General features: G+C 47.1%; 107 protein-coding genes (2 of these 107 only partly in view). 74 read left to right on the plus strand and 33 right to left on the minus strand.

What is annotated here, in order from left to right:
• The 4 genes from QFZ48_RS23045 to QFZ48_RS23060 form a co-directional block, all read left to right on the plus strand.
• Positions 1–2,021, plus strand: the 3' portion of a protein-coding gene (locus QFZ48_RS23045; protein ID WP_429063805.1) for a T9SS type A sorting domain-containing protein. 895 nt of this gene lie to the left of the window's left edge; the window shows 2,021 of its 2,916 coding nt (coding positions 896–2,916); the start codon falls outside the window, past its left edge; it ends in the stop codon at positions 2,019–2,021.
• Between the two features lie 126 nt (positions 2,022–2,147).
• Positions 2,148–3,050: a helix-turn-helix domain-containing protein gene (locus QFZ48_RS23050; protein ID WP_429063806.1), complete on the plus strand. Its 903-nt coding sequence runs from the start codon at positions 2,148–2,150 to the stop codon at positions 3,048–3,050.
• 107 nt (positions 3,051–3,157) lie between these two features.
• A complete protein-coding gene (locus tag QFZ48_RS23055; protein ID WP_429063808.1) occupies positions 3,158–3,934 on the plus strand; it encodes an alpha/beta fold hydrolase in 777 nt (258 codons plus the stop codon).
• A gap of 11 nt (positions 3,935–3,945) precedes the next feature.
• Positions 3,946–4,221 carry a DUF1905 domain-containing protein gene (locus tag QFZ48_RS23060; protein WP_429063810.1) on the plus strand — a complete coding sequence of 92 codons (276 nt, stop codon included), beginning with the start codon at positions 3,946–3,948 and terminating at the stop codon, positions 4,219–4,221.
• A 68-nt stretch (positions 4,222–4,289) separates the two neighbouring features.
• Here the strand turns inward: QFZ48_RS23060 and QFZ48_RS23065 are convergent, their stop codons facing one another.
• Positions 4,290–5,912, minus strand: coding sequence for an NADP-dependent glyceraldehyde-3-phosphate dehydrogenase (locus QFZ48_RS23065; RefSeq protein ID WP_429063811.1), 1,623 nt, complete (start codon positions 5,910–5,912; stop codon positions 4,290–4,292).
• 330 nt (positions 5,913–6,242) lie between these two features.
• On the opposite strand from QFZ48_RS23065, the gene QFZ48_RS23070 reads away from it, so the two are divergent.
• Together QFZ48_RS23070 and QFZ48_RS23075 are read left to right on the plus strand one after the other, a co-directional pair.
• Complete coding sequence (locus QFZ48_RS23070) at positions 6,243–7,079, plus strand: hypothetical protein (RefSeq protein ID WP_429063813.1); 837 nt, start codon at positions 6,243–6,245, stop codon at positions 7,077–7,079.
• Between the two features lie 50 nt (positions 7,080–7,129).
• Positions 7,130–7,519 (plus strand): STAS/SEC14 domain-containing protein, encoded by a 390-nt coding sequence (locus tag QFZ48_RS23075; RefSeq protein ID WP_429063815.1) that lies wholly within the window; start codon positions 7,130–7,132, stop codon positions 7,517–7,519.
• A gap of 78 nt (positions 7,520–7,597) precedes the next feature.
• On the opposite strand, the gene katG is transcribed toward QFZ48_RS23075, so the two are convergent.
• Positions 7,598–9,874 (minus strand): catalase/peroxidase HPI, encoded by a 2,277-nt coding sequence (katG, locus tag QFZ48_RS23080; RefSeq protein ID WP_429063817.1) that lies wholly within the window; start codon positions 9,872–9,874, stop codon positions 7,598–7,600.
• 224 nt (positions 9,875–10,098) lie between these two features.
• Here katG and QFZ48_RS23085 point away from each other — a divergent pair, with 224 nt between their 5' ends.
• Positions 10,099–11,253, plus strand: coding sequence for a TlpA family protein disulfide reductase (locus tag QFZ48_RS23085; protein WP_429063819.1), 1,155 nt, complete (start codon positions 10,099–10,101; stop codon positions 11,251–11,253).
• On the opposite strand, the gene QFZ48_RS23090 is transcribed toward QFZ48_RS23085, so the two are convergent.
• The 4 genes from QFZ48_RS23090 to QFZ48_RS23105 are packed head-to-tail and all read right to left on the minus strand — an operon-like array spanning position 11,242 to position 13,105.
• On the minus strand, positions 11,242–11,814 hold the full coding sequence (locus QFZ48_RS23090) for an NADPH-dependent F420 reductase (protein ID WP_429063821.1): 573 nt from the start codon (positions 11,812–11,814) through the stop codon (positions 11,242–11,244). The two genes, QFZ48_RS23085 and QFZ48_RS23090, sit on opposite strands and share 12 nt — an antisense overlap.
• 51 nt (positions 11,815–11,865) lie before the next feature.
• Complete coding sequence (locus QFZ48_RS23095) at positions 11,866–12,336, minus strand: SRPBCC family protein (protein WP_429063823.1); 471 nt, start codon at positions 12,334–12,336, stop codon at positions 11,866–11,868.
• Between the two features lie 12 nt (positions 12,337–12,348).
• A complete protein-coding gene (locus QFZ48_RS23100; protein WP_429049254.1) occupies positions 12,349–12,672 on the minus strand; it encodes an ArsR/SmtB family transcription factor in 324 nt (107 codons plus the stop codon).
• The gene (locus QFZ48_RS23105) at positions 12,653–13,105 is read right to left on the minus strand and encodes an SRPBCC family protein (protein ID WP_429063825.1); all 453 of its coding nucleotides are present in this window, start codon (positions 13,103–13,105) and stop codon (positions 12,653–12,655) included. The genes QFZ48_RS23100 and QFZ48_RS23105 overlap by 20 nt, the downstream gene beginning before the upstream one ends.
• 233 nt (positions 13,106–13,338) lie before the next feature.
• On the opposite strand from QFZ48_RS23105, the gene QFZ48_RS23110 reads away from it, so the two are divergent.
• The 15 genes from QFZ48_RS23110 (at position 13,339) to QFZ48_RS23180 (ending at position 33,679) form a co-directional block, all read left to right on the plus strand.
• Complete coding sequence (locus QFZ48_RS23110; protein ID WP_429063827.1) at positions 13,339–14,160, plus strand: alpha/beta fold hydrolase; 822 nt, start codon at positions 13,339–13,341, stop codon at positions 14,158–14,160.
• Positions 14,161–14,308: 148 nt separating this feature from the next.
• Positions 14,309–14,911, plus strand: a complete 603-nt coding sequence (locus tag QFZ48_RS23115) for an RNA polymerase sigma factor (protein ID WP_429063828.1) — start codon at positions 14,309–14,311, stop codon at positions 14,909–14,911.
• Between the two features lie 162 nt (positions 14,912–15,073).
• The gene (locus QFZ48_RS23120; protein ID WP_429063830.1) at positions 15,074–16,222 is read left to right on the plus strand and encodes a FecR family protein; all 1,149 of its coding nucleotides are present in this window, start codon (positions 15,074–15,076) and stop codon (positions 16,220–16,222) included.
• Positions 16,223–16,431: 209 nt separating this feature from the next.
• Positions 16,432–20,649, plus strand: a complete 4,218-nt coding sequence (locus tag QFZ48_RS23125; protein WP_429063831.1) for a TonB-dependent receptor plug domain-containing protein — start codon at positions 16,432–16,434, stop codon at positions 20,647–20,649.
• A gap of 20 nt (positions 20,650–20,669) precedes the next feature.
• A complete protein-coding gene (locus QFZ48_RS23130) occupies positions 20,670–22,055 on the plus strand; it encodes a RagB/SusD family nutrient uptake outer membrane protein (RefSeq protein WP_429063833.1) in 1,386 nt (461 codons plus the stop codon).
• A 10-nt stretch (positions 22,056–22,065) separates the two neighbouring features.
• Positions 22,066–22,797 (plus strand): RNA polymerase sigma factor, encoded by a 732-nt coding sequence (locus tag QFZ48_RS23135; protein ID WP_429049232.1) that lies wholly within the window; start codon positions 22,066–22,068, stop codon positions 22,795–22,797.
• Positions 22,798–22,903: 106 nt separating this feature from the next.
• A complete protein-coding gene (locus tag QFZ48_RS23140) occupies positions 22,904–23,371 on the plus strand; it encodes a DUF2059 domain-containing protein (RefSeq protein ID WP_429049229.1) in 468 nt (155 codons plus the stop codon).
• Between the two features lie 67 nt (positions 23,372–23,438).
• Complete coding sequence (locus tag QFZ48_RS23145) at positions 23,439–24,368, plus strand: ABC transporter ATP-binding protein (RefSeq protein WP_429049227.1); 930 nt, start codon at positions 23,439–23,441, stop codon at positions 24,366–24,368.
• A gap of 10 nt (positions 24,369–24,378) precedes the next feature.
• Complete coding sequence (locus tag QFZ48_RS23150) at positions 24,379–26,721, plus strand: Gldg family protein (protein ID WP_429063835.1); 2,343 nt, start codon at positions 24,379–24,381, stop codon at positions 26,719–26,721.
• A gap of 12 nt (positions 26,722–26,733) precedes the next feature.
• Positions 26,734–29,082 carry a Gldg family protein gene (locus QFZ48_RS23155; protein ID WP_429063836.1) on the plus strand — a complete coding sequence of 783 codons (2,349 nt, stop codon included), beginning with the start codon at positions 26,734–26,736 and terminating at the stop codon, positions 29,080–29,082.
• A gap of 26 nt (positions 29,083–29,108) precedes the next feature.
• The gene (locus tag QFZ48_RS23160) at positions 29,109–30,440 is read left to right on the plus strand and encodes a MutS-related protein (RefSeq protein ID WP_429063838.1); all 1,332 of its coding nucleotides are present in this window, start codon (positions 29,109–29,111) and stop codon (positions 30,438–30,440) included.
• A 54-nt stretch (positions 30,441–30,494) separates the two neighbouring features.
• Complete coding sequence (locus QFZ48_RS23165; protein WP_429063839.1) at positions 30,495–31,820, plus strand: MutS-related protein; 1,326 nt, start codon at positions 30,495–30,497, stop codon at positions 31,818–31,820.
• Positions 31,817–32,758, plus strand: a complete 942-nt coding sequence (locus tag QFZ48_RS23170; RefSeq protein ID WP_429049214.1) for a S1 family peptidase — start codon at positions 31,817–31,819, stop codon at positions 32,756–32,758. Before QFZ48_RS23165 ends, QFZ48_RS23170 begins: the two co-directional genes overlap by 4 nt.
• A gap of 127 nt (positions 32,759–32,885) precedes the next feature.
• Positions 32,886–33,236, plus strand: coding sequence for a hypothetical protein (locus QFZ48_RS23175; protein WP_429049213.1), 351 nt, complete (start codon positions 32,886–32,888; stop codon positions 33,234–33,236).
• Positions 33,237–33,289: 53 nt separating this feature from the next.
• Positions 33,290–33,679: a DUF1801 domain-containing protein gene (locus QFZ48_RS23180; protein ID WP_429063841.1), complete on the plus strand. Its 390-nt coding sequence runs from the start codon at positions 33,290–33,292 to the stop codon at positions 33,677–33,679.
• Positions 33,680–33,694: 15 nt separating this feature from the next.
• Here the strand turns inward: QFZ48_RS23180 and QFZ48_RS23185 are convergent, their stop codons facing one another.
• The 3 genes from QFZ48_RS23185 to QFZ48_RS23195 form a co-directional block, all read right to left on the minus strand.
• Positions 33,695–34,024, minus strand: a complete 330-nt coding sequence (locus tag QFZ48_RS23185; RefSeq protein ID WP_370911973.1) for a hypothetical protein — start codon at positions 34,022–34,024, stop codon at positions 33,695–33,697.
• Positions 34,025–34,127: 103 nt separating this feature from the next.
• Positions 34,128–34,949 (minus strand): helix-turn-helix domain-containing protein, encoded by an 822-nt coding sequence (locus tag QFZ48_RS23190; protein WP_429063843.1) that lies wholly within the window; start codon positions 34,947–34,949, stop codon positions 34,128–34,130.
• Positions 34,950–35,020: 71 nt separating this feature from the next.
• Positions 35,021–36,043: an SDR family NAD(P)-dependent oxidoreductase gene (locus tag QFZ48_RS23195; RefSeq protein WP_429049206.1), complete on the minus strand. Its 1,023-nt coding sequence runs from the start codon at positions 36,041–36,043 to the stop codon at positions 35,021–35,023.
• A gap of 188 nt (positions 36,044–36,231) precedes the next feature.
• On the opposite strand from QFZ48_RS23195, the gene QFZ48_RS23200 reads away from it, so the two are divergent.
• The 3 genes from QFZ48_RS23200 to QFZ48_RS23210 are packed head-to-tail and all read left to right on the plus strand — an operon-like array spanning position 36,232 to position 37,827.
• Positions 36,232–36,411: a hypothetical protein gene (locus QFZ48_RS23200; protein ID WP_429049204.1), complete on the plus strand. Its 180-nt coding sequence runs from the start codon at positions 36,232–36,234 to the stop codon at positions 36,409–36,411.
• A gap of 11 nt (positions 36,412–36,422) precedes the next feature.
• Positions 36,423–37,175 carry a DUF2314 domain-containing protein gene (locus QFZ48_RS23205; RefSeq protein WP_429049201.1) on the plus strand — a complete coding sequence of 251 codons (753 nt, stop codon included), beginning with the start codon at positions 36,423–36,425 and terminating at the stop codon, positions 37,173–37,175.
• A gap of 19 nt (positions 37,176–37,194) precedes the next feature.
• Entirely contained in the window at positions 37,195–37,827 is a 633-nt protein-coding gene (locus QFZ48_RS23210) for an ankyrin repeat domain-containing protein (protein WP_429063845.1), read from the plus strand.
• 6 nt (positions 37,828–37,833) lie between these two features.
• Here the strand turns inward: QFZ48_RS23210 and QFZ48_RS23215 are convergent, their stop codons facing one another.
• The gene (locus tag QFZ48_RS23215) at positions 37,834–38,643 is read right to left on the minus strand and encodes a class I SAM-dependent methyltransferase (RefSeq protein WP_429049196.1); all 810 of its coding nucleotides are present in this window, start codon (positions 38,641–38,643) and stop codon (positions 37,834–37,836) included.
• A gap of 228 nt (positions 38,644–38,871) precedes the next feature.
• Here QFZ48_RS23215 and QFZ48_RS23220 point away from each other — a divergent pair, with 228 nt between their 5' ends.
• Positions 38,872–39,312, plus strand: a complete 441-nt coding sequence (locus tag QFZ48_RS23220; protein ID WP_429063846.1) for a hypothetical protein — start codon at positions 38,872–38,874, stop codon at positions 39,310–39,312.
• A gap of 161 nt (positions 39,313–39,473) precedes the next feature.
• Complete coding sequence (locus tag QFZ48_RS23225) at positions 39,474–41,342, plus strand: tetratricopeptide repeat protein (RefSeq protein WP_429063848.1); 1,869 nt, start codon at positions 39,474–39,476, stop codon at positions 41,340–41,342.
• 30 nt (positions 41,343–41,372) lie between these two features.
• Here the strand turns inward: QFZ48_RS23225 and QFZ48_RS23230 are convergent, their stop codons facing one another.
• On the minus strand, positions 41,373–42,218 hold the full coding sequence (locus QFZ48_RS23230; RefSeq protein WP_429049189.1) for a class I SAM-dependent methyltransferase: 846 nt from the start codon (positions 42,216–42,218) through the stop codon (positions 41,373–41,375).
• A 341-nt stretch (positions 42,219–42,559) separates the two neighbouring features.
• Between QFZ48_RS23230 and QFZ48_RS23235 the strand changes: the two genes are divergently transcribed.
• From QFZ48_RS23235 to QFZ48_RS23250, 4 genes are all read left to right on the plus strand, one after another.
• On the plus strand, positions 42,560–44,908 hold the full coding sequence (locus QFZ48_RS23235; protein WP_429063850.1) for a TonB-dependent siderophore receptor: 2,349 nt from the start codon (positions 42,560–42,562) through the stop codon (positions 44,906–44,908).
• A 200-nt stretch (positions 44,909–45,108) separates the two neighbouring features.
• A complete protein-coding gene (locus QFZ48_RS23240) occupies positions 45,109–45,888 on the plus strand; it encodes a pseudouridylate synthase (protein ID WP_429063851.1) in 780 nt (259 codons plus the stop codon).
• A gap of 26 nt (positions 45,889–45,914) precedes the next feature.
• Complete coding sequence (locus QFZ48_RS23245; RefSeq protein ID WP_429063852.1) at positions 45,915–46,763, plus strand: isocitrate lyase/PEP mutase family protein; 849 nt, start codon at positions 45,915–45,917, stop codon at positions 46,761–46,763.
• Positions 46,764–46,818: 55 nt separating this feature from the next.
• Entirely contained in the window at positions 46,819–47,904 is a 1,086-nt protein-coding gene (locus tag QFZ48_RS23250; protein ID WP_429063853.1) for an NADH:flavin oxidoreductase, read from the plus strand.
• Between the two features lie 173 nt (positions 47,905–48,077).
• Here QFZ48_RS23250 and QFZ48_RS23255 read toward each other — a convergent pair whose 3' ends face one another.
• The gene (locus tag QFZ48_RS23255; RefSeq protein WP_429049177.1) at positions 48,078–48,242 is read right to left on the minus strand and encodes a hypothetical protein; all 165 of its coding nucleotides are present in this window, start codon (positions 48,240–48,242) and stop codon (positions 48,078–48,080) included.
• Between the two features lie 43 nt (positions 48,243–48,285).
• On the opposite strand from QFZ48_RS23255, the gene QFZ48_RS23260 reads away from it, so the two are divergent.
• The gene (locus QFZ48_RS23260; protein ID WP_429063854.1) at positions 48,286–49,293 is read left to right on the plus strand and encodes a cyclase family protein; all 1,008 of its coding nucleotides are present in this window, start codon (positions 48,286–48,288) and stop codon (positions 49,291–49,293) included.
• On the opposite strand, the gene QFZ48_RS23265 is transcribed toward QFZ48_RS23260, so the two are convergent.
• From QFZ48_RS23265 to QFZ48_RS23275, 3 genes are all read right to left on the minus strand, one after another.
• Entirely contained in the window at positions 49,243–50,067 is an 825-nt protein-coding gene (locus QFZ48_RS23265; protein WP_429049170.1) for a nuclear transport factor 2 family protein, read from the minus strand. The two genes, QFZ48_RS23260 and QFZ48_RS23265, sit on opposite strands and share 51 nt — an antisense overlap.
• Positions 50,068–50,240: 173 nt before the next feature.
• A complete protein-coding gene (locus QFZ48_RS23270; RefSeq protein ID WP_429063856.1) occupies positions 50,241–54,005 on the minus strand; it encodes a glycosyltransferase in 3,765 nt (1,254 codons plus the stop codon).
• Complete coding sequence (locus QFZ48_RS23275) at positions 54,005–55,309, minus strand: hypothetical protein (protein ID WP_429063857.1); 1,305 nt, start codon at positions 55,307–55,309, stop codon at positions 54,005–54,007. The genes QFZ48_RS23270 and QFZ48_RS23275 overlap by 1 nt, the downstream gene beginning before the upstream one ends.
• A gap of 141 nt (positions 55,310–55,450) precedes the next feature.
• Between QFZ48_RS23275 and QFZ48_RS23280 the strand changes: the two genes are divergently transcribed.
• A complete protein-coding gene (locus QFZ48_RS23280; RefSeq protein WP_429063859.1) occupies positions 55,451–56,044 on the plus strand; it encodes a hypothetical protein in 594 nt (197 codons plus the stop codon).
• Between the two features lie 3 nt (positions 56,045–56,047).
• Here the strand turns inward: QFZ48_RS23280 and QFZ48_RS23285 are convergent, their stop codons facing one another.
• The gene (locus QFZ48_RS23285; protein WP_370911996.1) at positions 56,048–56,650 is read right to left on the minus strand and encodes a DNA-3-methyladenine glycosylase; all 603 of its coding nucleotides are present in this window, start codon (positions 56,648–56,650) and stop codon (positions 56,048–56,050) included.
• Positions 56,651–56,713: 63 nt separating this feature from the next.
• Here QFZ48_RS23285 and QFZ48_RS23290 point away from each other — a divergent pair, with 63 nt between their 5' ends.
• From QFZ48_RS23290 to QFZ48_RS23305, 4 genes are all read left to right on the plus strand, one after another.
• A complete protein-coding gene (locus QFZ48_RS23290; protein WP_429063861.1) occupies positions 56,714–57,139 on the plus strand; it encodes a Gfo/Idh/MocA family protein in 426 nt (141 codons plus the stop codon).
• The gene (locus QFZ48_RS23295; protein WP_429063863.1) at positions 57,129–57,710 is read left to right on the plus strand and encodes a Gfo/Idh/MocA family protein; all 582 of its coding nucleotides are present in this window, start codon (positions 57,129–57,131) and stop codon (positions 57,708–57,710) included. The genes QFZ48_RS23290 and QFZ48_RS23295 overlap by 11 nt, the downstream gene beginning before the upstream one ends.
• An 811-nt stretch (positions 57,711–58,521) precedes the next feature.
• Positions 58,522–61,689 carry a carboxypeptidase regulatory-like domain-containing protein gene (locus tag QFZ48_RS23300; protein WP_429063865.1) on the plus strand — a complete coding sequence of 1,056 codons (3,168 nt, stop codon included), beginning with the start codon at positions 58,522–58,524 and terminating at the stop codon, positions 61,687–61,689.
• 148 nt (positions 61,690–61,837) lie between these two features.
• The gene (locus QFZ48_RS23305) at positions 61,838–62,599 is read left to right on the plus strand and encodes a MerR family transcriptional regulator (protein ID WP_429049151.1); all 762 of its coding nucleotides are present in this window, start codon (positions 61,838–61,840) and stop codon (positions 62,597–62,599) included.
• Between the two features lie 56 nt (positions 62,600–62,655).
• Here QFZ48_RS23305 and QFZ48_RS23310 read toward each other — a convergent pair whose 3' ends face one another.
• The gene (locus tag QFZ48_RS23310; protein WP_429063867.1) at positions 62,656–64,224 is read right to left on the minus strand and encodes a discoidin domain-containing protein; all 1,569 of its coding nucleotides are present in this window, start codon (positions 64,222–64,224) and stop codon (positions 62,656–62,658) included.
• A gap of 204 nt (positions 64,225–64,428) precedes the next feature.
• Here QFZ48_RS23310 and QFZ48_RS23315 point away from each other — a divergent pair, with 204 nt between their 5' ends.
• The 7 genes from QFZ48_RS23315 to QFZ48_RS23345 all read left to right on the plus strand — a co-directional run bounded on the left by QFZ48_RS23315 (position 64,429) and on the right by QFZ48_RS23345 (position 73,741).
• Positions 64,429–65,505, plus strand: coding sequence for a DUF2167 domain-containing protein (locus QFZ48_RS23315; protein ID WP_429063869.1), 1,077 nt, complete (start codon positions 64,429–64,431; stop codon positions 65,503–65,505).
• Positions 65,506–65,757: 252 nt separating this feature from the next.
• Positions 65,758–66,288 (plus strand): RNA polymerase sigma-70 factor, encoded by a 531-nt coding sequence (locus QFZ48_RS23320; protein WP_429063871.1) that lies wholly within the window; start codon positions 65,758–65,760, stop codon positions 66,286–66,288.
• A gap of 79 nt (positions 66,289–66,367) precedes the next feature.
• Positions 66,368–67,558 (plus strand): FecR family protein, encoded by a 1,191-nt coding sequence (locus tag QFZ48_RS23325; protein ID WP_429063872.1) that lies wholly within the window; start codon positions 66,368–66,370, stop codon positions 67,556–67,558.
• A 103-nt stretch (positions 67,559–67,661) separates the two neighbouring features.
• A complete protein-coding gene (locus tag QFZ48_RS23330; protein WP_429063874.1) occupies positions 67,662–71,240 on the plus strand; it encodes a SusC/RagA family TonB-linked outer membrane protein in 3,579 nt (1,192 codons plus the stop codon).
• A gap of 18 nt (positions 71,241–71,258) precedes the next feature.
• A complete protein-coding gene (locus tag QFZ48_RS23335; RefSeq protein WP_429049135.1) occupies positions 71,259–72,773 on the plus strand; it encodes a SusD/RagB family nutrient-binding outer membrane lipoprotein in 1,515 nt (504 codons plus the stop codon).
• Between the two features lie 176 nt (positions 72,774–72,949).
• The gene (locus QFZ48_RS23340) at positions 72,950–73,402 is read left to right on the plus strand and encodes a YybH family protein (protein WP_370912006.1); all 453 of its coding nucleotides are present in this window, start codon (positions 72,950–72,952) and stop codon (positions 73,400–73,402) included.
• 120 nt (positions 73,403–73,522) lie between these two features.
• Positions 73,523–73,741, plus strand: coding sequence for a DUF4287 domain-containing protein (locus QFZ48_RS23345; RefSeq protein WP_429049131.1), 219 nt, complete (start codon positions 73,523–73,525; stop codon positions 73,739–73,741).
• Here QFZ48_RS23345 and QFZ48_RS23350 read toward each other — a convergent pair.
• On the minus strand, positions 73,738–74,178 hold the full coding sequence (locus QFZ48_RS23350) for a DoxX family protein (protein WP_429049128.1): 441 nt from the start codon (positions 74,176–74,178) through the stop codon (positions 73,738–73,740). The genes QFZ48_RS23345 and QFZ48_RS23350 overlap by 4 nt on opposite strands.
• A 133-nt stretch (positions 74,179–74,311) precedes the next feature.
• On the opposite strand from QFZ48_RS23350, the gene QFZ48_RS23355 reads away from it, so the two are divergent.
• From QFZ48_RS23355 to QFZ48_RS23400, 10 genes are all read left to right on the plus strand, one after another.
• Positions 74,312–75,142 (plus strand): SGNH/GDSL hydrolase family protein, encoded by an 831-nt coding sequence (locus QFZ48_RS23355; RefSeq protein WP_429063875.1) that lies wholly within the window; start codon positions 74,312–74,314, stop codon positions 75,140–75,142.
• A 104-nt stretch (positions 75,143–75,246) separates the two neighbouring features.
• Positions 75,247–75,822 (plus strand): TerD family protein, encoded by a 576-nt coding sequence (locus QFZ48_RS23360; RefSeq protein ID WP_370912011.1) that lies wholly within the window; start codon positions 75,247–75,249, stop codon positions 75,820–75,822.
• Between the two features lie 20 nt (positions 75,823–75,842).
• Positions 75,843–76,526, plus strand: coding sequence for a TerD family protein (locus QFZ48_RS23365; RefSeq protein ID WP_370912012.1), 684 nt, complete (start codon positions 75,843–75,845; stop codon positions 76,524–76,526).
• A gap of 102 nt (positions 76,527–76,628) precedes the next feature.
• Positions 76,629–77,267, plus strand: coding sequence for a vWA domain-containing protein (locus tag QFZ48_RS23370; protein ID WP_429049120.1), 639 nt, complete (start codon positions 76,629–76,631; stop codon positions 77,265–77,267).
• Between the two features lie 17 nt (positions 77,268–77,284).
• Positions 77,285–77,920, plus strand: a complete 636-nt coding sequence (locus QFZ48_RS23375; protein ID WP_429049117.1) for a vWA domain-containing protein — start codon at positions 77,285–77,287, stop codon at positions 77,918–77,920.
• Between the two features lie 11 nt (positions 77,921–77,931).
• Positions 77,932–78,561, plus strand: a complete 630-nt coding sequence (locus tag QFZ48_RS23380) for an AIM24 family protein (protein WP_429049114.1) — start codon at positions 77,932–77,934, stop codon at positions 78,559–78,561.
• Complete coding sequence (locus tag QFZ48_RS23385; RefSeq protein ID WP_429049111.1) at positions 78,561–79,616, plus strand: TerY-C metal binding domain-containing protein; 1,056 nt, start codon at positions 78,561–78,563, stop codon at positions 79,614–79,616. Before QFZ48_RS23380 ends, QFZ48_RS23385 begins: the two co-directional genes overlap by 1 nt.
• 16 nt (positions 79,617–79,632) lie before the next feature.
• A complete protein-coding gene (locus QFZ48_RS23390) occupies positions 79,633–81,036 on the plus strand; it encodes a PP2C family serine/threonine-protein phosphatase (protein WP_429063876.1) in 1,404 nt (467 codons plus the stop codon).
• Between the two features lie 13 nt (positions 81,037–81,049).
• Positions 81,050–82,558 (plus strand): helix-hairpin-helix domain-containing protein, encoded by a 1,509-nt coding sequence (locus QFZ48_RS23395; RefSeq protein WP_429049106.1) that lies wholly within the window; start codon positions 81,050–81,052, stop codon positions 82,556–82,558.
• Between the two features lie 25 nt (positions 82,559–82,583).
• Complete coding sequence (locus QFZ48_RS23400; protein WP_429049104.1) at positions 82,584–83,372, plus strand: TerC family protein; 789 nt, start codon at positions 82,584–82,586, stop codon at positions 83,370–83,372.
• A 74-nt stretch (positions 83,373–83,446) separates the two neighbouring features.
• Here the strand turns inward: QFZ48_RS23400 and QFZ48_RS23405 are convergent, their stop codons facing one another.
• From QFZ48_RS23405 to QFZ48_RS23440, 8 genes are all read right to left on the minus strand, one after another.
• Complete coding sequence (locus QFZ48_RS23405) at positions 83,447–84,355, minus strand: hypothetical protein (RefSeq protein WP_429049101.1); 909 nt, start codon at positions 84,353–84,355, stop codon at positions 83,447–83,449.
• Between the two features lie 67 nt (positions 84,356–84,422).
• Positions 84,423–85,523: a toxic anion resistance protein gene (locus QFZ48_RS23410; RefSeq protein WP_429049099.1), complete on the minus strand. Its 1,101-nt coding sequence runs from the start codon at positions 85,521–85,523 to the stop codon at positions 84,423–84,425.
• A gap of 45 nt (positions 85,524–85,568) precedes the next feature.
• Positions 85,569–86,183 carry a TerD family protein gene (locus QFZ48_RS23415; protein ID WP_420989365.1) on the minus strand — a complete coding sequence of 205 codons (615 nt, stop codon included), beginning with the start codon at positions 86,181–86,183 and terminating at the stop codon, positions 85,569–85,571.
• A gap of 34 nt (positions 86,184–86,217) precedes the next feature.
• Complete coding sequence (locus QFZ48_RS23420) at positions 86,218–86,772, minus strand: TerD family protein (RefSeq protein ID WP_370912023.1); 555 nt, start codon at positions 86,770–86,772, stop codon at positions 86,218–86,220.
• Positions 86,762–87,604, minus strand: coding sequence for a phosphoribosyltransferase family protein (locus QFZ48_RS23425; RefSeq protein WP_429063877.1), 843 nt, complete (start codon positions 87,602–87,604; stop codon positions 86,762–86,764). The genes QFZ48_RS23420 and QFZ48_RS23425 overlap by 11 nt, the downstream gene beginning before the upstream one ends.
• A complete protein-coding gene (locus QFZ48_RS23430; protein WP_429063879.1) occupies positions 87,604–88,137 on the minus strand; it encodes an HAD family hydrolase in 534 nt (177 codons plus the stop codon). Before QFZ48_RS23430 ends, QFZ48_RS23425 begins: the two co-directional genes overlap by 1 nt.
• Positions 88,138–88,781: 644 nt before the next feature.
• Positions 88,782–88,988, minus strand: coding sequence for a hypothetical protein (locus QFZ48_RS23435; protein WP_429063881.1), 207 nt, complete (start codon positions 88,986–88,988; stop codon positions 88,782–88,784).
• 28 nt (positions 88,989–89,016) lie between these two features.
• Positions 89,017–89,424, minus strand: coding sequence for a carboxypeptidase-like regulatory domain-containing protein (locus QFZ48_RS23440; RefSeq protein ID WP_429063883.1), 408 nt, complete (start codon positions 89,422–89,424; stop codon positions 89,017–89,019).
• A gap of 152 nt (positions 89,425–89,576) precedes the next feature.
• Here QFZ48_RS23440 and QFZ48_RS23445 point away from each other — a divergent pair, with 152 nt between their 5' ends.
• Together QFZ48_RS23445 and QFZ48_RS23450 are read left to right on the plus strand one after the other, a co-directional pair.
• Positions 89,577–90,419, plus strand: coding sequence for an ester cyclase (locus tag QFZ48_RS23445; protein WP_429063885.1), 843 nt, complete (start codon positions 89,577–89,579; stop codon positions 90,417–90,419).
• 237 nt (positions 90,420–90,656) lie between these two features.
• Complete coding sequence (locus QFZ48_RS23450; RefSeq protein ID WP_429063886.1) at positions 90,657–92,057, plus strand: hypothetical protein; 1,401 nt, start codon at positions 90,657–90,659, stop codon at positions 92,055–92,057.
• 61 nt (positions 92,058–92,118) lie between these two features.
• Here the strand turns inward: QFZ48_RS23450 and QFZ48_RS23455 are convergent, their stop codons facing one another.
• Positions 92,119–92,772: a Crp/Fnr family transcriptional regulator gene (locus QFZ48_RS23455; RefSeq protein WP_429063888.1), complete on the minus strand. Its 654-nt coding sequence runs from the start codon at positions 92,770–92,772 to the stop codon at positions 92,119–92,121.
• An 81-nt stretch (positions 92,773–92,853) separates the two neighbouring features.
• Between QFZ48_RS23455 and QFZ48_RS23460 the strand changes: the two genes are divergently transcribed.
• From QFZ48_RS23460 to QFZ48_RS23475, 4 genes are all read left to right on the plus strand, one after another.
• Positions 92,854–93,549, plus strand: coding sequence for an HAD family hydrolase (locus QFZ48_RS23460; RefSeq protein WP_429049081.1), 696 nt, complete (start codon positions 92,854–92,856; stop codon positions 93,547–93,549).
• The gene (locus tag QFZ48_RS23465) at positions 93,546–94,178 is read left to right on the plus strand and encodes a CatA-like O-acetyltransferase (RefSeq protein ID WP_429049078.1); all 633 of its coding nucleotides are present in this window, start codon (positions 93,546–93,548) and stop codon (positions 94,176–94,178) included. Before QFZ48_RS23460 ends, QFZ48_RS23465 begins: the two co-directional genes overlap by 4 nt.
• A 175-nt stretch (positions 94,179–94,353) precedes the next feature.
• Positions 94,354–94,911 (plus strand): lipocalin family protein, encoded by a 558-nt coding sequence (locus QFZ48_RS23470; protein ID WP_429049075.1) that lies wholly within the window; start codon positions 94,354–94,356, stop codon positions 94,909–94,911.
• A 176-nt stretch (positions 94,912–95,087) separates the two neighbouring features.
• Positions 95,088–95,579 (plus strand): hypothetical protein, encoded by a 492-nt coding sequence (locus QFZ48_RS23475; RefSeq protein ID WP_429049073.1) that lies wholly within the window; start codon positions 95,088–95,090, stop codon positions 95,577–95,579.
• A gap of 44 nt (positions 95,580–95,623) precedes the next feature.
• On the opposite strand, the gene QFZ48_RS23480 is transcribed toward QFZ48_RS23475, so the two are convergent.
• A complete protein-coding gene (locus tag QFZ48_RS23480) occupies positions 95,624–95,764 on the minus strand; it encodes a hypothetical protein (protein WP_370912034.1) in 141 nt (46 codons plus the stop codon).
• Between the two features lie 12 nt (positions 95,765–95,776).
• Entirely contained in the window at positions 95,777–98,890 is a 3,114-nt protein-coding gene (locus QFZ48_RS23485) for a lantibiotic dehydratase (RefSeq protein WP_429063890.1), read from the minus strand.
• Between the two features lie 256 nt (positions 98,891–99,146).
• Between QFZ48_RS23485 and QFZ48_RS23490 the strand changes: the two genes are divergently transcribed.
• The 5 genes from QFZ48_RS23490 (at position 99,147) to QFZ48_RS23510 (ending at position 101,770) form a co-directional block, all read left to right on the plus strand.
• Complete coding sequence (locus tag QFZ48_RS23490; RefSeq protein WP_159454461.1) at positions 99,147–99,308, plus strand: hypothetical protein; 162 nt, start codon at positions 99,147–99,149, stop codon at positions 99,306–99,308.
• A gap of 15 nt (positions 99,309–99,323) precedes the next feature.
• Complete coding sequence (locus QFZ48_RS23495) at positions 99,324–99,506, plus strand: hypothetical protein (RefSeq protein ID WP_370912036.1); 183 nt, start codon at positions 99,324–99,326, stop codon at positions 99,504–99,506.
• 32 nt (positions 99,507–99,538) lie between these two features.
• Positions 99,539–99,724: a hypothetical protein gene (locus tag QFZ48_RS23500; RefSeq protein ID WP_429049067.1), complete on the plus strand. Its 186-nt coding sequence runs from the start codon at positions 99,539–99,541 to the stop codon at positions 99,722–99,724.
• Between the two features lie 108 nt (positions 99,725–99,832).
• Positions 99,833–101,047 (plus strand): lanthionine synthetase C family protein, encoded by a 1,215-nt coding sequence (locus QFZ48_RS23505; RefSeq protein WP_429063892.1) that lies wholly within the window; start codon positions 99,833–99,835, stop codon positions 101,045–101,047.
• Positions 101,048–101,158: 111 nt separating this feature from the next.
• Complete coding sequence (locus tag QFZ48_RS23510; protein ID WP_429063894.1) at positions 101,159–101,770, plus strand: response regulator; 612 nt, start codon at positions 101,159–101,161, stop codon at positions 101,768–101,770.
• Between the two features lie 260 nt (positions 101,771–102,030).
• Here the strand turns inward: QFZ48_RS23510 and QFZ48_RS23515 are convergent, their stop codons facing one another.
• Positions 102,031–102,873 (minus strand): universal stress protein, encoded by an 843-nt coding sequence (locus tag QFZ48_RS23515; RefSeq protein WP_429049062.1) that lies wholly within the window; start codon positions 102,871–102,873, stop codon positions 102,031–102,033.
• Positions 102,874–103,136: 263 nt separating this feature from the next.
• Between QFZ48_RS23515 and QFZ48_RS23520 the strand changes: the two genes are divergently transcribed.
• Entirely contained in the window at positions 103,137–105,545 is a 2,409-nt protein-coding gene (locus QFZ48_RS23520) for an ABC transporter permease (protein ID WP_429049061.1), read from the plus strand.
• Positions 105,546–105,554: 9 nt separating this feature from the next.
• Here QFZ48_RS23520 and QFZ48_RS23525 read toward each other — a convergent pair whose 3' ends face one another.
• Positions 105,555–106,436 (minus strand): hypothetical protein, encoded by an 882-nt coding sequence (locus QFZ48_RS23525; RefSeq protein ID WP_429063896.1) that lies wholly within the window; start codon positions 106,434–106,436, stop codon positions 105,555–105,557.
• 205 nt (positions 106,437–106,641) lie between these two features.
• Here QFZ48_RS23525 and QFZ48_RS23530 point away from each other — a divergent pair, with 205 nt between their 5' ends.
• The 6 genes from QFZ48_RS23530 (at position 106,642) to QFZ48_RS23555 (ending at position 112,382) form a co-directional block, all read left to right on the plus strand.
• Positions 106,642–107,217, plus strand: a complete 576-nt coding sequence (locus QFZ48_RS23530; protein WP_429063897.1) for a Crp/Fnr family transcriptional regulator — start codon at positions 106,642–106,644, stop codon at positions 107,215–107,217.
• Positions 107,218–107,663: 446 nt separating this feature from the next.
• Positions 107,664–108,614 carry a DUF6515 family protein gene (locus QFZ48_RS23535; protein ID WP_429063899.1) on the plus strand — a complete coding sequence of 317 codons (951 nt, stop codon included), beginning with the start codon at positions 107,664–107,666 and terminating at the stop codon, positions 108,612–108,614.
• A complete protein-coding gene (locus QFZ48_RS23540) occupies positions 108,611–109,201 on the plus strand; it encodes a hypothetical protein (protein ID WP_429063901.1) in 591 nt (196 codons plus the stop codon). Before QFZ48_RS23535 ends, QFZ48_RS23540 begins: the two co-directional genes overlap by 4 nt.
• 86 nt (positions 109,202–109,287) lie before the next feature.
• Positions 109,288–110,175, plus strand: coding sequence for an oxidoreductase (locus tag QFZ48_RS23545; RefSeq protein WP_429063903.1), 888 nt, complete (start codon positions 109,288–109,290; stop codon positions 110,173–110,175).
• 1 nt (position 110,176) lies between these two features.
• A complete protein-coding gene (locus QFZ48_RS23550) occupies positions 110,177–111,592 on the plus strand; it encodes an aldehyde dehydrogenase family protein (RefSeq protein WP_429063905.1) in 1,416 nt (471 codons plus the stop codon).
• 4 nt (positions 111,593–111,596) lie between these two features.
• Complete coding sequence (locus QFZ48_RS23555) at positions 111,597–112,382, plus strand: helix-turn-helix domain-containing protein (RefSeq protein ID WP_429063907.1); 786 nt, start codon at positions 111,597–111,599, stop codon at positions 112,380–112,382.
• A 34-nt stretch (positions 112,383–112,416) separates the two neighbouring features.
• Here QFZ48_RS23555 and QFZ48_RS23560 read toward each other — a convergent pair whose 3' ends face one another.
• Positions 112,417–113,202 (minus strand): SDR family NAD(P)-dependent oxidoreductase, encoded by a 786-nt coding sequence (locus tag QFZ48_RS23560; RefSeq protein ID WP_429063908.1) that lies wholly within the window; start codon positions 113,200–113,202, stop codon positions 112,417–112,419.
• Between the two features lie 69 nt (positions 113,203–113,271).
• Entirely contained in the window at positions 113,272–114,174 is a 903-nt protein-coding gene (locus QFZ48_RS23565; protein WP_429063910.1) for a helix-turn-helix domain-containing protein, read from the minus strand.
• A 170-nt stretch (positions 114,175–114,344) separates the two neighbouring features.
• On the opposite strand from QFZ48_RS23565, the gene QFZ48_RS23570 reads away from it, so the two are divergent.
• The gene (locus QFZ48_RS23570; RefSeq protein WP_429063912.1) at positions 114,345–114,950 is read left to right on the plus strand and encodes a sterol desaturase family protein; all 606 of its coding nucleotides are present in this window, start codon (positions 114,345–114,347) and stop codon (positions 114,948–114,950) included.
• A 165-nt stretch (positions 114,951–115,115) separates the two neighbouring features.
• Positions 115,116–115,343, plus strand: partial view of a hybrid sensor histidine kinase/response regulator transcription factor gene (locus QFZ48_RS23575; RefSeq protein ID WP_429065548.1) — the beginning only. 3,795 nt of this gene lie beyond the right edge of the window; only the first 228 of its 4,023 coding nucleotides appear in the window; it begins with the start codon at positions 115,116–115,118; the stop codon falls past the right edge of the window.

Below are 115,343 nucleotides of genomic sequence, written 5' to 3' on the forward strand. Positions count from 1 at the left end.
ACCGGCTGGGAGAAGCTTTCGGGGCTGCTGATGAAATGCAGTATGTATGGACGGGACAGTATCCTGTGAATCACGCACCGGTGATCCGCAACAGGGATTCGCTGCTTTTCAACGGGAAGCGCGCCGAAGACACCGTGATCGTGGAAGCCAATTCTCTTAATACCGGGTGGGTACGCGCCAGTGATCCCGATAATGATTCATTGCGTTACGAATGGCTGATCATTCCTGAAAACAGTACTATGGCCGGAGGAGAGGCTACGGCCAGTTTGCCTGCGCTCCCGGGTTTGATTGTTTCGCAGCATGCCGACAGCGCCCGCTTTACGGCTCCGGCGGCCGCCGGCAACTACCGGTTATATGTATACGTACATGATCAGCGCGGGAAGATTGCCAATGCGTCTATCCCGTTTAAGGTAACACCATCTACCATCGGAAGACTGATAAGATCTGCTTCCACCGGCGGCAGCTGGTCCTTGCCTGGCAGCTGGCAGGGCGGCGTAGTGCCCGCGGATGCGGATACCGCCGTGATCATCGCAGGCAGCACCATCACCATCAATACGCCGGTGAAAGTAACACGCACGGAAATTGCCGGCACACTAGGCTTCAATACCACTACCACCCATACCTTTACTACGGGCGACCTGGTAGTGAACAACACCGGTACATTTTATGCAAGAAACGGCACCATTGGCAGAACAATTACGGTGAACGGCAACCTGGTAAACAACGGCACCGCCGACTTTTCAAAGGGGAGCACCACCCTGATCATGGGGCCGGCAGCAGATAGCACCGCGATTGGCGGAACAGGAAGTTATACGAATGGTATCATCCGCAGTGTTACAATCAATAATGTCGCCGGTGTGACGTTGCAAACACCCGTAAGCATCCCGTCGGTGCTAACACTTACCAGTGGCGTATTTCATAACGGTAGTAATCTCACCATGGACAATACACAGGTAGGCGGCAGCGCCAGTTCTGTGAACTGCCAGATCAGGCGTTCGCAGCATGCGTCGCTCGCCAATAATTATACATTGGGAAGCACCGCTGCATTGTATGTTGTTTATAATCATGATGTAAATGCGCCGGGGCAAGTCATGACCGAAGGCCATGAAATCCCTGTTACCCGGTCGCTGCATAACATCACCATCAACAACCCCGGTGGCGTAATGCTCAGCGACAGTCTCACGTTGAAGTCGAGCAATGCGGCTATCACATTGACGGAAGGCATCATCCACCTGCCGGCAGGCAAAGCGCTGATTTGTACCAATACCTCGTACAATGGTACTTTCGGCAACAGCAACAGTTTTGTGAATGGCGCAGTGGCGCTTACTGCAGGTGCAACGCCTGTTACCAAAACTTTCCCAACCGGATCTGCGGGAGAGTACAGGAAAGTAGTATTAACAGGATTGTCGTCTGTTACCGGCGCGCTGCTGATGCAGGTGTCTGCTGACAGTGCGGTGGGTACGCCGGGTACGGGCATGAGCAGTTTGTCTGCTGCAAGACGCTGGCGTTGCGCCGTGCGCAGTGGCAGTCTTGCTGGTTTCACGGCCATCAGTATCGATTACGGCGCAGATGACGGAGCCACACAAAACCGGCTCGCATTTTCAACTACGCGTACGGGCGCGTATAATGTAATACCCACCGATACCAGCACCGCCGATGCTGTTACCAGTTCAATGGGTAGCTACGGAGCGGGATGGTATTCAACAGGACTGAACGATAGTACTATGCTGCGGACATCCAGGCCGGCTGTGTTTTCCGTAAGTACCACGCAGGAGGCGGATGCTTTTGTTTATCCCAATCCGGCAGCGGAGGTGATTTATGTGGTATGTCCGCGGGCATTGAAACAGAAAATGTATGCAAGCCTGCTTGATTTGCAGGGAAGGGTAGTTCATTATTGGATGTTAACACAGGGGCAGGTGCGGCAGCCGCTGCGGTTCCCTGCGAAAACCGGCAGTGGCGTTTATTTGCTGGTGCTGGAAGGAACAGGATTCCGGCAAACATTTAAAGTGGTGAAATTATAAACAATATGGCGGCGCTTCATCGTGAAGCGCCGCTTTGTTATTTGAGCTTACTATATTTTTCCTATCTTCAATAGTGTAGTAAAAATAAGGTGCTTTAGCTGTTTGATTAAAAACCATCTCTAAGTAATGGGCAATTCCAAAGGTGTTATTCCTTTTTACGATGATATTAATGAATTCTTTGCCAGTACGCCATTTCCTGATAGAACAAATGATCCGGATCTGTTTTGTTTCAGGGTGAGGAAAGGAGAAGACGTAAAAAAATTCTATAAACCCCCGTTCAGAAGATCATTTTATTTTATGGGGCTGATGAGTGGTGTTAGTCAGTCGCAGATTGTTTATGACAATATGAATGAAGTGCGGATGAACAGCTTTCTCGTTTGTCAGGCGCCCGGACTGCTTTCCAGCTTTTACAACTCAGGACTTGCTTATGGATATTTTGTTTATTTTAAGCTGCCCTGTTTTTCTTTCTTCAGACCGGACTTTGAAAAGCAGTTTTCTTTTTTTGATGTACAACAGACGCACTTTTTTGAATTATCGCAGGAAAAATATAATGAGTTCTCCCTGGCGTTTGAGGATTTTTTTATTGCATATGAAAACGCAGACGATAAACTGCACACAGTAGCCAGTTTGAAGATATTGGCTGTTCTGTATCAATTAAAGAGTTTCATCCAGCTTAACCAGCAGCAGGAGCGGATCACCAGACCTGAGTCGATTTTGCTGAAGCAGTTTCTCCAGCTTGTCAACGACAATTATATAGAACGGAGAACAGTGAATGAATACGCCGAAATGCTTTCCATTACCCCTAAGTATCTTTCCGAGTATATCAAAACCACCACCGGGAAGAATGCATTGTTCTTAATCCACGAGAGAATAGTAGCCGAGGCAAAATCACTGATCCTATATACTGATTTGGATATGGCTGAAATCTGTTACCAGCTTAATTTCTCTGATCCGGCAAATTTTAATAAATTCTTTAAGAAAAATGCAGGCGCCACCCCTTTGGAATTCAGAAATCAGTATAACAGGTAAATTTACCATTCAAAGCGGTTTTTGGACAAAGCTATCGTAAGTGGCCCATCTATCTTTGTGTTGAAATTACATCGGAACATTAAACAAATCTTTAAAAACAGATCAAGATGAAAACAACACACTCCAAAGATGGAACAAAGCTGGCTTATAATATGACTGGCAAAGGCCCTGCCTTAATCTATATTACGGGGGCTACGTGCCACCGTGAATTTAACCCGGTACTGTACGATGCATCGGTTTTTTCGGAAGAATTTACAGTGTACAATTATGATCGCCGCGGCCGTGGCGACAGTGGCAATACTTTGCCTTATGCGGTGGAGCGTGAAATAGAAGATATTGAGGCGATGATAGCTGCCGCAGGAGGCCGGGCGTTTTTGTATGGTCATTCTTCCGGCGCTATCCTGGCGCTAAAGGCTGCTATGACACTCGGCGACAAAGTGAGTAAACTGGTAATGTACGACGCGGCTTATTGTCACAACGAAGCCTACCTGGAGGAATTTAAAACCCTCAGCCGGGGTTTATACCAATTGCTGGAGAATGATAAAAACGAAGCCGCGATCACCGGATTCCTGGAAGGTATCGGCATCCCTGGCGAGGCATTTGAAAGCTTATTTCCCGACTGGCCAACCATGGTGGCTTTGGCTCCAACGCTTGCCTACGACACTACTTTGGCCAGTAGCTTAGCGCCCGTAAAGGAGGTGGCAACGCTCACTACGCCCACCCAAATTATAGTGGGGGAAAAAAGCCCTGAATCTATTCAGGAAGTAGCCAAACAATTGAATGCTGCCATCCCGAACGTTACCTACACCATGCTGAAAGGCCAGGATCATATGCCTGCGGCAGAAGTGGTGTTGTCTGTTTTAACCAGGTTCCTGAAATCTTAAAAGCGAATATCATGGCACAGAAAATAAACATAAAAATCAATACAAAGCTGCAAATTGGTTCAGGCAAAGGAGCATGGACCTACATAGTATGGGGTGGGGTAGCGGATACCTTTGGTACCAGGCAACCTGTAAAAGTACGTGGCAATATAGATGGTCACGTGTTTGAAAATTCATTCCTGCCGCTTAAAGATGGTACGCATCTGATGGGTGTTAATGCTAAAACCCGCAAAGCTATAGGTAAGGAAGCGGGAGATGAAGTAAGGGTGGAGATCTATGAAAAAATCTGATCAATGGCTGGAAAACGGTTTTAGATTAAAAAGCCTTGCAGCGGGCAGCTGCAAGGCATAAAGTAATTTTAGAAAATGAAATTGGTGCTGAGGAAGTCGGAGCTATGCTCATTCACAATATCTTCCAGCAGTTTTTTATTCGTATCGTTCATTTTGGTGGCCACCAGTGAGCGGATAGAGAATGACCGCAGTGCATCATGCACGGAGAGCGTGCCTTCTGCACTGTCTTTCCGGCCGGTGAACGGGAATACATCCGGTCCGCGCTGACACTGGCTGTTAATATTCACCCGGCTTACCTGGTTTACCAGGGGATCTATCAGTGTCGCCACTTCGTCAGGGTTGTTGCTGAAAATGCTTACCTGCTGGCCGTGTGGCGATTCGATCAGGTAATCAATGGTTTCTTCTATATCATCATAGGGCACAACCGGGATTACCGGTCCGAATTGTTCTTCCCGGTAGAGTTTCATTTTATCATTCACCGGGTATACGACTGCCGGGAACACAAAGGATTCGTTGGTAGCGCCACCGTTTTCATTAACAACGGCTGCACCGTGGGCAATGGCGTCGTCGAGCACTTCACGGATATAGGCGGGTTTGCCAGGTTCCGCTACCGGCGTGAGTTGTACACCTTTTTCCCAGGGCATGCCGAATTTCATTTTGCCGATAGATTCGCCCAGGCGCGCATTGAATTCGTCGGCGATGGAGCGGTGCACAAACAGTATTTTGATGGCGGTACAACGTTGACCGTTATACGATAATGCACCCAGGATACATTCATTCACGGCCACTTGTATATCTGCATGCTGCGTGATGATGGCGGCATTTTTGGCATCCAGGCTCAGTACCGCGCGGAGGCGGTTCAGTTTGGGATGGTACTTGCGCAGGTCGTTGGCTACTTTACTGGAACCGATAAAGGCCAGTACATTGATTTTACCCGTAGCCATAATGCCTGGTATTACAGAAGCGCCGCGGCCATAGATGGTGTTCACCACGCCTTTCGGGAAGGATTCCATGAATGCACGCAGCAGCGGGTAATGCACCAATGTGCCGTGCTTAGGCGGTTTGAAGAGGATGGTGTTGCCCATCAGCAATGCCGGGATCAGGGTAGTAAAGGTTTCATTCAGCGGGTAGTTGAATGGTCCCATGCAGAGTACTACCCCTAATGGCGAACGGCGGATCTGCGCGATGGTGCCTTCTTTGATTTCAAAGCGGGAAGAGCTGCGGTCTATTTCCTTAAGCGCATCTATGGTGGCGTTGATGTATTCTATGGTGCGGTCAAATTCCTTGATGGAGTCAGCAAAGGATTTCCCGATTTCCCACATGATCAGCTTTACGATCAGGGCGCGTTGCTCCGTCATTTTACGGGCAAATACAGACAAACAGTTGATGCGTCCATCCAGTCGCATGGTAGGCCATTCACCGCGACCGTTATCATATGCGGAGAGGGCGGCATCCAGCGCTTCAAAGGCTTCTTTTTCGGTGCCCAGCGGGTAAGTGCCTATCAGCTTGCGTTTCAGGCCATTTGCAGTAGGGATGTTGATAGGGGAGTACACTTCACTCACCGGCCCATCCCATTGTTTCATTTCCCCGTTTACCAGGTACTCTTTCTGATGAATTTCGGAAATACGGAATTCCTCGGGTATTTCATTTTCTTCAACAAAAAGTTTCTTCAGCTCATCTTGAAAACTCATGTGTTAAAATTTTATGCGTACAAATTACACAAAATAGGCCGGATTGTACGCATAGAATGTTTCGATCGGGGGAGTGGAGGAAATCTATAAGGTGGGTAAACCACCAGGAAAAATATGGGCTGAACCGGTGCTAACTTTTTTATTTTCAACGATTCACCTATTTTCGCCGGATGTTTTACAGGAGAGAATTAATACAGCGCATAATAGAAAAAGGTTACCGGGAATTGTTTTATGGTCCGTATCATTCATCGTTGCACCAGGGAAAAGAAAGTATTTAAAATAACCCTGGCGGGAACCATTGGATTTGCATATTTATAAAACATCTTGCGCATGCCTTCGACAAAAGTTTTGATCACCGTTAAAAGTTACCCCACCGTATCTTCCCATTATGAGGAGCAGGTTAGCATCGCCGGTTTCCGGGAAGACGGCGTTTTTATCAGGATATATCCCATCCCTTTTTCAAAGAAAACCTATGACGAACACTATCAGCTCTACGATTGGGTGGAGCTGGATCTCGAAAGGAATACCCGGGATTTCCGGCTGGAAAGTTTCAGACCGGTAAACCCGGATGCACCGGTAAAAAAGACCGGGCACCTGGGTACGGAAGATCATTGGAGCGAGCGGAAAGCCATAGTGCTGAAGAATGTATACCGTAACCTCTCTACGGTCATCATGGAAGCGAAACACGAAGCGTTTTATACTTCACTGGTGGTATTCAAACCTGCCAGGATACTTGATTTTGTGATAGAGGAAACAGAGCGGGAATGGAACCGCAACCGCTTGAACGCATTGCAGGAAGAGCTGCTGCGCGGCGTGGTAGCTGAGCAGCCGGAAGATCCTTTTGCCGTGATGCCAAAGCTGCCGTACAAATTTTCTTTCCGTTTTACGGATGATAAGAACGAAGAAATCACCCTGCCGGTGGAAGACTGGCAACTGGCGTCCCTGTATTGGAAAAGCCTGCAAAAGCAGCGTGGCGCTGATAAGGAACTGAAGGCCATTAACGAGGTGAGAAAGAAATACCTGCACGAATATGCAAGGAACAGCGACCTCCATTTCTTCTTGGGTACTACGCAAAATGTACATGCAAGTGCCAGGCAGCCGTTTACGATCGTTGGCTTGTTTCATCCTACGATGCCGCCGGCGGTAATACAGGGCAGTTTATTTTAGCGAAATTGTATATTTGAGCAAATATACAGCGTACAATAAACAGCCACTCCATGAACCCGCCCAATAACATTCCACTTATTGAAGGAGAAATAGCGGACTATTATTATGATAGTACGGGGATTTTATATTCCTATTCGAAAAGCACACTGCGAACAGTAGAGAATATTTCGCGCAATATTGCATTGGTGAAACAGATTACCGGGAATAAGAAAGTACCCTTGCTGATTTATCTTTCCAATTCTCCTGTTCCCGATAAGGCCACAAGAAAATTTTCAACAGAGCAATTACCTCATGTATATAGTGCCATGGCAATGGTTTCAAAGCCGGGCTTGTCGAAGCTGATCATGAATATACTGTTTAAGTTAAAAACGCCGCCTATTCCCATGAAGTCGTTTACAAACGATGCGGAGGCAAAGGAATGGCTGCTGCAGTATGTTTAGAGGGCGTTTCGCTGGTGAGAAACGGGCATAAAAAAAGAGCCCCCGGTGAAGGAGGCTCCTGTTATTCTTTTAATTTAATTAAGCGAGATCAAACCTGTCGAGGTTCATTACTTTGTTCCAGGCTGCGACGAAGTCTTTCACAAATTTTTCCTGGCCATCTGCGCTGCCATATACTTCTGCGTTAGCTCTCAGTTCAGCGTTAGCGCCCAATACCAGGTCGGCACGGGTGCCGGTCCATTTTACTTCGCCGGTGGTGCGGTCGCTGCCTTCATAGAGTTCCCTGTCTTCAGACACTGCTTTCCATGCAATGCGCATATCAAGCAGGTTCACAAAGAAGTCAGTAGTAAGCTGGCCGGGGCGGGAAGTGAAAACGCCATGTTTAGATCCGTCAAAGTTAGTGTTCAGCACGCGCATACCACCCAGCAGTACTGTTAACTCCGGTGCGGTAAGGGTGAGCAACTGGGCCTTATCTATCAGCAACTCTTCTGTAGACACGGGGAACTTTGACTTGCGGTAGTTGCGGAAGCCGTCGGCCACAGGTTCCAGGTAGCCTACTGATTCCACGTCGGTTTGTTCCTGCGAGGCATCCATGCGGCCGGGGGTAAAGGGAACCGTGATGGTTTGTCCCGCATCTTTCGCTGCTTTTTCAACGCCGGCTGCACCTGCCAGTACGATCAGGTCGGCCAGGGAAACTTTTTTACCACCCGACTGGGCGCCGTTAAATTCTTTCTGAATGCTTTCCAGTGCATCCAGTACTTTTTGTAATTGGGTGGGATTATTTACTTTCCAATATTTTTGAGGAGCCAGGCGAATGCGGGCGCCGTTAGCGCCACCACGTTTGTCGGATCCGCGGAAAGTGGAAGCTGACGCCCATGCAGTAGAAACCAACTCGGATACGCTTAATCCGGATGCCAGTACTTTTGCTTTCAGAGCGGCAATATCTTTTTCATCAATCAGTGCATGGTCAACTGCAGGAATGGGGTCCTGCCAAAGCAGTTCTTCTTCCGGCACATCGGGACCGAGGTAACGTGCCTTGGGGCCCATGTCGCGGTGTGTTAATTTAAACCATGCCCGGGCAAAAGCATCTGCAAATTGATCGGGATTTTCCAGGAAACGCCTGGATATTTTTTCGTAGGCCGGATCCATTCTTAGAGCGAGATCGGTAGTCAGCATGGTTGGCAGGTGCTTTTTGGAGCTGTCGTATGCATCAGGGATAATGCTGTCTGCGTTTTTAGCTACCCATTGGTGTGCACCAGCCGGACTTTTAGAAAGTTGCCATTCAAATCCAAAGAGGTTTTCGAAGAAGTTATTGCTCCATTGGGTAGGCGTTTTCGTCCATATTACTTCGAGTCCGCTTGTAATGGTGTCTGCGCCTTTACCAGAGCCATAGCTGTTTTTCCAGCCCAGGCCCTGCATTTCCAGGTCAGCTCCTTCCGGTTCTGCGCCTACGTGGGTGGCAGGTGCGGCGCCGTGGGTTTTGCCAAAGCTGTGTCCACCGGCTATGAGGGCCACTGTTTCTTCGTCGTTCATGGCCATGCGGCCAAAAGTATCCCGGATATCTTTGGCAGCTGCGATGGGGTCTGGATTACCATCGGGGCCTTCGGGGTTTACATAGATAAGGCCCATTTGCACAGCGGCAAGGGGCTTCTCGAGGTTGCGGCCGTGAATATTACCATCTGCGTCGTCGTCTGATACCAGTACGCCATGATTTTCTTCCACGCCGGGGGAGCCGTGCGCATAACGCAGGTCGCCACCGAGCCAGGTGGTTTCGGAGCCCCAGTATACATCTTCATCCGGTTCCCATACATCTTTACGTCCCCCGGCGAAGCCAAATGTTTTGAAGCCCATTGACTCCAGTGCAATATTGCCGGTAAGGATCAGGAGATCTGCCCATGAAATTTTGTTACCATATTTTTGTTTGATGGGCCAGAGCAACCGGCGGGCTTTATCCAGACTTACGTTATCGGGCCAGCTGTTAAGCGGGGCAAAACGTTGCTGTCCTGAGCCTGCGCCGCCACGGCCATCACCTACACGATAGGTGCCTGCACTGTGCCATGCCATACGGATGAACAGGGGGCCATAATGACCAAAGTCGGCCGGCCACCAGTCCTGCGAGTCAGTCATGAGTGCATGAAGGTCTTTCTTCACTGCTTCCAGGTCGAGGCTTTTAAAAGCTTCGGCATAGTCAAAATCTTCACCCAACGGGTTTGATTTGGAGGAGTGCTGGCGCAGGATACTCAGTTTTAACTGGTTGGGCCACCAATCCCGGTTCCTGGTGCCGCCACCGCCAACATTGTGCTTCATACTGCCATTATGAAACGGACATTTACTGATGTCGTTTGATTCTTTTCCCATTTTTAGAAGTTTTATGGTATTGAAAGAACACTTGCCTGCACCTTTTAGTTGTGCATAATGATAAAGTTATGGTATTGAAAGAATAATCACAATCAATTAATTTCTATGTTTCAATAGTTAAAATCTATTTGTAGTGTGTTCCTGCACGGAGAGAGAATTTAAGCATAAAAAAGGGAATTTGCCCTATCTTGTTAAAACAAGTCGATAACGCTAACCACCATAAGATGATTTATACTATAAAAAGGTTTACCTGGCCATTTATTTGCCTCCTGTTAGTGTTGTTGCATTCGGATATTCACGCACAGGTTTCCCTGGTGCAAAAAGTCATTGATAAATTGGCGGGCTATAAGAACTTTAGTTATCAATCAGTTTATAAGCAAAAGGAATATACCAGCGATACGCTGGAAATACATCACCGGGATATTTTTTCAAAAGCACCGGAAGATAAAGTTTTTGGTTATTTGTTCAGTATGGAGCAAACAATCAGGGGTAATAAATTTCCTTTCACAACTATATATAACGGGCAAAGCTTAATCAATATAAATCCTGCAGACAGTACTTATGATATAAGAGAAATCAAAGCAGCGGCCATCCAGGGTTCACTGCCGGATTATCTGAAGATGATAGAAGCGCTGTTAAAAAGAAGACCATCTGAATTGGTTGGCGATACCATCATTAATACCATCAACTGTGCTCATTTGGTGATTAATGGCTCTGATACGGTTATTAATAAAGAACATTACTATACACGTATACATTTATATATAGACAAGTTGTCGGGCATGCCGGAGCGTGTCATTGCGCATGCAAGAAGCAGTGGTATCGGCGATGGTGTCACCAACTATTATTCAGAGACCCGCTATTTGGATTATAAGTTTGACCAGGATCATATCGACCTTGCGTCCATGAAGATTCCGGAAGGGTTTCATCTTCCAAAAGAAGGGCCCACCTTATTAGCACCGGGCGGAATAGCGCCCGGTTGGGTGCTATATGCTGCTGATGGGAGGAAGATGTCATCTGCACAAATGAAAGGTAAAGTGATGTTACTGGATTTCTTCTTTATCGGGTGTGCGCCCTGTATGCTTTCCCTGAAACCATTGAATCGTCTTCATGAAAAATATAAGAACCAAAACGTTGCCATGGTGAGCCTGACGGAAAGGGACAGCCGGAAATCCGTTCTTGGATTCCAAAAGAATTATCGCATAAAGTATCCCATGTATGTTGATGCAAAGGAGGTGGTGCAATCATACCATGTAGCAGCCTTCCCGACTTTTTATTTCATCGGCAAAGACGGAAAAATTGCCCAGGTAATTGAAGGGTATGAGGAGGGGTTTGAAGAGAAGGCTACTGCCATCATCAACGACCTGTTAAAGAAATAGCCGTTCATCCTGCAGGCTTTCCAGATAAGCAGGATAGTCTGTCTTCATCAGTACTTCATCGCTGTTCCGTTTTCCAATGATTACATCGTGCATGTCTGTCCATGCAGTTCCCATTGCATGTACCCTTTTTTTTAATTCTTCCAGGTTAATATCCCCGCAATAAATGGTGGAACCTGGCTGCTGCTTCCATGATTGGGCGATGGTACCCACATCGAAGGGATCAAAACCTACATCGTTTACCAGTGTAAATACTACTTCTTTAGCGGCGTCGTTAGCGCCCGAAACGGCCAGTGCGATACGGTTTTGAGCACCTTTGGGTTGGCCCAGGGATTCCAGGCTTTCCACAACAATAGAGTTAAAAACCTTCACAACAGGAACGCCTAACTGCTCCTGTACCCACAGGCTGTCGATGCCACTTTGAATAAGTGCCGGTATGATGCCATCGCGGAGGGTAGGGTAATAATTTCCCGTGTCAATAACCACTACATCTTCCGGAAGATCTTTAAAAATATTTTTAGGAAGATCGGTGATGCTTTTCTGGGGAATAGTAACAACAATCACTTTTTTATTCCAGGCAGCTTCCGATAGCGCCTGCGCCGATAATGCCTATATTCATAGCTTAGTATTTTTAATAGCATTCTCAATGGGATTTGGCTGGCCTTTACCTGTAGTGATCAGGTTGCGCAGGCTGTTCCCGATATAGTTGCTCCAGGCATTAAAACAAACATGATAGCATTCATATGCGGGAACCAGTCCGTGGTGCGTGAAGTGAAGCTGTGTCTGATGTTCTTTTTCAGAGATCTCAAATTCGATTTTTGTACCGGTCCATTCTGTTTTGTCTTCCGTGAAATCGAAGTAGTTGTCCAGCACCTGCCAGGTAACTTTTTTATCCGGGACCACTTCTGTCAATTTCATGGTACACTTGTGAACGTCTTTGAACCGGTAGGTAAACTCATCATTGAGCTGTGCGGTACCGCCTTCAATGTTTTGGGACCACCATCCGCGAACATTCGTGATGGCATTGAATACCTCCGCGGGAGTTTGATCTACCAGGATGGTAGTGTTAAAATCTGATGCAGACATGTTGTTGATTTTTTAGTTGGGTAATTTGTTATTTAATAAAGTTTCCAGCTTTTTCAGTTTCGATGTCCAGAATTTATCGAAGTAGGAAATCCAGTTCTGCAGTTCCTTAAAGCCATCCTGTTTCAGTGTGCAATACCGTTCCCGGCCTACATCCTTTATGGAAATAAAGCCTGCGTTATACAATATTTTGATGTGTTTTGAAACGGCGGGGCGGCTCATATCAAAATTATCTGCCAGGCTGTTGATGGTCAAACTATCTTCTGAGAGCAGCATCAGCATTTTCCGCCTGCTCGGATCTCCGATTACCTGGAATGCGTCAAGTGTTGGTGTTGCCATGTTGTGCTGCGTTTATACGGTCCGCAATTTTGTGCAAATTCTTCAGCCAGCCGTCGGTCAGAGCATTGAACATATTCAGGTTCTCTTCTTTCGTGAAACCGCTATGCTCCAGGAAAAGCTCCGTGCCTTTATCGGTTGGTTCCAGTTTCCATAATACTACAGAATCCAGTGTGATCTTGCCATCGCCGGGGCCACTTTTCCAGGAGTAGGAGAGCCGTTTAAAAGGAACAACCTCCAATACCTTACAGTAGAAGATCCCGTCGAAGTCGAGGCTGGGTATCGGGTTTGTTCTGAACTGAAAGTCGAGTCCCACGATGGGCTGAAAATCATTTTTCATAAGCCACAGCTCCATCAGTTCGGGTTTGGTGAGGTAGTTCCAAACTGTTTCAGCCGGGTGTGGGAAGAAGAACTGGTGTTTAATTGATCTCGTCATAATAAGTAACATTGAAGTTACATAAAGGTATATGTAACTTTTGGGTTACCCAAATATTTTTTAGAAATAATGTAAAATAGTGAAGAAGCGTGATACACATCAGCGGAATAATTTTTGTTTTTCAGACGAACAACATCTATTAAATCTTTGTTAGCAGGAATGAATGCCAGCTAAACATGCTTAAATTGATGACATCTGAAAAATTTTTAACCAAATAAATAAAGCCAAACAAAATGAGTAAAATCACAGTAAAAGATGGTACTGAAATTTATTACAAGGACTGGGGAACAGGTCAGCCCATTGTGTTTCATCATGGATGGCCTTTGTCCGGTGACGACTGGGACGGGCAAATGATGTTCTTCCTGGAGCAGGGCTACCGGGTTATTGCGCATGACCGGAGAGGTCATGGAAGATCCGGTCAACCCGCCAATGGCCACGACATGGATACCTATGCTGCCGATGTAGCGGAGCTTACCCAAGCGCTTGATTTAAAAGACGCCATACACGTTGGTCACTCTACCGGCGGCGGGGAAGTAATCCGTTATGCCGCAAAATATGGCAAAGGCCGTGTGGCCAAAGCGGTGCTGATCAGCGCGGTAACGCCCCTGATGGTGCAAACAGCCAATAACCCCGACGGAGTGCCATTGTCTGTATTTGATGACATCAGGAAGAATACTGCCACACAACGCACGCAGTTCTTCCAGGATTTTACGCTGCCATTTTATGGATACAACCGTGAAGGAGCAAAGATATCGCAGGGCGTGAGGGATAATTGGTGGCGCCAGGGCATGATGGGAGCCATCAAAGCGCATTACGACTGCATCAAGGCTTTCTCTGAAACAGATTTTACAGAAGATCTTAAAAGTGTAGATATTCCCGTGCTGGTGCTGCATGGTGAAGATGACCAGGTCGTTCCGTTTCCCATTTCAGGCGCAAAGGCGGTGGGCCTGCTAAAACATGGAAAGCTCATTTCCTATCCGGGGTTCCCCCACGGTATGCCTACTACAGAAGCTGCCACGATCAATAAGGATCTGCTGGCCTTTATCAAATCATAATATAGTAAGATATTAGTGCCACAGCGATGAAAAAGCGTGATACCTTCTTCCGGATGGTATCACGCTTTTTCATTTGCCGGCGCCGATAAAATTAGTTTGATATTTTTCCGGCAAAGGATTATCTTGTTATCTCAACATCTAAGCCACTTTGCTGCCGGGTACTTTTTCATATGATGAAGAGAAGTTAGTTATACAGATCTCAGAAGGAGACGAAGAGGCCTTTACCCGCCTGTTTTACCATTACGGTGCTATTATTCATCCCATTGTACTTAAAATAGTAAAAGAGGAAGCTGCTGCTGAAGATGTGGTAGCGGAAGTATTTCTGAAGCTCTGGATAAATAGAAAAGGGCTCACCGCTGTTACCAATCTCTCCGGCTATATTTACCGCATGGCCACCAATTTTTCCATCAATCACCTGAAACGTAACAAAACAGAGGCGCATGTATTACAGGATATGTACCTGGATGTGCCGGGTCATGGTGCTACCGCGGACGAACAGCTTACTGTACAGGAACTGAGAAAATCCATCCACAAAGCGGTAGACGGGCTACCCGGGCAACGCCGCAGGATATATGAGTTAAGCAGGGAAAAGGGATTATCCAGGAAAGAAATTGCCGACCTGCTCCAGATTTCAGAAAATACTGTAAAGAACCAACTGCGTATTGCGTTACGCCACATACAGGAATCTATACTAAAGGACCAGGGCACTTTAATAGCGGGTATCTTTTTTATAGAGATCATCACGCATTAACGCCCTGTTATCACCGGTCAATGCCCACCACCTGCCGGTTGCTGCAACAAACACTTCCTATGTATTACGCTTAAATTTTTTTTATTCCGGAGGAGTACCGGTAATCATTTTTGGTGTCTATTACTAAGAACGACCTGGCCGGACCGGGACAAAACGTATACTGTGATACAGGAAGACCATATAAAACAGTTGTTAGAACGATATATAAATGATCTGTCCACAGAAGAGGAGAGGCTACAGCTATTGGACATCATCGACTCCCGGCCTGAGATAGACTGGTATGCCCTGCTGGCGCCTGCATTTACGGATGCCGTTGCCGATAAAGCGTTTACTTCTGAAAAGTGGCAGCCGGTACTGGATAGCATCCTGAAGTATCCGCAGGTAGAGAAAGAGACGAAGGTGGTACCTCTTTTCAGAAGATGGTGGTCAGTAGCCGCAATGCTTGCCATACTACTGGGAGCAGGGTGGTGGTTTTATCGCGCCGGCAATGCAAAGGTGAGTCCACCGGTAATCGCCATGGCGGATGTGCCGCCGGGTAGCAATCGCGCCGTACTGAAGCTGGCCAATGGGCAGGAGATCACCCTGGATAGTGCGCATGGTAATATTGTTCAGCATGGCAATTTTAAAGTGAACAACGACAGCGGTATGCTGAATTACGAGGGAAAAGCCAATGAGGCAGAGTATCATACGCTGTCAACGCCACGGGGAGGGCAATACAAGCTGCAACTTCCGGATGGCACCAATGTATGGCTGAACGCGGCTTCTTCCATTACATATCCAACGGTTTTCACCGGGAGGAAGCGGGATGTGGCCATTACGGGAGAAGCATATTTTGAAGTAGCGAAAGATCCCGGTAAACCTTTTAATGTACAGGTCAACCAAATGAATATAACCGTATTGGGTACGCATTTCAATGTTAATGCTTACAACGACGAGCCCGATGCTAAAACAACACTACTGGAAGGCGCGGTAAAAGTGAACGCCGGCAACCAGGTGAAAATACTTGCGCCGGGCCAGCAGGCGCTGTTAGAAAAAAATAATACGCTCAGGCTCATTGAACAGGTGAATGTGGAAGATGTGATTGCCTGGAAAAACGGGTACACCGTTTTTGAAAATGCCGACATCCAAACCATCATGCGGCAGGTATCCCGCTGGTACAATGTAGATGTCGTTTTTGAAGGGGACATTCCTCAAAGACAATTCGCAGGGGGCATCTCCCGCAAATCCAGCCTGGCGGAACTTTTAAAGGTGCTGGAATTTGCCAATGTAAATTTTGTAGTAGAAGGGAAGAAGATTGTCGTAAAACCATAGCATATATCCCGTGGCCGTTCCCTTCGCCGGCAACACGGATAATCCGGAAGTATTTTTTTAGTCATGTGAATAACTAATATCAACCAAAAGGCTTGCAAAAAAAAAGCCGGAAGCGTTCGCGGCGCATCCGGCAAGGCTTTGGGCAACCCTTTTTCCAACAAGGCGTTTGAAAAAGTAATTTAATTATGAACCCAAAACAGTTCAAAACTATGAATTTTTATTCATTACAGGTCCCTGTATTTTTTAAACATCACAAAAAGCTGACGAAGATTTTTCTGCTAAAGACGATTACGGTATCAGTATTGTTATTTGCGGGCGTATTCGCAAGTACTATAGCAGCGGCGCAACAGATTACGCTGAATGAAAAGAATGCGCCCTTAAAAAAGATATTCAATCTTATCAAAAAACAAGGGGATTATATCTTCTTTTACGAGAAAGGTGTGCTGGATAAAACAGCTCCTGTAAGCATCCAGGTAAGCAATGCCGGGATCCGTGATGTTCTTGAAATTTGCCTGAAAAACCAACCATTATCTTACATTATTTCCGGTAATAACATTGGCATTAAAAGAAAATCTGTAGGATCAGAAGAGGGCAGGGAGGCATCGCCGGCAGCGTCGCCGGACGAAGATATCCTGATTGGAGGACTGGTGGTTGATTCCATTAGCATTCCTAAGCAAGGTGTAACTGTTACCAGCATATCCGGCGGGTCGCACCAGAAAACATTTTCCGTTACCAATGCCGACGGCACCTTTCAAATATATGGACAAAAAGGCGACAAGCTTATATTCAGCGCCATCGGGCACAGGAATGTGGAAGTTCGGTACAATGGTGAAGTGAGCCTGAAAATAACGATGAAAGTGGCGCCCATAGAAATGAATGCCGTGGTGATTGACGACATTGACATGAGCCGGAAAAGGACACCTTTTACGGATACCATCGACATGACCCACCGGACGCACCTGAACCTCGGGCAGTTGTTACAGGGCAGTATCCCCGGCCTCACTTTGCAAAATTCTTCCCAGAGTCAGCAAACATTGCAGTCCATCGACTTTACCGGGCGGGGAGTACCCATAACAGGTACTTACACACCCACTATTGAAGCTTTACGGGCACACTATAATCAATATCAGAGCATCTATTCGTCGACCGGTTATCCAACCTTTGATTCGTGGATCAATTCTATGAAAGGTGTGGATGGCATTCGTTTTAATTACAGCACTTCCGTTGGTAGTAATGGCCTGGTTCCCCAATTAAGAGGTGTAAGTGGATTTAGTGGGAACACGTCGGGTATGCTGGTCATCATTGATGGTTTTCCGCAGGATGGGTTTCCTGCCAATTACCCGATGACCAATATAGAATCGGTGAAGGTGATCAAAGACCCCGAAGAACTGACCAAATGGGGACCTGCCGCCACCGGTGGCATCATTATGATCACCAGCAAGCGCGCCGTGAAGGGAAAACTGCAGCTCAGTTATAGTTCCAACTTCGGTTATGCAGCGGCGCCCCGGTTTAACCGCAGTAAACTACGCCTGGCTTCTTCCGCCGATATGATCGACTATTTAAGGTCTGCATCAGATTCGGGGTTTATGGTGCTGGCAAATAAAAATGATCCACGTGTAGCTTTTAGCCTCAATCCTGCTGAGCGTATATTTTATGGCTGGCAGCTGGGCACACTGTCTGAGCATGACTATAACACCCAACTGGATTCGCTGGCCAGGCTATCCAATGAAAGCCAGTTAAAGCTGCTGCAACAAAATTCCTTTAACCAAAACCAGATGCTTACCCTTTCAGGAGGCAGCAATGCCTGGCGCTTCAGGGCTGCCGGTATTTACAACACCGACCGTAGCAGCGCCCTGGACAATTATGGCCGGACGTTCAGCCTGAATATGAACAACGACTTCTTATTATTTAAGAATAAACTGCGCGCGCAATGGTATGTGAATGTTGCTCAAACTACAGCCAGGGCCGGGGCCAACGCCGACTTCCGCAACCTGCAACCTTACCAGCTGCTTGTTGATCCGGAAACCGGGAAGTATGTATACGATTATTCTTCCTTTAACCCGGATGCCAATACCGCCCTTAAGAAATACGGGTATGAAGATCATGGCGCCAATATGCTGGAGGATGCACGGATAAACAGCCAGATCAGCAAAAATCTCCAGGTGCAGTCGAGGCTGACTACCGACTGGGATATCCTGCCCTCTCTCCGGTGGTCCACTTCACTGCAATATGATCTGCTGAATGGCAGAACAGAGGACCTGCAGGACGCAGCTTCCAGCGGGGCGAGGCAGTTGGTAAATGAATACGGCAGCCCTGTGTTCGACGACTTCGGCGCTCTTACCGGCATTGATTTTTATGTGCCCCGTGGGGGCATTATGCAAAAGCCATCTTTAAAAAACAGGGAATGGAATCTGAGATCCGCCTTGCTGTTTGATAAAAGTTTCGGGAAGCACCGTCTTGCTGTAACACTGGGTGGCGGCGGTTTTGGTAATGCATCACGCAGTCCTTCCTATGCGTCCATTTATGGTTATAATAAACAAACCCGCCAGGGCGAGGCCGTGCAGTTGCCATCGCCCGACCCTACTGCAGGTGTCCTCAATTTATTCAGCCTGCCCGACAGGTATTGGGAAGGTACCTATGGCAGAATGGTTTATCCGAATACATTACTAACGCCGCAGGCAGGCGATACTACTATCTCACGGGGGCTCAACTGGAACGGCAGCTTTTCTTATTCCTATGACGGTACTTATATACTGAGCGGCAAGTACAATACAACGTTAAATCCTGACTATGGCAATCCGCATCCCTATACCAACCTTACTAACTATTCCGCGGATGCCACCTGGCGGTTAAGCAGGAACCATTTTTTTCAGGCTCCTTCCTGGGTCAGTAATGTAGCCCTGTCGGCCGGCGTAAACGGAATCAGCATACCCGGTTTATCCACGCAAATTGCCGCGCAGCGTAACCGTCAGAGCAACTGGAATAACTATGGCGTTTGGGTAACCCGTTTTAACCTGCCCCAGCAAAGCGGACAAAGTTCGTACAACGTGTATGAGAAACTCGGGATAGGCCTGTTGGACGACCGTTATACTTTTGATATCAGCTACAACAGCTTACGCATCAATAATAATAGCGGAGATAAAAGCACCAATGGCCGCGAAATAAAGAATTATGTGGGCGCAAACGCACGGGTGAGACTGAGAGAAGGGCTCCTGCATTTATATGCGGGTTATGGCTATTCGTTGGACGGGAATCCTCAAACAAACATCAGGGTTGCTTATGACATCGGCAGGGAATCTTATTTTCATGCCGGCGCTATCAGCAAATTAATGGCGGATTTTACCCTGCAAAATATCAGTGGTTTTCAAGGCATGGAAATAATGACAGGCACCAATGCGCCGTTATCCGGCGGCGGATTTACGATGGCGGTAAATAGCAACTTCGGGCAGCTTCCCCCAACAATAAGAAACCTGGAAGCGCATACAACGCTGGGATTAGCCAATGACCGTTATCTTTTCGACTTCCGCTATTACCAGACAAACACTTCGGGGCTCAATAATTTTATCCCGGTTCCTACCGATCCTTCTACCGGCTTAGGAACAAAAATCAGTTATAGTGAGATAGTAAAAAAAGGAGTAGAGATGTACCTGCAAATAAAAGTATTGCAGCAGAAAGATTTTAAGTATGTGATTACGCTCAATGGCGCCTATAATAAGAATATTGCGAAAAAAGTGCCGTTGGTGAATTTTTCACAATCCGCTCGTTATTTAACGGACTATCGCAACGGTTACAGCACAGAGAACCTCTGGAGTTATCGCTGGGCCGGACTGGATGCTACGGGAAGCCCCATGATATATGACGCCAAAGGGCAGAAGACAGCCAGTCCCGACAGCGCTACGCTGGCTTCCTCGCTGGTGTACAGCGGCGTTACCCGCGCGCCTTTTACAGGTGGCCTTATACAGGAATGGGACTATAAAGGTTTTTTCCTGAGAGCAACATTGCTGCTGAATTTTGGTCATGTGATGCGGGAATACCTGCCGTCTCCCTCCAGAACGGCTGACAACAGTCTCCTGATCCGCGACCGTTGGCGGAAACCGGGAGACGAGGCCTTTACAGATATCGCGGCCATGTCGGGAAATGCAGATGAAGGCAGTACACGGAAATTCATTATCCAGAACTCATCGAACAGTATTATGTCTGCAGACAATATCCGTTTGCAGGAAGTGCAGATAGGCTGGCAGGTGTTATCCGGCGAAATACTGCAGCGTTATTTTATCAAAGATCTTACGGTATCCCTGCAAATGCTGAATGCCGCTTTATGGACCAGCAACAGGTTGCATGTGGATCCCCAGGCGGTGGCAAATACAGGGGAGATAGGGCTGCCGGTTCCCCGGCAATATATGTTCAGTGTTAATATGAAATTTTAAACAAGCGACAACGAACGAATATGAAAAGAAAATTTTTACGGCATAGTAGCCTGTCAGTGATGATCGCTGCGCTTTGCATACTCCTGCTCCTGTCGGCTGGTTGCAAAAAATTCTTTGATGTGCGTCCCAGCACTACCAGCATCAATCCTACTACGCTGGGGGATTTTGAAGAGATGCTGAATAATGATTCCATGGCGATATGCAATTACCTGTTGGCCGACTTCATGAGCGATGATGTACGGCTGGAAGATGCGCACCTGTCTGCCGATGCCGCTTCATCCTATACGCGTTCTTATTTATGGGAACAATCGATCTGGAAACCGGGTGATGCGGACTTTATGTACAACGCGTCGTATACCCGCATCCTGCAAATGAATATTATATTGGAACGGATAGGCCGTTCAGCAGGCAGCGAACAACAGAAAAATGTGATCCGTGCACAGGCGCAAATTAACCGTGCATGGTATTACCTGCAATTAGCCAGTTTGTATGGAACAGATTACCAGGCGGCAACAGCTGCCGCCGACCTGGCTGTTCCTTTGGTATTGTTTCCTGATGCCAGTGCACAACCGGTGAGGGCTACCGTACAACAGGTATACGACCAGGTTATCAGCGATCTGACGGCTGCAGTAGCCACGCCGGGTTTACCGGGTATGGGCCAGGATGTGGTGCATCCCGGCAAAGCAGCGGGGTATGCATTACTGGCAAGAATTTATCTGAACATGGCTAAATATCCGGATGCACTCAACGCTGCACAATCAGCATTAGCCATTAACAGCCAGCTGCTGAAATATACCCGGGATTATGCACCATCTTCCAGCCTGCTCGACCTGTCGAAGAATCCGGAAATATTACTTGCCAGGCTGTGCATCGATTATGATTTCTACAGCATCCGGCATACCGGGCTTAATATTAGTCCCAGCCTTCGTGCCGTACTGGACAGCAATGATATAAGGTTGCTCAACAATTTTGCAGATGGGGGACTTTATATTAACGGCCTCGCCTTTAGTGGAACAGCCTATGATTATAGCCTTGGCGTACCGGAAGTAATGCTGATAAAAGCAGAATGCCTCGCCAGGCAGCAGGATGCAGCGGGAGCGCTGGCGTTGGTGAATGAGCTTAGAAAAAACCGCCTGGTTACCTATGCCCCGCTGAACAGCAGTACAGATGTGCTGACCACGGTATTAGAGGAAAGAAGGAGGGAACTCTTTTATCACGGAGGGCTCCGGCTCTTTGATCTGAAAAGGCTGAACAGGGATAGCCGCTTTGCACAAACCCTGCAAAGGTTCGCCGATAACGGCACTACGCTGAAGGCCACATTAACCGCTAATTCACCGCGTTACCTGATGCCTTTTTCGCCCCTCATTATTGCTAATAACCCCGCTATTATACAGAACCCACGGTAAAATCAGCGTCATGATAACGATGAACCAGTCGATAGAAAATCAGTTACGTCCCGCCAATGAAGCGGGAACAGATCGTATGTGTTTTGAAGACGAAGCAGGATTTAATGAAATCGTACGATGTTATTCCACGAAGCTGCTCACCATTGTTACTTATATCACCCGGAGCCGGCAAACAGCGGAGGATATTGTACAGGAAACTTTCCTGCGGTTGTGGGAAAAACGGGTGGCAATCACACCGGATAATGTGGGCGGCTGGCTATATAGAGTGGCCACTAACCTGGCCATGGGACATTTGAAAAGAGAGTCCTGCAAAACCAGGGTATATGCTTCTTTACGTACATCGCAGCAGGAATTTTCTACCGAAGTGGAAGAGCGTTTGGTACAAAAAGAAAACAGGATTGTTTTAAATAAAATATATGCCCGGCTACCTGAACAACAACAGGCCGTATACCACCTGAGCAAAGTGGGCGGGCTCTCCAGGGATGAAATTGCGCATCATTTGAAGATCTCTCCGCATACTGTTAAAAACCATCTGGGCAGAGCCGTTCAATATATAAAAGAACATATTGGCGGGGTTACCCTCTTCATTTTATTTTTCGTTTTTAACAATATATTTTTTAATCGCACTAGTACAAAAGTGAAGTCTGATAGTTTATATACTATACAGCAACAGGCAAACGGCAAACCAATATTCCCTTTAAAATCAGGTGTGTCCGAATTAATGAAACTGGCGCTGAAATAAGGCCGTCATTGATCCGGATGGGTGAATGAATTCGTGGAGCATTTCATGAAACAGGATTCGCTATGCCTAAAGAAAAAGAAATTATTCAACAATTAATATAAAAAACATGAGATCAAGAACACTCTTACTGGCCGCTATGATGATCTGCGGAACATTTGCTGCACACGCACAACAGGATAATACAAAACAGTACCAGAAAATAGAGCAGCTGTTTGCTGCGATGAACCTGGAAGAAGCCTATAAGCAATCAGCTATTGTGGCGGCCGACCAAACCGCTGCAGGTTCGCCGCAACTGGCTGGAAAGAAGGAAGAAGTGCGGGCCTTTTTTATCAAATACGCGTCGTATCCGGCCTGCAAAAATGACCTGCTGAAGTTGTACGCAAAATATTACAGTACGGAAGAAATAGAAGTGCTGACAGCATTTTACAAAACATCGGCCGGAAAGAAACAGCTGACCACTGCTGCCCAGTTACAGATGGAATCGGCGCAAATGATGAGTAGCAACCTGCAGGCCCACGCGGAAGAATTGAATAAATTAAATACGCCTGCTGCCGGCGGTCCTCAGACCCGTTAGTTGTACCGTACAAACCGCCGTTATTGCGCAACGTATTTAACAAGCAAATTGTCAAACGAATAAATTTATGACTTCCATTTTAAGAACGGAAAATCTTTCTCACCGGTATTCCAGTACCTGGGCCATCCGCGACATCAATATTGAGGTGGGGCAATCAGGCATAGTAGGCTTGCTGGGCTCAAACGGCGCCGGCAAATCTACCACCATGAATATTATTTGCGGTGTGCTGAATCAAACGGAAGGAAGCGTGTATATCAATGGCATTGATCTCAGAAAGCATCCGGAGGCGGCGAAGAAAGAGATCGGGTTCTTACCGCAGAATCCTCCGTTGTACACGGATCTCACTATCGACGAATACCTCACCTACTGCGCGCAACTCAGGCTGATGGAAAATGATAAGATCAAACCGGCTGTGGAAGAAGCCAAGGAACGTTGCGGCATCACACACTTCAGCTCCCGGCTCATCAAAAACCTGTCAGGTGGCTACCGTCAGCGGGTTGGTATTGCGCAGGCTATTATCCACAAGCCCAAACTTGTGGTGATGGACGAACCTACCAACGGGCTTGATCCCAACCAGTTGATTGAAGCCAGAAAACTGATCAGGGAAATAGCCATCGATCATTCTGTGCTTTTATCCTCGCATATCTTGTCCGAAATCAATTTGCTCTGCAAAGAGATCATCATGATAGAGGCGGGCCGGATGGTGTTTTCAGACAGTATGGATGCGTTCAATAATTATGTGCAGTCGAAAATTATGCTTTTACGCATGGACAACCCTCCGCCGAAAAGCGACCTGTTAAAAATTCAGGGCGTTACCCAGGTGGAATTTATGACGGACAAACAAGCGAGGGTTTATTTCGATGGCAGTCATGAAGATATTTCGGACCGGCTGATAAGGGCGAGTGTGGAACAGGGGTGGAAGTTAAAAGAGATAGCGCTTGACAAGGGCCTGCTCGATGATGTTTTCAAACAACTATCCTCCCAGTCTCCACAATAAAGCGCAACTAATGAAGACGATATTTCAAATAGCAAAGAATGAGCTTCGTAACCTGTTCTATTCACCAATAGCCTGGTTTCTGCTGATTGTTTTCCTGGTGATGTGTGCGTATTTTTATACCGGCACCACTTATACCTGGGCCAAGCTGGCCCACCTGGCGTATTCCAATGATCCTAACTGGGTTTGGCGTGCCACGCAATCCGGGACTTCGAGTATTTTCCTGGATGGCGACGGTATCCTGGTCAATGTATTACAGAGCATCTATTTGTTTGTGCCCCTTCTTACGATGGGGATCATCAGCCGCGAGATCAACAGCGGGACCATTAAACTGCTGTACTCTTCACCGGTTAAATTAAGCCGGATCATCCTTGGGAAGTATCTTGCATTGATGATCTATAACCTGCTGCTGGTCCTTATCCTCAGCATTTTTATTATCTCCGGGTTTTTCGATATCAAATCGCTCGACTATGGCCCGCTATTATCGACACTGTTTGGGTTTTACCTGTTGTTGTGCGCTTTTACGGCCATCGGTTTTTACATGTCCAGTCTGACAACCTATCCCATTGTGTCTGCCATCGCCAGTTTTACGGTGTTTTTTGTACTGATGAGTATCGGGCGCTTATGGCAACAGTATGATTTTGTAAGAGATCTTACCTGGTTCCTTTCTATTGCGGGACGTACTGAAAAAATGGTGATCGGCCTGATCACTACTAAAGACGTGATCTACTATCTTATTATCATCTACCTGTTTATCAGTTTTACGTTATTAAAACTGCAGGCCGGGCGTGAAGCCAAACCCTGGCTTGTAAAAGCCGGCAGATACGTGGCAGTGATCGTGGTGGGCCTCTTGATGGGCTACATCAGTTCGCGTCCCCGCTTTACCGGGTATTGGGATACCACCGCCGGGCAAATCAATACACTCCTTCCGCACTCACAGAAAATTATCAAATCATTCGACGATAGTCCGCTTGAAGTAACGCTGTACACCAATTTACTTGGTGCCGCTGCGCAGCATGGCCTTCCGGAATGGCGCAATATTTACCTGAAGCGCTGCTGGGAAAATTATCTCCGTTTTAACTGGAACATCGATTTTAAGTATGAATATTATTACGATGTTGACAGCACCGATGCGACCAACACTGTTTTCAAACAGTTTCCGGGAAAGAGCCTGGAACAGATAGCAGGGGAAGTAGCGAAAGTGCTCAAAGTGGATGTATCCTCCTTTAAGCCTCCGGCGGAGATGCGCAAGCTCATTGATCTTAAACCGGAAGGTTACCGCCTTGTGATGCAACTGAAATATAAAGACCGCGCTGTTTTCCTGCGGACATATGGCAGTGTCGAATGGCCCAGCCCTGCAAATATCGATGTAGCACTGGAAAGGCTGCGTGGTGTTAAAATGCCGAAAGTAGCCTTTGTTAGCGGAGACCTGGAACGTAGTATTTACAAGCGTGGAGAACGGGAGTTGTTCCTCCAGGTAATAAACAACGATAATTCCGGGGCATTGGTGAATACCGGCTTTGATGTGGACACCGTTAACCTGTCTACACAGGACATTGCGCCTGATGTGACCACGGTGGTACTGGCCGATCCAAAAATGGAATTAGGCGCTGCTGCATTGAGCAAACTTAAAAGCTATATAAGCAGGGGGGGTAATATGCTGATACTGGGCGAACCCGGTAAACAACATATTTTGAACCCCGTACTTGAGGAGACCGGCGTTCAGTACGTGAACGGCAAGCTGGCACAGCCCGGCTATAATAATGCGCCGGATATGGTGACGCCTTATATGACGGCGGCAGGCCTCCGTATTGCGCATGAAGAACCCGCCTTGCTGATGAATCGTTTATGGTCCAACGGCGTGTATGACGACACGCTAAAAATACAGATGCCTTCCGCTATGGGAATTGCTTATTCATCGGATAGCGGCTTTACCGCAAAACCATTGTTTGCAACGGTTCCCGGAGCCGTATGGTCAAAAGCCGGAAAATTTGTAACGGACTCCGTTGCCCCGGTATTCAGTCCGCAGGAAGGCGACATTCAGTTTAACGCTTTTGCTACCTGTATTCAGCTAACGCGGCAAATCAATAACAAGGAACAACGGATGATTGTGTGTGGCGATGCCGACTTTCTTAGCGACAGGGTATCATACGCGGGTTGGGTGAGCAGGACATTCTACTGGTGGCTGAGTGATGGCCGTATGCCGCTTTACTCAATCTATCCGTATGCCAGCGACAATATGCTGCTGCTCAGCCCGGCCAGGGCAACGGTACAAAGAATAGCATACCTGTGGGTATTGCCTGGTATATTAATCTTCCTGAGCACTGTATTGCTGATCAGGAGAAAAAGGAAATAAATAAGCGCACCCATGAAGTTATTATTTAGAATTGCAAAGAATGAATTCCGGTACCTGTTTTACTCACCCATTGCATGGTTTCTGATCATCGTGTTCCTGGTGCAATGTGCGCTCGTGTATACGAGTCCTGTTTATGACCTGGCACTTTACCAGGATATGGTGCTGAAAAACAATCCCATGCCCAGAATATCGATGGCGACGGAATCATTAACCCTCAAGGTTTTCCTGATGGGTGGCATATTCTCCCGTGCGATAGGAAATCTGTATCTCTTTATCCCTTTGCTCACTATGGGGTTGGTGAGCCGGGAAATCAATAACGGGACGGTTAAGTTATTGTATTCTTCGCCGGTTCAGCTGCGGCAGATTGTACTGGGAAAATACCTGGGTATTATGCTTTACAGCCTGCTGCTGATAGGGATCATCGGAATTTTTATGATCACCGGAATTTTTAATATTAAAGATGCTGATTACGGCATATTGTTTTCTGCCGCCCTGGGTTTTTACATGATTGTATGTGCTTATTCAGCCATCGGGTTATTTATGTCCAGTCTTTCCACTTACCAGATCGTATCGGCGCTCGCCAGTTTTACGATCATTTTTATCCTCAGCCGGATCGGTGGACTGTGGCAGAAATATGATTTTGTAAGGGACCTTACCTATTTCCTGTCTCTTCAAAACCGTACCGGGAAAATGTTGCAGGGATTGGTCACCACTAAAGATGTCATCTATTTTATAGTGGTTTCATCGATGTTCGTTGGCTTTACACTGATAAAACTAAGGAATGGCAGGGAAGTTAAACCCTGGTACATAAAAGCAGGCCGCTTTGCAGGCGTTTTTGCGGCAACCCTTATAATAGGCTATGTCACTTCCCGCCCGGCACTCACCGGTTACTGGGATACCTCCGCCACCAAAATGAATACCATACATCCCCGTACACAGCAGCTCCTGAAGGAAATGGGTGATACCACGCTGGAGGTTACGCTGTATACCAACCTGGTAGACCGCATGGTATCTAGTGGACTTCCCGACGTGCGGAATGTAAATTACCTGGGCGATTTCTGGGAAGCCTACTTACGTTTTAAGCCCGGTATCTCATTTAAGTATGAATACTATTACGATAACGACGCTAAAGCAACGGACAGCGCATTGTATAAAATGCTTCCTGGTAAAAGCCTGAAACAGATTGCAACGGAGTTTGCAGAATCGCTGGACATGGACTTGTCGATGTTTAAGACACCGGAAGAAATGCGCAGGATGATTGATCTTAAACCCGAGGGCTATCGCCTGATCATGCAATTAAAATACAAGGGACGCACCGAATACCTGCGCACTTTTGAAGATAATTTTGTATGGTCCGATGAGCAGAACATGAATGCGGCCCTTAAGCATTTATTATATGGAGATGTACCAAAGTTATTATTTGTAAGCGGCGAGCTTGAGCGCAATATTTATAAAAAAGGGGAGCGGGAATATGCTTTTCATACCACGTTAAAAATAGCGCGCAATGCTTTGGTGAATATGGGCTTTGACGTAGATACCATCAACCTTGCCACGCAGCATATTCCGGAGGGGATTACGGCACTTATACTGGCCGATCCCAAAATGGACCTGAGTCCTGCTGTGCATGATAAACTTAAAAACTATATCGATGCAGGTGGTAATATGCTGATCACCGGTGAACCCGGCAAACAATATGTACTCAACCCATTGCTGAAGCAAATCGGCGTGCAACTGATGAATGGGCAGCTGGTGCAGCCAACGTATAATGAAACCCCCGACAGGGTAATGCCCTATCTCACAGCAACAGCGGCCGGTCTTGCTGAAGAGCCTCTGGTGCTGTACTTGCGGAAGATGCTACAGGCGCATAATACCCCTGATTCAGTACAAACGCAGATGCGCGGGGTTGCGGGAATTTCCTACGCCGGGGATAGCACCTTTAAGGTGGCGCCCTTGGCTATGACCAGTCCTGGTCGTGTATGGCTGAAAGCGGGCGACCTGGTAACGGATTCCACGCTTCCTCCATTTAACCCGCTGGCAGGCGATATAAAACAAGCTTCCTTTCCCACCATGGTGCAATTAACAAGGTCCATTCATGGGAAAGAGCAACGGATCGTTGTGTGTGGCGATGCCGATTTTTTGAGTAACAACCAGACGGGGGACCACTCTGTTGGCAGGGCACTTTATAGCTGGTTAAACTATAACCAGTACCCTGTTTATACACCGCGTCCACAACCGGAAGATACCCGTTTACAGATCAATGCGGCTATTGCCGGTGTACAGAAAATTGTATACATATGGGTGCTGCCGGGTGTGATACTGTTACTGGGCACCATACTACTGATCCGCAGGAAACGCAAATAAGCATACTTCTACTAAATACACATCAGATGTTACGAACCGACGAACAAACCATAGACGACCTTGGAATATTTGGAAAGAAAAGCGGCAGCGGGATTTATGATATCTATAACCGCTCGCACACCAGGGGCGGCGAGGCCTTACTGGAAGAGATGTTCCGCAGCCCTTTGTCTGATAAGGACACTATCAACCGGCGCAGCAGCATCATCGAAAATTTTGCGCGGCTGGGCATGTCCTTCCCTTACAATGCTTCGTTATTTGACATGGCGGAGAAGTATCTTATCAGCGGGGAAAAAAATGCAAAAAGCAAAAACGATCCAACCTTACTCGGTGAAAAAGAGGTGCAAAACGGGGTAGGAGCGGTAATAGAGCTTATCCGGCTTACGAAAAAATTTGTTGAGCAGCCAGATGTGAAAAATATACCTGCTTACGCATCGGAGTGTGAAGCCATTACCCGGTTGCTGGCGGATCCTGTTTTTGAACCTGCACTCAAAGAACAACCCAAAGGAAAACTGTCTTATGGTGCTGTTACGGCTTATGATGCCCTGTTCAGGGTAAGCGACCGGCCCAAGGTGGAAAAATTGCTAGGCTGTATCTACTACCTGGATGTGTATATGTCTGTTGCCAAAACAGCTACAGAAAGGAATTTTATTTTCCCAAAGGCGTTGGACAAGGGATTGTGCGAACTCAAACTGGAAGGCGTATATCATCCCGCATTAAAGAACCCGGTTGGCAATGATATTACGATGAACGCTGCACAGAATGTGATTTTTCTGACCGGCGCCAATATGGCTGGTAAGTCCACCTTTCTCCGTTCCTTGAGTACCGCTTTGTACCTGGCGCATATGGGATTCCCGGTGGCTGCAAAAGCTATGACCTTCTCCGTTATGGATGGTATTTATACCACGGTGAACCTGCCCGATAACCTGGGCATGGGCGCCAGCCATTTTTATGCGGAGGTACTGAGGGTGAAAAAAATGGCGACAGAGTTAAGCTCCGGGCAATCATTTTTTATTTTATTCGATGAACTGTTCCGCGGTACCAATGTAAAAGACGCCCATGAAGCCACTGTTGCTGTTACAAATGGCTTTGCAACAAAACAAAACAGCATGTTCATTATTTCCTCGCATATCGTGGAAGCAGGAGAGGAGCTTAAGAAAAAAAGCAACATCGACTTTCTTTACCTGCCCACACGAATGAACAACCATGTACCGGAATATACTTACACACTGGAAAAAGGTATTACAGATGACCGGCACGGCATGGTGATCATCCGTAATGAAGATATCCTGAACATACTGGAGAAAGGGAAGAAGAAAAGAGCGCCGGAGTCAGCATCTCAAAAGGTGAAGCCAGTATAAATCAGCCAGGAGCCGTTTGGGAATTAATCACCGGTAAAAAAAATAACTGTTCGTATGAGTTTTGGAATCGACAAACAAACCCTTGATGAACTGAACCTGCTGGGTAAGTTCCGGCAGGGATCAGTATATCATTTATTTAACCGCGTAAAAACGCGTGGTGGAGAGCAGCTGCTTGACAACATGTTCCGCTTTCCTTTGAATAGTGAAACCGCGATCAATGAGCGGAGCAGTATTTTTCAGTATTTCCAGCAGGCAAAGCTCTCTTTCCCCTTTGATGTGCAGCAGGTAAGCCTTATGCGGGAGTACCTTGATATGCAGGCGAATAAAAATGCTGCGCTGGTATTGGCTGGTACACTAATTAAAAAATGGCTTTCTACGCTGACAAGGGACGAACAGTATAAAAAAAATGTACAGGGATTACAGGCAACTATCATTACCCTGAACAAGTGCCATGCTTTTGTAACAGCTATGTATCCGGCGGAAAATCCCTATTATTCCCGTGTGCAGGCAATGAAGGATATCTTATCGGATAGGCGGATTGAAATCCTTCGGAATATCGACATCTACCAGGCATTGCCGATAAAAACCTTAGCCAGTTACGATCATCTGTTGAAGGGAAGGCTGCACCGGCAAATGGAAGATATTTTACAATTTATTTATGAAACAGATGTATACATTTCCGTGAGCGCTGTGGCGGCAGAAAAAGCATTCAGCTATGCCCGGGCGCTGCCGCCGGAAGCCAATGTGTTATCGGCTTCGGGGCTTGCCCATCCATGTATCGACGGGGCCGTAGGCAACCGGATCTTCATGGATGCAGACAGTAATGTATTATTCCTCACAGGAGCTAATATGGCAGGTAAATCCACGCTGATGAAATCGGTGGGTATCGGATGTTACCTGGCGCACATGGGCTTCCCGGTGGCGGCGGAGCGCATGGAATTCTCCGTGAGGGAAGGATTGTATACCTCCATCAATGTGGCAGATAATATCGGTCTCGGCTACAGCCATTTTTACGCCGAGGTAGTAAGAGTAAAACAGGCCGCGGAAGCGGCGGCGAGCGGCAAAAGGCTGCTGCTCATGTTTGATGAGCTGTTTAAAGGAACGAATGTAAAAGATGCTTACGACGGTACACTTGCTGTAACGGAGGGTTTTTCCGGTTACGAAGAATGCCTGTTCATCGTTTCTACACATATTATTGAAGTGGGCGAAGCGTTGAAGTACCGCGGCAATATTCATTTTGTATACATGCCTACGGTGATGGATGGCGCTTATCCCCGTTATACTTACCAGTTGCAGGAAGGGATTACGGAAGACCGGCAAGGGATGATGATTATCCGCAACGAAGGTATCTTAGAACTGTTGTACAACAAATCATCATGACTAAAAATACATGCTTATTAACGGGCATCCTTATAGTATCCGGATTATTGCGGGCCGGGGCGCAAAGTTCATCTACCGCCGATATGTACACCAGCTATCAGCACTACTATAGTGGCTTGAAATTTATGCCTCCCGGTAAAAGTGCCATGATACAGGATTTGAAGGACAGCACAGCACTGCTGGCCGACGAAGCATCTCCGGCAGGAAATAAAATCAAACTCCTTCCCGCCACCACCAAGGCACTGGCCGATGAAGAAATTTATGCCAGGAGGAAAAGCAGTGTATTCATTGTGGGGAAACTGCAGAAGACCGTGAACAGCACAGACCCGTTATCGTTCGCTTTAACAGGCACTGCTTTCGCGCTAAACGCCGATGGGATATGTGTAACCAACTATCATGTATTGAAAGGCATTATTGTAAATGATAGTCCGGATGCTGTGAAAGACAGCGTTTACTTTATTATTACCTGGGACAAACAGCTCTATTTCATAGAAAAGATACTCGCCTATTCCCAAAACAATGATCTCGCCGTTTTCAAGGTGAATACCAATGGTAATAAACTCCTGCCGGTACCGATAGGGAAGCCTGCGGAAGTAGGGGCGGCCGTTTACTGCATTTCCCATCCTACCGGTTATTTTTATTATTTCAGTAAAGGAATGGTAGCAAGAAATGTGACCATCAGTGCCCGGCAGACAGCGGCCGGCTATAATCCACTGGGTAAGCCGCCCATCCGGATGGAGATTACCGCCGACTATGGCGTGGGTTCAAGCGGGGGACCAGTATTGGACAAACGCGGTAATCTTGTTGGAATAATTTCGGCTACCATGCCGCTGGGATCCATGATTAAAGACGATACAGGTAACGTTACAGGGCACCAGCAAATGGTGATAAAGGATACTTTGCCCGTGAGTGCATTATTGGAGTTGCTGGGCAATTAAAATCTTCAAAAGATCTGTCGGTAATTTCCAGATAGTCTTATATTTAGATGTGAGATTAAAATGGGAAATACTATCCGGAAGGCGATTTCATCCCAGGCTTTATTGATTACACTATAAAAAGTAATGTATGAAATTTCTTTCCCTGCAACCATTTGTTCCTTCGGGAAGTGATTTTGAAAGATCAAAGCAGTTATTTTCAGCGTTAGGGTTTAGTATCAGTTTTGAGGCACCAGGTTATGCCGGTTTTGAGAAAGACGGCTGCCGGTTTATTTTGCAGGACTACGATGTTCCTGACTTTGCCCAAAACTTTATGATCACTGTACAGGTTGAAAGCGTAAGTGAATTCAGAAGTGAAGTGATCGATAAAAAACTGCCGGATCTGTTCGGGATACGGATCGGTGAAGTAACACAGCAGCCTTACGGAAAAGAAGTGAATATTATTGATATAGCAGGTGTGTGCTGGCATTTTGTTGAATAATTTATTTGTATTTTTTATTTGAGCCTATTGTTTTCGTTTACAAAACCTGCAATATGAACAAAGAAATACAGGCCTACAATGATTCATTGTCAGCCGCAGATAAGGCTATTGGTGATAAGCTGGCCCGGGAAATTAACAAGTATCTGACCAACGCAGAAAGTAAAATATGGCACCGGCACCCGGTGTGGTTCCTGAATGGCAATCCCATTGTTGGGTACAGTAAATTAAAAGACAGTGTGCGCCTGTTATTTTGGAGCGGACAATCGTTTGAGGAAGAAGATCTGCAACCGGAAGGTACTTTCAAGGCCGCAGAGGCGCGGTACACCGATGTAAAACAGATAGACACCGGGCTGCTAAAACGCTGGCTCGAAAAAGGCACAAAGATCCAATGGGATTATAAAAATATCGTCAGGCGGAAAGGTGTGCTGGAACGATTGCTGTAGCAGCGTTTTAGCTTTCTATACCGTAACCCGCTGCAATAACTTCCTGCTTTCTTTACTCACAAAAGTAATCGGCACAAACTTGTCTGTAGGTGCGCCGATATAATATACGGTCCATTCCGGATCGTGATGCGACAGCATTTCACTGATACAATCTGCCCGGTGGCCCATGGGATTGGAACAATCGTCCCAGTAAAACAATTCTACCCGGTAGTGCAGCTGCTGCTTCTGGTTGTTGATGGTCACTTCAACTTCAATCTCCTGCTTACCCGGGAGTGGGGGAATAGGAATCACGATGTGGCTCATGGTGTTGTTGTTATACAAGCGTTTCCGCAAGAAGGTTGCCATATCCGGGCAGTATGCACATACATCACTTATGTATAATTGTTTCCTATAATTGTTCATACACGGGCGCGGGGTGTCCGAAAACGGACAGTTTAAAGCAAAAAGGTCAACGGGGGGCACTGTTATTGAATAGCGCGTTAGGCGGATACCCGAAATAATTTTTAAATGCACTTGAAAAATGCGACAGGTTTTCAAAGCCTACTTCAAAATAAACGTCAATGGGTTTCCGCTTCTTTTCCGACATCTGGTAATGCGCCAGCTGCAGTCTTTTTTCTGTCAGCCATTTTTGCGGCGTGGTATGATAGGTCTTTTTAAAATCCCTTCTGAAAGTCGCCAGGCTCCGGCCGGTTAGGTAGCCAAACCGGTCCATCGTCATGTTAAACATGAAATGCCGCTCCATAAAATCGGAAAGATCTATTTTCCCCGGCTCGTCAAAGTCGGCCAGGAGGCCATCCACGCTTTTGTCGATAGACCTCAGTATGCTGATGGCTTCTTCAATTTTAATAGCAGCGATATCCCGCGGAAGGTTTTCTCCCAGATCAAAATAGGGGATCAGGGAAGCAAGACAACTTTCCAGCAACGGGTGTTTGGAGAAGTGATATATTTTTGAATGAGAGGCCGTTCGCCCGGCTGCTTTATGCCGGGAATAAAAATCCCGCAGCCTTTCTTTGGTTAAATGCATGGCTACTGCTTTATGCGGCATCCCGTTTTTCGGGTAATTGATCACCGTTGTCAATTGATTGCGTGGAATCAGGAAAATATCGCCGGTATTAAAAGTATAGGCAGCATCAGCCTGTATAATTTTTGTTTCACCAGAGATAAACCAAACCAGGATATGGTGTTCAAATATTACTTCCGTTTTGAACCCTTTGCCGTTAAACTCCGACAGCTTGATATCCGGCGTAATATATTTCGTTTCAAACTCCATTTTTTAACAATAGATTTAAGCCGAATATAAGAATTCGGCTTGTGAGAGAAGATTTTAATTGTGGGTAATTATCACTTGACAGGAAATGCAATACCCGTTAGTTTTTCCGTTAATGCCCACAGCTTCCTGGCATTTTCAGCATCCACCGAATAAGGTTTTACGCCTCTCAGGGAAGAAGGATCGTTATAGTTGTGTGCAATATTTCCTTCATCCGGTCCGGCTACGTCTGCATCCTCGCAGTATACGCCACCTATGTCATTTAACCGGGGGGTAGTTGCGCACCATACGGATGTTGCAGCGCCCTGCTCGATCGTTTTGAGTGTGGCCGCAACCTCCGGCCGGATATTTCCCGCTTCATCATGCGTACCCATTTGCTGGAACAGGGCTATGGGCGCAACACGACCGAGGTCCGTACCATTTACCGATCCGGGATGCACGGAAAAAGCACGTACGCCAAACACTTTGCCGCGATGATCAAGTTCCACCGTAAAAAGATTATTCGCTGTTTTTGATTGTCCATAGCCCTGCAATGTTTCATACTCCCGGGAGCTAAAATTCGGATCGTCAAAATTGAAGGGCGCCATCTGGTGACCGTATGATGATACATTCACCACACGCGCACCACTGCTTCTTTTCAGAGCAGGCCAGAGTTTTGCTGTTAGCTGAAAATGACCTAAGTGGTTGGTGGAAAGTTGTGACTCATAACCCCGTTTATCGCGTTGCAGAGGTACCCACATAATACCTGCATTATTAACCAGTATATCCAGTGTATTATTGGCAGAAAGGAATTTTTCTGCAAAAGCATTGATAGACGCAGGGTCCATAAGATCCATTGCTTCGATGGTTACGTTACTGATCCCTTGTAGATTATTGGCCGCTTTGCGGATATCACGGGCGGGTACTGTCACCTTTGCGCCGGCGGCAACAAACGTTTTAACAGTTTCAAGTCCTATGCCTGCATAGCCGCCGGTAACAATAGCTGTTTTACCGCTGAGGTCAATACCCTTTATCACGTCGTGTACGGTAGAGGTGGCGTTAAACCCGGAGTGGATAGGTTGCTGAAGGGCGCCGTTATAATTGTCTTTTAAATTCATCGTTTTAAATTTTATGAAACAAAGCTAGCGACAGCCCGATGAAACCGTTTTGTTTAAAACGTCAAAGTACTTTGTTTAAAACGTCATTTATTATCCGGTTTGGTAACAGTCATTAAGCATCTGCTCCGCAGTCTGATCATCGCGGAATTTCGGAATTAGTTCAAATCAATCTTTTCCTATATTGCAGTATGAAAATATTATTGATAGCCATAACGCTAACCGGTTTCTGCAGCTGCTACAATAGTAAGGAAGGCTATGATGAAAGCCGCGAATTGGTGCCCAATCCTGAGGGATATAAGAAAGATACCTTTATTCAATCATCCGCGGACACCGTTGCCCGGATAGATACTGTTAGCAAGAAAAAATAAATATTTTAAATATGGCAGAGAAGACCATCTTTTATTCCGAATCAGATAATCCGGAAATGATTAAAGCCTTTCATAAAGCACAGGAAACATTTAAGTATTTCTGGAGAGAACTTTCCTGGGAGTACCGGCGAATTGTTCCTGCATTAGACCTGGCTTGTGTTAAAATAGCCTTCATGCAAAATGTGGCGCATCAAACAACTCCGCTGGTAGAGCATATGTGGATTAATGAAGTGGAATTTGATGGCGATATGATTAGCGGCGTACTTATAAATGATCCGACTGAGCTGACAAATATCAAGAATGGAGACTTTGTGGAAGTACCGCTAAGTCAGGTCAGCGACTGGTTATTCAGCAGCCAGGGAGATACCTATGGAGGATTTACCATACAGCTGTTAAGGTCCACCATGGGCAAGTCGGAACGTAAGCAACATGATGAGGCCTGGGGATTGAATTTTGGGAACTACCAGGATATTCAGCTCGTTTATGGACAAAAGGAACACCCGGAACATCTTATTGAGCACCCTATGAGTATTAATATGAAGGATAGCTTAGTGAAATTTCTACATGAGCATCCGCAGGAAATAACTAATCAGAACGAAGCCGGGTATACACTTTTGCACAGGGAAACAATATCAGGCAACCGGAGTTCTGTTGAAATTTTGTTGCAGCTGGGGGCGGATAAAACCATTAAAACCGGTAAAGGAAAAGTAGCATTGGATTTTGCAAAGCAGCTTGGTTGGGAACACCTGGTTCCATTGCTTTAGTAACTTTATTTAAACTCCCATGAAAGAACTGATCAGCAATAAAGACTATGAGGGAATCGAAAAGGCGCTCTCTCAAAATCCTTCACTGGCTAATGAAGGGATTCCTTTTGATGAAAAGAATACGACCAAAGCCCATCCGTTGCATCGGATCTGTGACGGCGTATTTGCCCATACTTATACGGATCAGGAAGCCGTGGAGATGGCCCGGATATTTTTAGCGCATGGCGCAAACGTTAATGGCAATGAGTTGACCGAAGGACGCGACACGCCGCTGATTGCAGCGGCCAGTTTGCATGCGGAGGAAGTAGGTATTTTATACATAGAAAATGGCGCGGCTATTGATCATGCCGGTTGTCATGGCGGAACGGCTTTGCACTGGGGTGCCTGGACAGGACAGGATAAGCTGCTAGCAAGACTGATCCGGGAAAACGCAGACATTCATAAACGATGTATAGATTTTAAAGGAACCCCGCTTTTGTGGGCTGTTCACGGGCTCAAACACGGAGGCCCGGAAAACCGGCATCACCAGGTTGAATGCGTGCGGTTGCTGATAGCAGCAGGCGCCGACAAAACCGTTCCCAATATAGACGGCACCACCCCATTGGAATTTCTTGAGGAGGCCGATAAGGACTTAATTGACCTGTTAAAATAAACGGACTTACTTTTGCCCGATGCCTGCCAGCGCGCTCAATTCAAATTCAAAAGCCGCTGGTCCGAACCGTTGAATAAGCTGTTGCTCCAGTTCATTTGCCACGCGATCGTAGGAAGCAGGCGCCTTTTCCTTTGCCTGCCGGCCCAGCGGATGCTGGTGAAAATAACTGTTTACCACATGTTTGGCAGAAGGGGCATGTCCTTTAATTTTCAGATACACGGCTTTATGGCTGGTAAATCCGGCTTCTTTAAGGTAGTTGTTCAGCACTTGCGGATCATGCAGCGCGAACGGTGTATGGAAGCGGCTTGTATCTTCTCCTTCAAATAAGGGAATAATTGTTTCGTCGATCAGCAGTTTAAATAATTCCATGCTGCCAGTATGATCCCAGGTAGTGAACACAAAATGACCGCCGGGCTTCAGTACACGGAATGCTTCATTCACGCCGCCCTGCTTATCCGGCAGGAACATTAATCCAAACTGGTTTACAACCAGGTCGAAGGACTGATCTGCGAAAGGTAATGCCTGCGCATCGGCCAACTGAAAAGTTATAGCAGAATGATTTAATTGCTGTTGCGCCAACTCCAGCATATCAGGGTTGATATCGGTAGCCGTGATACGGGTAGATGCAGGAAAGTTTTCCCGGAGGTGTTTGGTGAGCCTGCCGCTTCCGGATGCTATTTCCAGGATAGACGTTGCGGGAAGGGTAACAACATGTGGCAGCAACGCTTTGGCCGATGGTTCAAAAATGAGAGGACCCAGGTGTTCCTCATAGTTGGAAGCGTCGTTTCTTGTAATTTTATATACTTCTTTATTCATAACTGTGTATTTAAAAAGATGCCTGTTGAGGTTTTGAAGTGGTAAAATAACATTTTTTCTTACTTTTACCTTCTTACCTAGCTAAAGAAGGAGATCGCAGCCGGAAAGTTTTTTCGATGGTAGAAAGTTTGTAATCATTATCTGCCATGCGTTTAATACTTCTTTCATTATGCCCTGTTACAAAAGCTACTTTAGCCGGCTCTGTTACCAGCCTTTTTATAGCCGGGATTGAAACTGTTAGGTAATTCACCAGCCTTCCAACAGGATGATATCGTTATTAGCTTTTCGGGAGCAGGCAGTATTGCCGGCAACGCCAACAATGACTATCACATCACGCCGCTGATTGTAAGCAACACCGCCAATACATTCAAACGCACGGCGCCTATCGACGACAGCCTGCGTACCGCGGTATTCACGCCGGAACTTAACGATGAGCGGGGTGCTTTCCCGATGACAGTCGCTTTAACAAGAGAACATAATGGCCGTCAGCAACGGATCATTGTTTCGGCAGATGCCGACTTTATGAGTAATGCCGAGCTGCTGAGAAATAATATCCGCACCGCCAATTTTCTTTTTACCACGGAGTTGTTCCGTTGGTTCACTTATGGATTATTCCCGGTGGATACTTCCCGCCCGCCGTTAACAGATAGCGACCTGCGGATCAGTTAGTGCTTTCCGGGTATTTAAATATACCTGGTTCACGGTAGCCGCCTGTGAGTACTTTGGCGTTTAAGATTATGCATTATATTTGCCGGCAAAATGTTGTGCATTTTTGTTAATCATCGAACAACATTTCTTGTTACCCACGTAAGTTACTTAAGCCAATGTATATGATCCGTTATTTCGTGAAACGAATACCAGCCGTCGTCCTTGTTATCAGTGGAATGCTGTCCACCGCTTCCGGTCAGAATAGCTCAACAGCAGATAATGCGTTAACCCTGCTTATGGAAGGAAACTTTGCAAAAGCAAAAACTCTTGCCGGGGAAGCCATCAGCTCAGGAAAGAACGCTGGCCTGGCCTATGCCGTTCGCGGGCGGGCAAAGATTGCTACAAATGAGGTGACCTCCGCACAGCAGGATATTAATGAAGCCATCAAACTTAGCCCGGATAACGGCGTCTATTACACTTTCCAGGCAATCGGTTATCAGCTTCAGAAGAATGACGGCCTGTCGGCAAAAACATTTGAAAAGGCGCTGAGGTTACTGGCTTCACCAAAATCTGCTATTGAATACTATGCGCGCGCAATTGTTTATGAAAACACAAAGAATGAGGAAGCCGCGCTGGCAGATTATAGTAAGTCCATTGAGCTAAACCCGCGTTTTGCCCTTTCCTATGTAAAGCGGGGCTGGATTTATTCCGACAGGAAACAGGCAGATGCTGCTATCGCAGAGTTTACAAAAGCCATTACGGTGACCCCCACTTATACCAGCTGTTATTTTACCCGCGGCAATGCCTATTACGGGCAGCAGCAGTACGATCAGGCAATAGCCGACTTCACAAAAGTAATTGAACTGGACCCTAAAGATGATAATGCCTATTTCAACCGGGGGGTGATGTATAAGAAGAAAGGAAAGTACGAAGAAGCGCTGGCCGACTACGCCAAAGTAATTGAGCTTTCCCCTAAAGATGCCTCCCTGTACGGCAATCGGGGGAATATTTATTTTATCCTGGAAAAAGGAGACCTGGCATTCAGCGATTACAACAAAGCAATTGAGCTGGACCCAAAGAATGCGCTTTACTACGTGAACCGCGGGAATACCTACGTTCGCTGGGAACAGTGGGATTCCGCACTGAACGACTATAACAAGGCCATTTCACTGGATCCGAAATATGCCGATGCGTACCTGGAACGGGGTAATATTTACCTGAATAATAAAAAACAAAGTGACCTGGCCCTGGCCGATTTCAATAAGGTGGTTGAAATTAACCCGGGGTATTCCAATGGGTATCTGAATATTGGCGTTGTTCACCACGACAAACAAGCATATAGCCTGGCAATAGCCAGTTATACAAAAGCCATAGAAGCCGACCCGGCAAATATCCTCGCTTACCTCAACCGCGCGGATGCTTACGATGCCATCGGCAGCAAGAAGCAGGCGGACCTCGACCGGAAGAAGTATGCCGACCTGGGTGGAAAGATCACTGCGTCTGCCGGGAAAACGCGGAGCGAAATATTCCCACAGGGAACATTTGATGCTAAGTTGGCGGAAGCCGCACTAGGCCGGGGCTTATCAAGGATTGTAGGGAAAGCCTGCACCAAAAAAGACGGGCTGATATTCCCTGCCGCCGGGGTGATCGTAAAACTGTTCCCGGTTACGCCGTACCTGGAAGAATGGCATAAGTTGCGCGATCAGAAAGAGAGCAGGAAAACAGGCGTTTATATGTCGAAAGAAGCAAACAAATACTCTATCGAAGCAGTGGCCAACTCCGATGGTAAATTTGCTTTCGAAGGACTTAAACCCGGTAAATACTTCGTACAACTGATCCACAGTTTCAATCAACGGAAAACCGCGCGGGTATATACAGGTTCTTATACCTCGCAGAATGGCCCGGTGCGAGAAACCACCAACTACTACTATGATGAGGATTATATAGTGGGTCGTTCACAACGACTCGAAAAGTTTATTGAAATTAAAGAGGACGGCGAAACAAAAAAGTTTACACTGGCCAATGGCTTGATTAAAACCTGCGAGTTTTAGTAATTTTTTCATCAATATAAAACAACACCATTATTTCTCTCCATAAATCACCAGCGCACTGGATTCGATCATCACCTCTCCGGAGGGATATTTCTGATCTACGGCAGCAAATACTTCTCTCTTTATTTTTTCTTTCATGGCCTCATCACATTTGCTGAGCGCTGCCACAATGGGAGCGCCTATTTCGGTCATCATACTCCAATACACCTCTGTTGTTTTACAGTTCAGTTTTCCGGTAATTTCTTTTTGGGAGATGTTTTTTAGTCCGGCGTGTGCAAACAAGCCAGCGATCAGCTGATCTTTTGCGCAGCGGAACATTCCAGGTGCGTCCGGAGGTGGCGGCGGCAGTTCCATATTCCGGTTGATGGTGCCCATAATTGCGGTAATCCAGAAGTTTTTCTCCGGAACATTCCATACTGCGGTGGCTAATCTGCCGCCTGGTTTAAGTACCCGTACCATTTCATTCGCCGCCAGCTGCATGTCGGGGAAGAACATAAATCCAAACCGGCAGCTGATAGCATCAAATGTGTTGTCGGCAAATGGAAGTTCACAAACATCGCAGGCAATTGTTTCCACGTTTTTGATCCCTCTTTTGGCGGCATTTTCCCGGGCTATTTCCAGCATGTGTTCAGCAAGATCGGTGATCACTACCTTACCGTTCTTCAATTTTGAGGCAATGGTGAGCCCTGGCTCACCGGTTCCTGCCGCTATGTCCAGCACTGTATCATCGTCTTTAAGTTGCAGCGCACGGATGATTTCATCGCCCATTGGCTGCAGGAAGTCCATGGTAAGTTCATCCCATTTTTTCCAGCCGGGAGAGAACTTATTCCAGGCGTCCTTTTGCTGATCACGGATTTGTTCAAGTACTTGTTCCATAATGTGGGGTTTAATTAAAAGATTACAATCATTCGTCTTAACTCCTTGTGCCATTGATAGTGAAAGTGCCTGATGCCTGGCGTTTGCCGGCAATCAGTGTTTTGGGGTGCTGTGGCCTGGCGGTTGATTTGTTTACCAAAAGTAAGCTCTTTTGACGGGAAAGCCCCGGACGTTTTTTTTCTGATTTGAGCATTTGCAATTTCCGGTTTCCTTCAAGGAATACAGGTACAGTATTGCTTTTTCAGGCATCTGTTGCCTCAAACCTGTTCCGCCGTAAAATTCCGGATTAGATAAACTCCGTGGCGCTACATGTATTCTCTTTGCAATACTAAATTTTAAATATGAAGCAACATTGCCAACCTTATATCTTTTTTTGCATCTCTACCTTTCTTTTATTCCTGTTACCGTTGTTCCTGCAGGCAGAAAATGGCGTTACCGGTATAAAGGGGCAGGTGCTGTCGGCCGACGGTAAACCCGCGCCCGGCGTAACGGTGGGATTAAAGTCCACCCGGTATTATACCGTTACCAACGAAAAAGGACATTTTGAAATAAAGGCGCCTGCGGGCAGTTATACATTAACTGTTTCTTTTATCGGCGCTAAAAGCCTGGAACAGCCGGTAGTGATCACCGATGCAGCGGTTACCAGTATCCCTGCTATCAAGCTGGAAGAAACAGCTTCCTCGCTGGGGGAAGTGGTAGTGGTGGGAAACCAGTACCGCGTAGCAGATAAGGAAAGTGAGTATGTAGCCAAAATGCAGCTGCGCAACCTGGAAAACCCGCAGGTATATTCAGTGGCATCCAGGGCTTTATTGCAGGAGCAGGCCATCGTTGACTATGTATCTGCACTGAGGGCTATTCCCGGCGTTAGCGGTGCGTTAATAAGACCCGGATATAACAGCTGGGTATACCTCCGTGGATTTGTTGCCAGCGATAACTTCAGGGATGGCATGTATGTGGACCAGGGAGTGAACGCTGATCCGGTGAACACAGAAAGAATAGAAGTGATCAAGGGCCCTTCCGGTACGCTGTTTGGCGCCAACGGTGTTTCTTATGGCGGGTTGATCAACCGCGTTACCAAAAAACCTTTCGACAGAAGAGCCGGTGAGATCGATGCCAATCTAGGCAGCTATGGCTACAGCCGCCTAACCGTGGATGTGAACACGCCGCTGAATGAAGATAAAACAGCACTCTTCCGCGTTAATGCCGCCGGCAGCTGGGACAACGGTTTCCAGGATTACGGGTTTAAAAAATCCTATACGATTGCGCCATCGTTTTCCTATAAGCTGGATGACCGCACAGATGTTCTCTTTAGTACAGAATTTCTCAACATGAAAGCCAATTCACCGGTGCGGGTAAGCGGTATCGATGTGCCGGGTGTTACAAACATCAACCAGTTACAACGCGATTACTTTAAATCCTATGGCTCTAATAAGCTGAGTGGCGTATTTAATATCCGGAGCTTTTATACAAAGATCACCCACCGCTTTTCGGATGACTGGAAGCTGGATGTGAATGTAAACTACTCCGACTACAACTACGAAATCGGTAATGTTTTCCTGAATTTTAAGAAAGATAGTCTCTGGCGCTATTACGGCGCTTTTTCCAATGCCACCAAATCACTGGCCATACAACCTAACCTGACGGGCGATTTTAAAATTGGCAAGCTGCGTAACCGCCTGCTGGTGGGGCTGGATTACCTGCACCGTGACACCCGTTATTCGCCCCTGGGAAATACAGTACTGGTAGACGGACTGGATTACACAAAATCCTTTGTGCCGCCGATAAATGCCGCCAAAGTGCTGGCAGATGGCGAAGCAGCAGCAGTAACCACCCTCAGCAAGCCGGTGAGCTATGCCGCTTATGTAACGGATGTTATTTCGCTGACCGACAGGTTAAATGTATTGCTCAGCTTACGGATCAACTACTTCGATAACAAAAAAGGAACAGAAGTACTGGAAACGGGTGAAGTATCGGGCGATTACGACCAAACGTCGCTGTCGCCAAAGTTTGGCGCCACCTATGAGGTGATAAAAGACAAAGTTTCCCTGTTTGCCAACTACCAGACCGGGTTTAATAATGTGTATGGACAGGACATTTTTGGGATCAGTTTCAAACCGGAAAATGCACGGCAGGCAGAAGGCGGTGTGAAAATGGAGCTGTTGAACGGACGGCTCAGCAGTACCGTTAATTATTATAATATACTCGTGGAGAATGTGGTGCGCCAGGACCCTGGTAACCCGGCGGCGAGTATCCAGGATGGTACCAAGAAAAGCCGTGGAGTAGAAGCCGAAGTTACCGGCACCATATTGCCTGGTTTAAACGTAGTGGCAGGATATGCTTACAATGATATTTTTTTCCTGAAAACCAATAAAGGGTATGAGGGCAAGCGGCCGGCCGGCCCGCCGGCGCATGCAGCCAACCTGTGGGTGAGCTATAGCTTTGTAAAAGGGCGCTTAAACGGCCTCGGTGCAGGCTTTGGCGGCAACTACAGCAGCAGTGCTTTCTGGAATGATCTTAACACCATTACGGTACCGGGATACACCATTTTAAACGCCGTGGTGTTTTATAATACAAAACGTTACCGTTTTTCTGTGAAGGCAGATAACCTGTCGGATCAGCGCTACTGGGATGCCAGTGGTAACCCGCAGATGCCACGGCGGCTGATGCTTGGCATTGCCTTTAAATTTTAAAGAATCCATTGAGTCTGGCAGCCTGTATTTTAGTACCTTTGCGGCGATTAAAAGTTTTTTCAGGTCTGACCAGGTGACGCTGGTCCGGGAGACGATCCCGGAAAGCTGCATTTAAGACATATATTATCCCGTAAGGGTCATAGATAAAAAAGCTTCAGATTATACTGAAGCTTTTTTTATTAAATTTTACAACGTTGGTAATGGATAGTGTGGGTTATGAGCCATCGGCATTCAGCCCTTTCGACGAATCAACAACCGTTAGTGAATTAGCCGCAGGGCTTACTTTTTCATTGAACAATGCGCCGCACCCGCTTTGCCTGCTGGCAGCGGAGCGTTTGCAGGCGCATTTGGAGCAGCAGGAGTGGGAGCATAACTTTGGTTTGCCGGGTAATGCGGCAGGTACCGTTATTGGAAAGATGTTCGGCGTGTTGATCGTTAGAACCAGGGATAATGAGCTGGGTTACCTGGCGGCATTCTCGGGTAAACTGGCAGGTGGCAACCACCACGCGAAATTTGTGCCACCCGTTTTCGATGGGCTGGAACCGGGCGGGTTTGTGAATACCGGCATGTTAGAACTCGCCGCTATCAACAAAGAAATCAGCCTCCTGGAATCGTTTACCGACGACGAAAGCGCAGCGCAGGTCCGTTTGCTCAAAATATTACGGAAAAATCATTCTACCGCACTGCAGCACAAAATTTTTGAACAGTATCATTTTCTGAATAAAGCAGGGGCATCCAAAAGTTTAACAGAGATTTTTGCACATACGCCTTCCGGGAAACCACCGGCGGGCGCAGGCGAATGCGCCGCCCCGAAGTTACTGCAATATGCTTTTCAGCATGGGATGGAGCCATTGGCACTGGCCGAATTCTGGTGGGGACAATCGCCCAAATCCGACTACTGGCAACATGGTCATTTTTATGCTCCCTGCCGCGAGAAATGCGCAGCAATATTGGCGCATATGTTGGGAGAGCAGGAGTGATTATATTTACCGGGTAAATATCCGATATGAAACCATCAGCAGAAAACTCATTACGCGCCCGGGCCGAAGCATTTCAGGCACTCCACCGGCGCGCCGGTATTTTTATCGCTCCCAACCCCTGGGACGCAGGTTCCGCAAGGATACTGGAAACGCTTGGATTTAAAGCACTGGCTACTACGAGCGCCGGCCTCGCCTTTTCCTTGGGTAAACCCGATGGCCACGCGGCTGTTACCCGCGAAGAAACGCTGCAAAACGTCCGGGACATTATCAGCGCCACTGCTTTGCCGGTAGCTGCCGATCTGGAAAATGGATTTGGCGACGATCCTGCGGTATGTGCCGAAACAATATTGCTTGCCGCAAAAGCCGGGCTGGCCGGAGGTTCTATAGAAGATGCCACCGGTAAACCGGAAGATCCGATATATCCTTTTTATGTTGCTGTTGCGCGCGTGAAAGCCGCTGTAGCGGCAGCGCGGAGCTTACCGCATCCTTTTATGCTTACGGCGCGGGCGGAGAATCTCATTTATGGCCGCCCCGATCTGAAAGATACCATCAGGCGGCTGGAAGCTTTCGCAGACGCCGGCGCCGATGTGCTGTTTGCACCGGGACTGAAAACGCCGGAGGAAATAGCCGCTGTAGTTAAAGCGGTAGCACCCCGTCCAATAAACGTGGTGATGGGACTTTCCGGTGGTAACTTTTCATTGCGGCAGCTGGAAGACCTGGGCGTAAAACGTGTAAGCATTGGCTCCTCGCTCATAAGAGCGGCATATGGCGCCATTTTCCGGGCGGCAGAGGAAATACTTCACCAGGGCACCTTCAGCTATGCAGCGGAGGCAAAGCCTTATGGAGAGATCAATAAATTGTTCGGCGAATATTAACATGCGTTGTCCCCCTTTGGCGATGTCGGTCGTCATAGGCTATAAACAACGCAATATGAATACCAGCAGCTTATTCAGGCCATTTGCCCTGAAATCATTGCATACAAAGAACCGCTTTGTAATGTCCCCTATGACCCGGTCCTGTTCTCCGGGCGGGGTTCCTGCCGGCGACGTAGCAAATTATTATACACGACGTGCCAAAGGAGAAGTGGGCCTGATCATTTCTGAAGGAACGGTGATCGACCGGCCTTCATCCGCGAATGAAGCAAGTGTCCCTAAATTTTATGGTGAGGAGTCGCTGGCCGGCTGGCAGCAGGTGATCAACAGTGTGCTGGCTGCCGGCGGCCAGATGGCGCCACAGCTCTGGCACTGCGGCATCCAGGAGAACCATGTTTCCGGATGGCTACCGCCGGCGCCGTTTGAAGGTCCTTCGGGGATAGGCAACGGTGTAGCCATGACCGACGCCGCTATTGCAGATACGATCCTTGCGTTTGGCCGCGCCGCTGCCGATGCAAAACGCATGGGATTTAACAGCGTGGAAGTACAGGGCGCCCATGGTTATTTAATCGACCAGTTTTTCCGCGATAACACCAATACGCGGACGGATTTTTTCGGGGGTAAAACACTGGCAGAACGCAGCCGGTTTGCCGTTGCCATCACCAAAGAAATACGGCGGCAGGTAGGAGAAGATTTTGCCATCATGATGCGATTGTCGCAATGGAAACTCACCGACCTGCATAGTAAACTTGCCACCACGCCGGCGGAAATGGAAGCCTGGTTAACGCCGCTGGCAGATGCAGGCATCGATATCTTCCACTGTTCCACACGCCGCTTCTGGGAACCTGAGTTTGCAGGATCAGGATTAAACTTCGCCGGCTGGGCAAAAAAACTGACCGGGAAAGCCACTATCACAGTGGGTTCCGTAGGTTTGGATAAAGATATTATTTCACTGCACAAAGGTGAGGACTCCGCGCCGGCATCTCTTGAAAACCTGGTGCGCAGGATGGACGATAACGAATTTGACCTGGTGGCAGTAGGCAGGTCTATTCTTACAGATCCTTACTGGGTGCAAAAGGTGAAAGAAAACCGGTTGGGTGAATTGCAGGGATTCAACAGGGAAGCGCTGTACAGCCTCGTGTAACCCGGTATCAGCAAGGCGTTAACAATAGATAACAGTTCTCATTTCACTCTGGCATAGTTTTATCATTTATGATAGATGAACAAGAAGCTTAAACCGCCTGCAGTCGCTAAACTTCCATCTATTCATCACACATTCAAATTTTGCCATCATGAGAACGTTAAAATATCTTATCGTTACCGTTGTTCTTCTATCCGGATTAAGCAGTTGCCTGGTTGTGCGCGACAGGCCCGGATATTATCCGCGTCATCATCATCATTATTATCATCATGGATATTACCGGTAAAGCCAACCCCGGAAATTACAGCACAATCCCCGCATTGTACCTGCGGCATGGCCATCTTCCCCTTTAATTTTGTGTGCGTAACATAAAAATTAACGAAGATGAATACACGAAACGGGTACAGCTGGTATAAGCTGTTACTGCTGGCGATGCCATTGGCAGGAACTATCACCGCAACAGGACAAAGCACGCATGCAACGGAACAGGCAGGGGTGAGCCCCTGGGGAAAATCAGATGAAATAGGCACGCTGAATATGATGAGCGACAGTAATAACCTTTCCCTGTTCTCCAACATCAGAACGGGAAAGGTTTATGATCTTGGTGTGGAATATTTTACGGGGATGCCGGGATTCACTGCACTGGGCGATCCTCCCTATCAATACTGGCTTACGCATACACCCCGCGGTACGGTTGTAGGCAACGTTACCAAACTGGGCGATGATATGAACAAAAAGGTAAGCTATACCGGTGATGCCATCTCCATGTACACGCATACCGGCACGCACATCGATGCGCTTTCCCACTTTGGTTTGAATGGTAAGATCTGGAACGGATACACCGCAGATGAACATCTTGGCGACCGCGGCTGGGATAAGGGCGGGGCAGAGAATATTCCGCCCATTATCGGAAGGGCGGTGCTCATCGACGTTCCCGCCTGGAAAGGAGTAGAGGCACTTCCCGGAAATTATGTGATCACATTGGCCGAACTGCAGCAACTGGTACAGGCGCAGCACCTCGACATTCACAAAGGCGATATTGTGCTGATCAGAACAGGGCTCATGAAATATTTCTACAGCGATACCGAACGGTTTATGAGCAACACGCCGGGTATGAGTATGGAAGCCATAAAATGGCTGATAGAAGAAAAAGGCGTAATGACGCTGGGCGCCGATAACCTGAGCGTAGAGGTGATGCCCTCCGGCAACCATCATAACTGGCTGCCGGGACATACCTACCTGCTGGCCCAAAAAGGAGTAATGTTTATAGAGTTGTTGTATCTCGAAGAATTATCTGCCGCAAAAATAAACACATTCGTTTTTATCGGGCTGCCGTTGAAGTTAAGAGGCGCCAGCGGGGCGCCCGTCCGCCCCCTGGCTATTCCGCTGTAACTCTTCCGTTACGTCGTCACGTTCACGCACAATCAGCTTTATCACTTCATTTCCTTTTTTTATAAACTCAAAGGTGAGGTCCCGTTCTTTCGAAAAGAAAAGATTTTCTTTCTCCGCGTAAAGCAAAAACTTTTTACCGCCTATCAGCATGATGAGCAAACCATTTTCCGGCTTTATCTCCATGGAAGTGGTTTGAGGTCCCTTATATTTACCAGCGTAACTACCCAGTACATCAGCCGGTAATGTGAGGGCCTTTCTTTTATTGACATAAGGCGCCGGGCCGTGGTCGTAGCTCAGTACCCGGGTCATTTTCCAGCTACCGTTTTTCAGCAGCCAGAGATGGGTGAACTTTGCCAATCCATCTGCATATTCTTTCTTTCCTTTATTATGTATATAAAAGAGGTGCGCGCCTGTAAGTATAGCGCCGTATATCACGCCGTCTTTTTTGAGTGGGAATACTTTGATGCTGCTGTCGACCACCTCTCTTCTCAAAGTGAATTGTTCCTTGTTGCTGCAAACTCCTTTTTCAAATGATTGGGCCATAGCTGGTATTCCCAGGGTGATGCCGCCTTTGTCGTGATAGAACTCTATATCTTCCGAGAAATATTCCATCATCTTTGAGATATCGCAGTTATTATACGCCTGCCAGAAAAGACTATCGTTGTGCAGGATCACCGCAGATAGTTGCTGGTCGTTGTGCTGCGCTATGGAAATGCTGCGGAATGACAGCATGCATGTTAGTACCAAAACGGCACTTATGAGTAGTTTTTTCATTATAGAAATTATGAATGTAATAGAATGACGGCTTATCAGGCATAAAGATAGATCATTACATGGTACTATCCAATACATAGTACTATATAATTTATGATAAACTTTACAAGCAGGGTGTTTTCACCTGGTTAAAAAACCGGATGAACATCGCAAACCAGCAGGTAGGGTGAAAGTTATAGCGGGATATTCAGCTGGGATTGTACCGTAGCTGCATAATCATCTTTTGTTGCTTCCAGGTATAGCCTGTAGTGTTCCGGATTTTCAGGTATGGAGATAGTAACGTAGGCGCCGTTGCCCAGTTTCTTTAGAAAAATGTTGTTGCCATAACCATCCGTTTTTACCAGGTACCATTCAAACTTTAAAGGGGTGTGGTTAGTAGCCGTTATCCATTCATTGTTGCTGTAAAGAAGCGCGTGATACGTAAGCCGGCTGCCGGGATAATTCGTTCTGGCCGGCCGGAGTATATGGATACGGGGAATCGCAGGTTCATGGAAGGAGTGCTGCCAGTAACGCCCCAGTTGGTAAAAGGAGGATTTATATCTTCCCTGGTGGTCGGTGAGGCCATCAAATGTTACATAGTCCCGTGTTTCCAGGTCCTGCCAGCTGGTAATAAAAGCCGGTTGCCGGCGACCGGGTAAATGGGTGTAAGCCGTTACAGGTATCTGGCTGAAATAATGCGGAACGTTTACGGTGGTCAGCTGCGATAAACCCGTGGTGTCGTTGCCTGTTACAATGCCAAAAGCGTCCACCTGCGTTAATTGCTGGTGCAGTATTTCCAGTGTGCCGGCGATGTTGCTGTTAATGGCTACATCCACGGTCAGCGGCCGGGTAGTATCTATCGCTTTTATGGCAGTCACCAGGCTGCCTAACCAGTTGAGAAAGCTTTGTTGCTGATAGAGCAGCTCCGGTTTAAAATAATCTTTTGACAGTTGCTGCCATACCGTATCACCGATGTTCCAGGCTACGATGCTCCGGTTGTGTTTCAGTTCTTCTACACGTTTAAGAATAGTTTTCCGGAGAGCAGCAAGCATGGTAGCGTCTTTATCCATATCTGTTATGGCAGGTATCCAGAAGCCGTAATGGATGTGCAGATCCATTTCTTTTGCCACATGCAGGATGTTCTTGTCGTACACACCGGGGCCAAAGCGGCGGATGGTATTTACGCCAACAGCTTTCATACCGGTGAAATCTTTGATGATTTCCCGCCGGGTAAGGGCATGTAAATTTCTGAACCAGTTTTCTCCTGTCTGGTAATTGATTCCCCTGATGGTATCCGGCAGCGATATGGCTGCTGGTATCCGGCCGGCTGCAGGGGCGGTGATCATGCTTGCGTAAGCAATGGTTTTTTCAGACGCACGGATACGGGTATACTTTTTTGCGGCGGCAAATACTTTCCCCGGTTCCTGTAATTTCCAGCGGAGCATATCTCCGGCAACAGGACGCAGTATGTTTTTATCCTGGTCGCTGTTAAATAACACGAAGGCATGTATTTCACTGAACGCATGGTCGATGGCGTTAAAGGCATCGTTCAGCCATAGTTGCTGGTTACCAGCAGCGGACAGTGAGCCCATTTCTGCCACCATCACGGGCAGGCCCGAACGGAATACCGGCAGCTGATGAAACGGCGCGTACAACTCCCGGAAAGCATAGGATTGCCCGTTCTCATTTTGTGGTCCGTAGTTAAGGCAGGTTACCCCGATCCAGTCGACATACGGCGTGCCCGGGAAGTATTGCTCCGCCGCGGCGGCACGCCACGGGTTCCACACCCAGATAACATTTCCCGCGCCGTTGCGCCGGAAAAGGTCATGTACATATTTCCAGGCGGCCTTGAATTCTTCCGGCGTATTGTTACCGGTTGGTGACCATGGATAGGCGGGGTTATCCGCCTCATGGGCAAAGCGGAGGAATACCGGGCGGTTCAACGATTTCATCTGCGCTGCAAAACGCACCAGGTATTGATCAAAGTCCCCCGCGCTGATACGGGCAAAGATCTTTTGTTCTTTACCGGCTGCAGCGTTTTTAAACAGGGATGTCCAGGGTTCCCAGGTGATCATGGGCAACGAACCGTTGTTATAAATGGCTGCTATCAGTGAGTCAGGCAGGTTACATTGCGGCGCATCTCCCCAGGGCAGGTATAACGATATGATGTTAAAGCGGGTGTTAAACTGTTGCTGGTAATCCTTTACCTGTTGAATCGCCGTGAGGCCGTTTGTATCAGCCGGACTGAATATTCCGGTATAAAATGTGGTTTGTTTATGTGTGGGTGGATGCGTTGCAGCAGCCGGTTCGGGGTTGTTTGTCATCATGTAACCGGTTAATAACACCACCACGAGCAATAAAGGCAGCCCCAGTTTACGGAAACCGGCATATAAATGAAGATGCCGGAAAAGCCATAACTGTTTTTTTAACAGTAACGGGTATACGAGCACGATCCTCAGCCAGTGATATTTTACGGATAAGCGCCGGAGCCGGAGACTGGCAATAATATTAAAGCTCATGATCAGGCAGTTCACGCCTGCTATGCCGGCCATCACAAGGGAATAAGGATTCCAGTCGTACGACAGTCCATAAACAATCGCTGCCAGCGAAGTAAGCAACACCAGCATATTAGGGATATTCAGTTGCCAGTTATCCTGCCCGGTGTCGTCTTTAGGGGTGGGAATATACGGCACCTTCTTCCGGATCACGGTATATACAAGTCCAAGGATATAAATCCACCAGGTACCGATCAGCAGCAGTCCGCCTACCACATGAAAGCCTCTTTCGGTTTCTTCCATCACCCATCGCTGCACAAAATGACGGATAAGGATAATCGCTGTAACGGCCGGTAATCCCAGCCATGCAAAGTTGATAAAGTCGACCCGCAACGGTATCAACCCGGTAAACAGGGAGAGAACGGGGATGAGAAAATTGATGAAGAAAATAATGCCGGACAAATAATGGAAGGGAATAGTGCCGTAATGCAGGCGTTGCCGCCAGGTAAAAGACCTGAACAATTTCGGGTAGGAAGTAACCAGTAATTCCAGGGTGCCACGCGCCCATTTCAGCTGTTGCGCGTAATAGGCCGACATGGTGGCAGGCACCAGCCCCCTGGTGAGTACCGCCGGCACGTACACCGATTTCCAACCTTTGGCATGCAGCTGCATAGCGGTGTGCATGTCTTCCGCAAGACCGCTGGCATGTCCTCCGATAGCATCCAGCGCGCTTCTCCGGAAGGTGCAGTTGGCGCCTATGGCCAGTACGGTACCATAACTATTCATGGTAGCCATAATAGGGCCATAGAACTGAAACGTTTGCTGGGCTGCCCCTTTCGCCACCAGGCTGTCGCCCAGGTTGCTGTACGCCTGAACAATCTGCACAAACCCTACTTCCGGGTTATTGAAATGTGATACGATCACGTCGAGGAAATCCGGCGAAGGAACGTGATCCGGGTCCATGACCACGCACAATTCCCCGCTGGCCTGCCGCAACGCATTGTTGATGTTGCCGGCCTTGGCATTTTCATGGGTAAATCTGGTTACATGTTTTACGCCCAGTTGTTTACATACTTCTACCAGGTAAGGGTCATTGGCTTCGTCGCAGAGGTAGGTGGTATGCGGGTAGGTAATGGCCTGGATAGCCGTTAACGTTTCCACGATCATGGCGTAGGGTTCACCCGCGCAAAAAGTAGTAAAGATGTCTACCGTGAATGGGTGTTCCATTTCCGGTGTTTCCGGTACTGAAATGGAAAAATAGTGATACCATTCATGGAGTACCGTGAGGCAGTTAAAAAAAAGACCCGCCATCAGGATCCAGTAAAAAGGAGCATACCCTATCTGCGCCCTGTTTAAAAGGCAAAACAGCAGATAACCCATGCTGCATACACCCAGCAGGATCATCAGCCGTAGCGTAAAGCGTTCGCGCCGGGAGGGTGGTAAAATAGGTGATGGACTACTCATTATTGACTGACTACGTAAAATGGTGTATTAGCAGTAGCAAAATGTCCCTTATTATCGGAAACAGTTGCAAAGATCCTGTAAGGTCCTTCTTTTACAGGAGAACGGAATGCGATTTTATTCCCCTGGGCAGGCAGCAGCAGGTTGTTGTAAGCAACAGGGGGCTGCCCATTGGACGCATCTTTGTTGTTGGTGTACCAGTCTTCCGCCAGTATTTCCCAGGTGATATGTAACGGGCCGGTAGCAGTATCCTGCAACAGTACCTCCGCGGTTTGCAGGCTGTCAGGATTTAATAAGATGTTGTCACCGGCTCCTTTGCCATTCAGCAGCATATATTTTAACGAGGGCGCCCTGTTGGCCGGCCATTTGCCTGTCCACAGGTACTCCATAACGGACACCGTTTCCGATGCGCTGCCTTCTTTTGAAAATAAGCTGAACCAGGTATCTGTTACCTCCTGTTTGTTGCCCCAGTAAAAAACGCAGGCGCCCAGGAACCGCGGGTCTTTCACCGGCATATATTGCTGGTAGCGCTCCAGGTATTGTTGCGCCTTTTTGGTACTGGTAACCTCAATGGGCGCTCCCCAACTGGTGAACTGCGACTCCCACGGGCCGTTAATTCCCCATTCTGTAACCAGGAAAGGACCATCCCAGTACCACGAAAATTTTTCCAGGTTACGTTGCAGGTCGCGCAGCTCGCCAAAAATATTCATGGAGATCAGGTCGAGGCCCTGCACCTTTAACCGGATATTATAAAGACACCGCCTGTTGAAGTTTATCAGCGCAGTGGTCACCGGGTGATCGGGATCATCCGTATGGATCATTTCCAGCAGGTGATTATAGGCATTGTAAAAGCTGCTGTATTCCGGTTTGTAGGGAAAGTCGATTTCATTGCCCAGGCACCACATCAGCAATGCGGGATGCGATTTATACCGGTTTACCACACTTTTGAAGGCCGTGTATTGTGCCGCTACTTTAGCGGTATCATTATAGTAGGGTAAGAATCCGCTGACAGGCATGGGGAAGCCCGCTATCACCGCTATATGATTGGCATATGCGTCGTCCAGTATTTTATCCAGGTGTAAAGTATCCCAGGTACGGATGGTATTGCCACCTGCTGTATGTAGTTCCCGGAGATTTTCAAAACCAGCTGCGCCCTTTATGGCAAAGGGTTGTCCCTCGCGGTACAACAGGTATTGCCCGCCCTCTTTGCTGATATAAACCTTGCCCTTATGCACGGGGGCAGGGGACGACAGGCAACCGGTAAGAACAGTAAACAATGCGGCACGAAAACAGATCTTCTTGAACATTCACCAGGTATATTATATATTACTCGCAACACATGGCCGAATATAACATAAAATCAGAAACTTACACGGCGGATGCGCTATCTCATTATAAATAACAAAAAATTGCTTATTTTAATTGGCACAGGCCATTAAATCATCATAATGAAATTACGTAAAGTACTTACCAGATCAGCACTTTGCTGTATGCTGTTCTTTTCCTTCAGCGCATTGGCACAATCAGAAAAACCGGGTGTTGCAGATATCACTTTTCATATGCTCACCTGGGTGAAACACCTGGATAGTGATGTCGATAAATATTTCAAACGTGAAAAAGGAGAACAGCTCAATCAACAGTTGGAATCCCTGAAACAGGAACTGGATAATTACCGGAAAGCCCGGAAAACATTGTCAGATAGCTTGTTCAGGAACAATATTGCTCCCGGGAAAAAGGACGATTATAACCTGGAAGCGCTTAAAGTGAGGATGAGTGCAGTAATGGAAAAGCTGCGCGGAGTAACTGACCTGGTGAATCCTGCACTCCAGGCGGAAGGAGATAAGCTCAACGAAGAAATTTACAACGCGTTATACGGCGATCAGCCAAAGTATTTATCATACCTGGAAGCATTCCTCGGCGGTTTGGAGGTTACTAAAAAGGACCTGGCGCTGGATGGCAGCACGGCTTATTCGCGCCTGGGAGATTGTGTAAATATCATTTCATCGCTGGAAGGAAAAATTAATAAGAAGATGGGGCAATAATCTTTAGAGCCCTTTCCCTTTGCTTACCCAATCATTATTTTTAATGCTGAAACGGTAGGGGAGATAAGCATCTTCCCCGGCATATTGCACGCCCACACGGGTTGACACGGTCATCGCTTCCTCCGGGATGTCTTCGCCGGGTTCTATCCATACTTTCGTTCCCGTGAGGCTCTCGCCATTCAGGCTGGCATCAATACCCATCGCTTTGCAAAGACTACCAGGTCCTGCTGTGAGTTTGGCAGAGGGCTTGTTGTTGTACCGTTGCTTCATGACTTCTATACCATCTACAGGTTGTAGCGCCCTGATCAATACTGCATGGGGTGTATCTTCGATGTTGGTCACCACATTAAAGAGATAGTGAATGCCATAGCATAAGTATACATAGGCGAATCCTCCCGGCTTGTAGATTACTTCCGTGCGTTTGGTACGGCGGTTATTCCATGCGTGGGATGCCCTGTCGCCAGCGCCGGCATAGGCTTCTGTTTCCACAATCATACCTGCAGTGCGAACGCCATTGATACGTGTCACCAGTATTTTGCCCAGCAATTGTTTCGCAATAGTAGTTACCTCATGCTGCTGATAAAATTCCTTCTTTAGCTTGGCCATTGAAATAAATATCCCTGTTTTAAAAAATGAATTTATGTTATTTGCATAATTATAAGCACCATTATGGAAGAAATAAAATGGGGAATTATAGGTTGTGGAGATGTGACAGAAGTCAAAAGTGGCCCGGCTTTTAATAAAGTGCCGCATTCCTCCCTGGTGGCGGTCATGCGCAGGGACGCCGCAAAGGCGCAGGACTATGCCCTGCGGCATGGCGTACCCAAATGGTACGATAACGCGGAGCAACTGATCAACGACCCGGAGATCAACGCCGTATATATTGCCACACCACCTTTGCAGCATGAAGAATACACCCTGCTGGCTTTATCGAAGGGCAAGCCGGTATACGTGGAAAAGCCAATGACGCTGAACGCAGCGTCGGCCATCAGGATGAAAGCTGCAGCAGACAAATACCATGTAAAGTTAAGCGTGGCACACTACCCGGCGCGAGCAGCCCGTATTTCTGAAAGTAAAAGACCTGTTGTCGGATAACGCCATCGGGGATATCCGTTTTGTATCCCTGCAAATGCTGCAACCGCCGGCCTCTGCCCTCATTGCAGATTCAGCGGTTAACTGGCGGGTAGATCCTGCCATTTCCGGCGGCGGCCTGTTTCACGACCTGGCCCCGCATCAGCTGGACCTGATGATCTATTTCTTCGGCCAACCAAAACACGCCGCCGGTATTGCCGTAAACCAGGCCGGTGTAAACCAGGCAGACGACCTTGTTACGGGGCATATCCTGTTTGAAAACGGCGTGGTGTTCAACGGCATGTGGTGCTTCACGGTATCGCCCGCTGATCAGCAGGACCGCTGCGAGATTACCGGATCATCCGGCACCATCAGCTTCCCCGTATTTGGCAGTAAAATAACCCTGCGCAAAGACGGACATACGGAAGAATTCATTTTTGATCCGCTGCAGCATGTGCAGCAACCCATGATAGAAAAGGTAACCGCCTTTTTCCTGGGCAAAGGCGCCAATCCCTGTTCCGCGGAGCAGGCTATACTCTCAATGGAGTTGATGGACCGGTTCACGCGGAGGTTGTCTTACTCAGGATTACGCTGATTATACTGATTACGCTGATTTGATCACTTTTGATTTTAATAGATTTGGGGAGATGTGAGCGAGAACGCGGAGGTTGTCTTACTCAGGATTAAACTTATTTCACTGATTACGCTGATTTGATCACTTTTGATTTTAAGGGGATTATACTTTTTTCTGGTATATTTAAAAAGATGGCGCGAAGATGAGATAGCCCATGCTTTACACATACCTTACAGATGCTTTACGCCTGCTTTACATTTGCTTTATACGTGCTTATAACCTGCTGTTGATGTGGAGATGACGTGGACTTGATCGGTAATGTATTGTGTATCAATTCGCTATAGTGGGTTTTACAATATTGTTTAGACGCGTTGCATCAAAGAAATGGTCTGGATATCAAGGCTTTATACACATTATGAAGATAAACATAATCAGGCAAAAAGACAAACGGTTAAAAAACTCAAAAAATAAAATCAACCTCCGCTTACATCTCCCCAAATCCTTTAAAATCCAAAAGCGATCAAATCAGCGTAATCAGTGAAATAAGTTTAATCCTGAGTAAGACAACCTCCGCGTTCTCGCTCACATCTCCCCAAATCTTTTAATCAAAAGTGGTCAAATCCCATAAATCAATATAATCAGCGTAATCCTGAGTAAGACAAAATACGCGTTGTGAATACCCAACTATTTGCGTATCTTAATATCAGCAGAGAGCAGCATTCAACCATATCGCTCGTAGTGTGATGCAGACATATCCTCCCGGATATGAACTTTATGTTACGAATGCAGTGAACACTTAATATTCAAATTATCCTGTAATATTTTCGCGCTCATGAAACCTATCTTCACACTTCTGTCAGTACTGTTATTATGCTGCATCATCAGGCAGCCATTGCTTGCACAAACAACGCAGGCCTCGATTTCAGGGATTGTCTCTGATAATGCCAAACAACTCATTCCCGGGGCATCCGTATTGGTGCGCAACGAATCAACCGGATTTAGCAGCCGCACTATTTCAAACGCCAAAGGGGAATACCTTATTAAAGAGTTGCCACTCGGCGGACCATACACCATTCAGGTAACAGCGATGGGATATGCGGAACAAAGACGTACCGGCTACTCACTCAACCAGGGCGATGTAATCCGCGCCAACTTCCAGATGCAAACATCTGCGGTGGATATCAAGGAGATCACTGTGTCCGGCGCCGCGCTCCGCAACAAAACGGAGAACTTTGGTGCAGCCACCACTGTATCGGCAAGGGATATTGCCCGCCTGCCGGTGAATGGCCGTAACTTCAGCAGCCTCATAGATCTTTCGCCGCTGAGCAGCGGAAGCAACCTGGCAGGACAGCTCGGCTCTTCTACCAACATCACCATTGATGGAACCTCTGCGAAGAATCCAACTTCCAGCAGTGGCACCAACACCCGTATCGGCGGCCCATATGCTATTTCAATGGAAGCCATCCGGGAATTTAAAGTGGTCACCAACCAGTATGATGTTACTTTTGGCCGCAGCGGCGGCGGTACCATCAGCACCGTAACCAAATCAGGTACCAACACCTTTTCAGGTAGCGCCTTCACCTTCGTAAGGGCCGATGCGTTGTCCAGTAAATACGATGCCCGCGGTAACCGGCGCCAGAACGACTTCTCCACCTATCAATATGGCTTCTCTCTGGGAGGTCCTATCATTAAAAATAAACTGCACTTCTTCCTGGCATGGGATCACCAGGCCGACTCACGCCCCCTGCAGCTGGCGGATATCAAAACGCCGGCGGATGAAAAACGGTTCAACGTTACACAGTCCACGCTGGATACCTATCTCGATATTGCCCGCAGTAAATATGGAGTGGCCTCCACGCCGCAGTTCGGGTCATTTAATAAGAAACGCGGTACAGATGCGGCTTTTGCACGTATCGACTGGCAGCTCAACGAGCGGAACCTCCTCACTATCCGCGATAACTATGTAAACGACCGCGCACCATTAGGCCGTGACGATAACACTGCCATCAACCTCTATGAAGTATATGCGGATGCACATGCCGTTAACAACAGCTTGCTGGCCACGCTCCGTACGGTGGTGAATCCCCGGATTACAAACGAGCTGAAATTGCAGCACCTGTATACTTTTGAAGAGAGTTCACCCGGCGATCAACTGCCGGCGCAGAATATTCCGCGCGCCATCGTGGAAAGGGTACAGTCCACTATTGACAACAAACCGGTATTTACCTCTATCCAGCTCGGCGGACAACGCTATTCACCGGAGCACTTCTATAATAACGTATTCCAGCTGGTAGACAATCTTTATTATAATACCAATAAAGCCAACTATACTTTCGGCGCAGATATAATGTACAGTCACATGAACTCACTGTATGGCAGTGAAATGAACGGGCGTTATTATTTCACCGGTATGGATAATTTCAATAACCTGAAACCTTACCGTTATGCCCGCGAAGTGGCGCTGGCAGATGATCCCAGTGTGAACCAGAATATTCTCAGCGGCGCATTGTACGCGCAGATGCAAACCTACCTGTTCCCGGGTTTTGAAATGATCGCCGGTATCCGTGCCGATTATACCACTTACCTGAACAAGCCAAACTTTAACCAAACGGTGTATGATGAGCTTGGACTGAGCACCGACAACTCGCTGAAAACTTTCCAGCTGCAGCCACGTATCCAGTTCAACTGGGATATCAAAGAAAAGCATACGGATTACCTGCGCTTTGGTGCAGCCATCTTTGGATCAGACATAAACAACTATGCCATGATCAACAACATGCTGTTTGATGGTACCAAAGTACTCACCGTGGATATCCAGGGCGCCGGTGTACCCGTTCCCGATTTCCCGGCATACCGTAAAGATCCGTCAACCGCACCAGGCAAGGAAATGTTCAACAAGCTCGGGCTGCCGCGCCAGGGTACCATTAATATGAACGGTAAGGATGCCAGGATCCCGGTAGTGTACAAAGCGAACATCTCCTACAATCACCTGTTCTCCGACCGCTTTAAAATGGGCGTGACGTTCTTCACCACTATTGCGCGTCACAATTATATGTATGTAGACAGGAACATGGCTGATCAACCTTTCTTCCGTTTGTCGAATGAAGATAACCGCGGTGTATATGTACCCGCATCTACTATCAATGTAACCAATGGCGCTACCGACTGGACCAAAGGCCGTAAAACCACCAATGTGGGACGCGTGCTGGAACTGAACAGCGATGGTAAAGTAAACCAGTTTGCATTTGTGGTGGATGGTACCTTCCGTTATTTCAGAGACGGAGAGGTGTCCGTTAGCTATACGTGGAACGATGCGAAAGACAATACCTCTTACAACGGCGACGTGGCCAACACTGCTACCTTGTCGCTGATGGTAAAAGACGATCCGCGTAATCTCAGCACCATGAGTTATTCCGATAACCAGTTCCGTCATAAGGTAGTGGTATACGGCACCCTGCCTACTTTCTGGGGCATTAATGTAGGCGTGCGCTATTCCGGTATAGGCGGCACACGTTATTCGCTGGCAGTAGGCGGTAACGTGAATGGCGACTTTGTAAACTCAAACGACCTGGCCTATGTATTTGATGTGAATAATCCCAGCGTGCCGGAAAAGATGCGCACGGATCTCCAGGCGATTTTAGATAATCCCCTGGCGGATGAAAGCGTAAAAGATTATATCCGCAAAAGCAGCGGGAAAGTAGCAGAAAGAAATGGTGGTGTAAACGGTTTCTATGGCGTATGGGATCTGAGGATTGCTACAAAGATCCGGTTTGGCAAGAAGCAATATCTTGAACCATCCTGCGATATCTTTAACCTCGCCAATGTGTTTAACAAGGAATGGGGTACCAGTAAATTACTGGGCAAACAGAATATTTATTCTTTAGGTGGTTTCGATCCTGTTACCTCTACTTATAAGTATAACGTAAACGTGAACTCAGGCGTGGTGGTGCCGGGTGGTAACCCATGGCAGATCCAGCTGGGGCTCCGGTACGGGTTCTAGCAAAAAGAGGTAAGATATAAAGAGAAGATAAAACAGCCGGCCAATGTGCCGGCTGTTTTTTTTGTCTTGCAAAAAAAAATCCGGAAAAAGATTTGACTCTAACGCTACGTCATACCCTAACTTTGGTTTCAATCTAATAGTTACCAGGATGATAAAGCAGTATGCGGTAAATAAACTGGCAAAATTGGCAGGTGTGAGTGTGCGCACGCTCCACTATTACGACCAGATTGGTTTGCTGACGCCCTCTGTGCGTACCTCCGCGGGGTACCGGGTATATGGTGAAGCGGAATTGCTCCGGTTGCAGCAGATCCTGTTTTATCGTGAACTGGATGTAGAGCTGAAGGATATCGCCAGCATACTGGATGATCCCGGCTTTGACCTGATCCATGCGTTGGAAGGGCACCGGCAAATGCTTTTGTCGAAGAAAGACCGCATCGAAACCCTGGTGGCTACAGTAGAGAAAACCATCTCTCATCTAAAAAACAATGTAAACATGAACGTAGAAGATCTATATGCAGGACTGCCCAAAGAACAGGCAGCAGCCTGGCGGCGGGAAGCGCAGGAAAAGTGGCCCGGTCAGGTAGCGCACGCAGAAAAGCAATTACTGGAAATGGACAAAGACAGCTATGAACAGCTACAGGATGGCTTTAAGGCCAACTGGGAAAAGCTGGCATCGCTCTCTCACCTGGACCCGGCCAGCCAGCAGGTGCAACAGGAAATAGCCCTGCATTACAGGTATATCCTGCAATTCTGGGGTAAAACCGATAACCAGGCAGAAGCCTACAACGGGCTGGGCGATCTGTTTGCCACCGATGAACGGTATATGCAGGTGAATGGCTTAGCCAACCCGGCTTTTGGCAGTTTTATGCAACAGGCCATCCGGGTATATGTGGAACGCCAACTGAAATAAAACAAACAGGGTACGGAAGTATACCGTACCCTGTTTAAATTTTTCGGGAGATGTGATTACCACGCACCCAACTCTGACAGCACTGCATAGTGTGAGCCTGAGTAATTGGAAGCGGTCACGATTTTGATATATTTTGCAGAGACAGCTGCCCCGAAAGAGATATACTGCTTACTGTTTACATTCGTCAGCGTATAGTTTCCCCTCGATGTATACGTTACATTATCGGTACTGGTAAACACCGAAATATCTTTCAGAGAACCATTGAGATTGGCCCGTTGAAGGAATGCCAGTCCTTGTATGGATTTGATGGCATTCATATTTACAATCACTGTATGCGGATGCGCCGGCTGTACTGTTTTCCATTGGGTATGCCATACGGTAGCCTGGTTGTTGTCGAGCAGGTTAGTGGCGGGGCCGTCGTCTTCCTGGCTGCTTACATACGTGATGCTCCAGGAAGATTTATTCAGTTCATCTTTGGTGCTGATATCCAGTACAGGTTCATTATTTACAAAAGAATACGGGTAAGAGATTTCAGTAGAGGAGCCGTTGGTATACAGGAAGCGGATACGCAGGGCGTAGTTGCCTGTCTTCGTATGAAGTTCACTGATGGGCATACTCAGCTGGAAACTATCGCCGGAAGGTGCAGCCACCCATGGCACGGCATCATAATCATTTCCGCCTTCCGGATCATTATATACGTTTACGTTATTCACGGTTTGTGTGGAAGAGAATTTCACTTTCAGTACAATGTTGCCGCCGGTATAACTGGCTTTGATGATATCGATAGTGGTATTTCCTCCGCCGTAAATACCTGTGGCGGTGCTGGTGCGGAATACCTGCGAGTTGTTGAGGATAGCAGCGCTGGCGGCAGTAAGGAAAGTGGGGTTTTTACCATAGGTATAATTACCGCTGCCCATGAGCGCCGTGCCTTTAGCCGGATCAGCGGCTTCCGATACTTTCTCTTTGTTATGCGGCAGGTTAAGTCCATGGCCCAGTTCGTGCATGAGGCCACCTATCCATTTGGTAGCGCGGTTGCCCAGCGTGGTATTCTGACCGAGGTAGCTGGTATCCATTTCAGCATAATCCAATGCAAAGCACCAGCGGCCCAAACCGTAAAAGGGTACGCCACCGGGATCACCATCGGAAGCGTAGGTGCTGGCGGGCATAATAACGAGCGTGTGTTCACTGTGCTTATCTGCCGGATGCGCAGCAAACCAGGTGTTCAGTTCACCGATAGCAGTGTTGCCGCCCCCTTCATAAGGATAACCGGTTTTTGGCAGCGCGCCTTTTACCACGGTGATCTTTACTTTACCTGCGGAATCCAGCGCCAGGCCAAAGGAACGGTCGCCATAACCGTAATAGTTCATCCACTTCCCGTAGAAGCGCTGCCCCTGCTGTAAAATACCGTTTAGCCGTGCCCGGTAGTTTGTGATGGTATCGCCATCGGAAGGCACAAAGTAAACAACGTTTAAGGCATACGCGCTGGGTACGAAGTTTTCCAGGCCGGATTTGGTTTTATCTTTCATGGGCTGCAATTCCCCACCGGGAGATCGTTTGCAGGCCATAAAAAGGGTAGGCAGCAATAGCATACCTGCTAGCAGGGAATGAAGGTTTTTCATTTTCATTGTTCAGATTTATGATTAACAAAGACAGTAAGAATCGACAGATTTTGGTTTAAGGTTTTCCAGGTTACGCTGTTGGCGTTTCACATATTCAGGTGAACTAAATTAAGTAATTGTTTTATAAAGCAGAAAAATAATAATATTCCTTCCTTTCTTCCGGATATGGAATATTTATCGCAAATTGGTCCCCGTAAATATTAATAACTTATGTTCAAGTACCTGTACCTGTCAGGGTTGCTCTTTGCAGCCCTGGGTTTGTATGCAACCCCGGCTGTCCCTAAAGCCGTCCCCATTGAAGATTCAACGGAGCTTTATCAAAAAGAGCTTGATAATTATGTTGATTCTGTCAATAAGTCTTTTAAATATGAAACAGGCACTATTGTATTGCCGGGTGGAAAGGTGGAGATTAATGTGCCTGCGGGTTTCAAATTCCTGAACAAGGAAAAAAGCCAGTATGTGCTCACTACGCTTTGGGGCAATCCGCCGGAAAACGCCAACAATACGCTGGGAATGATTTTCCCGGCAAATTCTGATCCTTTTGCGGATAGCAGTTATGCCTTTATTATTGAATTCGAAGACATTGGCTATGTAAAGGATGATGACGCCGAAAAGATTGACTACAATGAAATGATGAAAAACATGCAGGAAGGCGAGAAGGAAACCAATGAGGAACGTGCCAAACAGGGATACTCTGGTATTCACCTGATTGGATGGGCGCAGCAACCTTTCTACGACAAAAAGAATAAGGTACTGCACTGGGCAAAGGAAATCCGTTTCGATGACCAGGAAGGCGGTCATACGCTGAATTACGAGATCCGAATCCTGGGGCGCCACGGTGTATTATCGCTGAATGCGGTTTGCACAATGAGTGAACTCCCGCTGGTAAAAGCAGATATCGGTAAAGTATTACACATGGCTACTTTCACACAGGGGAATACCTATTTCGATTTCGATCCGAAGGTGGATAACGTGGCAGCATGGTCTATTGGTGGTCTTGTAGCTGGTAAATTGCTGGCGAAAGTTGGGTTCTTTGCTATCCTGGTAAAATACCTTGCCGCCGGCTGGAAATTCATTGCCATTGGGTTTGTAGCGCTCATCGGATTTTTCAGACGCCTGTTCAGCCGCAAAAAAGCAGAGAAGGAAAATGTTGTTTTCAACACCGGTACAAATGAACCAGATACCGAACCACATACCGCTGACGAAAACACAGATAACCATACTCCTCCCGCAGCAGAAAATAATCCTGAACATAATCACGAAAACAATCCGGAAAACAAACCCTGATAAAAGAATCTTTTAAAATCAAAAACAATCAAATCAGCGTAATCAGCATCATCCGCCTAATCAGGCAGAAAGACAATTTCCATCGCCGAAGGCGATCCCCGATATCAGAAAGCCTGCGCACCCCGCAGGCTTTCTTTCTGCCCGAAATTTTGTTTTCCTATTATTTTCCGAATAAATGTCTTATTTTTTCAAGTGAGATGCCATTATCTATGGTTTCCGGATTGTCAGAATTGATCACGAAAGGTATATTTTATGTCAACGCCATCCGATGCACTGGAGCCAGCCATACTTTTCAAAACTTACTACACCAGGCTTTGCTACTTTGCCTTTCAGTTTACCGGCGATAAAGACGCAGCCAGGGATATTGTCCAGGAAGCCTTTGTAAGCTACCTGGGGCAACAGGGGCAGGTAACCGCGCATCCGGTGGCCATCAAAAATTTCCTGTATACAACCGTCCGTAACGCCTGTTTAAATGCCATCCGGCATGAGAAAGTGGTGGAGAAATTTGCAGCCGCACAGGAAGGCGCGTCAGAAAATGATCCTTCTGTAATTTTAACGATGATCCGGTCCGAAGTGATCGGCGAAATTAACCGCGCACTGGAAACGTTGCCCGAAGCCTGCCAGGTGATTATCAGGATGGGCTATATCTCCGGGCTTAAAAACCAGGAAATCGCCGACCAGCTGAACATCAGCATTAATACGGTTAAAACCCAGAAGAAAAGAGGACTGCATCTGTTAAGACAACGGCTTAACCCCGAAATTTACGCCGTATTATTCCTGTAAATCCTGCTTTCAAAAAAATATTCTTATTTCTTTCACCCTTTTTTCCGTCCCGCGTTTCTTTACCTGGTAAGCAACCTTTATGGAGCAAAACCAGGATCTGTATAAATACGCCGGCTTAATTTTAAAATATCTCCGGGAACAGGCTACGGCGGCCGAACAGCAGGAGCTGGAAGCCTGGCTGGAAAAGGATGTGCGGCATCAGCAGCTGCTGGAATCCCTGAAAGACCAGGAAACCCTGCGCGATGCGATCGCCTTTCATGATACCATTGATGTGGATGCCGACTGGCAGGCCGTGCTGGCCCGCTCCACTCCGGCAACTCCGGGTAGGAGGGTAGCGTGGCTCCGAATCGCCGCATGGACGGCCGCCGCTGCCGCCATATTAGGAGGCGTGATCCTCGCCTACAATTGGCGCACACCGGATACCAGGCCCGGAAAAATGATGGCCGGCACTTCTCCACAAATAAAAAATGATGTGCTCCCTGGCAGCAACAGTGCCACCCTGCAACTGGGCAACGGGAAAACCGTACACCTGGGCAATCAGCCGGAAGGGCCCATCAAAGAGGCGGATGGAACCACTATTGCGCAGCGACCAGGCGGACTTGTATACAATAAATCAAATGAACCGCAGGCGACTGCGCTATTCAATACTTTATCTACCGCAAAGGCAGGGCAATACCAGCTCACACTGGAAGACGGCACACGCGTATGGCTCAATGCCGCCTCCTCCCTGCGTTTTCCCGTACACTTTACTAATGGCGAACGCCGGGTAGAACTCACCGGGGAAGGATATTTCGAAGTAGCTGCCAGTCCTGACAAACCTTTCCGGGTAATGGTGCAGCAGATGGAAGTACTGGTGCTGGGCACCCACTTTAACGTAGGCGCTTACAGCAAAGTGGTGAAAACTACGCTGATCACCGGCGCTGTAAAAATCCAGGTAAAGGATAAACGTTCCTGGCAGCTGGCGCCTGGTCAGCAGGCTAATGTGCAGGGCGACCAGGTACGTATCGCCACAGCAGATACCGAAAAAGCTATTGCCTGGAAAGAAGGCATCTTCTTTTTTAAAGATGACGATTTCCGGGAAATTATGGAACAGGTGGCCCGCTGGTATGACCTGGACATTCATTACGAAGGCCCGCTGCCCGCAAAACGCATCAGCGGCAATATCAGCCGCCAGGCGAAGTTGTCGCAGGTGCTGGAAATGCTCAACTTCGTGAGCGGCGCCAACTTCAGGGTAAATGGAAAAGACGTCGCTGTAACACTGTCAAAATAAATAAGTATAACTGGAACGGATACACGAAAATTAAAAAAGTACCTGTAATAAACAAAGACCAGAATTTAAACGAATCAATCGCTATTAATTAAAAATTAAACCGATGATGAACAGATTTATTTCCGCTTCCGGGCGGGGTATACTACTCCCATTGCCTGTAAAAATGAAGGTGGCCCTGAAGCTGACCACCCTGCTGCTTTTTCTTTTTGCATTAAGTGCAGCAGCCACTGCTTATGCGCAGAAAGTTACGTTGTCGGTAAAGAAAGTACCGCTGCAGCAGGTGTTTGACGCTATCAAACAACAAACCGGCTACTACTTTTTATACAACAATGATATCCTGAAAAACACCACTCCCGTTTCTTTGAACGTAAAGGATGCGGAAATAACGGCGGTGTTGAATCAATGCCTGGCAGGCCAGCCGCTGGAATATAAAATCATCGACCGCACCATTACCCTGAAGGAGGTGCCGGTGAAAAAAGCCGCCACGGAACTGGCGGCCGATACCTTGATCACCGGCAGGGTGACCGATGAAAAAGGTGTGCCACTGCCCGGTGTAACCGTTACAGTAGAAGGATCTGCAAGAGGCGCCGTAACAGATGCTACGGGAAAATACACCATCCAGCTGCCCTCCGGCGCCAGCGCATTGTTGTTCTCCTTTATCGGGTTTAATAAACAGCGGGTGGAAACTGCCGGCAGCACCACGCTCGATGTAAAGTTAACGGAAAGCTCAAAGGGTTTGTCTGAGGTAGTGGTAACGGCACTTGGTATTAAGCGCGAAAGCAAGTCGCTTGGATACACCGTAGCAGAGCTGAAAGGCGCCGACCTGTCGGAAGGAAAGGAAGTGAATGTAGCCAATGCGCTATCCGGTAAAGTGGCTGGTGTACAGGTGAGCCAGCCTGCCTCCGGCGCTGGCGGATCTTCCAAGATCCTGATCCGTGGAAATAACTCCCTACAGGGTAACAGTCAGCCGCTATACGTAGTTGACGGAGTGCCCCTCGATAACCAGAACATCGGTGCTGCCGGCAGCACCGGCGGTGTGGACTATGGCGATGGCATCTCCAATATAAACCAGGAAGATATTGAAAGCATATCCATCCTGAAAGGCCCTAATGCTGCAGCATTGTACGGCCAGCGCGGCAGTAACGGTGTAGTGCTCATCACCACCAAATCGGGCAGCTCCCGCAAAGGCATCGGGCTGAAATTCAGCAGCGATTATGCCATCGGCAACGCATTGGTAACTCCCGATTTCCAGGATGAATATGGCCAGGGATTAAACGGTGATTTCACGCACTTCCGCGCCACCGACGGTAAAGTGTATACGATGGCGCAAGCCAAAGCACAAGGGCTGCAAGGCATGCCTAAAATGAGCGCCGGCCGCGACAGGATTGCCCGCAGCAGCTGGGGCCCAAAAATGGAAGGGCAGGAGTATGAAGACCAGTGGGGAAATATTTTGAAGCTGACGCCGCAACCCAATACCTATAAAGACTTTTTCGACCAGGAAAAACAGTTCGTAAATAATATTGCCGCAGATGGTGGAAATGATAAAGTGAACTACCGCTTCTCTTATTCCAACACGCATGTAAACGGGTATGTGCCCACTAATACGCTTGACAGGAACACTTTTACCCTTCGCACACAGGCGTCTATTACGCCCAAATTACAGCTGGATGCGAAGCTCAACTACATCTCCCAGAAAGGTAAAAACAGGCCCACACTCTCCGATGCATCCGATAACCCGGCTTACCTGTTTATCAGTCAGCCGCGGAGCATGCCGCTGAGCATCCTCGCCGATTACACCTGGACCGCCCAGGATGTGGCCCGGCAGTTCGGCTACAGTGGTGTAACACCCGGACTGGAGAAAACATACGCTACCAACAGTTCTACTGCCAATCCTTACTGGACCATCCATAAAACGCAAAACACCGATCACCGCGACCGGCTCCTCGGCATGCTGCGGCTGTCGTACGATTTTAATAAATGGTTGAAATTAACTGCCCGCGGCGGCACCGATTTTTATACAGAAGAACGCCTGCGCTGGAGAGCCAAAGGCACGTACCAGAGCCAGAACAGGAATGGTGATATTGAAGACCGGATAATAAGGGTCCGGGAAGATAACTATGATGTATTGCTGGCCGGTAACCTGGAGCTGAGCAAGGACTTCACCCTGGGGCTGAATGCAGGCGCCAGTCACCAGAAAAAGTTTATGCGCATGACCGGCAATACCGGGAAAGAGTTTATTGTGCCGGACCTGCACGTGATCAATAACACGCTTACCAACTCCTATCTTTTCGACTTACAGGAATCTGAGATCAACTCCGTATACGGCTTCGGGCAGCTGGCCTTCCGGAACTACTGGTTCGTGGATTTCTCTGCACGGAACGACTGGTCATCTACCTTATCTGCCAATAACAATTCTTTCTTTTATCCTTCAGTAAGCACCAGTTTAATCATGACCGATCTGCTGAAGATGAACAGCAACATCGTTAGTTTCTGGAAGCTGCGCGGATCACTGGCGCAGGCTGGCAGCTCCGGTAATCCTTACCAGCTCACCGGCGCCTACAGCCTGGATCAGTTCACACATGGGGGCCAACCGCTGGCATCTTTTACTTCTATTATTCCCGATCCTAACCTGAAAAACGAACTGACTACCTCGGTGGAATTTGGTACAGACGTACGTCTCCTGAACAACCGCCTGGGCATCAGCTTTACTTACTATAATGCCGCTACGAAAAACCAGATCCTGGATGTGCCCTTACCGCCGTCCAGCAAATTTGAGGCGCGCAGGATTAATGCCGGCGAAATCCGCAACAAGGGAATCGAACTATCGTTAAACGGAACACCCGTGAAGCTGGCCAATGGATTTACCTGGGAAAGCACCTTTACTTTTTCCCGCAACAAAAATGAAGTGGTATCGCTCACCGAGGGAGTGGAAACATTTGTATTGGGAAGCGATAGAGGGATCAACGTAATAGCTGCACCAGGTAAGCCTTTCGGTACCATGATCGGAACAGGCTTCGCCTGGCTGAAAGATGATGCCGGCAACCGGCTGATAGATCCTGCTACGGGCTTGCCATTGCGCACACAGGGGCGCCAGCTCACAGAGCTGGGAAATGCCATGCCCGACTGGACCGGCGGTTTTGCCAATACCTTCCGTTACAAAGGCTTTGCTTTAGCTGCATTAGTGGATATCCGCCAGGGCGGCCTGGTGTATTCCCAAAGTAACCGCGAAGAGCTGATTTATGGTACCACCAGGAAAACACTGGCAGGCAGGGATGGCAGCTATATAGCCTCCGGTATGATTGCAGAAAAAAACAGTAGTGGCAACTGGGTTAGCACCGGTAAAGAAAATACGATGAAAGTATTGGCGCAGGACTACTGGAACGTAGTGGCCAGCGATAAAGAAAATGTGGTATCGGAAGAAATGATGAATGATGCCAGCTATGTAGCCATGCGTGAAATCAGTTTGAGTTACGCGCTGCCATCGAAATTATTCTCCGGTAAAATGATCCGCAGAATGAATGTAGGCATCTATGGCAGGAACCTTTTTTACTTCCAGCGGAAAACAGATGGCTTCTCTCCCGAAGCCTCTTCCTTCAACGTAAACAACTCCTCTCTCGGCCTGGAATCAACGGCGCTGCCGATGATGCGGAGTTTTGGTGTGAACGTAAGCCTGGATCTTTAATCTGTAAAAACGAAGCATATGAAAAACAAATCATCGATATATAGAAAAGTGCTGGTGTTAACGACGGGATTGTTACTGGGTGGCTGTACCAAAGACTTCAGCGATCTGAACACGCCGCCAACAACGGTAACAAACATTGATCCCGCCCTGTTGTTATCAAAAGTACAGAAAGATGCGGCTTTTTCTGAAGGCACAGAAACCGCCAATATACAGGTAGGTTCCTGGGTGCAATACTGGGCCGGTGGCCTGGTGGCGCCTACTTCCCGTTATATCCAGCAGCCGGATAATAATATGTGGGCCGCACATTATACCTTGTTGAGAAACCTGGGCCAGATCCGCAACCAGGCATTGAAAGGAAAAGAAAATGATCCAACCGGGAGAACAAAGCTCGCCATTGCCCGCATCCTCGAAATATTTATATGGCAACGGTTAACGGACCTCTTTGGCGCCGTACCGTTTTCACAAACTACAGAAGATGCTACCGACGTAAATAACAAACCGGTGTACGACAGCCAGCAGTCGATCTATGAACACCTCATTGCCGACCTGGATGCCGCTATCGCCAATATCAACGCCAGCGATGTATCGTACGGCAACGCGGACTTCTACTACAAAGGCGCTACCGACAACTGGAAGAAATTCGGTAACTCACTGAAGCTGCGTTTAGGTATGCGCATTAAGTATGCCGCGCCACAGCTGGCGGAAAAAACGGTGCGGGAGGCGATGAGTCAACCACTTTTTTCAGATAATAAAGACAATGCCGCAGTTCCTACTTTCAACGATGCACAAACTACCAACGCAAATCCTATCCTGGCGCAGTTTATCAGCGGCAGCCCCGATCTGCGTTACCTGGCATCGGCTTTTGTGGCCACACTGAATGATAAGCATGATCCCCGCCTTACCTTTATTGCCGCGCCTACCGTAAATTCAAAAAACAGCGGAACGCCTGCGTACAAAGGTATTGGTGTGGCATTAACGGATGCGTTGTTGTCCGGTATCATTAAAGATGATTATTCCACCGCTTCTATGACCACCTACTTTAATAAAACATTGGCTACGCCTATCCCTGCTTATGTATTCACCTATGCAGATGTATGTTTCTTTAAAGCAGAAGCGGCGTTGATGGGATGGGGTGCTACGCCCGCAGAAGCGGAGAAATTTTACCAGGATGGTATCAAAGCAGCAATGGCCATGCAGCCGTATAACATTACTACCATTCCGCAGGCGTACATTGATGCGGAGTTTTCACTCGCCGGACTTACATCAGAAAAACAGCTGGAGAAGATCATGACCCAGAAATGGATCCTGCTGTTTGGCCGAGACTATGAAGCCTATGCGGAATGGCGCCGCACCGGCTACCCCGTTTTAACGCCAGGCCCTAACCAGGGATCAACCAACGGTACCATTCCCCGCAGGGCAGTATACTCATCACTGGAAGCCCTGCTGAATACGGATAATTATAAGACTGCCGTATCTGGCTTAACCAACGGAGATTCTTACCTGTCGAAGGTTTGGTGGGATCAAAAGAAATAGACACTGAATAATGGAGAAAGGGTCGTCTTTTACAGACGGCCCTTTTTTATTTCGCCACTATGCTTTACCGGTAAAAATGTCGTTTTTACCGGCATGATCGTGTCATTAACCCATTTGTACTATGCCGCTGCAGCGCGGCTCCCTATTTTCGTATTCATTCCTAAAACAACTATCGTATGAACCAGGTACATGAAATTAATGCGATCAGGCAGGCGAACAACGCCATCTATCATTCATTCCGGACACTGGATTTCCGCGGCGCTGCAGTATATCTTACGGAAGATTGCGATTACATTACGTTTAACGGCATGCACTTAAAAGGGCGGGAGGAGTACATCACACTGCACGAGCAGCTGATGAATAACTTTATGTTCAAAGGCGCACGGCTGCACGGACAGATTGAACAGGTACGTTTCCTGAATGAGAATGTAGCCATAGTGGTAGCCACCGGCGCTATCCGTTTCCGCTGGCAGAAAAAAGTGCCTGAAAGCCGTCAGTCGGTGAACACCACGGTTTGGGTAAAAAGCCCGGAAGGCCAATGGCAGATGTCTGCCTTTCACAATTGCCGCGTAAAGAAAATGAACTGGCTGGCCAGGTGGATCATGGGGTCTGTAAAAAAAGCCGCCTGAAAGAAGCCGCAAACCGCCCCTTAGTTTGTCGGAACCACCCCCCCGGAGTGTTCCCCGGAATGAATAATTTTGTTTTAAGAGATACATCTTACAAGATCATTCAAAATAAAAACAGGTATTATGTCATTCCAGGCTTATTTAGACAATATCAAAGCGAAAACCGGCAAAACAGGTGAAGACTTTAAAAAGCTGGCAGAGAAGAAAAAGTTCTTACAAAACGGCGAGCTGGCCCCCAAGGTAAAAGCCGGCGACATTGTAAACTGGCTGAAAGAAGAATATGAACTGGGCCACGGTCATGCGATGGCAATATTCGCGTACTTTAAAGGGAAGCGGGACTAGTTTTTTTTCCGCAACTGGTCGGCACTCCAGCGGTAGGCAGGTAAAGCAGACAATAAAAAGCTGCCGGCACTGGCGGTGAATACAGAATAGTTCAGCGGCGCGGCTATACCCAGCGCCACGGTCATGGCCAGTGCAAAACCAAGTAGCAAAACACCGCTGCCAATAGCTGCCCACCGGGTCCAAAAGCCCGCGATAAGCATTACGGCAAAAAGTATTTCTGCACCCGACGCCAATGCAGCAAAGACTTCCGCCACTGCATAGGGGAAAAAGAACATCAGTTTATGTGCATACTGCATAAAATGTTGCCAGTCGCCCCACCCGATATTCGCTCCACCCGGAGGTCCCCACACGCCGAACCTGTCGAGCCCCGCACACAGATAACTGGCGCCTAACGCCACCCGCAGAAAAAGCTGGATGATATCCTGTTTAATATTCATTGCCTGGTATTTTTGACAGGCAAAAATAATACAGGTAAAGCTCCTCCTGGTAGTCCAGTTTATAATCAGGAGATAGTCCAGCGTTGTTATTATCTATGCTATTTACTACTTTCAATGGGCAAAATATATTATCATGAAGAAATGGTTGTTGGGACTGCTCATAGCCGCAATAGTGGCCGCTACTGCCTTTACACCCCGCAAAATCACCTGGGTGGCCATCGGGGATTCTATTACCTACCTGAATGATCACCCCGGTGAAACCGGCAACAGGATCACCAAAGGATACCTGACACGCGTAACCGAAAAGCTCCCGCACATACAGTATATCAATAAAGGTTATAACGGCTGGACTTCCGGCGGTATCGCTGATGCCATAGAAAAACTGGATCTTGTAAAAGCGGATGTGTATTCTGTGTTTCTTGGTACCAACGACTGGTGGGGCGGGCGCCCTGTTGGTAATTTCTCCGACTATCTCCATAAAACGGGGAACAGCACCGTGTATGGCGCATTCCGGACGATCATTGACAAGTTGAAATCACTGAATAAAAAGGCGCATATCATCCTGATCACCCCGCTGCAACGCGGCGATTTTGTATACATCGCCGATATGCACAACAATGCCTGGGGCTCTTATAAAGAAAGAAAAGGGCAACAGCTTTCACAGGTGGTGGCCGCCATTGATTCTATTGCCGGCTATGAACACTTCGACAAATTAGACCTGTATCATAACAGCGGCATCACCCTGGAAAATATGGTGAAGTATAAACGCCTGAAAGACCCCGCCACCGGTGAATATAAAGACTATCGCTGGCCGGATTATAAAGATATTCCTTTCCATCCGGACACGGATGAATACCCTTATCCGGTGTCAGCGATCGATATGACGTACGATGGCCTGCATCCCTCTGATAAAGGATTTGCCGTTGTTGCGGATATGCTGGTGGAGATCATGAAGCGATATTAGCTTCATCTTTGATACATGAAAAGTTTACTAAGCATTGACTGTAATATCGCCATATATCCTCTGAAATAAATATGCTATATTACCCCTGGTTTAAATTCTGAATAATGGCGATTAACTTACAAAAGGGACAAAGGATCGATATCGGCCTCTCAAAAATCAGTATTGGTTTAGGCTGGCATCCTAATGAAGGAACAGGCTCCGCTTTCGACCTGGATGCTTCTGCATTTATGATCGATGAGAGCAGGCATATTCTCCAGGAAGAATATTTTATTTTCTACGGAAATACAGATTCTCCGGACGGCGCACTGCATCACACCGGTGATGACCCTACCGGCGGCAACAGCGCTGATGGCGATGATGAAACCATCCAGGTAGACCTCACCAAAATAGATCCCCGCATAAGGGAAATCTTATTCGTGGTAACTATCCATGAAGCCATCAGCAGAAGACAAAACTTCGGACAGGTAAGAGATTCGTATATCCGTATCGTTGATGAAGGCACCGGCAATGAAATTGCAAAGTATGAACTGGGAGAAGATTTCTCCATTGAAACCGGCGTGGAGTTTGGCCGTCTTTACCTGAAAGATGGCAAATGGAAATTTGAAGCATCCGGGATTGGCTACAGGGAAGATCTGGCTTACTTCTTATCCAAATATTTCAAAGGTCAGATTATTAAATAACCCCTGATAAACCACTACCTATGGCTATCAATTTAGTAAAAGGTCAAACGATCGACCTCCGTAAAAACGACAAAGGAGAAGAATTCGATTTATCCACGGTCACGATTGGTTTGGGCTGGGATGTACGGCAAACGAAAAGCAACGAAGGCTTCTTTGGAAAATTATTCGGCGGAGAAAAAAAAGAAGCAGAATACGACCTCGATGCCGTAGCCATGCTGCTCGACAGCAGCGGTAAAGTGGCGAACCTTGGCAGAACCGTACAAACAAAGGATGGCAGATCAGTAGGATTGTTTGAGGGAGATGTGATCTTCTTCAATTCCATGCGCCACCCTTCCGGCAATATCTGGTTAACCGGCGACAACCGGACCGGCGCTGGTGATGGAGATGATGAACAAATTATCATCAAGCTGGACCAGCTGGAGAATAAATATGAAAAGATCCTGTTTATGGTCACCATTTACAATGGCCGCGCCACCAACCAGCATTTTGGTATGATCGATAATGCGTTCATCCGGGCGGTAGACAGCCGCGGAAAAGAGATCGCTAAATTTAGCCTGTCGGGCGACAGCACCTACAATGGGATGTGCTCCATGACATTTGCGGAAATTTATCGTAAAGATGGCGCCTGGAAGTTCAGGGCCATTGGTATTCCGCATCAATCCGATAGCTTTGTGGATGAATTGAAAAAGTTAACCTATTCCTGATCACAAAAGACCTATATTCAGCATAACCTCATCCGGCGGAAAACGCAGGATGAAATGTTACCCATTTTCAACATGCCAACACTGGTATTAAATTAATGCAGTATGAGAAGATTACCCGTGTATCTTTTATTAGATACTTCCGGTTCTATGAATGGAGAACCTATTGAGGCGGTGAAAAATGGCGTACAGATAATGATTAACTCACTACGTCAGAATCCACAGGCCATTGAAACCGCATTTATCAGCATCATCACTTTCGATAGCTCCGCACGGCAGGCAGTACCCCTTACCGACCTCGCGTCTTTCCAGATGGTGGATATAAAAGCGACCGGTACCACCGCATTGGGAGAAGCGCTGCAGCTGGTAAGCAACTGTATCGATCACGAAGTGGCCAAAACAACTACGGAGAAGAAAGGCGATTGGAAACCACTCGTGTTTATCATGACGGACGGTATTCCCACCGATAACTGGCAAAGTGGATTGACCGCATTTAAACAACGCAAAGTGGCGTATACGATCGCCTGTGCTGCCGGCTCCGGTGCAGATACCGCCATACTGAAACAAATCACCGATAATGTACTCAGTCTCGATACCGCCGATAGTCAGAGCATCGCCCGCTTCTTTGCATGGGTAACCGCTTCCATTGGCGTTACTTCCACAAAAGTGGAAGATGCCGGCAAAGAATTAATAGGCTTAAACGAGCTGCCGCCACCACCGGCAGAACTGAATATCGTGGTGTAAGAAATTAAAATATTGATATGCGACGATTACCGGTATTTTTTTTATTGGATACCTCGGGATCTATGTACGGTGAGCCCATTCAGGCACTCAACAACGCCCTGAGCGGCATGGTAAACACTTTGCGGATGGACCCCCAGGCAATGGATTCGTTGTGGCTCAGCATCATCACTTTCGACCGGGAAGTAAAAGAACTGACCCCGCTGGTGGAACTGGCCAATTTCCAGCTGCCGGAAATTAGCTGTCCGCAGAGCGGGCCCACACACACCGGCTATGCACTGGAATTTCTCCACGCAAAAGTGAACAGCGAAGTACGCAAAGGTACTCCCACGCAAAAAGGCGACTGGCGCCCGTTGCTGTTCCTTTTTACCGATGGTAAACCTTCGGATCTGCAGCTGTACCGCAAAATGATCCCGCTGATAAAAGACCTGAACTTCGCCACCATTGTAGGTTGCGCGGCAGGAAAAGCAGCAGACAACGGCATGCTCAAGGAACTGACAGACACCGTGGTGCATCTCGATACGGCCGACAGCGCCACATTGAAGCAATTTTTTAAGTGGGTATCCGACACCATAGAACAGGGAAATAAAAGTATGGGCACCACCGAGCAGGTAACACTGCCGCCGCCTCCCAACGAAGTGAATTTAGTCATCTGATAATAAAAAGAATGAACGTAAAATTGATCGGACACGATTTTAAATGCCTGGAAGTAGAATTATCCCAACAGGAGAAATTCTTCTGTGAGAAAGGCGCACTGATCTATCATGAAGAAGGAATTACTTCAAAGGTTAATGTATTCGATAAAGGCGTAGCCGGACTGATAAAAAGAAAACTCACCGGCGAAAGTATTTTCCAGGTAGAACTGTGCAATACCCATTTAAATCCGCGCAAGTTGGTGGTAGCCGGCAAAGTGGGGCTGCTGCCCGTTAACCTCAAGCAGCTTACTTCCGGCATTGTTTGTAAAGCAGGCGCTTTTGTGGCCTCCTCCGACAAAATTGATATTGATGTGAAAATGAACCTGACCTCCCTCATCGGTGGTACAGGCCTGATCATGCAGAAAATAACAGGATTTTGTACGGTATTTTTAGATGTGATAGGCACACCCATTACACTGGACCTCACACCCGGGCAAACCGTTTTTGTGGATGAAAAAAGCTTTATCTGCATGAATGCAGATATGGTAAACCGGATGTCATCCCATTTCTCCGGAAATAATCTCCTTGGAGGAGAAGGATTAAGTATGCTGAAAATTACCGGTCCGGGAACCGTATATATCACTTCTGTAAATTTTGGATAATGAGAAGACTACCGGTTTATTTCCTGATAGACGTCTCCGAATCAATGGTGGGAGAACCCATTCAACAGGTGGAAGAAGGGCTGGGACAAATCATCCAGGCACTCAAAACAGATCCCTACGCCATTGAAACAGCCTGGATCTCTATTATTGTTTTTGCCGGCCAGGCGAAAACACTGGTACCGCTGCAGGAAATCATCAACTTTTATCCGCCGCGTTTTCCTATTGGCGGAGGCACCTCTTTAAGCCGGGGACTGGGACACCTCATGTATGAACTGAGAAAAAACCAGGTGAAAACTACCTATGAAATAAAAGGCGACTGGAAACCGATCATCTTTCTTTTCACGGACGGCGTGCCTACAGACGATACCAGTGCAGCCATCGCGGAATGGAAACAGAACTGGCAACGCACTGCCAATATGGTGGCCGTTTCCTTCGGCAATGAAGCAGATACCAACCTGCTGAAAGAGCTGACGGAAAACGTAGTGCATTTTAAAAACAGCTCTCCCGCAGCCTATAAGCAGTTCTTCAAGTGGATTACCGACTCTATCAAAACCAGCAGTGAAAGTGTAGAGAAAAACGCTTCAGGATTTGAACTGTCGAAAATACACGATACCGATACCTTGTCGAAAATAGATCTCTCAAAACCATCACCACCCCGCAGTTACACCGATAGCAACTACGTGGTAATGGTAGGGAAATGCCAGCACCTGCAACGGGATTACCTCATGAAATACCGCCGCGCAGAACAGGACGCAGAAATATACGGACTAAACCTGAACCGGCTGTATTACCGGCTGGTAGGGGCGTTCCAGGTAGATAAAACCTATCACGAACTGTCCGATAGCCACACAAAACCGGCTGTTATCAACAGTGAAGAACTGATAGGCAATCCCACCTGCCCCTGCTGCGGCAACCAATGGGGATTCGCCCTGTGCTCCTGTGGCCAGATTCATTGCATCGGCGAAGAAAAGCTCAGTACCTGCCCCACCTGCGGAAACACCGCGGCATACGGCGCCAGCGACGGTGGTTTCGATGTAAACCGGGCACAAGGCTAACCGACAAAAGAGAAACATGGACAAATCCTTTATCCGGGAATTATTTAAAGCAAATAATATTACGGTCGGCACTAACCGGCAGCACCTGTTCGACGCTTTTGTGAATGAAGAGCAAAACAGGCTGGCGGTAAGGCAGATCCTGGAAAATAAAAAGCTACTAATGGATACCTGGCAGTTTAAAAACCGGTTGGCCGACATTCAGCAACAATCCGTCAACATCCCGAATGCCACTGCAGGAAAGCCTTACGAGGTGACACTGGATTTCGGACTGCTGAAATGGAACGACTTTACCTATTTTCATATCGAGGGGCTGGAAGAAACCGGTCTGCAATACGATCCGGAAACAAAAGTGATCCGGGGCACACCCGTTAAAAGCGGCGATTTTAAACTAACGTTGAAATACCGCATCAACGGCGAAGATGAAACCACCGCGCCAAACGAAAAAAAGGTGCCGCTGGTCATCAACCCCAATCCCAGATCGCTCTGGAAAAATATTGACAGCGATAAAAATGATCCCTACTGGAAAGAAGACAACGTGGCGGAATATGCCCCGCTGGGCGACAGGCACCTGCTGGTAGCCTCCAAAAGAGGCCGCTCGCACGCCAATACCGGTGGCTTCCGGGAAGATGATTTTGCCTTTAAACATTTCGGCGACACCGGCTGGAGCGTTATGGCCGTTTCTGACGGCGCCGGCAGCGCAAGGCTGTCCCGCGCAGGGTCCAGGATGGCCTGCACCGGCATCGTGGAATACTTTGAGCAGCACTTTACGCCGGTACTAAGGAGCGCATTTGATGCGCTGATTGCCGCACACGCTACCGCCGGAAGCGACAAAACACAAAAAGAACTCACCCGCTTTGTATACGATAACCTCGGCAAAGCAGCGTTCACCGTACATAAAAAGCTGGAAGAATTTGCTGTCGCCTGCGCAGCGCCAGTAAAAGATCTTCATTCCACACTTATATTTGTACTTTTAAAAAAGTACGAATCCGGCTATGTGATCATGAGCTTTGGCGTAGGCGATTGCCCCATTGCTTTGATTAATAAGGATTTTACAGACATCCAGTTGCTGAACCGGCTGGATGTGGGAGAATTTAGCGGGGGAACCCGGTTTATTACCATGCAGGAAATCTTTAAAAGTGATACATTTGCAACCCGCTTCGGGTTCAGGCTGGTGCCTGATTTCTCGTACCTGATGCTGATGACCGACGGTATTTATGATCCCAAGTTTGAAGTAGAAGCCAACCTGGAGAAGCTGACAGCCTGGAAAGCACTGCTGGAAGACCTCGGCGGTAAAAACGATGACAATGTAAAAGTAGACCTGGCCAGCCATACACCGGAAACTGCCAGCCAGCTATCTGCCTGGATGGACTTCTGGAGCCCCGGGAATCATGACGACAGAACTTTAATGATCATCAGTTAAGTATGCGGACTATATGAGTACAAAAACGGTGAATTCCGTCATCAATGCAGGGAAAAGTTATCAATACGTTGATAACGGAGAACCTATGCGGGGTGGCATGAAGGACGTTTACTTCAGTCCGGATAAATCATACGTGGTGGCATTTTACCGGGACACACAGGACTACGCTTCGAAAGAGCGGTTGCGGAAAATTGTGACGGACTACTATAACAGCTTCTTTAACCGGGAAGGCGGCGACTACTACCGGGATCTTTATTGCTGGCCAACAGACATGGTGGAAGCAGATAAAAAGGTAGGCCTCGTAGTACCGTGTTACCATGCTAACTTTTTTTTCAAGAAAGGATACGCATCAAACGACCTGATTAAAGGAAAGGAGAAAGAAGGGAAATGGTTTGCTTCACCCAAATTCAGGAACAAGCAGTTTACGCTGCGCCTGGATGAAGCAGAACTGGGCAACTGGTTAAGCTATTTCCAGATCTGTGTAAATATTTCAAGAGGTGTGAAACGCCTGCATGCAGCCGGACTGGCACATTCCGACCTGTCGTATAAAAATGTGCTGGTAGACCCGGTAAGTAAATCGGCCACCATCATCGATATAGATGGCCTCGTGGTACCGGGCCTGTTTCCACCGGATGTAATTGGCACCGCCGATTTCATCGCACCGGAAGTACTCGCCACCAAGCACCTGGGCCTGAAAGACCCGGGCAGGAAGCTGCCCAACCGTCTTACCGACCTGCATGCGCTGGCAGTAATGATCTACATGTATCTTTTATACCGTCATCCCTTAAAAGGAGGGAAGATCCACGATCTCGACGCAGAAAAAGACGACCTGCTGGCAATGGGAGAGAAGGCGCTATTTATTGAACATCCGCAGGATACTTCCAACCGGCCAAAACTGAATCACATTAATCCGAAGGAATTGCCCTGGGCAGATGTAAATAAGTTACCATACACCATTACAGGGCCTTACCTGAAGGAACTGTTCTACCAGGCGTTTGTAACCGGTTTGCACCAGCCAACCGAGCGGCCGCCGGCAGAAATGTGGGAACAGGCGTTACTAAAAACAACAGACCTCATGCAGCCCTGCAGCAATGCCGCCTGCGAACAGAAATGGTACGTTTTTGATAACACCCATTCTCCTAAATGCCCTTTCTGCGGTACGCCGCATAAAGGCACCCTGCCCGTACTGGACCTGTATTACGAGTTTAAGCCAACGGTATGGAAACCGGAAAACCACCGGCTGATGGTGTATAATAATCAATACCTGTTCCAATGGCATGTAAACAGGAATACTATCCGCAACGAACGGATCACCGCCGCGCAAAAAGTGCCGGTCGGGTATTTTGTTTTTCACCAGGGCAAATGGGTGCTGGTCAACCAGCAGCTCACTTCTTTAAAAGATCTTACAGAAGATAAAGAAATTGCCATCGGTGAGATGGTGGAACTAACGGATGGAAAAAGACTATTGCTGTCGAGGGAAGAGGGTGGAAGAGTAGTCATTATAACGATTGCCAATAAGTAGAAACCTATATAAAAAATAAAGTGAAATGAATGAATTAATCCAACAAATTATTGACAACCCAATACCTTCGGCAATCATTGTCGGGAATCTCGTTATTATTGAAAGTTTATTGTCGGTAGATAACGCGGCCGTACTGGCTACCATGGTAATGGACCTGCCCGAAAAACAACGCGACCGCGCCCTTAAATACGGGATTTTCGGCGCTTACCTGTTCCGTGGTCTGGCTATGTTGTTCGCGTCTTTCCTGATCAAGATCTGGTGGCTGAAACCATTGGGCGGTTTATATCTCCTGTACCTGGTATTCAGCTGGTGGAAAAATAAGAAAACAGAAGGAGAGAAGGAAGAAGAGAGCATCGACAAAGGCCAGAACTGGCTATACAAGGCCACAGTGGGGGCTATCGGGCCTTTCTGGGCTACGGTGGCACTGGTGGAGTTAATGGATATGGCTTTCTCTATAGATAATATTTTTGCTGCAGTAGCTTTTACTGATAATATACTGCTGGTTTGCCTGGGGGTATTTATCGGTATCCTTGCCATGCGTTTTGTGGCACAGGCTTTCGTGAAACTGATGACGAAGTTTACCTTCCTGGAAGCAGCGGCGTACATCGTTATTGCCATCCTCGGTATTAAACTGACGTTGTCTATCTACGAGCATTTCTTTCCGGAATCACCTGTTACCCATTTCCTGGAAAGTTCAAAAGCAGACATCATTACGTCGATCATCACCGTGGGCGTGTTTATCGTTCCGATCATTACATCGGCGCTGTTAAATGTTCCTAAAAGAACCCCTGCTGCAGAGTTGGAGAAAAAATGATGCCGGTAACAAACCGGCTCAGCTTAATAAAGGTTTCTATGGCGCCAGTTTGCGGACTGGCGTCTTTTTTATGCCTAAATCACATTGGTGTTCAGCATCGTTTTGAGGATGTTGGTCTGCACATCAAAGCGACCAATCTGTTGCAGGAAATCGACGTCGGAAATTTTCTCATAGTATTCCTTCAGGAGGGCATGCACGTTATCCGGGATCACCGTTTTCAGCACGTTGGCGCGGCTCATCAGGTTATCATTCTTATCCGTTAACTCCTGTATAATCCTTGTTTTTTTGGAGAGGGTGTTGGACCAGTCAACGTCTGTGATTTTTGAAAGATCACAGAACAGGAATAAATTTTTTGCGGGGAAGAAGAGAAAGTAACGGTCCATGTTAAGGAAGCGGTACACTTCCAGGATCAGGTTACCGGCACTGAGTCCGCAAAAGAACTCGGTTTTAAAATCCATTTTGCACAACAATCCCATCAGCTTGCGCTGTATGATGGCGGAGTTGTTGCGGTACACTTCTGCGGGGGTGAATTTAATCAGTTCATTGAGCGCTTCGGTGGAAATATCGAAATAAAAATCCTGGGAGAATCGTGCGCTGAAAGCATTGATGTTTTTGGAGAAGGGGTAGTCTTCGGAGTTGTCAGACAGCACCTGGTACAGCTTCCGCAAAGATAAATTGATCTTCAGGGATTGTTTCTGTTTATCCTGCTGGTAATTTTTCTCTGAAAAAACGGAGTCGTTGATATTGGCGATCAGGTCTTTGTTGATCTGTATTTCGTCGTATAAAATACTCACGTTTCTTTCATTGCTGGCTTTTATTTTTCGCAACAGGTCAATCACCGTGGCGGTGTATTGCAGGTGAAACAGTTCCAGCTTATTGACATCGAGTTCCGGATTTGTTTCAAATAATTTATGGACAACCTGGCTTCGGAGATAAATCTTGTATATTATCTCTTCTTCAAAAAAAGTGGACAGCAATTGCAACTTGCTGATAGTTTTATTTGAGTCATTTAATATTATTGCCAGGTTATCCTCCATTACTTATCCTCCGTTAGCTAACGTTTGTTACATTTTTCTTCAGCTCTGTTTCCAGCGTCTGCAATTCACCATTCAGCACTTTCCGGCTTTCGGTGCCCTGATCGTGGATCTTTTTCACTTCATGTAAAGTTTCAATCAGCGACTGGGTAGTTCTCTTCAATGTTTCAATAGATACTACTGTTTTCTCATTCTCTTTCGCTACCTCGATGCTGTTTTGTTTCAGCAGGTCGGCATTTTTCTGGAGAATGGTATTGGTGGTATCGGAAATCTTCTTTTGCATTTCCACGTTGGCTTTCTGTCTTTGCAACGCCACCGCAATGGTGAGCTGGTTTTTCCAGACAGGGATCGTAGTGGAAATGATCGATTGCGCCTTTTCCGCAATGGAAGTATTGTTGTTTTGCACCAGCCTGATCTGGGCTAAAGACTGCAGCATAATAAAGCGCACAATCTTCATGTCCGCCAGTCTTTTATCCAGGCGGGTAATGAAATCCCTTAAATCAGCGATTTCATAGTCATTGTAATTGGCGGCATTCACTTCCATTTCGGCCAGCTTCTGGCTGAGCTCATTGAATTTCAGCTGACCTGAAATAATGAGATCTTCCATTTGTTTGATGTAAGATACGTTACTATCAAACATGGTTTGCAAAGAACTGTTGTCTTTCAGTGAATTGATGCGGCCCGCTTTGATCTTATTGGTGATCTTATCAATGTTACTGATAACGGTATCGTATTTCTGGAAAAGCTTTTTGGCATCAAATACCAGCTTTTTCAGGAAAGGTATTTTAGAGATAAAGCTCTGTAAAGCGCCCTGGTTCAGCTCATCTACGTCGATATAATTCAGTTCTGTAAGCAGATCGTTGATCAGCCCGCCTACTTCGCCCGAGTTATAGGTACGTACGGAAGTGAGGAACTCATTACTGTATTTTTCCATTGAATTCTGTACATCGGTACCATAATTCAGGATGGAATTTACATCGGTGGTTACCAATGTTTTACTTATTTCCCCGTATTTCTTTGCATCGTCCGGCGTAATAACCGCCAGATCCACATTTCCCTCTTTGTCGAGCCTTACCGCAGGAAGGGTTTGGTCGGTGATATTTGGGTTTGCTTCCATAAGGTATCTGATTATAAATTGATATTATCTTATCAAAAAGTGATCCTACAGGTAGTTCTGCGCAACGGTGTTCACGGTTTCCTGCAGTTTTTTGTCTTTTGTAGGTTCACCGATCGCATTAAATTTCCATTCGCCGTTCTTTTTGTAGAAAACGCCCATCACCATAGATACGTGTCCTGCAAAGCCGGGGCCGCTGGCGATATCATAGGTGGCAAATACTTCGTTCACGCGGGCAGGGGTACCTTCATAAATGCGGATAGACGCAAAAGGAATCGTGCCAAAGTCGTGTCCGCGGAAGCTGTTCAGTACAAATGCCACGTAGTTGGTGTTGGCATCCAGCCGGGAGAAATCGAGCGTGATCACTTCATTGTCCAGGCCGTCGTTGCCGTTCAGGTCACCAGTCAGGTCATCGCCGCTGTGTTTTACCGCGTTGTCTTTTGATTTCAGGTTACCAAAGTAAACCACTTCCTGCAGTTGCTTCTGTTCGGTGAACATTGCGCAGCTGCCGTCCAGGTCTACCGCTTCTTTGGTTTTAGACAGGCCAAACAGGCCTTTCTTTTCAATAGCGCCCCAGTTGATCCCTACACAGATATTCTGAAGTTTGGCGCCATTGCTTTTTTCGAGATTTATACGCTGACCTTTTTGAAGATTGATTGCCATGTTGATCTTATATTTAGATATAGTGGTGTATAGATTAGTTGTATTTGTTCAGGTAGTCCTGCAGGCCGCCTTTCATGCCAACGCCTACTGCTTCAAACTTCCATTCGTCGTTGCGTTTGTAAATTCTTCCGAATTCCACAGCTGTTTCAATAGAAAAATCTTCTTCCAGCTCGTATTTCAGTAATACTTCGTTGGTAACCGGGTCGAATATACGCACAAAGGAATTCCTTACCTGGCCGAAGTTCTGCCGGCGTGCTTCTGCATCGTGGATGGTTACCACTACGCATATTTCGGTAATTTTGGGATCTGCTTTAGACAGGTCAATTTTAATCTGTTCGTCGTCGCCGCCGCCATCGCCGGTGAGGTTATCGCCGGTATGCTCTACGCTGCCATCGGGTGATACGAGGTTATTATAAAAAATAAAGTGCTGCTCAGATAATATCTTTTTATTCTCTCCCATTACGAACAGGGAAGCATCCAGATCGAAGCTGGTGCCGGTAGATGAAGCATTAGCGTCCCAGCCCAGGCCGATTACGAATTTGGGCGCATTAATCGTTTGCCGCTGACCTTTTTGCAAATTAATTGCCATGTTGTATGCTTTTATGTTTTCTGTTAAATAAGTAATTATTAATAAAATTCAGATTTTTCTGGTAAACTTCTATCGTATGATAACCGTTTCCCAGGGCCATATTATACAAAAGATTCACAAATTTATCGGATTGATTTTGCAGGAAAATACAAAATGAATCGAAATCATAATTCAAGATATACTTTACAATCCGTGTATTAATGAAAAATTGTTCCCCCTGGATGATTTTTTCCAGGTGGAAGATGGACTTTACAAAATGATAGTTCAGGTGGTTTTCAATGTTGGGATGAATGCTTTTATTCTGCAGTTCTGCATAATAGAGCAGGTACACATCGTTAGGCAGGTCATAGGCATCCACCATTTTCAGGATCATTCTTTCATGGCCTCCCGTAATTTTGATGTCATCCAGGAAAATCACTTTCTTCCCGGTCAGGAAGTGGCGGTCGATATGGAAGCTGTCGTTGCCGATCAGCTTTAACCGTTGCTCCGCATCCAGTTCGCCGTAATCCTCCTTGTAGGTAATGGTACGGTGTACTTTGGTTTCCTGTAAAACCGGGTGCCCGTGCGCTGCCAGCCACCTGTTCAAGTGAAAAACGAAATAGTTTTTCATCGCAAAGGTAGCCGTTGGGATAAAGGAATATGGACTTGACACTACCACAAACTGCGGCACTTCCTGTCCTTTGAGGTGATGCTCAATAAATCCTTCCGCCAGGCTGGTCCCGAATTTTTCGGCAACGGCGTCGTCCCCGAACTTGAAACGGCTGTAGTCATCGGGGCTAAACCCGAAATGGCCGGCATGGGTGATCTTATGAAGTGAATAGGTTGTTGTCATCAGTTAAGTAAACTTGAAATACATTGATGATTGGAGTTGACCAGTAAAGTACGAATGCCTGTCACCTGCGCCCCGTTAATATCTGCTTTTACATTATCGCCAATATGTATGATGTTACTTAGCGGGATTGCCGTATCATTTCTTACTATCGCCACGTTTTCCAGCATCAGGCGAAACATTTTTTCATTGGGTTTCGACATGCCGGTTTCATCTGAATACAGCTGGAAATCGAAAAAATGCTCCAGCTCCAGCTCCTGTAATACCCGTCTTAATGTGCTGCCTTTTATAAAAGCGGTGTTACTGAGTAAACTGATGGTACTGTCAGACGATGCTTTTATCCTGCGCAATGTTTTCACTGTTTCCGAACAATAAATAACCGGGAGGTGTTTAAGCACCAGGGCATCCATTTCCTCGTAAAGCCCTGCCAGATCAATGCTCCCGAAGGCATTGTCGTCATCATTTATTTCACTGATCACCATAAGGTTACATTTCTTCCGCATCAATATTACCGCCTGTTTTTTCATTGATGGCATTGCATAGCAGATCTGTTTTGCGGAATATGCGGCTTACCTCTTCCAGTGTTTTTTGGTGTTGATTGAAATGGTTGTAAAAAAAGCGCGTCCTTTCCTGTTTAAATAAAGGATTCGATTTTATTAAAGTTAACCATAGATCAAAAGAATAATGTTGGTATATGTTCATGTACTTTTTAAGCATTTACGTCACTCCGGCAATTGATACTTGGCCCGGTTCCCTGTACCAGCATACCTGTAAGGGTTAATGTAAGTAATATTTAGCAGCTCCTGTTTAATCTTTTTGTTACCAAAATCAGTTTGTTATGGGTTAATACTAAAAAAGCCTGCATACCGCTTTTTTTTTCAAGGTCCTAATATAGGATTTTATCTTTCATATAAACCCAAAACCACCTGTTAATGTATTGGTAATAAAGTAAGTTGGTTTTTTAACTTATCTAGTTTTCCTGCCCGGGTGTTGCAAGCCCGGATATGCAGTTCCCGGCCGCTAAGCTACCAAAAAGCAGCCATTCTGCACCTGCGGAAATTCTCAGGTTGCGAGTGCTGTTTCTGGCATGCTCTATGCGCTGGCCCGCAGGCCAGCACTGAATCGGTGTTGGAATCTGTGCAAAAAAGGGATGTGTATAAATCTCCGGTTCTATCATCAGTTAATGAACACGGCCTCTCTCTTCCTGGTTGCCGGTGTCGCCTGCCGGCAGCTTAGCGGCCCTGCTGCCAAAGCGGTAACTGATGCCTAGCTTCAGGTAACGGTTCAACTGGAAGTTGCTCAGCTGCTGCCGCGCGCCGTTAATGGTCATGGCGCTGCTCTGGCAAATATCATTCATGGTTAACACAATGTCTACTTTCTTCTTCATCACCGACGCCTTCAGCCCGATATCCAGTTTAAAATAAGCATCTGATCTGCCAATTGTACACCAGTTTATCCGGGTTGTTTTCAATAGCGGGTTTGCCGGCCGTAACGGTCACTTCACCCAACCGGGTATTGAAAGGTTGTAAGGCGATGTTTACCACCGTATCACGACGAATGCTGAAATGCAGCGTGGCGGCCTGGTAGCCGGCAACAACGGCATTCAGTACGTATTCGCCTGCAGGCAGCCTGGTAAAGCGGAAGCTGGCGCTGCTGTCTGTTTGCAATACCTGCTGCGGATCCCCGGGTAACCGTTGAAGGCGTACAATGGCATAAGCAACGGGCGTATGAGATGAATTGTTCACTGTGCCTGTAAGTACCGCCTGCGCATAAACGCCGTTGCTGATAATACTTATCAGGAAAAAATTAATCAGAAATTTCAAAGACGTGGGTTTTACTGATAATAGATCGGAGCTAAGATAGAAAAACTGACCGTAATGAAAAAGATGAATAAGGATAAGTGGTTCCGGTAAATCAATGATTTTTTACAATTCGGGGTTTTGCGGGAGAGATACTTTTGTAAAAAGAAAAGCAAATGAAAACCGTTCATCTCACGATATACCTGGTAACTGCACTGCTGCCAGCGATATCATTTTCACAGGGAAAAAGCATTCATCAACAAAAGGAATTTAAAATAGCTGACATGGAAAAGAACAAAGCCATCATACAGGAATTATATGAAAATGTCATGAACAAAAAAGACATGCGCCTCTTGCCGTCCATTGTATCCGAAGCGCATACCGGTCCGGAAGGGCACAAGGGTGTTGACGGGTTTACTGCCCCCATTGCGCCACTCATCGCCGCTTTCCCGGACATCCAATGGAAGTTATCGTCACTGGTATCAGATGGGAATAAGGTAGTGGCGAAATGGACCTGGTATGGCACACAAACAGGGCCGTACAAAAACATTCCTGCTACCGGCAAAGCTATTCATATCAACGGCGTAGCCATCTATGAATTCAAAGATGGAAAAATCATCGCATCAGAAGTACAGACCGACCGCCTCGGGTTTTTAACCTCGCTGGGCGTATTACCGGCGGATATTGCCTCGGCGCCGGTAAAAGAACAGGTACAGTTCATTGATAAATTTCTGGTGCCTGCTGCGGACATCGCGGAATTCAAACAGCGGGTGGCGGTGAACCGGCACTTCATTAAAACGCTCCCCGGCTTTATTTCAGATGCTGCCTATGAATATTTTGATGAGCAGGACAACCTGGTGTATGTTACCATTGCGCAGTGGGAAAACAAAGCGGCGGTAGCCAACGCCAAAGAACAGGTGCAGGCGGAATACAAAAAAGAAGGATTTGATATGCCGGGCATGATGAAACGCCTGGGAGTGACTATGGACAGGGGATTGTACACCCGCGCAACAGAATAGCAGCGGCAATAAAAAGTAAAAAAGGTGTGCAGCGTACTGCGCACCTTTTTTTATGTATCCTTTTAATATCTGTTTACAATTGTTTAAAATCCGTTGACAGGTTACTGTAAAAAGATGTGTTAACTTATCTACCTGAACAACCAAAACTGCATTGATTAGCAACTGCTTCACCAGGAGCAGTTGCGCATGATTGAAAACCCGAAACCCCCTTCATTCACTCATCTTAAAAAAAAACGTATGAAAACTTCATTGTTTGCTGCGGCATTTATTGTGCTGGGCATACTGTTGGGATGCGAAAAGAAAAGCGCTCCCGGCGGTGATCTTCAACCTGTTTCCGGAAAAAATAACCTGCAGGTATTAGCCACACCACCCGTCACCTGGCAGGAACATTGGTTTGAACACCAACAGCTGCTTAACCGCGTTTTTTATGATACCAGCGTAGCAGTTTATTTTGATAATGATGTAAACAGCAGCATTACCTGGCCCAACACCTACCTCGCGCAGGTATGGAACTATACCAAAAGCACTTACGGTGCTTTTGGCGACGATTCCCGCCTCTTTGTAATCCTGCACTCCGGCAAATATTCCGGTGGGCATCCGTCTACGTATATGGATGCCAGTCATGATTACCGCAACGTAATAGATGTAGGCTCCTCCGATCCCAATGCCTGGATCTCCGGTGCAGGCAACGACATTGACCTTACCACCCATGAAGTGGGGCATATTGTGGAAGGCGCTTCCAAAGGCGTACACGGCTCCCCGGCGTTTGGCATCTGGCACGACAGCAAATGGATGGAAATCTACCAGTACGATGTGTACCTGGCCCTGGGCCGCAGTGCCGATGTAACCCGCTGGTATAACATGAAGATCACCCAAACAGATGCTTATCCCCGCGCAGGCACTTACTGGTTCCGGGATTGGTTTTATCCAATCTATACTAACTACGGTGGTGTAGCGCCACTGAATAAATTCTTCGCACTGCTGGCGCAGCATTTTCCCAAACAAACGTACAATAACGGCATCACCACTTACCCCGAATACACCCGCGGCCTTAACTTCGGGGAATTTGTACATTACTGGAGCGGCGCTGCCAATAAAGATCTGAAGCAATTGGCCCTCACTGCCTTTGGCAATAAAGATGAAGGGGGCAACGACTGGACCGCACAGCTGAAGCAGGCAAAAACGGATTTCCCGGGTATCACTTATCCTTCGGACGACATCACCGGTTCAGGCACGATTACCGTGAGTAAAGAAAACAATGGTGGCGCCTCCGCGGCAGAAGGCTCCTTGAAGCTCACCGATAATGTATACAGCACCAAACTATTTGTGAATGCGGTGCCCGCTGATTTTAAAATGCAGCTGCAGTTTGCCACCGGGCAAACCGTGAAATCATATACCCTTACTTCCGGTAACGACGCTACAGACCGAGATCCTAAAAACTGGCAGCTGAAAGGCTCCAATAATGGTACTACGTGGACGGTACTCGATACCCAAACAAACCAGGTGTTTGGCGCCCGGAATCAAACCAGGCAGTTTGCCATTTCCAATACTACAGCGTATAAATATTATGCCGTGTATGTAACCGCCACCAATGGTAGCGTGGATTTCCAGCTAAGCGAGTGGAGATTATTCAAGTAAATAACAGAAGGGCTGTTGCTGTAAAAAGGAACAGCCCTTTGTTTTCGTATACAGGTGGCCGTTATCCCATATCCTCAAACCGGCGCAATATTTCTTCCAGTTGCTTCCGGCTGAGATCAATGTTCATCCCCTGCGGATCCAGGATATTTTTGGATCTCAGTTCTTTCAGGGTCCTGTTAAAACTCCGGATCGTAATACCCAGGTAAGATGCCATATCCTTTTTGGGAATAACAATGTCTTGTTCCGCTTCCAGCGCCAGCAACCGGAGCAATGCATATTCTACCGGGTATAGTTGCTGGTAAGACGCGCGGATACAGGTTTGGCGGATACGGATCACCAGTTCTTCCAACATCAGCCTGTTGAACTCCGTATTGTTAACCAGCAGCCAGCTAAACAAGGTATGCGGAATGGCATATGCTGTTACGGGCGTAATGGCTTCAATATTACACAGGCATTTTTCTTTCCTGATGCCTTCCAGGTCGCCGGTAATTTCACCCTTTCCCAGGAATTCGAAAATATAGTCTTTCCCGTTATCTTCTTCAATATAACATTTTGTAATACCTTCCCGGATAATATAAACATGACTGATGGTATCACCCTGGCGGATGAGCCGCGTGCCGGCAGTAAAGGTTTTAATGGCCACTGCTTCGCCTTCCGCGCTGCTGGCGGTGAATTGTTCCATGAAATGAAGAAAAGCAGGATTGGTCCGTAACATACTTTTAAGAAGTGGGACAAATGTCCCGTTTTATAAACTGCCGGGTTCTATTTTTGCATCCGGAAAAACGTAAAAATAACAATGATCTCTGACATTAGCGTGATCGCATTCGATGCCGACGATACCCTTTGGGTAAACGAGCCTTACTTCCAGGAAACAGAAGCCCTTTTTTGCAGCCTGCTGGAAGATTACCTGCCGCATCATACCGTATCGCAGGAGCTGTTTAAAACGGAGATGGCCAACCTGGAACTCTATGGTTATGGCATAAAATCTTTTATGCTTTGCATGATAGAAACCGTGCTGCGCGTATCCGAGAATACTGCCAGCCCGGAAGTTTTCCATAAGGTGCTCCAGTATGGAAAAGAAATGCTGGATAAGCCCATTGTGCTGCTCGATGGGGTAGAAGAGGTGCTGCAGGCGCTCTCCGGCAAGTATCGCCTGGTAGTGGCTACAAAAGGCGATCTGCTGGACCAGGAACGCAAACTGCGGAAATCGGGCCTGGAGCATTATTTCCATCATATTGAAATTATGAGCGATAAAAAGGAACGCGACTATCTTAAATTAATAAAGCACCTCGATTGCAAGCCGGAAGAATTCCTCATGATGGGCAACTCCCTGAAATCGGATGTATTGCCGGTGCTGGCACTGGGCGGTCATGCTATCCATATTCCGTACCATACCACCTGGCAGCATGAACACATCGATCATACAATCGAAGATCCCCGTTTTTATGAGTTTACTACAATGGCAGATATCCTGCCGCACCTGATATTATGAAACAATTATTAGATCTGGACACCTGGGCGAGAAAGGAACACTTTAACTTCTTCCGCCAGTTCGAAGAACCTTTTTTCGGGATCACCACCGACATCGACTGCACCACTGCCTTTAACAACGCCAAAGCCAGCGGGGACTCCTTCTTTTTAAGCTACCTGCATAAGTCGCTGGCAGCCGCCAACGAAGTTCCCCCTTTCCGTTACCGCATAGCCGGTGATGAAGTGTGGGTGTATGACCAGGTAGATGCATCGCCTACCATTAACCGGCCCGACGGTACTTTTGGTTTTGCATATATGAATTTTTATGAAGATGCAGCCGCATTTGAAGCCAGCAGCAAAGCAGAAATTGAAAGAGTACGTCAGAGTACAGGATTGATACCAGCTGTGTCGGGAGAGAATGTGATTCATTATTCCTCCCTGCCCTGGATTAACTTTACCGCCGTATCTCATGCGCGGAGTTTTTCATTTAAAGATAGCTGCCCTAAAATTACTTTCGGTAAAGTAAAAGAAGTGGGCGACCGGAAAATAATGCCTGTATCTGTGCATGTGCATCATGCATTGATGGATGGATTCCATGTGGCGCAGTTCCTGGAAGGGTTTCAACGAAGGATGGAAATGTCTGCCCTGTAGGCGAGCTCACTTTCCTTGCCCTTCTCAATTTCTTACCTCTATTTGTAGCAATTTGGCAACACTCCCGGCCCGCCTTTTATTTTAAAACTCCCTGCCAGCAATCACTTCCGGTCAGGCAGCCTTTTTGCGGTACCTCCCGCAAATTCAGACACATCATTTTTAAAAATCATGCTTTATGAATAAAAAATTGCTGGTCCTGGGAGCAGCTGCGTCTGCTGCCGCCGCATATTTGTTGTATAATAATACCAAAGTGTCCATTCCTAAGGGGGCCAAAGCTGTTTCTCCTTTTGACATACAAAAATTCCTTGGCACCTGGTATGAAATCGCCAGGCTGGATTACCGGTTTGAACATTATCTCAGCAATGTTTCTGCCACCTATTCATTAAAGGAAAACGGGGAGATAAAAGTGGACAATAAGGGTTATGATACTAAGAAATACCGTTGGAAAGAAAGTGAAGGTAAAGCTGCGTTTGTGAGTACACCTGACGAAGCCCGGTTAAAAGTATCTTTCTCCAGACCGTTTTACGCCGGGTATAATGTCATTGATATCGACGAAAAATATCAGTATGCCCTGGTGGCCGGCAACAACCTGAACTATATCTGGATTTTATCGCGTACCCGGACTATCCCCGAAGATATTAAAATCCGTTTCCTGGCAACCGCCGCCGCACTGGGATATGATACCGGCGCCCTCATATGGACCAAACATGATAGTTATGTAGGGCCAAGTTGAGGCAGTGGATAAAATAAATTAGGATTTACTAAAAATATTAGTATTTTTGTTTCAGAAAGCAAATGAATAATGTAAAAAAGCCTTGAGAACCATGCTGTAGTGGCCATCAGGGCTTTTTTATTTTATATAAGTACTAACTATCTTAGTATCTTTCCTGGAAATGTTAAATTCAGCTCATGCATAATCCCCTGGCGCTGCTCTCTCCGGAATTAGTGATGTCTTTAACAAAGCATGGATTTGTTGCTTTCGTAAGGCAAAGTTATCCGCGTGGGAAAGATCATTTTGATACGGATGCCATTGAAACTTTTCTCATTACCCCCTATAAGCATCTTGCACTGGCAAATGAGCACCTGCAACATATTTCAGCGGATTATAGAAAAGGCATTTACCATACCGCTAACCAGGAAGAGATGATGAAACTGATGACTGCCGCTTCACAACCTAAAGGATATAAAGTGTATGTAGCGTTATTGAAAGTCCGGAAATGGAAAGGAACCGCGCAGCTGGAGGAGAAATTAAAGCGCTACCTGCAAACAAACACCAAATGGAAAGTAAAAGATGGCGCCATAGTGGCCGATCTCTACCTGCATTATGGAGAACTGATGCTGAAGGTGGTAAACCCAATTGGAGAAATCAGGTTGCCTTTGAGTGAAGTAGAAAGACTTTAAAACAGGGTACCGGTGTAAAATCAGCCGGCACCCCGGTGAAACAGTTAGCAGTCGAAAGTCCTGATTACCGTAGTGGTAGGATGAGTGATCTTTTTCTGCTGTTGATCGGTGGATGTAATACCGGCACTTAACCTGGCCACTTTAATAGTGCCCAGTTTCATTTTTTGCTCATTCTTCTTTTTCATACCAATATGTATTTAGTGAGTAATTGCTTTGAGCTGTTTTTTAGAGATGGCGATCATGGATTCATAATACCTGCTGAGGAAATGATAGATCACCAGTTCATGTTTACGCTGATTGGATAACAGGATCCTGTTAAGGAACATGTGAATGTAGCTGCAAAGGAGATCGTCGCGGTTGGCGAGCTGTATGCCTGCAAGCTGTTCCTGTATATGAGCGGAGCGGGTTTGAAAGCAAGCCACGGCCGCTTCAATACCCTGTTCGCTGTCCTGCATAGGATCAAGTATACTGCTCACTTTCCGCATTTCTTCCCGGTATTTGTCGTTGAGTTGTACTAGCAAGGACTTTTCACCACCAAATTCTTCGAAGAAGCTTTTCTGGAGCATTTTCAATAAGGCCGATTTGGCTGGAAGCGTATACCCGAAATCATTCAGCAGCATGTCCACCCCTCTCAATGCCAGCATCCAGCGGTAGTTTTCACCTTCTTCTTCTTCCAGGAGATCCAGTATACTGATGACGCATGTACTGTCGTAATGAAACACCGCTTCGCTAAACAGCATGGTATCTGCGCCGTAGCGTTCAATTTCCCTTTCGTAGGTATCTGTTTGAAGCCGGTGTATGCTATCGGTGGGCAGTGCGGCGTGCAATCTTTCCAATACGGTGCTCCAGAAATGTGGATTAGTGCTGTGGTGGAACCTGATCCGCAGGTGATGTTCGGGATCGGTGTACCGGATAAAAAACCACTGGTCAATGATGTTTTCCTGCATCAGTTCCTGTGTTAACGGCAGGATCTTTTCTTTCAGGATATTTTCCGCACTCCGTGTACCGGCGTATAGTTTAACATACAGCCATTCACTGCCGGTACTGAATTTTCGTACAGGCGTACCGGCAGGTGTGGTAATTATTTGGTTTGTTTGTTTGTTTTCTTTTTCGGAAGATATGTTCCTGAGTGGAATAATAAATTCGTTGGTATGCGCGCCATCGGGGCCGTTGATCCAGCAATTTCCGGGTGTATGGAGGAACTCCTGCAGGGTTACCTGTTCTTTTTTCAGCAGGGTGGTTACCAGCAGATGCACCGCCACTTCATTTTCAAGATCGGCTGGCAGTTCATTGTCGCCTTCCTTTACCACTACATAACGGGGGAGCCCCAGCTGGGCGCTGATGTCCCGGAAAATTTCCGTATACTTTTCCGGGGTTGCTTTAGCCAGTGCGGGGTATGATTTTTTGTGCAGCATCCAGGTTCCTTTGCTGAGGATGATGTTGCCATACTGCACGCGCGGATAGAAGGAGACCTCGCCGGGTATCTGCCAGTGCCAGCCAATGCCGGTATGATAGTCCTGGAATTGCAGATCGCACAGGAATTTATAAACCGGTAGTCCCTGCCGGTAATTATGTGCGGTGCTGAGGCGTGGTACAATAATTTTATTCAGTTTCCTGGAGCGCAGCACTACCTTATTACGTTGTACACTCACCATCAGATCGGAAAGGTGCAGCTGATATGCTTCCGGGGCGAGGCTATTGGCCAGGTATACAATTTCGTACTCCCGTAACCGTGGCCGCATAAGAATGTTGCCTGTCCGTGATTCCGGCAGGTGAATAATTTCAGCATAGATCTTTTCCGGGTCGCTGGCTTCTTCCGCTTTTAAACAGGCTTTTACATGGGCGGCCAGTTCTTCATCACCATGACAAAACCTTCCCAGCAGGTTGGCGGCGGAAGGGCCGCTGCAGCCATTCATATCGAAGAGGTAGTCGCCGTTATCGATAGATGCGGCGCTGTTGCTCAGTATGCTTCCCATCAGGTACATGCTGTGGGGGAGGGAGGGTGTTTCTTTTTCCCGGAAGCTTTCGAGGTGCTCGCGGGTGAGGGTGATCACCTTTTTGTTTTCCTTCAGGCACTGATGAAGCTGTTGCAGCTGAAAGTCCTGCAACTTACTGCGGGGGGCGGCAGACGTGGTATTACGTGGTGGAAGGTGTAAATTATCTACCAGCGGCGTATGGTCTGTATTGCTCTGGCTATGGGCGCCATAGCCGATACCGGCTTCACTGTCCAGGGCCAGGCTGAGCGGAATTTCCTGTTCTTCATACCGTTGCCGGAAGGCATCGCAAAACTGCCGCAGGTCGCTGTTGTTATCGTTGCTGGCCAGTTTCCACAGCTGCGCTACCTGGGCGGACAATTCATTGATAACGGTATGGCTCAGGGTATTTTTTGCGGTTGAAAGAAACAGATCTGTTTGTACCAGGTCTTTGTTACTGGTTTCCGTGAGCAGCGACTGCACCAGTTCATGGGTGGTGGTATACTTGCCGGTGCCTGTCTGTTGCAGGTTAAGCATACCTTGTATGGTTGTCAGCAGTGCGGTTGTTTCGGTGGTATGCTCCAGGTTTTTTAACCGGTTCACCAGGTGGCTAAAAAACTCGTCACCGGTAACGGTGGGCTCCAGTTCACTTACCAGCAGCTGGTTCTGCAATAGTTCTTCTGTGAAAACTTCAGCATCTTCTGCGCTGATGTCTTCTTCTTCACTTACAATGCTGTTGCGTATGTCCGCCAGCGTGGCGCCGTTGCGGGCTGTTTCCAGCATTTTTTCCAGGTAGCTGCTATAATTTACAGCGGTGAGATAATAATTGCGGACCTTATTTTTAACGCTGTAGGCCGCATAGCGATATTGGCTGCCGGCAGCATACAAGGAGTTGTTGGGATAATACAGCAGTTGTTCCCGGATGGCCGGTATGGCAGTAATGGCGGCGGTAAGCTCTGCCACATAGTTCATGTCGAGGCGGCAATGTTTTTTATGCAACTGTTTATCATTCAGTTGAATAGCCGTATGATCCGATAATCCGCCGGTGGCACAGCCTGCAAAGAGACCGTAAGGCGTGCATCTGCTGCTCATCCGCAGCAGGTAGCGATACAGTGCTGATGCCAGTTTCTGGTTGTCGCTGTCGGTGGCCAGCCACTTCTGCAACTCCTGGTATAATTCCGGGGAAGCAATATAAATAGCTTCCTGCAGGAACTCATCCCGGAAAATAGCTTTGATAACAGGAGCGAGGGAGGCTTGGGAGATATGGTGTAACTGAGTGACAATATTCACCGGTAATAGCGGTGTTCTTACCACATAGAAGTTTTCAGCTCTGATCATGGCGCAAGGTCAACATTAAAAAAATGAAGGTAATTTTTTCTGCCACAGTATAGTATCACGTAAAACCGGTAAAAAGGATGTTTAAACATCTTTATGTGAAAAATCACGTTTTTACGTGATCCCTATATTCTCACTTTCTACCTACATTTATCATCAATCCTGTAATCTTATAAAACCTGTATTTCGAATGACCCTATTATATTGAACCTGCCAAACTTATTGTCTATTTATTTTTTCAACCATAAACATTTGCGAAATGAGAAAAACACCTGTAAAGAAATTGGCCCTCGGTAAATTAAAAGTGGCTAAACTCAGTATCAGCAGCCAGGAACAGGCCGATGGTAAAGCACCTACATATACCGGCTGCAGCCTGTTTATGAAATGTACTCCACCTATTTCCAAAGATCCTTGCTTCTAATTAAACTGAACAACCATGAAAAAATCCGGTAAGAAACTGAGTCTCGGTAAAATTAAAGTGGCCGACCTCAGCAAAGTCAATAATGACAGCAGGGGAGCTGCTCAATTCATTCCATCACTGGCCTGTGTTCCAAGTGTTAAGATCACCTGTCTTAGCCAGGGTGCACCTGTATGTAGTGAAGACTCCTGCATTTTCTAATTTCATCATTGTACTGTTAAAAAAATTGTGTCATGAAAAAAACATCAGGCAAAAAACTCAGTCTGGGTAAAATAAAAGTGGCCAGTCTTTCCAATGCAACAGGACAACAGATGGCGGCAACCGTCGGCACCTGTTCCGTTCTGTGTTCGCTCCGGATTTGTACTGACAACATCAGCCAGGGCGCTCCTATTTGCAGCCTCGACTCTTGTCGCTACTGATCAGTAACTGATCGATAATTTTCACAGCAACCTGACTGTATGGCAAAACATGTATTGCAGTATGCATACGTGTTTTGCCATTATATATTTATAACGGCAATTTATTATATGGATCAACAGCAAGAGGCTACATCCGCGCTGCAAAGGATCTGCGCAGCGCTGGACCCATTTATCCTGGAAGATACCAATACCAGCCTGCTGGGGGGATATACCGGCGTGGCCTTGTTTTATGCCTACTATTATCAGCTCACCGGTAAGGAAGAACACCTGGACAAAGTCCATTACATCATAGAAAAATGCCTGCAGGCATTATCTGAAGAGCCCATGAATGGTTCTCACTGCAGCGGAATTGCAGGCATATCCTGGTGTATTCAGCACCTGGGCGCCATGGGATTTATTGAAGCCGATGATACCGAAGATACCTTTGCAGACATCGATCTGCTGGTAGCAGATTTTATGGCGTCCGAGTTAGCGGAAGGAAGAAATGATTTCCTGCATCATGGCCTTGGCACAGCACTTTATTTCCTGGAGCGGCTGCCGGCTGCCACTGCAGTTGCCCAACTGGAAAACCTCGTGGCTCACCTGGAAGAAAGCGCCATCTCGTTACCCGGCGGCATTGCCTGGAAAGATCATTTCTCCAGCAGAAGCCAGCAGCATCCTGATGAAGACCTGTTTAACCTCGGACTGGCACATGGTGTTCCTGCCATCATCTCCGTACTCGCAAGGTGCTATGAAAACGGGATTGCAAAGGAACGTGCCGGCAAGCTAATCAACAACAGTGTTCAATGGTTGCTGCATACAAAAAATACCGCGGCAGAAGCCACGCATTCACGCTATCCTACTATTGTAAATGCCGTCAATAAAGTAATGGGCGACGCGCACAGCAGGCTTGGATGGTGCTATGGAGATCTTGGTATTGCCATCACATTGCAGGGAGCCGGCAAACGTTTAAATAGAACCGATTACCAGGAGGAAGCTCAACAGCTGTTTAAACACATTGCCACACACCGGAATGTAAAAAATGGCGCCGTGCACGACGGTTGCTTATGTCATGGCAGCGCAGGCATTGCCCATATCCTGCAACAGGCCGGACTGGCCGGTGGTGATACCGCTTTATTGAATGCCTCCCGCTATTGGCTGCAAAATACCCTGCAAATGAATACCTGGGATGATGGGCCTGCCGGGTATAAATTTTATCATCATCCCGATTATATTAACAGTCATAATGTATTGGAAGGTATTGCGGGCATCGGGCTGTCGCTGATCAGTTTTGCGGATACCTCTATCAAACCGGCATGGGGAGAATGTATGCTGATAGATTAAACTTGTCTTGATTTTTTTACTATATTACATACATAGTAAATGAGCATTTCAGTTGTTCGCCCGATATTATTTATGCCATCGCATACAGACGTTACAGCAAACAGAAAAACCATGATCCGTTTATATTTCGTTGATGATCATCCATTGATACTCGAAGGATTGCGATCTTTACTCAGTATGGAAAAAGATATTCACTTAGCAGGTGAAACCAGGAACGGAATTTCCTGTCTTCGCTTCTTAGATCAGCACACTGCCGATGTTGTATTACTGGATACCCTGCTGCCTGATATCAGTGGGGCAGAACTCTGCGCCAGCATTAAAAAGCGGTACCCGGATATTGCGGTACTGGGATTGAGCTATCATAAAAACGACAGCGGCATTGCCGGGATGCTGGACAGCGGTGCAAGCGGCTGCCTGATGAAAAATGCCGATAAGGAAGAATTGCTGCGGGCAATACACGACGTATATTCCGGGCACACCTATCTATCGGCAGAATTAAAACAGTCGCTTAAAAAAGACCTGCTGCCGTTACATATTACCAAAAGGGAAAAGGAAGTATTGTGGCTCATTGCCAACGGTCATACCAATCATGAAATTGCAGAGAAGCTGTTTATCAGTTCAGATACGGTAGATAGTCATCGCCGGAACCTGCTGGGTAAATTCAATGCACGGAATACCGCGATGCTCATAAAATGTGCCGTGGATAATAAAGTGCTGATTTAAGCCAGGCTCGTGCATATAACCAGGGATTTTCGTCACAGCAGTGGCGCGTATTTTTTACATCCTGTAGAGATTTTTACCAGAAAAATAGCTAAAAACCGTCCTTTTTCACTGGCACGATTTTTCGACATTTATTATCAGATGTTTCAGAATGGGGTGGTCTGGTAAAACAGATCTGAGATCATACTCAAGCACCTGATCTGGGTAATGCCAGCGTAGGGAAAACGAAACAACTAACAGCTCCGGCCACAACCGGAGCTTTTTTATGCCTTTACGGCTGGTAATGACAACAGCGGGATATTGGAATCGTACGCCAGCTTTTTGGAAACGCTACTATGGAAGAAAGAGGCTACTGCGCCCAGTTTTTTAGGCACCACAATGATCATGGAGGAATGGTGGGTATTGGCGTATGATAAAATACCTTCTACTGTATTATCTGTATTAATATAATCGAAGGCTGCATTGTACTTATCAAAAATTTCATGTAAACTGGTAATGGATTCTTTTGTTTCTACAGTATAGCTGTTACCGGCTGATTTATCTACGTTGATGACCTGCACAGCGGCTCCGGGAAAGGCATCCAGGAACTCATACAGCTGATGCGCCGGTATGGATGCATGGTCTTTCAGGTCGGTAGTAAATACCACAGAATTTATGGGTTTACCAATCAGCGTGCTGTTGGGAACAATAAGTACCGGCACGCTGCTTTCCTGGATCATCATGGAAGTAGTGCTGCCCAGTAATAATTTCTCCAGACCGGAACGACCGGAAACACCCATCACCACAATATCTATTTCTTCACTCTTGCAAAGCCCGCTGATGTGTACGGGAAGTGAAACATCTTCCGCCATCAGGTCGATCCTTACATTTTTTACGAGCGCTGACAGGCGATCCTGTTGCAGGCCCAGGTTTTCCATACTTTCGAGATATATCTGCTGATCATTGGTGGTATTTGCTACGGGTAAATCAGTACCTATAATAGTGCTTTGGTAAGCATGATACAAAACGATCCGGCTGATTTGAAGCGGATTTACCAGCTGCGCTGCATATTCTGTAGCCCGGAAAGCATTTTCTGAAAAATCCGTCAGGATGAGCATTGTTTTCATATGCATGTGTTTTGGTACAAACAGATTAGTACGAAATTACTGCCAATAACTGGATGAACAATTCAGACAGGCTTATGTTCAGCGAAAATTAACAATCGGATGGAGATGCAATGTTCATTTTTGTAAGAAAAGTGTTCATTTTTGAACAAAAAGGAGCCGGTTTGGTTTTAAAAATTCGCTATGGTACGGGCTCTTCTACGTGGCATTCGTTTTGGGCACCAGGTATGTCTATTTAAATATATATCGTCGTTATTCATACAATTATGATCAGCAACTATTTTAAAATTGCCTGGCGGAGCCTTTCCAGGAGTAAAATGTACTCTTTGATCAATATCATTGGTCTGACCGTCGGTATTGCCTGTTGTATCCTTATTGTGTTATATGTGAAAGATGAATTGTCGTACGACCGATATCATAAAAATTACCATCAAATTTACCGGGTACTGCATGCGTACCGCGAAAAATCTGCTCAGAAGTTACCCCCGCCAGTACCGGGAGAATACCAGGTATGGGGCAATGCGCCAGTAGCGCCGGCTTTACAGGCAGATTTTCCGGAAATAAAAATGACAGCCAGGTTCACCAGCCCGATCACCCTGTTACTGCAACATGGCGATAAACGGTTCCAGGAAAGCAACCTGACATTCGCTGATTCTACCATGTTTGATATCTTTAGCTGGAAGCTGATATATGGTAACCGGGAAACGGTGTTAAAGGCGCCTAACAGTATTGTACTTACCGAGAGTACTGCAAAGAAATATTTTGGAGATCGCAACCCGGTAGGGCAGGTGTTTAAAACCGATCAGGATAATCCTTTAACAGTTACGGGTGTGATGGAAGATGTGCCTTCCAATTCTCACTTTACGTTTTCAGGATTATTGTCGATGAGTACTTTTTATCGCTTCAGGCCGGAGATCTTTAATGAATGGGGATACGTTGACTTCTACACTTATTTCTTACTGAACGAAAATGCTGACATCAACATGATGCAGGGAAAGGTGCCTGAATTTTTAAAACGGCATATTCCCAATGAAAGCAACTATGCTATTGCTTTTGAACCATTGAAAAACGCTTATCTGCGTTCGGAGGCAATGCGGCAGCCCGGAGCTACCGGAAGTTTGTCAAATGTGTATATTTTTTCGCTGGTAGCCGCTTTCATTCTTTTCATTGCGGCTATCAATTTCATCAATCTTACTACGGCGCGGTCTATGGAAAGGGCAAAGGAGATTGGCGTACGAAAAGCTGTGGGAGCGCATCCGCAGAGTTTAATCCTGCAATACCTTGTTGAAGCTGTGGTGATTTCCATGTTAGCTACTGTGCTGGCGTTTGCGTTGGTATTTGTTCTATTGCCGATGGTGCGTAATATATCCGGAAAGCCATTGCCGTATGTTGACTTGCTGTCGTGGCAGATGATATCTGTTTTAATACTGGCGCCTTTTTTTGTAGGGATTCCCGCGGGTATTTACCCGGCGTTGGTGCTGTCCCGTTTCAAGCCGGCCCTTGTGTTAAAAGGAAAATTTCATTCCTCCGGGAAAGGTATCCAGCTGAGAAAGGGCCTGGTGGTATTCCAGTTTACTTTATCCATTGCACTGATTGCCTGTACAGCGATCGTATTTTCCCAGCTGGATCATTTGCGGTCGCATAACCTGGGTTTCCGGCAGGACCAGATGCTGGTAATTGACTATGGTGGCGATAATGAAGTGAATAAGAACATAGAAGCTGTAAAGGCCACATTAGCCAATAACCCGGCGGTACTAGCCGTATCAGCTTCCCGTGCAGTACCAGGAGAATTTTTCCCGAATGCCACTACTTTCGTCGCCTCCCGAAGTGGCGAAATGCAACCTTTTGCCCCGGGGCTGTATGAAATAGATGCGGACTTTCTACCAACATATGAAATAAAGATGGCCGCCGGCAGAGCATACTCCCGTGATTTCCCGGCAGACCTGGAGCAATCGATGATCATTAATGAAGCTGCTGCGAAACAATGGGGCTATGCCAATCCGCAGGAAATTATAGGGAAGAGCTTTGAACAATGGGGTCGTAAAGGTACCGTTATCGGGGTAGTAAAAGATTTTAATTATCAGTCGCTGCACAAAAAAGTAGAGCCGCTGGCGTTAAGAATGGCGCCCTCCGATGCGTTGAACAGGCTTTCCCTGCGAATTAAAACAGCGGAGATAAACAAGACCATCGCAGGGTTGGAACAAACATGGAATCAGCTGGAACCACAAAGGCCATTCAAATACAGCTTCCTGGACCAGGCTTTCAATGAACAATATCTGAAAGACCTCCGTTTCGGGGAAATATTTGCGGCTTTTGGCACACTCACTATATTCATTGCCTGTCTTGGTTTATTTGGCCTGGCCACTTTCTCCACCGAAAAACGCCTGAAAGAAATCGGTATCCGCAAGGTGCTGGGTGCGTCCATCACGAGTATAGTCGGCCTGCTATCCGGCGACTTTATTAAACTGGTATTAATTGCCATCCTGATAGCTACACCGCTGGGCTGGTGGGGCATGCATCGCTGGCTGAATGGATTCGCCTACCGGGTAGATATCCATTGGTGGACATTTGGCCTGGCAGGACTGGGGGCGGTGTTTATCGCTTTACTTACCGTAGGTGTGCTGGCGCTGAAGGCCGCGAGGATGAATCCTGTGAGGTCGTTGAAGGCGGAGTAGGGGTACAAGTTAATGATAGCTTACCCATTTAATTCCTAACAGGCCGCGGTGTTCTTCTTTATTCAGATAATCTCCATCTTTAAACCGCTTGTATAAGCTGAAGGGAACGGTTTGCCGTACAGGCAATACATTTGTAGGGAGTAATTCGAGCTGGAAACGCTCCCTGAAAGGCACTGCTGCGCTGTCACGTCCCTTCCACTTATCCATTACGAGGTAGTTTACACTATCCTTGCCTTTGTAAGGACCATAGTCTTTAACGCCATAGTAGTCATTTGCGGGAACGGTCTGCCAGCGCGTGGGGCCGGTCATACTTTCCGCGGGCAACAGGTAAAAGTAATAGATGTCTATTTCGCTGATATCCGGATCGTTAAAGACATGAGTAGTATGATCGCTGCGGGTGATGTAATATCTTGTAACCGTGGGCGTAGAGAAGTCGAATGCATAATTAAGGGCAAAGAAAAAAGGAATGATGTAAAAGGCCAATGTTCGCAGCAATGCCCGTTTGTTATGTTCATGTACTTTTGTTGGAGCGGGATCCTTACCAAACAAAAGATACCAGCCTATCGCAGGTGCAATGATGATGAGTATCCACCAGAAATAGGAGGTAGTGTAAATCTCAAGTACGTGTGCTAACACCAATACATACAACACTGCTATGCCGGCAAGGATAAAAAAATGGCTAACTACTCCCAGCTTCGGGTAGCCGGCGAAAAAAACGTCCATTTCCGTTTGCTGCCACGCATGAAGAATATACCTGATCACCGGTAATAAAAAAATGACAACAATAAGATATCTAAACGTTACAGACAACTGATCTGTGAACAAAAGAGCGATACCCAATACCATCCGGGTGATGGCAGAAAAGCTGACCCGGCACAAGAGGTTCTTCATTTAAGATTATTTTCTGTTATTCTCTGTTTGGAATAACACAGGGCTAACATGTTAATCTATATTTTAGCGATAAAATTACAAGATTATATCGTAAATGTGTAGATTTTATGTGTTGATGATTATTGATGTTGGAATAGATGCGTTGCTCTGATTTTTATTATATTTATAATCCAAATTATTATTCACCTCAAAATAACTGACTACAATGGAGGCCTTATTCGCTTTACTTTCACGGCTAGGTCCTATTTCTGACGACTTGAAAGTTGAAATATCAGGTAGGCTACAGTTTGCTGAGTTTAAAAAGAAACAAACAATATTAGAGCAAGGGAAGGTTTGTGATCATCTGTTCTTTGTATCAAAAGGGCTGTTAAGGGCTTACTATGACAAGGACGGAGAGGATGTTACAAGTTGGTTCATGATGGACAACGATTTTATTGTATCGGTTTTATCCTTCTTTGAACGAACTAAAAGTCATGAAGCAATTGAGGCACTGGAAGAATGTGAACTGGCGTACATTCATTATGATGATCTTATGTATCTTTATGCGCACTCCCTCGAGTTTAATATTATCGGACGAAAGCTTACTGAATATTATTACTGTAGAAGTGAAGAACGTTTACTCGCAATGAGAAAGCAGAAGGCGTCTGACAGATATAACTTTCTGCTGCAGAATCATCCGCAATTAATCAAGAGAGTTCCATCGGCATATATTGCCTCTTATCTTGGGATTTCAAGGGAAACTCTCTCAAGAATAAAATCTTCATCAAAAATTATTTATTGACATTTGTCACACGACGGTTCAAAACAAATCCCCTAATTTTGATCCCGAAGCGCTAAATAATTACCAAACATTATCAAAGCAACAAATCCATTATCTGTTAAAAAACGAAATCCCGTAGTCGCTACATTCATTATTTATTTCCGGTTGACAGGACATTGATTCAATACCATATATTGAAGGAGGCAATCGCATGGAATAAGAATTTCATTCATCCATTAAATAACCCAACCAACCACCCACTTTGCCACTTCCGGTTGCATGGGCGCGCAATCAAGTGGTAGGCTCTCCCTTTCCTCCATCCATTTCAGGGTGGGGGAAAACGGGAAGCTGTTCTTCTCCCTGATTTACATCCCCCCGCAAAATCTCGTTAACAAATTGATCACTTCCGGTGTTATAAAAGGACGGTACCCTGAAAATAACATCTCCCTCATTATTAAACCACACATATGAAAGCTATCAGGAACTTTACGATATGGTTATTGTTTATTTCCTTTACTGCAATACAACCATTTGAGGGCCTTGCTCAGGAAAGGAGACGGGGAGGAGCTGCACCAGCAAGGAACAGGCCTGCACGTACACCTCAGAAAGCACCCGCCAGAACCCGCCCTGCACAAACAGCACGCCCTGCACAAACAGCAAGGCCCACGCAAACAGCAAGGCCCACGCGGCAGCAAACACGACCGGCCAATCGACCGCAAAACAACACCGTTAACCGGAATAACATTAACCGGAATAATAACTCAGGTAACCGTGTCAATAACTCTGGCAACCGCGTGAATAATAGTCGCAGAAACGTAAATATCAATGTCGATAACAGCAGGGATATCAATGTACATAACAACCGCAATACGGTCGTAAGGCGCAACAATATCAACACCTACCGCAGACCGCCATATGCTTACGGCGGACGAAGATATTATTCATACCATCCTTACTATTACCACCCCTACAGGCCCTATGCATGGGGACCAGTATGGCATCCGTGGGGATTCTTTATCGCCACACTGGCTACTACCGCCATCATTGTGAGCATCAATAATGCAAAGTATCATTATGACCAGGGCGTGTGGTATCAGCAGGCCAATAATGGCTACACTGTTGTACAGGCGCCGGTGGGAGCTACTATCACTACGGTGCCTTCAGGCGCGCAACCGGTAGTGGTAAATAATGTTACTAACTATTATTATGGCGGGGCATATTACGAGAAAGATGGCAGCAAGTATAACGTTGTATCTCCACCTGCGGGAGCCGTTGTGCAAAACCTGCCCGCCGGTGGCGAAGAAGTAAAAATAGGAGATCAAACCTACGTCAAAGTAGGAGAAACCTATTACCAGCCGGTAAATCTCGACGGCAAAAGCCAGTATGAAGTAGTACAGGTAGAAGACGGTGCACAATGAAAAATTTCTTCCACTATATAAAAATAACCATTGTAGGAGGGTTGTTGTTACTGATTCCCCTGTTTGTGCTGATAGCAGTAATTGTGAAAGCAGGTAGCCTCATAAAGCGGGTGGTGGTCCCCATTGCACACAAGCTACCTGTTCAGGTCCCCGGCATCGGGAAAGAAACGCTGCTAACCATCCTCATTCTCCTGCTGCTTTGTTTCCTGGCAGGGATCTTTATGCACACCGGCATTGCCCGGCGTTTTAAAAGGATCCTGGAAGATGATATCCTGGTACATATTCCAGGATATTCTTATCTGCAGGCACTCTCCACCGACAAACTTACCAGTAGCCAGGCTTCTAACTGGAAGCCGGCTGCTGTGCTGATAGATGGTAATGAAGTGATTTGTTTTGTGGTAGATGAAACAGAACACTACTGCTCTATATTCTTTCCTTCGGCGCCCACTCCCTCTTCTGGTATCATCTGTGCCCGGGAGAAGCAGGATGTCCGTTACCTGCCTATCAGTGTATCGGAAACTATCACAATAATAAGGCGACTGGGAAAAGGCAGCGCCGCAGTACTGGAAAAAATAAGAAATACCTGAGCTTCCTGGCAAACTATATTTGAGCCCTGCAACAAAATCCGGCAGTAATTTCCACCCGACCTTTGTCTAAACAAAAAACAATACTCATGACAAAAGTTTGGTTTATCACAGGAAGCTCCCGGGGCCTCGGCCGCAGTCTTACTGCTGCAGTGCTCGCCCAGGGCGATCAGGTTGCCGCTGCCGCCCGCACCCCCGCACAACTAAATGACCTCGCCGCACAATACCCCGGCCAGCTCCTTCCCCTACAACTCGATGTAACAAACAACCAACAGATCCAACAGGCAATAGATACAGCCATCGCACACTTTGGTAAAATTGATGTGCTGGTAAACAATGCCGGCTTTGGTATCACCGGCGCCGCAGAAGCCTTCACCGAAGAACAGGTACGCAGCCAGCTGGAAACAAACCTCTACGCACCCATCGCTATCACCAGGGCAGTCCTTCCGCACATGCGTAAACAACGCGCCGGTCGCATCCTCCAGATCAGCTCCATAGGCGGCCGCGTAGGAAACCCCGGTCTCACCATCTACCAGGCGGCTAAGTTCGGCCTCGGCGGATTCACCGAAGCCCTGGCCAAAGAAGTAGCACCGCTGGGCATCTTCGTTACCTCCGTAGAGCCAGGCGGATTCCGCACCGACTGGGGCGGCGCATCTATGACCTTCGCAACACCCATCGAAGATTATGAACCTACCGTTGGCTGGATGATAAAATATCTCCGCGAAGGAAACTATGTGCCGGTAGGCGATCCTGAAAAAGCCGCCAAAGTAATGGTGGATCTGGCAAACCATCCCGCCCCACCTGTGCATCTCATCCTGGGCAGCGAAGCCGCAGGGATTTTAAAACAGGCGGATGCCGCGCGACAGGCGGAATTTGAAAAGTGGCTGCCCGTTAGCACTTCCACTGATCACGATGATGCTGTCGACTTCTTCGGAACAACCGCAGCAGATAAATTCGCCACAAAAACAGCCGAGTAACATGAAAACAATAGACCATATATATATCAACGGCGCCTTCGTAACACCACATGGCGCCACTACCTTCGATCTCATCAACCCCAGCACCAATCAACAAATAGGAACAGTAACACTGGGGGATGAAACGGATGTAAACAGAGCCGTTGCCGCAGCAAAAGCCGCCTTTGCTACCTTTTCAAAAACAACGGTGCAACAACGGAGCAACTACCTCCAACGCCTACACGACGCCATGCAGAAAAGAGTGCCGGACCTGGTGGAAGCCTCCATCATCGAATACGGCGCCCCTGCGCAACGGGCCCTGGCCAGCAATCAACTGGCCGCCGATAGTTTTCTTCACTATAAAAAAGTATTGGAAGATTTCTCCTTCACCCGCAAAGCAGGCACCTCGGATGTGGTCATGGAACCATTGGGCGTAGTTGGAATTATTACGCCCTGGAATGCGAATGCCAGCTATATTTGCAATAAACTGGCTACCGCTGTCGCGGCAGGTTGCACTGCTGTTATCAAGCCCAGTGAAATGAGCGCCATTCAAACGCAGATCGTCGCAGAAGCGCTTCATAAAGCAGGACTGCCGCCGGGAGTATTCAATATCGTCAATGGCCTGGGCAATGTAGTAGGCGCAGAAATCACACTGCATCCCGGTATCGCCAAGATCTCTTTCACCGGCTCTACAGCAGTAGGAAAAATGATTGCACGCGGCGCCGTAGATACCATGAAACGGGTCACACTGGAACTCGGCGGCAAATCCGCCAATATCATCCTCGATGATGCCGATTTCAGTACCGCCATTCCGATGGCAGTAGCCGCCTGCTTTATGAACAACGGGCAGGCATGCATCGCGGGTACAAGACTGCTGGTACCGGAAGCCAGGCTGGAAGAAGTAAAAGCCCTGCTGAAATCAGCGGTGGCAAAGGTGAAAGTTGGCGACCCTATGGACAAAACAACGACTATAGGCCCGCTCGTGAGCAGGAAACAATACGACCGCGTGCAGCAGTATATTCAACTGGGCATCGATCAGGGTGCAGAACTGCTGACAGGCGGTACAGGACATCCCGAAGGATTGGAAGCGGGTAACTTCGTGCAACCAACCGTGTTCACCGGCGTTACCCGGAACATGCGGATCGCCAGCGAAGAAATATTCGGACCGGTAATGTCGGTGATGACTTACAAAACAATCGAAGAAGCCATCGATATCGCTAATGATACAACATACGGCCTGATGGCGTACATCAGCTCATCCAACGAAAAGACAGCAAGGGATATCGCAGGAAAAATTGCAGCAGGACGGGTGCTTATTAATACGCTGAATCATGATCCACTGGCGCCCTTCGGAGGATTTAAACAGTCAGGTATCGGAAGGGAATTTGGCGCATATGGATTGGAAGAATATGTAGAACCGAAAACCATCATTCTATAATATTATGTCGAAGGAAATTGTTTATTCCTGTTACGTAAACAGGAGCAGGGAAGGAGAACAGTTTGTTCCGGTACACGTTTTCAGTTACCAGATCGCGGGCGCCATCACATTTAATGATGGACAACGCAATCAAACTTTTGATGAGGGAACTTTCCGTTTCTGCAGACGGAATAAACTGCTCAAATTCTTCAAACAACCACCGGAAAATGGTGAGTTTAAAACAATCTCCGTTTATCTCGATGAAACCACGCTCCGTAATTTCAGTATGGAATATGGCTATGCAGCTGATAAACAGGTGGACAGCGAAACCGTGATGGAACTGAAACCCCATCCGCTGCTGCAAAGTTATGTTGCCTCCTTACAGCCTTATGAAAAGCTGAATGAACCGGGCAACGATCACCTGTTTGCACTGAAGCTGAAAGAGGCCATCCTCATCCTCCTGAAAGTAGATCCGGCACTCAAAAATATTCTCTTCGATTTTACAGAACCAGGCAAAATAGACCTGGAGGCTTTTATGCAGCAAAACTATCACTTCAATGTAGAAATGAAACGCTTTGCCTATTTAACCGGCAGAAGCCTGGCTACCTTTAAGCGCGATTTTGAAAAGATCTTTCATACCTCGCCCAGCCGCTGGCTGCAACAGAAACGACTCCAGGAAGCCTACTATCTCATCAAGGAAAAAGGACGAAAAATATCGGATGTATACCTGGAAGTAGGATTTGAAGATCTGTCACATTTTTCTTTTGCTTTTAAAAAGACGTTTGGCGTGGCGCCGTCGATGCTGGTATAACAAGGGGCTGCCGGTAAAGACAGCCCCCTGATGCTTATAGCCGTTGACCGCCAATAGCCAAACCGCCATCTACCAGGATGCTCTCCCCGGTAACAAACGATGCTGCCGGACTGCTCAGCCACAACACCAGTTCAGCCACCTCTTCAGGTTTCGCAAAACGGCCCATAGGCGCATGTTTCTTAAAAGGCTCCTGTAAAGCTTCCGCATTCTCCGTAGGGAAAAACCGGTCGAACATCGGCGTGTGGATATAACCCGGCTGAATATTATTTACCCGGATACCCGCCGCCGCTGTTTCAATCGCCAGCGCCCGGATCAGGCCATCGGTACCCGCTTTGCTGGCGGAATATACACCCGAACCAGCTCCCGCTCCGCGGGCCAGCCACGACGAAGTATTTACAATCGCCCCACCAGTACCCTGTTTTTTGAATTGCTCAATTTCATATTTGCAGGATAACCACACACCCTTTAAATTGATGCCGATCACTTTATCAAATTCTTCTTCCGGTGTATCTTCAATCAGCCCAAACCGGCCTTCAATACCCGCATTATTAAAGGCAATGTCCAGTTGCCCGAAACGAGTCACGGTATCAGCTACCAGCTTTTGCACAACAGGGCCCTGCGACACATCGGCCGCAATAAAATGTACATCGGAACTGATCTGTTGTAAATGCTGTAATGCTTTTTGTCCTTCTGTTTCCCGGCGTCCTGCAATCACCACTTTGGTGCCATTGCGCAGAAATAATTCAGCTGTTGCCAAACCTATACCGGTAGTGCCTCCTGTAATCAGGGCTACTTTGTCTTTTAATGCTTCCTGTGCCATATATTTTTTATTTATGACACAAAGATAGCCGGCACCGTACGCCCGGAATTATGCGAATCAAACAGGTAGTTATGAAATGGAAACAGTTGCCTTCCGGAACTGGTTAGGCGTTTGACCAGCTTGTTTTTTAAAGAAGATGTTGAAGTTGGAAGCATGCTCGAAGCCCAGGCAGTAACCGATTTCCGCAATATCGCAATTGCTGTGCAGCAGCAGCGCCTTTGCTTCGGCGGTTATTTTCTCCGAAATCCACTCGGTAGTGGTTTTTCCGGTGGTTTCCTTTAACGCCCGGTTTAAGTGATTGGTATGAACAGATAAATGTTCGGCAAACTCATTGGCATTTTTCAGCCGGATCACCTGGTGGGGCGGATCAATAGGGAACTGTCTTTCCAGCAAAGCGATAAATAATTCACTGATCCGCTGGGAGGCATTGCCCGCCTGGTAATAGGTTTCAGGTGGCTGCATCTTCAGCGCTTCATGCATAATGATCTGCACATAGCTTTTCTGCAATTCCTGCCTGTTGGCATAACCGGAATTCATCTCCCGCAGCATGTTCTCAAATATCTGCTGCAGAAAATCCACTTTCTCTTTATCAGGAAAAAAGATGTGATTACCGCCGGTTTTAAACAACGGCGATTGCGCAAGGCTTCCATTCTTCAAATGCGCATCTATAAAGTCTTCCTGGAACAGGCAGAAATAGCCGGTTTGCGCGTTGGTAGTGGGGTCCCAGGAGTAAGGGATCATCGGGTTCATGAAAGAAAGACAGGCGCCTTCTATACGGATACTTTTATCTGAATAAGATAAAATACCACCGCCCTGTATAATGAGCGAGATCTTATAAAAATCCCTCCTGTTGGAAGGCAAATTGGTAGCACTGCAGCCAAATTCCTCCAGCCGGTTTACACTGAACTGTCCGCTTGGATATTCCTTTCCATGTAATTCAAAAAAGGAGGCTACACTTTCTTTTGCTTTCATAGCGCCAAAGTTATGAAATTCAAACGTAACAATAGCCGGTTGTGCTCCTCCGGGTAAACCCCTTTTTTCAACAATTCAACCCGTTAAATCCGCAGCTCATGATAAAATAGATGGCCGTAAACCTTTGCTGTTGCATTTTACGGCGGATGCTACGCATAAAACAGCCGCATATGAAATTTGAAAAAGTGCACAACAAAGGTCAGGCGCAGATTTTCAGTAACAGGTACCTGGAGTTCCTTACAAAAACCCATCCCGTCATTATCTTCGGGATGTATCTGCCCGTAATCAGCTACATGATATATTACAGCCGCACTTCATTACATTATTCCTGGTGGGAAATTGGCGCAATTTACCTGGCCGCCGTAACCGGCTGGACACTCTTTGAATACCTCGCTCACCGGTTTATCTTTCACTGGGTCAGCGAACATCCGCTGGCGAGGAAAGTCACCTATACCCTGCATGGCAATCATCATGAATATCCGCGCGACCGCCAACGGCTGTTTATGCCGCCCGTGCCAAGCCTTATCATTTCTTCCTTTCTTTTTGCTGTCTTTTATTTACTGATGCACAACGCCGCCTGGCTATTTTTCCCGGGCTTTATTTCCGGGTACCTTGCCTATGGAAGCATGCACTACGCCATCCACGCCTGGGCGCCACCTTTCAAATGGCTGAAGCCCTTGTGGCGTAACCACCACCTGCATCACTATAAAAACGAGGAACTGGGTTTTGGCGTAAGCTCTACGCTGTGGGACCGCGTGTTTGGTACCATGTTCTGATGCGGCATCGCCGGAAATTAGGGGATCCGATTATTGTCAGGTTTACATTTAATTGCTACCTTAGTTGAAGAGGCCTATTAAACAGCATCTTCAAAGAAGAAAGCAGTGATCTATACCAATTCACGTACTCATATTCTGGTTAGCGTAATATCCCTGGTCGTGGCAATGCTGCTCATACGCAGTGAAGCGCGGGCACAGCAACAGCCTATCAGTCATCTCGGCATTGAGCGGGGACTGTCCAATAATTCCGTTACCTGCATACATAAAGACCGGTATGGTTTTATGTGGTTTGGAACTTACGATGGACTAAACCGTTTCGACGGCTATAGCTTCAAAGTAAGCCGGCAGCAGCTCAAAGTGCCGAACTCCCTGATCAATAACCGCATCGTTGCC

The sequence above is a fragment of the Chitinophaga sp. W2I13 genome (assembly GCF_050434005.1).
Lineage (GTDB): Bacteria > Bacteroidota > Bacteroidia > Chitinophagales > Chitinophagaceae > Chitinophaga.

Bases quoted from the DNA above. Each gene is read 5' to 3' on its own strand.
- QFZ48_RS23050 (WP_429063806.1), top strand. From the start codon at position 2,148: ATGGGCAATTCCAAAGGTGTTATTCCTTTTTACGATGATATTAATGAA.
- QFZ48_RS23055 (WP_429063808.1), top strand. From the start codon at position 3,158: ATGAAAACAACACACTCCAAAGATGGAACAAAGCTGGCTTATAATATG.
- QFZ48_RS23060 (WP_429063810.1), top strand. From the start codon at position 3,946: ATGGCACAGAAAATAAACATAAAAATCAATACAAAGCTGCAAATTGGT.
- QFZ48_RS23065 (WP_429063811.1), bottom strand. From the start codon at position 5,912: ATGAGTTTTCAAGATGAGCTGAAGAAACTTTTTGTTGAAGAAAATGAA.
- QFZ48_RS23070 (WP_429063813.1), top strand. From the start codon at position 6,243: ATGCCTTCGACAAAAGTTTTGATCACCGTTAAAAGTTACCCCACCGTA.
- QFZ48_RS23075 (WP_429063815.1), top strand. From the start codon at position 7,130: ATGAACCCGCCCAATAACATTCCACTTATTGAAGGAGAAATAGCGGAC.
- katG (WP_429063817.1), bottom strand. From the start codon at position 9,874: ATGGGAAAAGAATCAAACGACATCAGTAAATGTCCGTTTCATAATGGC.
- QFZ48_RS23085 (WP_429063819.1), top strand. From the start codon at position 10,099: ATGATTTATACTATAAAAAGGTTTACCTGGCCATTTATTTGCCTCCTG.
- QFZ48_RS23095 (WP_429063823.1), bottom strand. From the start codon at position 12,336: ATGTCTGCATCAGATTTTAACACTACCATCCTGGTAGATCAAACTCCC.
- QFZ48_RS23100 (WP_429049254.1), bottom strand. From the start codon at position 12,672: ATGGCAACACCAACACTTGACGCATTCCAGGTAATCGGAGATCCGAGC.
- QFZ48_RS23105 (WP_429063825.1), bottom strand. From the start codon at position 13,105: ATGACGAGATCAATTAAACACCAGTTCTTCTTCCCACACCCGGCTGAA.
- QFZ48_RS23110 (WP_429063827.1), top strand. From the start codon at position 13,339: ATGAGTAAAATCACAGTAAAAGATGGTACTGAAATTTATTACAAGGAC.
- QFZ48_RS23125 (WP_429063831.1), top strand. From the start codon at position 16,432: ATGAATTTTTATTCATTACAGGTCCCTGTATTTTTTAAACATCACAAA.
- QFZ48_RS23130 (WP_429063833.1), top strand. From the start codon at position 20,670: ATGAAAAGAAAATTTTTACGGCATAGTAGCCTGTCAGTGATGATCGCT.
- QFZ48_RS23135 (WP_429049232.1), top strand. From the start codon at position 22,066: ATGATAACGATGAACCAGTCGATAGAAAATCAGTTACGTCCCGCCAAT.
- QFZ48_RS23140 (WP_429049229.1), top strand. From the start codon at position 22,904: ATGAGATCAAGAACACTCTTACTGGCCGCTATGATGATCTGCGGAACA.
- QFZ48_RS23145 (WP_429049227.1), top strand. From the start codon at position 23,439: ATGACTTCCATTTTAAGAACGGAAAATCTTTCTCACCGGTATTCCAGT.
- QFZ48_RS23150 (WP_429063835.1), top strand. From the start codon at position 24,379: ATGAAGACGATATTTCAAATAGCAAAGAATGAGCTTCGTAACCTGTTC.
- QFZ48_RS23155 (WP_429063836.1), top strand. From the start codon at position 26,734: ATGAAGTTATTATTTAGAATTGCAAAGAATGAATTCCGGTACCTGTTT.
- QFZ48_RS23160 (WP_429063838.1), top strand. From the start codon at position 29,109: ATGTTACGAACCGACGAACAAACCATAGACGACCTTGGAATATTTGGA.
- QFZ48_RS23165 (WP_429063839.1), top strand. From the start codon at position 30,495: ATGAGTTTTGGAATCGACAAACAAACCCTTGATGAACTGAACCTGCTG.
- QFZ48_RS23170 (WP_429049214.1), top strand. From the start codon at position 31,817: ATGACTAAAAATACATGCTTATTAACGGGCATCCTTATAGTATCCGGA.
- QFZ48_RS23175 (WP_429049213.1), top strand. From the start codon at position 32,886: ATGAAATTTCTTTCCCTGCAACCATTTGTTCCTTCGGGAAGTGATTTT.
- QFZ48_RS23180 (WP_429063841.1), top strand. From the start codon at position 33,290: ATGAACAAAGAAATACAGGCCTACAATGATTCATTGTCAGCCGCAGAT.
- QFZ48_RS23185 (WP_370911973.1), bottom strand. From the start codon at position 34,024: ATGGCAACCTTCTTGCGGAAACGCTTGTATAACAACAACACCATGAGC.
- QFZ48_RS23190 (WP_429063843.1), bottom strand. From the start codon at position 34,949: ATGGAGTTTGAAACGAAATATATTACGCCGGATATCAAGCTGTCGGAG.
- QFZ48_RS23195 (WP_429049206.1), bottom strand. From the start codon at position 36,043: ATGAATTTAAAAGACAATTATAACGGCGCCCTTCAGCAACCTATCCAC.
- QFZ48_RS23200 (WP_429049204.1), top strand. From the start codon at position 36,232: ATGAAAATATTATTGATAGCCATAACGCTAACCGGTTTCTGCAGCTGC.
- QFZ48_RS23205 (WP_429049201.1), top strand. From the start codon at position 36,423: ATGGCAGAGAAGACCATCTTTTATTCCGAATCAGATAATCCGGAAATG.
- QFZ48_RS23210 (WP_429063845.1), top strand. From the start codon at position 37,195: ATGAAAGAACTGATCAGCAATAAAGACTATGAGGGAATCGAAAAGGCG.
- QFZ48_RS23215 (WP_429049196.1), bottom strand. From the start codon at position 38,643: ATGAATAAAGAAGTATATAAAATTACAAGAAACGACGCTTCCAACTAT.
- QFZ48_RS23225 (WP_429063848.1), top strand. From the start codon at position 39,474: ATGATCCGTTATTTCGTGAAACGAATACCAGCCGTCGTCCTTGTTATC.
- QFZ48_RS23230 (WP_429049189.1), bottom strand. From the start codon at position 42,218: ATGGAACAAGTACTTGAACAAATCCGTGATCAGCAAAAGGACGCCTGG.
- QFZ48_RS23235 (WP_429063850.1), top strand. From the start codon at position 42,560: ATGAAGCAACATTGCCAACCTTATATCTTTTTTTGCATCTCTACCTTT.
- QFZ48_RS23240 (WP_429063851.1), top strand. From the start codon at position 45,109: ATGGATAGTGTGGGTTATGAGCCATCGGCATTCAGCCCTTTCGACGAA.
- QFZ48_RS23245 (WP_429063852.1), top strand. From the start codon at position 45,915: ATGAAACCATCAGCAGAAAACTCATTACGCGCCCGGGCCGAAGCATTT.
- QFZ48_RS23250 (WP_429063853.1), top strand. From the start codon at position 46,819: ATGAATACCAGCAGCTTATTCAGGCCATTTGCCCTGAAATCATTGCAT.
- QFZ48_RS23255 (WP_429049177.1), bottom strand. From the start codon at position 48,242: ATGGCCATGCCGCAGGTACAATGCGGGGATTGTGCTGTAATTTCCGGG.
- QFZ48_RS23260 (WP_429063854.1), top strand. From the start codon at position 48,286: ATGAATACACGAAACGGGTACAGCTGGTATAAGCTGTTACTGCTGGCG.
- QFZ48_RS23265 (WP_429049170.1), bottom strand. From the start codon at position 50,067: ATGAAAAAACTACTCATAAGTGCCGTTTTGGTACTAACATGCATGCTG.
- QFZ48_RS23270 (WP_429063856.1), bottom strand. From the start codon at position 54,005: ATGAGTAGTCCATCACCTATTTTACCACCCTCCCGGCGCGAACGCTTT.
- QFZ48_RS23275 (WP_429063857.1), bottom strand. From the start codon at position 55,309: ATGTTCAAGAAGATCTGTTTTCGTGCCGCATTGTTTACTGTTCTTACC.
- QFZ48_RS23280 (WP_429063859.1), top strand. From the start codon at position 55,451: ATGAAATTACGTAAAGTACTTACCAGATCAGCACTTTGCTGTATGCTG.
- QFZ48_RS23285 (WP_370911996.1), bottom strand. From the start codon at position 56,650: ATGGCCAAGCTAAAGAAGGAATTTTATCAGCAGCATGAGGTAACTACT.
- QFZ48_RS23290 (WP_429063861.1), top strand. From the start codon at position 56,714: ATGGAAGAAATAAAATGGGGAATTATAGGTTGTGGAGATGTGACAGAA.
- QFZ48_RS23300 (WP_429063865.1), top strand. From the start codon at position 58,522: ATGAAACCTATCTTCACACTTCTGTCAGTACTGTTATTATGCTGCATC.
- QFZ48_RS23305 (WP_429049151.1), top strand. From the start codon at position 61,838: ATGATAAAGCAGTATGCGGTAAATAAACTGGCAAAATTGGCAGGTGTG.
- QFZ48_RS23310 (WP_429063867.1), bottom strand. From the start codon at position 64,224: ATGAAAATGAAAAACCTTCATTCCCTGCTAGCAGGTATGCTATTGCTG.
- QFZ48_RS23315 (WP_429063869.1), top strand. From the start codon at position 64,429: ATGTTCAAGTACCTGTACCTGTCAGGGTTGCTCTTTGCAGCCCTGGGT.
- QFZ48_RS23320 (WP_429063871.1), top strand. From the start codon at position 65,758: ATGTCAACGCCATCCGATGCACTGGAGCCAGCCATACTTTTCAAAACT.
- QFZ48_RS23325 (WP_429063872.1), top strand. From the start codon at position 66,368: ATGGAGCAAAACCAGGATCTGTATAAATACGCCGGCTTAATTTTAAAA.
- QFZ48_RS23330 (WP_429063874.1), top strand. From the start codon at position 67,662: ATGATGAACAGATTTATTTCCGCTTCCGGGCGGGGTATACTACTCCCA.
- QFZ48_RS23335 (WP_429049135.1), top strand. From the start codon at position 71,259: ATGAAAAACAAATCATCGATATATAGAAAAGTGCTGGTGTTAACGACG.
- QFZ48_RS23340 (WP_370912006.1), top strand. From the start codon at position 72,950: ATGAACCAGGTACATGAAATTAATGCGATCAGGCAGGCGAACAACGCC.
- QFZ48_RS23345 (WP_429049131.1), top strand. From the start codon at position 73,523: ATGTCATTCCAGGCTTATTTAGACAATATCAAAGCGAAAACCGGCAAA.
- QFZ48_RS23350 (WP_429049128.1), bottom strand. From the start codon at position 74,178: ATGAATATTAAACAGGATATCATCCAGCTTTTTCTGCGGGTGGCGTTA.
- QFZ48_RS23355 (WP_429063875.1), top strand. From the start codon at position 74,312: ATGAAGAAATGGTTGTTGGGACTGCTCATAGCCGCAATAGTGGCCGCT.
- QFZ48_RS23360 (WP_370912011.1), top strand. From the start codon at position 75,247: ATGGCGATTAACTTACAAAAGGGACAAAGGATCGATATCGGCCTCTCA.
- QFZ48_RS23365 (WP_370912012.1), top strand. From the start codon at position 75,843: ATGGCTATCAATTTAGTAAAAGGTCAAACGATCGACCTCCGTAAAAAC.
- QFZ48_RS23370 (WP_429049120.1), top strand. From the start codon at position 76,629: ATGAGAAGATTACCCGTGTATCTTTTATTAGATACTTCCGGTTCTATG.
- QFZ48_RS23375 (WP_429049117.1), top strand. From the start codon at position 77,285: ATGCGACGATTACCGGTATTTTTTTTATTGGATACCTCGGGATCTATG.
- QFZ48_RS23380 (WP_429049114.1), top strand. From the start codon at position 77,932: ATGAACGTAAAATTGATCGGACACGATTTTAAATGCCTGGAAGTAGAA.
- QFZ48_RS23385 (WP_429049111.1), top strand. From the start codon at position 78,561: ATGAGAAGACTACCGGTTTATTTCCTGATAGACGTCTCCGAATCAATG.
- QFZ48_RS23390 (WP_429063876.1), top strand. From the start codon at position 79,633: ATGGACAAATCCTTTATCCGGGAATTATTTAAAGCAAATAATATTACG.
- QFZ48_RS23395 (WP_429049106.1), top strand. From the start codon at position 81,050: ATGAGTACAAAAACGGTGAATTCCGTCATCAATGCAGGGAAAAGTTAT.
- QFZ48_RS23400 (WP_429049104.1), top strand. From the start codon at position 82,584: ATGAATGAATTAATCCAACAAATTATTGACAACCCAATACCTTCGGCA.
- QFZ48_RS23410 (WP_429049099.1), bottom strand. From the start codon at position 85,523: ATGGAAGCAAACCCAAATATCACCGACCAAACCCTTCCTGCGGTAAGG.
- QFZ48_RS23415 (WP_420989365.1), bottom strand. From the start codon at position 86,183: ATGGCAATCAATCTTCAAAAAGGTCAGCGTATAAATCTCGAAAAAAGC.
- QFZ48_RS23420 (WP_370912023.1), bottom strand. From the start codon at position 86,772: ATGGCAATTAATTTGCAAAAAGGTCAGCGGCAAACGATTAATGCGCCC.
- QFZ48_RS23425 (WP_429063877.1), bottom strand. From the start codon at position 87,604: ATGACAACAACCTATTCACTTCATAAGATCACCCATGCCGGCCATTTC.
- QFZ48_RS23430 (WP_429063879.1), bottom strand. From the start codon at position 88,137: ATGCCATCAATGAAAAAACAGGCGGTAATATTGATGCGGAAGAAATGT.
- QFZ48_RS23435 (WP_429063881.1), bottom strand. From the start codon at position 88,988: ATGAAGAAGAAAGTAGACATTGTGTTAACCATGAATGATATTTGCCAG.
- QFZ48_RS23445 (WP_429063885.1), top strand. From the start codon at position 89,577: ATGAAAACCGTTCATCTCACGATATACCTGGTAACTGCACTGCTGCCA.
- QFZ48_RS23450 (WP_429063886.1), top strand. From the start codon at position 90,657: ATGAAAACTTCATTGTTTGCTGCGGCATTTATTGTGCTGGGCATACTG.
- QFZ48_RS23455 (WP_429063888.1), bottom strand. From the start codon at position 92,772: ATGTTACGGACCAATCCTGCTTTTCTTCATTTCATGGAACAATTCACC.
- QFZ48_RS23460 (WP_429049081.1), top strand. From the start codon at position 92,854: ATGATCTCTGACATTAGCGTGATCGCATTCGATGCCGACGATACCCTT.
- QFZ48_RS23465 (WP_429049078.1), top strand. From the start codon at position 93,546: ATGAAACAATTATTAGATCTGGACACCTGGGCGAGAAAGGAACACTTT.
- QFZ48_RS23470 (WP_429049075.1), top strand. From the start codon at position 94,354: ATGAATAAAAAATTGCTGGTCCTGGGAGCAGCTGCGTCTGCTGCCGCC.
- QFZ48_RS23475 (WP_429049073.1), top strand. From the start codon at position 95,088: ATGCATAATCCCCTGGCGCTGCTCTCTCCGGAATTAGTGATGTCTTTA.
- QFZ48_RS23480 (WP_370912034.1), bottom strand. From the start codon at position 95,764: ATGAAAAAGAAGAATGAGCAAAAAATGAAACTGGGCACTATTAAAGTG.
- QFZ48_RS23485 (WP_429063890.1), bottom strand. From the start codon at position 98,890: ATGATCAGAGCTGAAAACTTCTATGTGGTAAGAACACCGCTATTACCG.
- QFZ48_RS23490 (WP_159454461.1), top strand. From the start codon at position 99,147: ATGAGAAAAACACCTGTAAAGAAATTGGCCCTCGGTAAATTAAAAGTG.
- QFZ48_RS23495 (WP_370912036.1), top strand. From the start codon at position 99,324: ATGAAAAAATCCGGTAAGAAACTGAGTCTCGGTAAAATTAAAGTGGCC.
- QFZ48_RS23500 (WP_429049067.1), top strand. From the start codon at position 99,539: ATGAAAAAAACATCAGGCAAAAAACTCAGTCTGGGTAAAATAAAAGTG.
- QFZ48_RS23505 (WP_429063892.1), top strand. From the start codon at position 99,833: ATGGATCAACAGCAAGAGGCTACATCCGCGCTGCAAAGGATCTGCGCA.
- QFZ48_RS23510 (WP_429063894.1), top strand. From the start codon at position 101,159: ATGATCCGTTTATATTTCGTTGATGATCATCCATTGATACTCGAAGGA.
- QFZ48_RS23515 (WP_429049062.1), bottom strand. From the start codon at position 102,873: ATGAAAACAATGCTCATCCTGACGGATTTTTCAGAAAATGCTTTCCGG.
- QFZ48_RS23520 (WP_429049061.1), top strand. From the start codon at position 103,137: ATGATCAGCAACTATTTTAAAATTGCCTGGCGGAGCCTTTCCAGGAGT.
- QFZ48_RS23525 (WP_429063896.1), bottom strand. From the start codon at position 106,436: ATGAAGAACCTCTTGTGCCGGGTCAGCTTTTCTGCCATCACCCGGATG.
- QFZ48_RS23530 (WP_429063897.1), top strand. From the start codon at position 106,642: ATGGAGGCCTTATTCGCTTTACTTTCACGGCTAGGTCCTATTTCTGAC.
- QFZ48_RS23535 (WP_429063899.1), top strand. From the start codon at position 107,664: ATGAAAGCTATCAGGAACTTTACGATATGGTTATTGTTTATTTCCTTT.
- QFZ48_RS23540 (WP_429063901.1), top strand. From the start codon at position 108,611: ATGAAAAATTTCTTCCACTATATAAAAATAACCATTGTAGGAGGGTTG.
- QFZ48_RS23545 (WP_429063903.1), top strand. From the start codon at position 109,288: ATGACAAAAGTTTGGTTTATCACAGGAAGCTCCCGGGGCCTCGGCCGC.
- QFZ48_RS23550 (WP_429063905.1), top strand. From the start codon at position 110,177: ATGAAAACAATAGACCATATATATATCAACGGCGCCTTCGTAACACCA.
- QFZ48_RS23555 (WP_429063907.1), top strand. From the start codon at position 111,597: ATGTCGAAGGAAATTGTTTATTCCTGTTACGTAAACAGGAGCAGGGAA.
- QFZ48_RS23560 (WP_429063908.1), bottom strand. From the start codon at position 113,202: ATGGCACAGGAAGCATTAAAAGACAAAGTAGCCCTGATTACAGGAGGC.
- QFZ48_RS23565 (WP_429063910.1), bottom strand. From the start codon at position 114,174: ATGAAAGCAAAAGAAAGTGTAGCCTCCTTTTTTGAATTACATGGAAAG.
- QFZ48_RS23570 (WP_429063912.1), top strand. From the start codon at position 114,345: ATGAAATTTGAAAAAGTGCACAACAAAGGTCAGGCGCAGATTTTCAGT.